The 110,919-nt window shown below is 63.9% G+C and carries 111 protein-coding genes and 1 other RNA gene (2 of these 112 only partly in view); 40 read left to right on the top strand and 72 right to left on the bottom strand.

The window, feature by feature from the left end; translation table 11 throughout:
* A protein-coding gene (locus tag HUI96_RS11505) for a Ppx/GppA phosphatase family protein (protein ID WP_188254794.1) crosses the window boundary here: on the bottom strand, positions 1-701 show its 5' end (the start). It extends 760 nt beyond the left edge of the window; only the first 701 of its 1,461 coding nucleotides appear in the window; the start codon lies at positions 699-701; the stop codon falls past the left edge of the window.
* Positions 702-822: 121 nt separating this feature from the next.
* Between HUI96_RS11505 and HUI96_RS11500 the strand changes: the two genes are divergently transcribed.
* The 4 genes from HUI96_RS11500 (at position 823) to HUI96_RS11485 (ending at position 4,447) form a co-directional block, all read left to right on the top strand.
* The gene (locus HUI96_RS11500) at positions 823-1,749 is read left to right on the top strand and encodes a lysylphosphatidylglycerol synthase domain-containing protein (RefSeq protein WP_188254793.1); all 927 of its coding nucleotides are present in this window, start codon (positions 823-825) and stop codon (positions 1,747-1,749) included.
* 366 nt (positions 1,750-2,115) lie between these two features.
* A complete protein-coding gene (locus tag HUI96_RS11495; protein ID WP_188254792.1) occupies positions 2,116-2,748 on the top strand; it encodes a PAS domain-containing protein in 633 nt (210 codons plus the stop codon).
* Between the two features lie 112 nt (positions 2,749-2,860).
* Positions 2,861-3,478, top strand: coding sequence for a PilZ domain-containing protein (locus HUI96_RS11490; protein ID WP_210320125.1), 618 nt, complete (start codon positions 2,861-2,863; stop codon positions 3,476-3,478).
* 363 nt (positions 3,479-3,841) lie between these two features.
* Positions 3,842-4,447, top strand: a complete 606-nt coding sequence (locus HUI96_RS11485; RefSeq protein ID WP_188254791.1) for a transglutaminase-like cysteine peptidase — start codon at positions 3,842-3,844, stop codon at positions 4,445-4,447.
* Positions 4,448-4,546: 99 nt separating this feature from the next.
* Here the strand turns inward: HUI96_RS11485 and HUI96_RS11480 are convergent, their stop codons facing one another.
* Positions 4,547-5,077: a gamma carbonic anhydrase family protein gene (locus tag HUI96_RS11480; protein WP_188254790.1), complete on the bottom strand. Its 531-nt coding sequence runs from the start codon at positions 5,075-5,077 to the stop codon at positions 4,547-4,549.
* A gap of 201 nt (positions 5,078-5,278) precedes the next feature.
* On the opposite strand from HUI96_RS11480, the gene HUI96_RS11475 reads away from it, so the two are divergent.
* A complete protein-coding gene (locus tag HUI96_RS11475; RefSeq protein WP_188254789.1) occupies positions 5,279-6,016 on the top strand; it encodes a hypothetical protein in 738 nt (245 codons plus the stop codon).
* A 36-nt stretch (positions 6,017-6,052) separates the two neighbouring features.
* Here HUI96_RS11475 and HUI96_RS11470 read toward each other — a convergent pair whose 3' ends face one another.
* The 5 genes from HUI96_RS11470 to HUI96_RS11450 form a co-directional block, all read right to left on the bottom strand.
* Entirely contained in the window at positions 6,053-6,256 is a 204-nt protein-coding gene (locus tag HUI96_RS11470) for a DUF3126 family protein (protein WP_188254788.1), read from the bottom strand.
* A 150-nt stretch (positions 6,257-6,406) separates the two neighbouring features.
* Positions 6,407-7,255, bottom strand: a complete 849-nt coding sequence (gene cysE / locus HUI96_RS11465; RefSeq protein ID WP_188254787.1) for a serine O-acetyltransferase — start codon at positions 7,253-7,255, stop codon at positions 6,407-6,409.
* Between the two features lie 148 nt (positions 7,256-7,403).
* Complete coding sequence (locus HUI96_RS11460) at positions 7,404-8,174, bottom strand: alpha/beta fold hydrolase (RefSeq protein ID WP_210320124.1); 771 nt, start codon at positions 8,172-8,174, stop codon at positions 7,404-7,406.
* A 39-nt stretch (positions 8,175-8,213) separates the two neighbouring features.
* Positions 8,214-8,741, bottom strand: a complete 528-nt coding sequence (locus HUI96_RS11455) for a DUF192 domain-containing protein (RefSeq protein WP_188254786.1) — start codon at positions 8,739-8,741, stop codon at positions 8,214-8,216.
* Positions 8,742-8,765: 24 nt separating this feature from the next.
* Positions 8,766-9,353: a cold-shock protein gene (locus HUI96_RS11450; RefSeq protein WP_188254785.1), complete on the bottom strand. Its 588-nt coding sequence runs from the start codon at positions 9,351-9,353 to the stop codon at positions 8,766-8,768.
* 222 nt (positions 9,354-9,575) lie between these two features.
* On the opposite strand from HUI96_RS11450, the gene HUI96_RS11445 reads away from it, so the two are divergent.
* A complete protein-coding gene (locus tag HUI96_RS11445; RefSeq protein ID WP_188254784.1) occupies positions 9,576-10,016 on the top strand; it encodes a VOC family protein in 441 nt (146 codons plus the stop codon).
* A 120-nt stretch (positions 10,017-10,136) separates the two neighbouring features.
* On the opposite strand, the gene HUI96_RS11440 is transcribed toward HUI96_RS11445, so the two are convergent.
* Entirely contained in the window at positions 10,137-10,571 is a 435-nt protein-coding gene (locus tag HUI96_RS11440) for a VOC family protein (RefSeq protein WP_188254783.1), read from the bottom strand.
* A 223-nt stretch (positions 10,572-10,794) separates the two neighbouring features.
* Here HUI96_RS11440 and HUI96_RS11435 point away from each other — a divergent pair, with 223 nt between their 5' ends.
* The 3 genes from HUI96_RS11435 to HUI96_RS11425 all read left to right on the top strand — a co-directional run bounded on the left by HUI96_RS11435 (position 10,795) and on the right by HUI96_RS11425 (position 14,217).
* The gene (locus HUI96_RS11435) at positions 10,795-12,327 is read left to right on the top strand and encodes an acyl-CoA carboxylase subunit beta (RefSeq protein ID WP_188254782.1); all 1,533 of its coding nucleotides are present in this window, start codon (positions 10,795-10,797) and stop codon (positions 12,325-12,327) included.
* A gap of 68 nt (positions 12,328-12,395) precedes the next feature.
* Entirely contained in the window at positions 12,396-13,310 is a 915-nt protein-coding gene (locus tag HUI96_RS11430; RefSeq protein WP_188254781.1) for a carbohydrate kinase family protein, read from the top strand.
* A complete protein-coding gene (locus HUI96_RS11425; protein ID WP_188254780.1) occupies positions 13,300-14,217 on the top strand; it encodes a pseudouridine-5'-phosphate glycosidase in 918 nt (305 codons plus the stop codon). The genes HUI96_RS11430 and HUI96_RS11425 overlap by 11 nt, the downstream gene beginning before the upstream one ends.
* A 66-nt stretch (positions 14,218-14,283) precedes the next feature.
* Here HUI96_RS11425 and HUI96_RS11420 read toward each other — a convergent pair whose 3' ends face one another.
* Complete coding sequence (locus HUI96_RS11420; RefSeq protein ID WP_188254779.1) at positions 14,284-15,687, bottom strand: FAD-binding oxidoreductase; 1,404 nt, start codon at positions 15,685-15,687, stop codon at positions 14,284-14,286.
* 98 nt (positions 15,688-15,785) lie between these two features.
* Between HUI96_RS11420 and HUI96_RS11415 the strand changes: the two genes are divergently transcribed.
* Together HUI96_RS11415 and HUI96_RS11410 are read left to right on the top strand one after the other, a co-directional pair.
* Positions 15,786-16,265 (top strand): thioesterase family protein, encoded by a 480-nt coding sequence (locus tag HUI96_RS11415; protein ID WP_188254778.1) that lies wholly within the window; start codon positions 15,786-15,788, stop codon positions 16,263-16,265.
* A 169-nt stretch (positions 16,266-16,434) separates the two neighbouring features.
* Complete coding sequence (locus tag HUI96_RS11410; protein ID WP_188254777.1) at positions 16,435-16,638, top strand: hypothetical protein; 204 nt, start codon at positions 16,435-16,437, stop codon at positions 16,636-16,638.
* A 232-nt stretch (positions 16,639-16,870) separates the two neighbouring features.
* Here the strand turns inward: HUI96_RS11410 and HUI96_RS11405 are convergent, their stop codons facing one another.
* Entirely contained in the window at positions 16,871-17,749 is an 879-nt protein-coding gene (locus tag HUI96_RS11405; protein WP_188254776.1) for a dienelactone hydrolase family protein, read from the bottom strand.
* A gap of 173 nt (positions 17,750-17,922) precedes the next feature.
* Here HUI96_RS11405 and HUI96_RS11400 point away from each other — a divergent pair, with 173 nt between their 5' ends.
* The 6 genes from HUI96_RS11400 (at position 17,923) to HUI96_RS11375 (ending at position 24,166) form a co-directional block, all read left to right on the top strand.
* A complete protein-coding gene (locus HUI96_RS11400; RefSeq protein ID WP_188254775.1) occupies positions 17,923-18,597 on the top strand; it encodes a L,D-transpeptidase in 675 nt (224 codons plus the stop codon).
* A 13-nt stretch (positions 18,598-18,610) separates the two neighbouring features.
* Positions 18,611-19,150: an OmpA family protein gene (locus tag HUI96_RS11395; RefSeq protein ID WP_425299212.1), complete on the top strand. Its 540-nt coding sequence runs from the start codon at positions 18,611-18,613 to the stop codon at positions 19,148-19,150.
* Between the two features lie 351 nt (positions 19,151-19,501).
* Positions 19,502-20,176: a hypothetical protein gene (locus tag HUI96_RS11390; protein WP_188254774.1), complete on the top strand. Its 675-nt coding sequence runs from the start codon at positions 19,502-19,504 to the stop codon at positions 20,174-20,176.
* Between the two features lie 4 nt (positions 20,177-20,180).
* Positions 20,181-20,621, top strand: coding sequence for a DUF2780 domain-containing protein (locus HUI96_RS11385; protein ID WP_237684082.1), 441 nt, complete (start codon positions 20,181-20,183; stop codon positions 20,619-20,621).
* A gap of 201 nt (positions 20,622-20,822) precedes the next feature.
* On the top strand, positions 20,823-23,552 hold the full coding sequence (locus HUI96_RS11380; protein ID WP_188254773.1) for an ATP-dependent helicase: 2,730 nt from the start codon (positions 20,823-20,825) through the stop codon (positions 23,550-23,552).
* 44 nt (positions 23,553-23,596) lie between these two features.
* Positions 23,597-24,166: a TMEM175 family protein gene (locus tag HUI96_RS11375; RefSeq protein WP_188254772.1), complete on the top strand. Its 570-nt coding sequence runs from the start codon at positions 23,597-23,599 to the stop codon at positions 24,164-24,166.
* A 15-nt stretch (positions 24,167-24,181) separates the two neighbouring features.
* Here the strand turns inward: HUI96_RS11375 and HUI96_RS11370 are convergent, their stop codons facing one another.
* On the bottom strand, positions 24,182-24,532 hold the full coding sequence (locus tag HUI96_RS11370; RefSeq protein ID WP_188254771.1) for a DUF488 domain-containing protein: 351 nt from the start codon (positions 24,530-24,532) through the stop codon (positions 24,182-24,184).
* A 274-nt stretch (positions 24,533-24,806) separates the two neighbouring features.
* Between HUI96_RS11370 and HUI96_RS11365 the strand changes: the two genes are divergently transcribed.
* Both HUI96_RS11365 and HUI96_RS30250 read left to right on the top strand, forming a co-directional pair.
* A complete protein-coding gene (locus HUI96_RS11365; RefSeq protein ID WP_188254770.1) occupies positions 24,807-25,073 on the top strand; it encodes a TfoX/Sxy family protein in 267 nt (88 codons plus the stop codon).
* Between the two features lie 193 nt (positions 25,074-25,266).
* Positions 25,267-26,499 carry a BON domain-containing protein gene (locus HUI96_RS30250; RefSeq protein ID WP_188254769.1) on the top strand — a complete coding sequence of 411 codons (1,233 nt, stop codon included), beginning with the start codon at positions 25,267-25,269 and terminating at the stop codon, positions 26,497-26,499.
* A 78-nt stretch (positions 26,500-26,577) separates the two neighbouring features.
* Here HUI96_RS30250 and HUI96_RS11355 read toward each other — a convergent pair whose 3' ends face one another.
* From HUI96_RS11355 to HUI96_RS11335, 5 genes are all read right to left on the bottom strand, one after another.
* Positions 26,578-28,560 carry a hybrid sensor histidine kinase/response regulator gene (locus tag HUI96_RS11355; RefSeq protein ID WP_188254768.1) on the bottom strand — a complete coding sequence of 661 codons (1,983 nt, stop codon included), beginning with the start codon at positions 28,558-28,560 and terminating at the stop codon, positions 26,578-26,580.
* 110 nt (positions 28,561-28,670) lie between these two features.
* Positions 28,671-29,510 (bottom strand): EamA family transporter, encoded by an 840-nt coding sequence (locus HUI96_RS11350; RefSeq protein ID WP_188254767.1) that lies wholly within the window; start codon positions 29,508-29,510, stop codon positions 28,671-28,673.
* A gap of 174 nt (positions 29,511-29,684) precedes the next feature.
* Positions 29,685-30,182, bottom strand: coding sequence for a hypothetical protein (locus HUI96_RS11345; protein WP_188254766.1), 498 nt, complete (start codon positions 30,180-30,182; stop codon positions 29,685-29,687).
* Positions 30,183-30,337: 155 nt separating this feature from the next.
* On the bottom strand, positions 30,338-30,982 hold the full coding sequence (locus HUI96_RS11340) for a DapH/DapD/GlmU-related protein (protein WP_188254765.1): 645 nt from the start codon (positions 30,980-30,982) through the stop codon (positions 30,338-30,340).
* A gap of 37 nt (positions 30,983-31,019) precedes the next feature.
* Complete coding sequence (locus tag HUI96_RS11335; RefSeq protein WP_188254764.1) at positions 31,020-31,508, bottom strand: CreA family protein; 489 nt, start codon at positions 31,506-31,508, stop codon at positions 31,020-31,022.
* Positions 31,509-31,844: 336 nt separating this feature from the next.
* On the opposite strand from HUI96_RS11335, the gene HUI96_RS11330 reads away from it, so the two are divergent.
* From HUI96_RS11330 to HUI96_RS11320, 3 genes are all read left to right on the top strand, one after another.
* Complete coding sequence (locus tag HUI96_RS11330; protein ID WP_188254763.1) at positions 31,845-32,420, top strand: SCO family protein; 576 nt, start codon at positions 31,845-31,847, stop codon at positions 32,418-32,420.
* A gap of 10 nt (positions 32,421-32,430) precedes the next feature.
* On the top strand, positions 32,431-33,303 hold the full coding sequence (locus HUI96_RS11325) for a 50S ribosomal protein L11 methyltransferase (RefSeq protein ID WP_188254762.1): 873 nt from the start codon (positions 32,431-32,433) through the stop codon (positions 33,301-33,303).
* 132 nt (positions 33,304-33,435) lie between these two features.
* A complete protein-coding gene (locus tag HUI96_RS11320) occupies positions 33,436-35,280 on the top strand; it encodes an aminopeptidase P family protein (RefSeq protein ID WP_188254761.1) in 1,845 nt (614 codons plus the stop codon).
* A gap of 192 nt (positions 35,281-35,472) precedes the next feature.
* On the opposite strand, the gene HUI96_RS11315 is transcribed toward HUI96_RS11320, so the two are convergent.
* The 22 genes from HUI96_RS11315 to mraZ form a co-directional block, all read right to left on the bottom strand.
* Positions 35,473-35,769, bottom strand: coding sequence for an AzlD family protein (locus HUI96_RS11315; RefSeq protein WP_188254760.1), 297 nt, complete (start codon positions 35,767-35,769; stop codon positions 35,473-35,475).
* Between the two features lie 5 nt (positions 35,770-35,774).
* Entirely contained in the window at positions 35,775-36,491 is a 717-nt protein-coding gene (locus HUI96_RS11310; RefSeq protein WP_188254759.1) for an AzlC family ABC transporter permease, read from the bottom strand.
* 351 nt (positions 36,492-36,842) lie between these two features.
* Complete coding sequence (ligA, locus tag HUI96_RS11305; RefSeq protein WP_188254758.1) at positions 36,843-38,999, bottom strand: NAD-dependent DNA ligase LigA; 2,157 nt, start codon at positions 38,997-38,999, stop codon at positions 36,843-36,845.
* An 87-nt stretch (positions 39,000-39,086) separates the two neighbouring features.
* Positions 39,087-40,757: a DNA repair protein RecN gene (gene recN / locus HUI96_RS11300; RefSeq protein WP_188254757.1), complete on the bottom strand. Its 1,671-nt coding sequence runs from the start codon at positions 40,755-40,757 to the stop codon at positions 39,087-39,089.
* Between the two features lie 10 nt (positions 40,758-40,767).
* Positions 40,768-41,637 (bottom strand): outer membrane protein assembly factor BamD, encoded by an 870-nt coding sequence (locus HUI96_RS11295; protein WP_188254756.1) that lies wholly within the window; start codon positions 41,635-41,637, stop codon positions 40,768-40,770.
* A 155-nt stretch (positions 41,638-41,792) separates the two neighbouring features.
* Positions 41,793-42,743: a UDP-3-O-acyl-N-acetylglucosamine deacetylase gene (gene lpxC / locus HUI96_RS11290; protein ID WP_188254755.1), complete on the bottom strand. Its 951-nt coding sequence runs from the start codon at positions 42,741-42,743 to the stop codon at positions 41,793-41,795.
* A 268-nt stretch (positions 42,744-43,011) separates the two neighbouring features.
* Entirely contained in the window at positions 43,012-44,706 is a 1,695-nt protein-coding gene (gene ftsZ, locus HUI96_RS11285) for a cell division protein FtsZ (protein WP_188254754.1), read from the bottom strand.
* A 67-nt stretch (positions 44,707-44,773) separates the two neighbouring features.
* A complete protein-coding gene (gene ftsA, locus HUI96_RS11280; RefSeq protein ID WP_188254753.1) occupies positions 44,774-46,081 on the bottom strand; it encodes a cell division protein FtsA in 1,308 nt (435 codons plus the stop codon).
* Positions 46,078-46,995: a cell division protein FtsQ/DivIB gene (locus HUI96_RS11275; protein WP_337918238.1), complete on the bottom strand. Its 918-nt coding sequence runs from the start codon at positions 46,993-46,995 to the stop codon at positions 46,078-46,080. The genes ftsA and HUI96_RS11275 overlap by 4 nt, the downstream gene beginning before the upstream one ends.
* Positions 46,983-47,909, bottom strand: coding sequence for a D-alanine--D-alanine ligase (locus HUI96_RS11270; RefSeq protein ID WP_188254752.1), 927 nt, complete (start codon positions 47,907-47,909; stop codon positions 46,983-46,985). The genes HUI96_RS11275 and HUI96_RS11270 overlap by 13 nt, the downstream gene beginning before the upstream one ends.
* Before the next feature lie 258 nt (positions 47,910-48,167).
* On the bottom strand, positions 48,168-49,133 hold the full coding sequence (murB, locus tag HUI96_RS11265) for a UDP-N-acetylmuramate dehydrogenase (protein WP_188254751.1): 966 nt from the start codon (positions 49,131-49,133) through the stop codon (positions 48,168-48,170).
* Positions 49,130-50,536, bottom strand: a complete 1,407-nt coding sequence (gene murC, locus HUI96_RS11260; RefSeq protein WP_188254750.1) for a UDP-N-acetylmuramate--L-alanine ligase — start codon at positions 50,534-50,536, stop codon at positions 49,130-49,132. Before murC ends, murB begins: the two co-directional genes overlap by 4 nt.
* Positions 50,533-51,660: an undecaprenyldiphospho-muramoylpentapeptide beta-N-acetylglucosaminyltransferase gene (gene murG, locus HUI96_RS11255; RefSeq protein ID WP_188254749.1), complete on the bottom strand. Its 1,128-nt coding sequence runs from the start codon at positions 51,658-51,660 to the stop codon at positions 50,533-50,535. Before murG ends, murC begins: the two co-directional genes overlap by 4 nt.
* A gap of 12 nt (positions 51,661-51,672) precedes the next feature.
* Entirely contained in the window at positions 51,673-52,827 is a 1,155-nt protein-coding gene (gene ftsW, locus HUI96_RS11250; protein WP_188254748.1) for a putative lipid II flippase FtsW, read from the bottom strand.
* Positions 52,827-54,227, bottom strand: a complete 1,401-nt coding sequence (gene murD / locus HUI96_RS11245) for a UDP-N-acetylmuramoyl-L-alanine--D-glutamate ligase (protein ID WP_188254747.1) — start codon at positions 54,225-54,227, stop codon at positions 52,827-52,829. The genes ftsW and murD overlap by 1 nt, the downstream gene beginning before the upstream one ends.
* A 5-nt stretch (positions 54,228-54,232) precedes the next feature.
* A complete protein-coding gene (mraY, locus tag HUI96_RS11240; protein WP_188254746.1) occupies positions 54,233-55,315 on the bottom strand; it encodes a phospho-N-acetylmuramoyl-pentapeptide-transferase in 1,083 nt (360 codons plus the stop codon).
* Between the two features lie 19 nt (positions 55,316-55,334).
* Positions 55,335-56,768 carry a UDP-N-acetylmuramoylalanyl-D-glutamyl-2,6-diaminopimelate--D-alanyl-D-alanine ligase gene (locus tag HUI96_RS11235; protein WP_188254745.1) on the bottom strand — a complete coding sequence of 478 codons (1,434 nt, stop codon included), beginning with the start codon at positions 56,766-56,768 and terminating at the stop codon, positions 55,335-55,337.
* Positions 56,765-58,219 carry a UDP-N-acetylmuramoyl-L-alanyl-D-glutamate--2,6-diaminopimelate ligase gene (locus HUI96_RS11230; protein WP_188254744.1) on the bottom strand — a complete coding sequence of 485 codons (1,455 nt, stop codon included), beginning with the start codon at positions 58,217-58,219 and terminating at the stop codon, positions 56,765-56,767. Before HUI96_RS11230 ends, HUI96_RS11235 begins: the two co-directional genes overlap by 4 nt.
* A gap of 70 nt (positions 58,220-58,289) precedes the next feature.
* Positions 58,290-59,996, bottom strand: coding sequence for a peptidoglycan D,D-transpeptidase FtsI family protein (locus HUI96_RS11225; protein WP_188254743.1), 1,707 nt, complete (start codon positions 59,994-59,996; stop codon positions 58,290-58,292).
* The gene (gene ftsL / locus HUI96_RS11220) at positions 59,993-60,370 is read right to left on the bottom strand and encodes a cell division protein FtsL (protein WP_188254742.1); all 378 of its coding nucleotides are present in this window, start codon (positions 60,368-60,370) and stop codon (positions 59,993-59,995) included. Before ftsL ends, HUI96_RS11225 begins: the two co-directional genes overlap by 4 nt.
* Positions 60,371-60,375: 5 nt before the next feature.
* Positions 60,376-61,392 (bottom strand): 16S rRNA (cytosine(1402)-N(4))-methyltransferase RsmH, encoded by a 1,017-nt coding sequence (gene rsmH, locus HUI96_RS11215; RefSeq protein ID WP_188254741.1) that lies wholly within the window; start codon positions 61,390-61,392, stop codon positions 60,376-60,378.
* On the bottom strand, positions 61,389-61,853 hold the full coding sequence (gene mraZ / locus HUI96_RS11210; protein WP_188254740.1) for a division/cell wall cluster transcriptional repressor MraZ: 465 nt from the start codon (positions 61,851-61,853) through the stop codon (positions 61,389-61,391). The genes rsmH and mraZ overlap by 4 nt, the downstream gene beginning before the upstream one ends.
* A gap of 428 nt (positions 61,854-62,281) precedes the next feature.
* On the opposite strand from mraZ, the gene HUI96_RS11205 reads away from it, so the two are divergent.
* Positions 62,282-63,397, top strand: a complete 1,116-nt coding sequence (locus HUI96_RS11205) for a cystathionine gamma-lyase (RefSeq protein ID WP_188254739.1) — start codon at positions 62,282-62,284, stop codon at positions 63,395-63,397.
* Positions 63,398-63,712: 315 nt separating this feature from the next.
* Here HUI96_RS11205 and rnpB read toward each other — a convergent pair.
* The 4 genes from rnpB to HUI96_RS11185 form a co-directional block, all read right to left on the bottom strand.
* An RNA gene (gene rnpB / locus HUI96_RS11200) (RNase P RNA component class A) lies at positions 63,713-64,160 on the bottom strand.
* Positions 64,161-64,242: 82 nt separating this feature from the next.
* Complete coding sequence (locus HUI96_RS11195; protein ID WP_188254738.1) at positions 64,243-64,863, bottom strand: lytic transglycosylase domain-containing protein; 621 nt, start codon at positions 64,861-64,863, stop codon at positions 64,243-64,245.
* 207 nt (positions 64,864-65,070) lie between these two features.
* Complete coding sequence (locus HUI96_RS11190) at positions 65,071-65,820, bottom strand: N-acetylmuramoyl-L-alanine amidase (RefSeq protein ID WP_188254737.1); 750 nt, start codon at positions 65,818-65,820, stop codon at positions 65,071-65,073.
* The gene (locus HUI96_RS11185; protein WP_188254736.1) at positions 65,817-66,536 is read right to left on the bottom strand and encodes a J domain-containing protein; all 720 of its coding nucleotides are present in this window, start codon (positions 66,534-66,536) and stop codon (positions 65,817-65,819) included. The genes HUI96_RS11190 and HUI96_RS11185 overlap by 4 nt, the downstream gene beginning before the upstream one ends.
* A 120-nt stretch (positions 66,537-66,656) precedes the next feature.
* Between HUI96_RS11185 and HUI96_RS11180 the strand changes: the two genes are divergently transcribed.
* The gene (locus HUI96_RS11180; protein ID WP_188254735.1) at positions 66,657-67,559 is read left to right on the top strand and encodes a DMT family transporter; all 903 of its coding nucleotides are present in this window, start codon (positions 66,657-66,659) and stop codon (positions 67,557-67,559) included.
* A 42-nt stretch (positions 67,560-67,601) separates the two neighbouring features.
* Here the strand turns inward: HUI96_RS11180 and HUI96_RS11175 are convergent, their stop codons facing one another.
* Complete coding sequence (locus HUI96_RS11175; protein ID WP_188254734.1) at positions 67,602-67,880, bottom strand: hypothetical protein; 279 nt, start codon at positions 67,878-67,880, stop codon at positions 67,602-67,604.
* Positions 67,881-68,049: 169 nt separating this feature from the next.
* Between HUI96_RS11175 and HUI96_RS11170 the strand changes: the two genes are divergently transcribed.
* Positions 68,050-71,841 (top strand): hydantoinase B/oxoprolinase family protein, encoded by a 3,792-nt coding sequence (locus HUI96_RS11170; protein WP_188254733.1) that lies wholly within the window; start codon positions 68,050-68,052, stop codon positions 71,839-71,841.
* Between the two features lie 9 nt (positions 71,842-71,850).
* Here HUI96_RS11170 and HUI96_RS11165 read toward each other — a convergent pair whose 3' ends face one another.
* Positions 71,851-72,240, bottom strand: coding sequence for a cupin domain-containing protein (locus HUI96_RS11165; RefSeq protein ID WP_188254732.1), 390 nt, complete (start codon positions 72,238-72,240; stop codon positions 71,851-71,853).
* A gap of 170 nt (positions 72,241-72,410) precedes the next feature.
* Here HUI96_RS11165 and HUI96_RS11160 point away from each other — a divergent pair, with 170 nt between their 5' ends.
* The 4 genes from HUI96_RS11160 (at position 72,411) to HUI96_RS11145 (ending at position 76,622) form a co-directional block, all read left to right on the top strand.
* On the top strand, positions 72,411-73,655 hold the full coding sequence (locus HUI96_RS11160; protein ID WP_188254731.1) for a DUF3419 family protein: 1,245 nt from the start codon (positions 72,411-72,413) through the stop codon (positions 73,653-73,655).
* The gene (locus HUI96_RS11155; protein ID WP_188254730.1) at positions 73,652-74,332 is read left to right on the top strand and encodes a class I SAM-dependent methyltransferase; all 681 of its coding nucleotides are present in this window, start codon (positions 73,652-73,654) and stop codon (positions 74,330-74,332) included. The genes HUI96_RS11160 and HUI96_RS11155 overlap by 4 nt, the downstream gene beginning before the upstream one ends.
* Positions 74,333-74,537: 205 nt before the next feature.
* The gene (locus tag HUI96_RS11150) at positions 74,538-75,362 is read left to right on the top strand and encodes a glycoside hydrolase family 25 protein (RefSeq protein ID WP_188254729.1); all 825 of its coding nucleotides are present in this window, start codon (positions 74,538-74,540) and stop codon (positions 75,360-75,362) included.
* Positions 75,363-75,443: 81 nt separating this feature from the next.
* On the top strand, positions 75,444-76,622 hold the full coding sequence (locus HUI96_RS11145; RefSeq protein WP_188254728.1) for a lytic murein transglycosylase: 1,179 nt from the start codon (positions 75,444-75,446) through the stop codon (positions 76,620-76,622).
* 165 nt (positions 76,623-76,787) lie between these two features.
* Here HUI96_RS11145 and gstA read toward each other — a convergent pair whose 3' ends face one another.
* The gene (gene gstA / locus HUI96_RS11140; RefSeq protein WP_188254727.1) at positions 76,788-77,393 is read right to left on the bottom strand and encodes a glutathione transferase GstA; all 606 of its coding nucleotides are present in this window, start codon (positions 77,391-77,393) and stop codon (positions 76,788-76,790) included.
* A 256-nt stretch (positions 77,394-77,649) separates the two neighbouring features.
* The gene (locus HUI96_RS11135) at positions 77,650-78,873 is read right to left on the bottom strand and encodes an alanine racemase (RefSeq protein WP_188254726.1); all 1,224 of its coding nucleotides are present in this window, start codon (positions 78,871-78,873) and stop codon (positions 77,650-77,652) included.
* A gap of 272 nt (positions 78,874-79,145) precedes the next feature.
* Between HUI96_RS11135 and HUI96_RS11130 the strand changes: the two genes are divergently transcribed.
* Positions 79,146-80,081, top strand: coding sequence for a DMT family transporter (locus tag HUI96_RS11130; RefSeq protein WP_237684080.1), 936 nt, complete (start codon positions 79,146-79,148; stop codon positions 80,079-80,081).
* Between the two features lie 345 nt (positions 80,082-80,426).
* On the opposite strand, the gene metF is transcribed toward HUI96_RS11130, so the two are convergent.
* Both metF and HUI96_RS11120 read right to left on the bottom strand, forming a co-directional pair.
* A complete protein-coding gene (gene metF / locus HUI96_RS11125) occupies positions 80,427-81,356 on the bottom strand; it encodes a methylenetetrahydrofolate reductase [NAD(P)H] (protein ID WP_188254725.1) in 930 nt (309 codons plus the stop codon).
* The gene (locus HUI96_RS11120; RefSeq protein ID WP_188254724.1) at positions 81,356-82,360 is read right to left on the bottom strand and encodes an ArsR/SmtB family transcription factor; all 1,005 of its coding nucleotides are present in this window, start codon (positions 82,358-82,360) and stop codon (positions 81,356-81,358) included. Before HUI96_RS11120 ends, metF begins: the two co-directional genes overlap by 1 nt.
* Positions 82,361-82,467: 107 nt before the next feature.
* Between HUI96_RS11120 and tsaA the strand changes: the two genes are divergently transcribed.
* Together tsaA and HUI96_RS11110 are read left to right on the top strand one after the other, a co-directional pair.
* Positions 82,468-83,007: a tRNA (N6-threonylcarbamoyladenosine(37)-N6)-methyltransferase TrmO gene (tsaA, locus tag HUI96_RS11115; RefSeq protein WP_188254723.1), complete on the top strand. Its 540-nt coding sequence runs from the start codon at positions 82,468-82,470 to the stop codon at positions 83,005-83,007.
* Between the two features lie 9 nt (positions 83,008-83,016).
* Positions 83,017-83,328 (top strand): DUF2293 domain-containing protein, encoded by a 312-nt coding sequence (locus HUI96_RS11110; RefSeq protein WP_188254722.1) that lies wholly within the window; start codon positions 83,017-83,019, stop codon positions 83,326-83,328.
* Positions 83,329-83,341: 13 nt separating this feature from the next.
* Here HUI96_RS11110 and HUI96_RS30050 read toward each other — a convergent pair whose 3' ends face one another.
* The 5 genes from HUI96_RS30050 to ettA form a co-directional block, all read right to left on the bottom strand.
* Positions 83,342-83,641: a DUF5071 domain-containing protein gene (locus tag HUI96_RS30050; RefSeq protein WP_188254721.1), complete on the bottom strand. Its 300-nt coding sequence runs from the start codon at positions 83,639-83,641 to the stop codon at positions 83,342-83,344.
* Positions 83,642-83,724: 83 nt separating this feature from the next.
* The gene (locus HUI96_RS11100; RefSeq protein ID WP_188254720.1) at positions 83,725-84,345 is read right to left on the bottom strand and encodes an MOSC domain-containing protein; all 621 of its coding nucleotides are present in this window, start codon (positions 84,343-84,345) and stop codon (positions 83,725-83,727) included.
* Between the two features lie 84 nt (positions 84,346-84,429).
* Positions 84,430-85,545 (bottom strand): beta-ketoacyl-ACP synthase III, encoded by a 1,116-nt coding sequence (locus HUI96_RS11095; protein ID WP_188254719.1) that lies wholly within the window; start codon positions 85,543-85,545, stop codon positions 84,430-84,432.
* Positions 85,546-85,748: 203 nt separating this feature from the next.
* Positions 85,749-86,045, bottom strand: a complete 297-nt coding sequence (locus HUI96_RS11090; protein WP_210320123.1) for a hypothetical protein — start codon at positions 86,043-86,045, stop codon at positions 85,749-85,751.
* Between the two features lie 54 nt (positions 86,046-86,099).
* Positions 86,100-87,749: an energy-dependent translational throttle protein EttA gene (ettA, locus tag HUI96_RS11085; RefSeq protein WP_188254717.1), complete on the bottom strand. Its 1,650-nt coding sequence runs from the start codon at positions 87,747-87,749 to the stop codon at positions 86,100-86,102.
* Positions 87,750-87,881: 132 nt separating this feature from the next.
* On the opposite strand from ettA, the gene HUI96_RS11080 reads away from it, so the two are divergent.
* The 5 genes from HUI96_RS11080 to HUI96_RS11060 are packed head-to-tail and all read left to right on the top strand — an operon-like array spanning position 87,882 to position 92,328.
* Positions 87,882-88,844, top strand: a complete 963-nt coding sequence (locus HUI96_RS11080; RefSeq protein ID WP_188254716.1) for an alpha/beta fold hydrolase — start codon at positions 87,882-87,884, stop codon at positions 88,842-88,844.
* A 52-nt stretch (positions 88,845-88,896) separates the two neighbouring features.
* On the top strand, positions 88,897-90,069 hold the full coding sequence (locus HUI96_RS11075) for a CaiB/BaiF CoA transferase family protein (RefSeq protein ID WP_188254715.1): 1,173 nt from the start codon (positions 88,897-88,899) through the stop codon (positions 90,067-90,069).
* The gene (locus tag HUI96_RS11070) at positions 90,066-91,715 is read left to right on the top strand and encodes a thiamine pyrophosphate-binding protein (protein ID WP_188254714.1); all 1,650 of its coding nucleotides are present in this window, start codon (positions 90,066-90,068) and stop codon (positions 91,713-91,715) included. Before HUI96_RS11075 ends, HUI96_RS11070 begins: the two co-directional genes overlap by 4 nt.
* Positions 91,716-91,751: 36 nt before the next feature.
* Entirely contained in the window at positions 91,752-92,039 is a 288-nt protein-coding gene (locus tag HUI96_RS11065) for a type II toxin-antitoxin system RelE/ParE family toxin (protein WP_188254713.1), read from the top strand.
* A gap of 1 nt (position 92,040) precedes the next feature.
* Positions 92,041-92,328 carry a HigA family addiction module antitoxin gene (locus tag HUI96_RS11060; protein ID WP_188254712.1) on the top strand — a complete coding sequence of 96 codons (288 nt, stop codon included), beginning with the start codon at positions 92,041-92,043 and terminating at the stop codon, positions 92,326-92,328.
* Positions 92,329-92,398: 70 nt separating this feature from the next.
* On the opposite strand, the gene HUI96_RS11055 is transcribed toward HUI96_RS11060, so the two are convergent.
* The 5 genes from HUI96_RS11055 to HUI96_RS11035 are packed head-to-tail and all read right to left on the bottom strand — an operon-like array spanning position 92,399 to position 96,680.
* A complete protein-coding gene (locus HUI96_RS11055; protein WP_188254711.1) occupies positions 92,399-93,370 on the bottom strand; it encodes an ABC transporter substrate-binding protein in 972 nt (323 codons plus the stop codon).
* Positions 93,371-93,390: 20 nt separating this feature from the next.
* Entirely contained in the window at positions 93,391-94,545 is a 1,155-nt protein-coding gene (locus HUI96_RS11050) for an ABC transporter permease (RefSeq protein WP_188254710.1), read from the bottom strand.
* A complete protein-coding gene (locus HUI96_RS11045; protein WP_188254709.1) occupies positions 94,542-95,420 on the bottom strand; it encodes an ABC transporter permease in 879 nt (292 codons plus the stop codon). Before HUI96_RS11045 ends, HUI96_RS11050 begins: the two co-directional genes overlap by 4 nt.
* A complete protein-coding gene (locus tag HUI96_RS11040) occupies positions 95,417-95,887 on the bottom strand; it encodes a GNAT family N-acetyltransferase (protein ID WP_188254708.1) in 471 nt (156 codons plus the stop codon). The genes HUI96_RS11045 and HUI96_RS11040 overlap by 4 nt, the downstream gene beginning before the upstream one ends.
* Position 95,888: 1 nt before the next feature.
* Positions 95,889-96,680 (bottom strand): ABC transporter ATP-binding protein, encoded by a 792-nt coding sequence (locus tag HUI96_RS11035; RefSeq protein ID WP_188254707.1) that lies wholly within the window; start codon positions 96,678-96,680, stop codon positions 95,889-95,891.
* Positions 96,681-96,792: 112 nt separating this feature from the next.
* Here HUI96_RS11035 and HUI96_RS11030 point away from each other — a divergent pair, with 112 nt between their 5' ends.
* Positions 96,793-97,218 carry a cupin domain-containing protein gene (locus HUI96_RS11030; RefSeq protein ID WP_188254706.1) on the top strand — a complete coding sequence of 142 codons (426 nt, stop codon included), beginning with the start codon at positions 96,793-96,795 and terminating at the stop codon, positions 97,216-97,218.
* 102 nt (positions 97,219-97,320) lie between these two features.
* Here HUI96_RS11030 and HUI96_RS11025 read toward each other — a convergent pair whose 3' ends face one another.
* From HUI96_RS11025 to HUI96_RS11015, 3 genes are read right to left on the bottom strand one after another with little or no spacing between them, the layout of a single operon-like run.
* Entirely contained in the window at positions 97,321-98,571 is a 1,251-nt protein-coding gene (locus HUI96_RS11025; RefSeq protein WP_188254705.1) for a Zn-dependent hydrolase, read from the bottom strand.
* 6 nt (positions 98,572-98,577) lie between these two features.
* Positions 98,578-98,868, bottom strand: coding sequence for a cupin domain-containing protein (locus tag HUI96_RS11020; RefSeq protein WP_188254704.1), 291 nt, complete (start codon positions 98,866-98,868; stop codon positions 98,578-98,580).
* A gap of 1 nt (position 98,869) precedes the next feature.
* Positions 98,870-100,198 (bottom strand): aspartate aminotransferase family protein, encoded by a 1,329-nt coding sequence (locus HUI96_RS11015; protein ID WP_188254703.1) that lies wholly within the window; start codon positions 100,196-100,198, stop codon positions 98,870-98,872.
* 332 nt (positions 100,199-100,530) lie between these two features.
* On the opposite strand from HUI96_RS11015, the gene rutR reads away from it, so the two are divergent.
* Positions 100,531-101,166, top strand: a complete 636-nt coding sequence (rutR, locus tag HUI96_RS11010) for an HTH-type transcriptional regulator RutR (protein WP_188254702.1) — start codon at positions 100,531-100,533, stop codon at positions 101,164-101,166.
* A gap of 28 nt (positions 101,167-101,194) precedes the next feature.
* Here rutR and HUI96_RS11005 read toward each other — a convergent pair whose 3' ends face one another.
* From HUI96_RS11005 to HUI96_RS10980, 6 genes are all read right to left on the bottom strand, one after another.
* Positions 101,195-101,653: a carboxymuconolactone decarboxylase family protein gene (locus tag HUI96_RS11005; protein ID WP_188254701.1), complete on the bottom strand. Its 459-nt coding sequence runs from the start codon at positions 101,651-101,653 to the stop codon at positions 101,195-101,197.
* Between the two features lie 12 nt (positions 101,654-101,665).
* The gene (locus tag HUI96_RS11000) at positions 101,666-102,181 is read right to left on the bottom strand and encodes an RrF2 family transcriptional regulator (RefSeq protein ID WP_188254700.1); all 516 of its coding nucleotides are present in this window, start codon (positions 102,179-102,181) and stop codon (positions 101,666-101,668) included.
* An 88-nt stretch (positions 102,182-102,269) separates the two neighbouring features.
* Positions 102,270-102,791, bottom strand: a complete 522-nt coding sequence (locus HUI96_RS10995) for an RES family NAD+ phosphorylase (protein WP_188254699.1) — start codon at positions 102,789-102,791, stop codon at positions 102,270-102,272.
* Positions 102,784-103,152 (bottom strand): antitoxin Xre/MbcA/ParS toxin-binding domain-containing protein, encoded by a 369-nt coding sequence (locus HUI96_RS10990; protein WP_188254698.1) that lies wholly within the window; start codon positions 103,150-103,152, stop codon positions 102,784-102,786. Before HUI96_RS10990 ends, HUI96_RS10995 begins: the two co-directional genes overlap by 8 nt.
* A gap of 77 nt (positions 103,153-103,229) precedes the next feature.
* Positions 103,230-104,546, bottom strand: a complete 1,317-nt coding sequence (preA, locus tag HUI96_RS10985) for an NAD-dependent dihydropyrimidine dehydrogenase subunit PreA (RefSeq protein ID WP_188254697.1) — start codon at positions 104,544-104,546, stop codon at positions 103,230-103,232.
* A 2-nt stretch (positions 104,547-104,548) separates the two neighbouring features.
* Positions 104,549-105,913, bottom strand: coding sequence for an NAD(P)-dependent oxidoreductase (locus HUI96_RS10980; protein WP_188254696.1), 1,365 nt, complete (start codon positions 105,911-105,913; stop codon positions 104,549-104,551).
* Between the two features lie 201 nt (positions 105,914-106,114).
* On the opposite strand from HUI96_RS10980, the gene HUI96_RS10975 reads away from it, so the two are divergent.
* Positions 106,115-106,705: a hypothetical protein gene (locus HUI96_RS10975; protein ID WP_188254695.1), complete on the top strand. Its 591-nt coding sequence runs from the start codon at positions 106,115-106,117 to the stop codon at positions 106,703-106,705.
* A 6-nt stretch (positions 106,706-106,711) separates the two neighbouring features.
* On the opposite strand, the gene HUI96_RS10970 is transcribed toward HUI96_RS10975, so the two are convergent.
* The 5 genes from HUI96_RS10970 to HUI96_RS10950 form a co-directional block, all read right to left on the bottom strand.
* Positions 106,712-107,227 (bottom strand): DNA/RNA non-specific endonuclease, encoded by a 516-nt coding sequence (locus tag HUI96_RS10970; RefSeq protein WP_188254694.1) that lies wholly within the window; start codon positions 107,225-107,227, stop codon positions 106,712-106,714.
* Between the two features lie 33 nt (positions 107,228-107,260).
* Positions 107,261-107,488 carry a DUF3072 domain-containing protein gene (locus tag HUI96_RS10965; RefSeq protein WP_188254693.1) on the bottom strand — a complete coding sequence of 76 codons (228 nt, stop codon included), beginning with the start codon at positions 107,486-107,488 and terminating at the stop codon, positions 107,261-107,263.
* Between the two features lie 54 nt (positions 107,489-107,542).
* Positions 107,543-107,950, bottom strand: coding sequence for a GFA family protein (locus HUI96_RS10960; protein ID WP_188254692.1), 408 nt, complete (start codon positions 107,948-107,950; stop codon positions 107,543-107,545).
* A gap of 129 nt (positions 107,951-108,079) precedes the next feature.
* On the bottom strand, positions 108,080-110,506 hold the full coding sequence (locus HUI96_RS10955; RefSeq protein ID WP_188254691.1) for an ABC transporter ATP-binding protein: 2,427 nt from the start codon (positions 110,504-110,506) through the stop codon (positions 108,080-108,082).
* Positions 110,507-110,581: 75 nt separating this feature from the next.
* A protein-coding gene (locus tag HUI96_RS10950; protein WP_188254690.1) for an ABC transporter permease subunit crosses the window boundary here: on the bottom strand, positions 110,582-110,919 show its end. 820 nt of this gene lie beyond the right edge of the window; only the last 338 of its 1,158 coding nucleotides appear in the window; its start codon lies off the right edge, out of view; the stop codon is at positions 110,582-110,584.

Raw genomic sequence — 110,919 nt, 5'->3', positions numbered from 1 at the left:
TCGGTGGCGACCAGGCGCGCGGCACGGATAGCCCTCCCCTTCAACTTGTCGTTGCAGATCCTCAGGGCCTCTACGGCCCTGTCCATCGCTAACTCGTTCAGCCGTCCCGTGGCCGTCAGACCCTCGCCAAGCCGGACGATCCGCGAGTACGCATCGATCACACGAAAATGTCCTGGACGGCTCGGCAATGCGACCAGGAGGCGGCAGTTATTGGTGCCGAGGTCGAGCGCGGCAAAGGCAGGTTCATCCCGATTGGTTGCGATTGGCGGAAGCTCGGGAGCAACGGGAGAAATCCCGTTCATCTTCCCCGGCGCCTGATCACTTGGCGTGACAGGTCTCGACGCAACCGGTTCCGCGCGAGCCGCAACAGCTTCAATAGATGTTTGAGAATCGCGCGCGAACACCTTGCGTTCGCGACGATTTTTCCGCCGTTTCCTGCTCTTCTTGGCAGGTGCCGGGGCGTCTTCGGCTTGTCCATGACGGACAATCTCAGGTGAACGCCCGCCCGGCTTCGGCCTTTGGCGCTGCACCCGACCTCGAGCGCCGAATCGCGCCCGAGAGCCTTCAGACCCCCCTCCTTCCCGCGCTGGCGCGCCGGCTTCAGGGTCTTCCACGTTGTTCCTTCCGGCGCCGCGCGCACCCGAAGGACGCTGCGGGCCTCTATCTTGCGTTGAGCAGACAATAACAGCAGGGGGGGCCATCACCAAGAGGGTCAAATTCGATTGTCGCAATGGGTTGCGGGGAGCGACTCTTGGGCCATATTGTGGCAGCGATCGGTCCAGCACTCGGTCGAGGCGCATCTCCAAGCGATGACAGGGGCGAATGAAATTTAAGAGCTATTTCTGGCCGGCGATCGGGCTCTGCGCGGTCGCCCTATCGATATGGCTCCTGTACAAAGAGCTGCGCGGTATTTCCCTGGAGGAGTTGGGCGACGGCATCAGCGCCATTCCGCTTCACGCCTGGCTTTTATCCGCCGCCAGCTCGATCGTCGCCTATGCGGCTCTTGCCGGCTACGACCACATCGCGCTCCTCCACGTTGGCCGCAAGGTCTCGTTCTTTTTCATCACCGTCAGTTCCTTCACCACCTATGCGCTGTCGCACAATATCGGTGGTTCCGTCCTGTCAGGGGCGGTGATCCGCTACCGGGCATATGCCTCCCAAGGGCTATCGGCGCACGAGGTCGGAGTGCTGGTCGCCCTGTGCTCCTTCACCTTTGCGTTCGGTGTCGCCCTGCTCGGCTCGTTCCTGCTGATCCTCGAACCGGAAGTGTTCGACGGGTTCGTCGATTTTCTGCCGGTTGGGGCCACGAGGGTGACGGGAGTGGTGATCCTTCTGCTGATTCTTCTCTACGTCTTTGGGAGTTGGCTGCAGCTCAGGGCGGTCAAGATCGGCCGTTTCACCATCCACTATCCGCGCCTGCCGATCGTGCTTCGTCAGCTCGTCATTGGCCCGATAGAGCTCATAGGTGCCGCCGGGATCATCTATTTCGCCCTGCCCGAGGCGGGAAATCCCGGGTTTCTGGTCATTCTCGGAGTGTTCCTGGTCTCCTTCAGCGCTGCGCTCATCTCACATGCGCCCGGCGGTCTCGGCGTCCTGGAACTGGTGTTCCTGCACGGCCTGCCCAACATGGATCCCGTGGCGGTCCTGGCCGCCTTGCTTGTGTTCCGGCTCTTCTATCTGATCGTTCCGCTGATACTGGCGATCTTTGCCGTGCTTGCGTTCGAACGGTCCCAGTGGGCGCGCCGGTAGTTCGCGGTTACTCACGGCAGCAGAACCTGCCTGCAGGACGGGTGCTGGACGCTCTCCTCTTCACGGCTCAGGTTCGAAAATAGAAAGGCCGTTCAGGATCGCTCCTGAACGGCCGGTCGAGTCCCCGCTCTCCCTGTAGACTCTTATAATTTTTGACTGGAGGCCCGGCACTGCCGCGCCTCTGGGATCATCAATGCCAGTTTCAATTTGAAGGGGCAATCTCAACCGAAAATTAACCTTAACCGCGCCCGGCACCGCTGTCTCCCATCTGGCACGTCCCCTGCAACACGCAGCCTCAGAGGGACGAACGGCGCCTAACCGTCCGACCCTGAAACAGAAAACAGCCCGAACCGGGGTGAGGACGACATGAAACGGGAAGGATCCGTCAATCTGTTCCATTATTGGAACCGTCTGCGCGATGGACGTCCGGCGCCGAAGCGCACCGAGGTCGAGCCGGCGGACATCAAGGCGCATCTGGGCGACACCTTTATCCTCGAGAGCGACTCGCGCGGCGAGGCGGTGTTCAGACTGGCGGGGACGCGCCTCTGCGCGATCTATGGACGCGAATTGAAGGGATTCGCCTTCTCCTCCTTGTGGCGTGACAAGGACTGCCAGATGATGTCTCGCCTGGTGAGCGGCGTGTTCCAGGACAAAACTGTACTCGTCGTCGCATATCAGGGGCTTACGCGCTCGAACCGGTCGCTCCCGCTCGAACTGCTGCTCTTGCCGCTGGAAGGTGGCGAGGAGAATCGGCGCGCCCTGGGGATCATCTCTCCGGAGACCAAGCCGTTCTGGCTCGGTGCGGACCCCATCACCGAAGCTACGCTCCAGACAGTGCGGGTCGTCGATCCCGACCGGGAACCCTTTCTTCTGAAGAGCCGCGCGGCGCAGCCCGAAACCAACCCGGTGAAACTTCCGCCGCAGATGCCCGACCTCGTCCGCGACGGCGCCCGCCGCATCCGCCATCTCGTGGTTCTGCCCGGAGGTCGCGCTGGATGATCACAATAGTGAACAATCACGCTCGAGTTCTTACCGGTCGTTAACCCGGCGCAGATTATTCAGGCAGTCGGTATAGCAGGACTCTCGCACATCCTGCATCTGGCGGAGCCATATGGTGATCAGGGCGACGGCAATCGACCAATCGCAATCGAGGGCGGAACGCCGCAATTTTCAGCGCGTGCGCGTGAAGATCTACGGCCGCTTCATGCTCGAAGACCGAACCGAGCATCCCTGCCAGGTGATCGACATGTCGCCTGGCAATGCGGCTTTACGCGCAGACAGGATCGGTCTGCCCGGGGAGAAGGTGATCGCCTATATCGATCACATCGGCCGCATCGAGGGCGTCGTGACACGCACCTTGGATGACGGCTTCGCGATGACCATCATCGCGTCCGACCGCAAGAAGGACAAGCTGGCCGCGCAACTCACCTGGCTGGCGAACAAGCACGAACTCGATCTCCCGGAGGATCGCCGCCACGAACGCGTCGCGCCGCGCAATCCACTGACCACCCTGCAACTGACGGACGGACGGCAGTATCAGTGCAGGATCATCGACCTGTCGCTCTCGGGCGCGGCGGTCGAGATCGACGTGAAGCCGGCCATCGGAGTGCACATCGTTCTGGGTACGATGCGCGGCCAGGTCGTCCGGCACTTCGAGGATGGCATCGCGATCGAGTTCGCCGTGCTGCAGCGCTCGGACACGCTGGAAAGCGAGTTCAGCGGCGAATAGCTCAGGACCTGAATCGATCGCCTCGGCGCGACAAGCCGGAGACATCTCCCCAAATAGACGACCCGACCGGTAGGGCCTGACGAGGCTCGGCGGGTCATTCGCACCTTGTCACCTCATCGGGAACCAGGCATCGGCGTCCGCAATGGGCGCGAACTGCGTTCGCCACGCGACTTGGATTGGGAGATGGCCGCGACCTCTGCGATCGGATAATTCGAATTTTATTTAATTCTGCATCGAATTTTCCTCAAATATAGATCGCAACTTATTCTTATCCTCCAAAACTTTGAGCCAAGTTCTACTACAGTGCTTTGCGTGAAATAAATCCGAGCCTGTCATTGTCCCCTCGAACGGGGAGACGATCACATGGGACTTTGGAAGAGGGCACCGCTGCTCGCGGCGGCGCTGATCGCCGTGTGGGGCTTGGCTACGCCGGCGGAATCGGCCGGTTCATTCATGAAGACGGGTGGACGCACCACGCAACCGATAGGGCACTACGAGTTCTGCCAGACGTACAAGCAGGAGTGCCAGCAGAAGACGCCGCGGCAGTCACCGGTGGAACTGACCCGCCAACTCTGGTCGGCGATGGTCAAGATCAACAACGCGGTAAACACGTCAGTCATGCCGATGACCGACATGGAACTGTGGGGGCGCGAGGAAGTCTGGTCCTATCCGGACGGCGCCGGGGACTGCGAGGACTATGCGCTCGAGAAGCGTCGCCAACTGATGGCGTTGGGCGTCCCCGCCGGAGACCTACTGATGACGGTTGTGCGCCAACCAAATGGCGACGGTCATGCGGTCCTGACGATGCGCACCAGCCTCGGCGACTTCATACTCGACAACCTCGAGCCGCGAATTCTCTCCTGGGAGCAGACAGCCTACACCTATCTGAAGCGACAGTCGGAACTGCATTCCGGCGTTTGGATCAAGATCAATGACGGCCGCGCCGATGCGGTCGCTAGCGTGAAGTAGCGGACCGTGGAAAAACCCGGTCGAGTCCCCCTCCCCGTCCCCAACGACCGGGTTCAGGAGCCGGCCCGTCCCCGGGCCGGCTCCGTTTCTTATGGACCTCTATCCAATCTGCTTGAAGCCGCTCCGGAACCGGCGCCCATTGGCGACATAGTGTTCGGCCGATACCCTGAGACCCGCAGCCGCGCTCTCGTCCAGCGTGCGGATGACCTTCGCCGGCGAACCCACAATGAGCGAGTTGTCCTCGAACACCTTGCCCTCGGTGACCAGGGCTCCGGCCCCCACCAGACAGTTTTTGCCGATGCGTGCGCCGTTGAGCACGATCGCGCCCATCCCGATCAGGCTGTTTTCACCGATCACGCATCCATGCAGGATTGCGCGATGACCGATCGTGCAGCCTTCTCCGATCTCGAGCGGGAAGCCCGGATCGGTGTGCATGATCACGTGCTCCTGCACATTCGTGCCAGCGCCGATCGAAATCCGCTCGTTGTCGCCGCGGATGACGGCGCCGAACCATATGCCCGCATCGCAGCCGATACGGACATTGCCGATGATCGTGGCATCAGGCGCGACCCAGTTGCTCGCCTCGTCCTCGAACTCAGGCGCAATTCCGTCGATTGAATAGAGAGGCATTCTACGCTCCTTGCCCGACTCGCAATCGGAACCAGCATAGTCGCAGCACATATGGAAGGGCAGATGCGGAGCGCGATTGGCGCTGACGGCGGCAAACCCCTTTACCGGCCGTTTACCATGGCGGGCCACAATCGGCCTGCGGATGCTTCGGGGGAGCAGGTCCGCAGCAATCGAGCCGTAAGGGCATCCAGGGCTGCTGCGATGAGCCAAACCATTGCCGATGATGCCGATGATGCCGATGAGGGCCTGCTCGGCTCGCGCTTCACCACGCGCCTTTTCATCGGCTGCGCTTCGCTCGCCCTGATTTCACTGGGCTTGAGCATCGCCGGCAAGCTGTTCGGCGGTTCGATCGCGCTTGCAGGTTACAGCGACGACCCGACAGTCCGTGAAATCGTCATCGGTAACAATGTCATTGCCGCTCCGGCCAATACGATCCGCTTCGAGCGGGCTCGCAGCAGTGGGGTAGCGTCGCGACTGGATCTCTATCTCCGCTATCCTCAACTCGACGGCTACAGCGACGCGGCCCGCGACGATTTTAACAGCGCGCGGGGTATTCGGAACATCCTCTTCCTCGGCTTCGAGGAACGCATGATGTCGCGCGACATGAGCGGCCGCTTCGAACCCATCTACAGCGCCCTCATCACGCGGCCCGGCAAGAAGGGCCCGTCGGGGCTGACGGTATATGACTTCGAGAACAAGTCCGGCTACCTGAACGAGGTACTCGTGGTCGCGCCGCGGCGAAGCCTAGAGCCCTTCGTCGCGCGTTGCCTGAGCGGCCCGAGCGCCGAGGAATCGCTCGCGCCGTGCGAGCGCGACGTCGACATTGGCGACAATCTCAGCCTGACCTATCGCTTCCCGCGCGAATTGCTGGCTGAGTGGGAGAAACTGGACTCGGCGGTCGTGGCGAAGGCCGAGCAGATGCTGAAGACGGTTCGCTAGGGCTTGGGGTGAGGCTCAAAGCCCTAGCCGGCCGGATCAGGCGAGATCGATATCGAGGATCGCCATCGAGAAATTGTAGTCGCCGTCCTCTTCGTCCTTGAAGATGATGCCGAGGAACTCTTCGCCGACATAGACCTCGGCAGAGTCGGACTTCCGCGGCCGGGCCCGCACCTGCATGCTCGGATTCTTGAATGTACGCTTGAAATAGGCGTCCAGCTTCTTGATCTCGTCAGGCTTCAAGGTCGTCTCCGGTGGCGCTTCGTATGGGGGCTTCTGACACGCGAGGTGGCGGCCTGTAAAGGTTGCCGCCTCCATTCGCCCACAGCGGCGCCCCTCCCGGGTCAGCAACGTCCCGAGTGTGATATAGTTCGGGAAACGCCGAGGGGAAGCTCAGATATCGAAGCTGACCACTTGGTCCATCGTCTGCGACGGAAGGAACTGGTCCATCTGCCGCGATGGCCGCTCGCATCCCGATTCGCCAACCACCCTCGCGGGCACTCCTGCGACCGTCTTGTTGTGAGGCACCGGCGCCAGCACGACCGAACCGGCCGCGATCTTTGAGCAGTGGCCGATCTCGATATTGCCGAGGATCTTCGCGCCGGCGCCGATCAGCACGCCATAGCGGATCTTCGGATGCCGGTCGCCGCCGGCCTTGCCCGTGCCGCCCAGCGTGACACTGTGGAGAATCGAGACGTCGTCTTCGATCACCGCCGTCTCGCCCACCACAAGCCCAGTCGCATGGTCGAGGAAGATGCCCTTGCCCATCCTCGATGCGGGGTGGATGTCGGTCTGGAACACCGACGACGAACGGCTCTGCAGGTAGAGCGCGAAGTCGCGCCGGCCGTTCTGCCACAGCCAGTGCGCCAGCCTGTGCGTCTGGATCGCGTGGAATCCTTTGAAATAGAGGATCGGCATGAAGAAACGGTCGCAGGCAGGATCGCGATCGTAATAGGCCTGGATGTCGGCGCGCACGGCCGTGCTCCAGTCGGGATCTTCGGCCACCATCGCCCTGAAAGTCTGGCGGATCAGATTCGAGCTCACGTCGGCATGGTCCAGCCGTTCCGAGATCCGGTGGATCACCGCCTCTTCCAAGGAGTCCTGGTTGAGAATGATGGAATAGAGGAAGGCCGACAGCAGCGGATCGCGAGCCACTGCATCCAATGCCTCTTCGCGCACCGTGCTCCAGATCGGATCGACAGGCTGGACGGCATTGGGCTTGGCCAGGCTGGTCTTGCTCATCAAGGTCTCCGTAGGGGTCCCCGCAGTAGGCAACTCTATATCGCGCCCGACGGTTTCGTTGAACTCAAAATTCCTCACCGCCTCCTCAAATGGATTGTATTGCCACTCTGTCAAGAACACGTGACATGCGGTTCCGGCTGGAAGCTGCCTAAAGTGGGTGCGCGGCGAGGAATTCGAGCGTGCGCCTCTTGAAGGTGCGATCGCCGACCGACAGCATGTGGTCCCGCCCTTCGATCACGAAGGCTTCGGCATTCGGCATAAGCCCCGCGAGATCGGGCGCCGAGCCGCCGATATCGTCCTTGCTGCCGACAGCGACCAGCGTCGGCTGCGTGATTCTGGAGACCTCGTTTTCCGGAAGAAGCGTCCGCGACGTCTCGATGCAGGCCGCCAACGCCCGGCGGTCGCTCTTGGTTTGGTCCGCGAAGGCACGGAAGGTTTTGGCTCTGGGCTCTTCGATCGTGGAAGGATCGTCGGCAAGAAGCGCCGCCGCGATCGGGTCCCATTCGCCGACGCCTTCCACCATGCCGATGCCAAGCCCGCCGAAGACCAGGGTGGCCACCAGTGCCGGCTCCTGCAGCGCAAGAAACGCGGAGATGCGGGCGCCCATCGAATAGCCCATCACATGGGCGCGCTCGATGCCGAGATGACCGAGCAAAGCCGCGGCATCGCCCGCCATCTTCTCCGGCGTGTAGTCGGCCGGATCATAGCTCTTGCTCGAAGCGCCGTGGCCGCGATTGTCGAGCGCAATCACCCGATAGCCGGCATCGTTCAGCGTCTTGACCCAGCCGGGCGCGATCCAGTTGACCTGCATGCTCGAGGCAAAACCGTGGATCAGCATGACCGGCTCGCCGGCGCCTGATTCCGGCGGGCTGTCCAGATACGCCAATTCGAAGCCTTGATGAGAAAAGAACTGCCTCAAGCCGATACCGCCCTACATTCTCGGCCGGAATTCCGAACCCTACTGGGCTTCAGCTGGATTTCCGGCACCGCTTGCCCGATCGATCAAAGGGTGGCGCAGCTCTGTCCCGTCGACGATGCCGGTCTTTTCCGCCGTTCCCGCCTTGAGCTCAAGCACGAAGCGAACCGGCTCGCGGGGCGAGATGGCGGCTTCGGAGAAAGGCTCACCCTGCCTTACCGCCCGCACCTTGCCGTCCTGACCGACGAAGATCAGGTCGAGCCGCATAGGCGTGTTCTTCATCCAGAAACTAAGCGGCTGCGTCTGCTCGAAAACGAACAGCATCCCGTGGTCGTCCGCCATCTCCTTACGGAACATCAATCCCGTTGACCGCTCAGCCGGGTCGTCGGCCACTTCGATCGTGAAGCGCCTTTCACCCGAGGATGTCTCCGCGATCAGCGGCGTCGGATCGGTCTCCAGGAACTGACCCTGCGCGCTCGCGGGCAAAGGTGCCTGCAAGGACAGATATGCTGCGGCGCTGAGTGCCACGACACTAGACGTGGCCGCGACCATCCACGGTGTTCGGTTCATCGGAACTCCAATACCCGCCGAAGCTCAGTGCGACGGCAAGGTTCCGATATCGGGATGGATTTCGGCGGCCATAAGGCCCTTCTCGCCACGTCCGAAGCGCACGAGCACGACCTGACCGGGGCGCAGTTCCGTGAGCCCGTAACGGCGCAGCGTCTCCATATGGACGAAGATGTCCTCGGTCCCCTCGCCGCGGGTCAGGAAGCCGAAGCCTTTCGTGCGGTTGAACCACTTCACCAGCGCGCGCTCGATTCCGCTCTCGGCCACAACCGCCACGTGCGTCCGCTGCTCCGGCATTTCTGCCGGGTGGAGCGCGGTCGAATTATCCACGCTGAGGACGCGGAAGGCCTGAAGTCCACGATCGCCTCGCTTGGCAAGGCAGACGATGCGTGCACCCGCATAGGCGGTCTGGAAGCCATCGCGGCGCAGGCAGGTGACGTGAATGAGCACGTCGCCGCGTCCCTCGTCGGGCAGGATAAAGCCGTAGCCCTTAGCTACATCGAACCACTTGATGGAGCCGGCCACCTCGACGACACCGGCGGCCTCTCCCTCGTCGTGGTTGGAAGCGTCCTCGGCCCTCAGTATTCGTTCCAACGAAGAGGCCCTGTCCGCCATCAGAACCCACCTTTCTTAACCATAACACTGGTGATTCTCACGCCGGAGCATAGCACTTGCGCTTTGTTCTTGTGCAAGACCTGCGAGAGCTTTTTCCACCTCGCGATAGTCGAATGGAGCGACCGTCGGCAGGCGCGCAACACTCCTAAACAGTGGTTGCTGTGCCGCAGCGGCATGGCCTAATTAGCCTTATCTCACGGCTGAACCGCGGAAGGAACAGACATGCGCTATCTCCACACCATGGTCCGGGTGACCGACGTCGACGCCTCCCTGGATTTCTATTGCAACAAGCTCGGTCTGGTTGAGGTGCGCCGGCACGAGAACGAGAAGGGCCGCTTTACGCTGATCTTCCTGGCCGCGCCCGGCGACACGGACACCTCGAAGGCGAAGCGCGCGCCCGAACTGGAACTCACCTACAACTGGGATCCCGAGACCTACACCGGCGGGCGCAATTTCGGCCATCTCGCCTACAAGGTCGACAATGTCTATGAGACCTGCCAGCGCCTGATGGATGCGGGCGTCACCATCAACCGCCCGCCGCGCGACGGCAACATGGCTTTCGTGCGCTCGCCGGACAACATCTCGATCGAGATCCTGCAGGAAGGCGATCCGCTGCCGCCGCAGGAGCCGTGGGTCTCGATGCCGAACACTGGGGTCTGGTAAGTCGTCACGCGCCTCCCCGGCGGGGCGGCATGGCGCCTGTCCATCCGCCTAAACCTGCTGGGCAGTGTTCCTACGGCAGGAACGCTGCCCATCAGCAACAAAACTGTGGGAGGATCCCCCTCAGGCGCTCTGCTGGGCGCCTGCCTCGCCGGACTCCACGGCAGCCGGATCCATCCAGACCACTTCCCAGATGTGGCCGTCAGGGTCCTCGAAGCTGCGGCTGTACATGAAGCCGTGATCCTGGACCGCATTGGGATCCGCCTTCCCACCGGCTGAACCGGCCTTTCCGACCATAGCGTCGACGTCGTCGCGGCTGTCCGCCGACACCGCGAGCATGACCTGGCAGGTCTCGTGCGCATTCGCGATCGGCCTCGCCGTGAAGGAACTGAACTTGTCGTGCGTCAGCAACATCGCGAAGATCGTGTCGGAGAAAACAATGCAGGAGGCCGTATCGTCCGAGAACTGCGGGTTCTTCGTTCCGCCGACGGCCTCGTAGAACCGGGTGGACCTTGCCAGGTCGGTCACCGGCAGGTTGACGAAAATCATCTTGGGCATGATGGCTCCCTCTTTCCGAATGTTTCAGTGCCGATATGACGAATGATAGCGGCGCGATCCGACATCACCATTCTGACTTTTTTGGAAGCGATCTCTCCTGAGAGTGCCGAAGCGGCCTTGCCGCGGCGCGCAAGCTGGTAGCTTCATGGAGCCTGCTTGCACCCTTCGGGCTGGTTCATTACACCGCGAATTCTGATGCTCGTGCCCGTGTGGAAACCGCCAAATGAAGGAAGTGCTCGAGGAACTCGCCCGTCGCCGCGAGATCGCCCGCCTCGGCGGAGGCAAGGAGCGGATCGATGCGCAGCATCGCCGCGGCAAGCTGACGGCGCGCGAGCGCATCGAGGTCTTTCTCGACGAAGGGTCGTTCGAGGAATTCGACATGTTCGTCGAACATCGCTCGACCGATTTCGGGATGGAGAAGACCAAGATCGCCGGCGACGGCGTGGTCACCGGATGGGGGACGGTGAACGGCCGCCCGGTCTTCCTGTTCGCCAAGGATTTTACCGTTTTCGGCGGGTCCTTGTCGGAAGCACATGCGGAAAAAATCCAGAAGATCCAGGACATGGCGCTGCGCAATCGAGCGCCGATCATCGGCCTCTACGATGCCGGCGGCGCGCGCATCCAGGAGGGCGTTGCAGCGTTAGGCGGCTATGCGGAGGTCTTCCAGCGCAACGTGCTGGCCTCCGGCGTCATCCCACAGATTTCGGTGATCATGGGCCCCTGTGCCGGCGGGGACGTCTATTCGCCGGCCATGACCGACTTCATCTTCATGGTGCGCGACACGTCCTACATGTTCGTGACTGGCCCTGACGTGGTGAAGACCGTCACCAACGAGACCGTGACCGCGGAGCAACTCGGCGGGGCTTCCATCCACACCACCAAATCGTCCATCGCAGACGGCGCCTATGACAACGACGTCGAGGCGCTGCTGCAGATGCGCCGGCTGATCGACTTCCTGCCCGCCTCGAACACGGCCGAAATCCCCGAAATCGAATGCTACCAGTCGGTGACCAACAGCGACATGTCGCTCGACCGGCTCGTCCCTGACAACGCCAACAAGCCCTACGACATCCGCGAGATGATCCTGAAGACCGCCGATGAAGGCGACTTTTTCGAGATCCAGCAGTCATTCGCGAAGAACATCGTCGTCGGCTTCGGCCGCATGGAGGGGCGCACGGTCGGCTTCGTCGCCAACCAGCCGATGGTGCTCGCCGGCGTGCTCGACTCCGAGGCCAGCCGCAAGGCGGCGCGTTTCGTACGCTTCTGCGACTGCTTCAACATCCCGATCGTCACCTTCGTCGACGTGCCCGGCTTCCTGCCCGGCACCGCGCAGGAATATGGCGGGCTGATCAAGCACGGGGCGAAGCTCCTCTTCGCCTATGCCGAAGCGACCGTGCCGAAGGTCACGATCATCACGCGGAAGGCTTTTGGAGGCGCCTATGACGTGATGGCTTCGAAACACCTGCGCGGCGATGTGAACTATGCATGGCCGAGCGCCCAGATCGCGGTAATGGGCGCCAAGGGCGCTGTGGAGATCATCTACCGCAAGGACAATGGCGACCCCGACAAGATCGCCAAGCACACGAAGGCCTATGAGGACCGTTTCCTCTCGCCCTTCGTCGCGGCCGAGCGCGGCTATGTCGACGAGGTCATCATGCCGCACTCGACGCGGCGGCGCGTCGCCCGGGCGTTGCGCCTCCTGCGCAACAAGGACCTCCAGAACCCCTGGAAGAAGCACGACAACATACCGCTGTGATAACTACACCTGAACCCCGCGAGCTCATCCTCGGCATAGGCGGCGCGCACATCGACCGACGCGGGCAGATGGCCGCGAACTTCATACCCGGTGCCTCCATTCCCGGCGCCATGCGCGAGGATGTGGGCGGCGGCACCTTCAATGCGCTGAGGGCATCCGTCCAGCGCGGCGTGGACGGGGCGATACTGTCTGTCCGGGGCGGCGACGGCGCGGGCGAGATGGTCGCGCGCGCGATGGCGTCCGCCGGCATCCGCGATCATTCCGTCACCTTCCTCGATCGCGCAACGCCGAGCTACACCGCCCTGCTCGACCGCGAGGGCGACGTCGTCGCCGCACTGGCGGATATGGGTCTCTACGAGTTGACCTTCGCCAGGCAGCTTCGGCGCTCCTCCGTCCGGGAGGCGGCCGCGGCAGCCGACGCAATCCTCTGCGACGCCAACCTGCCGGCCGACGCCCTGGCGCAAATCCCGCAGCTTGCCGGCGGCAAGCCGGTGTTCGCGATTGCCATCTCGCCGGCCAAGGTGGTGCGGCTCTGTGGCGTCCTGTCCGGACTGTCGTGCCTGTTCCTGAACCGCCGCGAGGCGGCTGCGCTCACTGGGCTGAAGCAGGACGCTTCCGCGTGTGAAATGACCGCGGCGCTCCGCAGCCGAGGGATCAAGCGGGCCGTCCTCTCCGCCGGGGCCGAACGCGTCATCGCCTTCGAGGAAAATGAGGCCTTCGCGATCGAGCCCCCTGCCCCGCGCAGGATCGCCGACGTGACCGGCGCAGGCGACGCGCTGGCAGGCGCGACCGTCTCCGCGCTCATGCGCGGCCTCCCGCTGAGTGATGCGATCCGGGAAGGCATAGCCGCGGCTCTGCTTGCGCTCGAAACCGAGTCGGCGTCGCCGATGCTCGACGCGCCGCATTTCAAAGCAGCCCTCGATCTGGTACCCGCGGCCGAACCGCTGAACGAACTGGAACGAGGAAAAAATCATGACGCCTGAATCGGCAAAGACTTACGTCGACATCCTCGAGCCCGTCGCGAGCGCGCTGGCGGCCGGGCGGCCGGTGGTGGCGCTGGAAAGCACGATCATCACCCACGGCATGCCCTGGCCCGACAACAGCCGCATGGCCGAAAACGTCGAGCGCATCATCAGCGAGGAAGGCGCTACTCCCGCGACCATCGCGGTAGTCGACGGGCGGATCAAGATCGGCCTCTCGCCGGAAGAGCGCGAGGCGCTGGCCAAGTCGCAAGGCGCGATGAAGCTCTCGCGCGCCGATCTCGCCTTCGCCGTCAGTCAGGGCCGTACCGGCGGAACGACCGTCGCGGCCACGATGATCGCTGCGCGCATGGCGGGCATAAAGGTCTTCGCCACCGGCGGGATCGGCGGCGTGCATATGGGCGCGGAGACCAGCTTCGACATCTCCGCCGACCTCGACGAGCTTGCCCGCACGCCGGTGATCGTGGTGTCGGCCGGCCCGAAGGCGATCCTCGACATCGAAAAGACTCTCGAAGTGCTTGAGTCCGGCGGCGTGCCCGTGGTCGCCTTCGGATCGGACGTGGTGCCCGCCTTCTGGTCGCGCACCTCGCCCTTCCCCGCGCCGCTCAGGCTGGACGCGCCGGGCGCCATCGCCGACTTCTTCCGGACGCGCCTGGCGCTCGGTCTGGATGGCGGCATGCTGGTGGCAAATCCGGTTCCGGAAGCGTCGGAAATCTCCGTGGCCGAGATGGCGGGCTACATCAAGGCCGCACAGTCCGCGGCATCCGAGGCGGGCGTCTCCGGCAAGGCCGTGACGCCGTACCTTCTCGGCAAAATCCTCGAACTCACCGGTGGTACCAGCCTGAAGACCAACATCGCGCTGGTCGAGAACAACGCGCGGCTTGCGGCGCGGATCGCCCGGGAGCTTTGAGAGGTACTTGCGCGGCCCTACCCTACCCTCCCCTCGTCTGGAGGGTAAGGCAGCGCTGCCGCGCCTCTAGAAAATCTTCCCCGGATTGAGGATGCCATGCGGGTCGAGCGTCGCCTTGATCGCCCGCATCACCTCGACCCCCGCCCCGATCTCGTATTCGAGGAATCCGACCTTGCCTTGCCCGATGCCATGCTCGCCGGTGCAGGTGCCGTCCATCGCGATCGCCCGCCTGTTGAGCCGGGCTACGAACTTCTCGGTGAGCGCGATCTCGGCCGGATCGTTCGGGTCCATCAGCACCATGACATGGAAATTGCCGTCGCCGACATGACCGACGATCGGCGCGATCAGCCCCATCTCGGCGATGTCGGCCTCGGTCTCCTTGATACACTCGGCCAAACGCGAGATCGGCACGCACACGTCCGTCGACAGCCCCTTGGCCCCCGGCCTTAGCGTAAAATTAGACCAGTAGGAGTCGTGCCGCGCCTTCCAGAGCCGCGCGCGCTCCTCCGCCACCTTGGTCCACTGGAACGGCCCGCCGCCGAATTCGGCCGCGATCTCGCCGAACGTCTCGGCCTGCTCGGACACGCCGCTGTCGCTGCCGTGGAACTCCACGAAGAGGCAAGGCGTCTCCGGATACTCCAGCTTGGAGTAGTTCTTCATCGCCCGCATCTGAAGCTGGTTGACCAGCTCGATCCGCGCGACCGGAACGCCCGACTGGATGGTCGCGATCACCGCGTTGCAGGCTGTCTCGACGCTCGGGAACGGGCAGACGCCGCCGGAGATCGCCTGCGGAATTCCGTAGAGCTTCAGCGTGAGCGAGGTGATGATGCCGAGGGTCCCCTCCGAACCCACCATGAGCCGGGTGAGGTCGTAGCCGGCGGAGCTCTTCTTGGCGCGCCTCCCCGTTCTGATGAGCGTGCCGTCGGCGAGTACGGCAGTCAGCGCAAGCACGTTCTCGCGCATCGTTCCATAGCGCACCGCATTCGTTCCGGAGGCGCGCGTCGCCGCCATTCCGCCCAGGCTGGCATTGGCGCCGGGATCGATCGGGAAGAACAGGCCGGTGTCGCGGAGATAGTCGTTCAGCGCCTGGCGTGTGACTCCCGGCTCGACGATGCAGTCGAGGTCGTCGGCATGCACGGCGAGCACCCGGTTCATCCGCGAGGTGTCGAGCGAAATGCCGCCGCCCGGCGCGTTCACATGGCCCTCCAGCGAGGTGCCGGTGCCGAAGGCGATGACCGGGACGCGATGTTCGGCGCAGGCGCGCACCACCTCCTGCACCTCCTGGGCGCTGTCGGGGAAGACCACGCCGTCCGGCGCCTGGTTCGGGATGTAGGTCGTGGTGTGACCGTGCTGCTCGCGTATGGCCTGGCCGTTCTGGAAGCGATCGCCGAAGCGCTGCTTGAGGATACCCGTGACCAGCGCGATCCCTTGCTCGTTCCGGGGCACGCTTCTGACGTCGCTCAGGGCCATGATTTCCTCCGCGGATGGACCATTACCGGCTTCCGCCGGCCTCTATCGTCGCCTATTCCGAGACGCGATTCCTGTCCAGTTTTCCGAAAGGCCACGCAATGCAACTGCCTGCCCCCTTCATTTCCGCCATCATGGAAATCGAGAAGGACTGGATCGACTATAACGGCCATCTCAACATGGCATATTACAACGTGCTGTTCGATCGCGGCGCCGACGGCGCCTTCGACCTGATGGGCATAGGGGCGAGCTATGCCCGCGAGCGGAAACTCACGATCTATACGGCGGAGGCGCATGTCTGCTACCTGCAGGAACTCCACCTCGGAGATCAGGTGCGGGTCACCTTCCAACTCCTCGACCACGACGCCAAGCGGCTGAGGGCATTTCAGGAGATCCGGCATGTCGACGGCTGGGTGGCGGCGACCTCGGAGACGCTGTCGCTCCACATCGACATGAGCGGTCCGAAGGTCGCTTCGTTCCCTCCGGACATTGCTGAGAATGTGCAAGCGATGCGCGATGCGCACGCCGAACTTCCCGTTCCGGCGCGCGCGGGACGGTCGATCGGAATTGCCCGTAAGTAACCCTTTACCGGGCGTTAACCATAAAAGGCGGTTAACGCTTAAGGTTAAGGGTTGTGCACAATTTGAATGTTTTCGCGCGATTGATCGGACGCAAGGCGCGGCAAACACTTCCGGCAGATGAATTCTGAGTCGCAAGCGGGCGGAGCCTGCGGCTCACCGGAGGCGCCCAATGAAGATCGATTTCCGGACAATTTCGGCACGGCTGGCGGCTGACGAGGATCTGACCGACTACGATTTCTGGCGCGCGATCAAGATGATCGACAACGAGCTCTACCGCATCGAGCGGGAGCGTTTGCCCATTCCGATGCAGATGCTCCACGCCAGACATGTTCTGAAGACTGCACGCGCCCAGCGCCTTGCAGAAGGGTTTTAGCTGGGCTTCCCTCCCCTCTATCCTGCCGGACGTCGGCCTTGTACCCCACCCCTAACCCCACAAGGGGGAGGGGAACGATTTCGCCGCCGTTCCGGCCACGATCGTCGACGATTGGCGCCGAGCGGTCGTGCCACCAAGTCCCCCTCCCCCTTGTGGGGAGGGGTTGGGGGTTGGGGCCGAGGTCCGGCGAGACAAACCGTCTGCGAAAGGAACGCGGCAACACTGGCAAATGCTAGGCCAGCTTCTCCTTCAGGAAGGCAACGGTCCGCTCCCACGCCAGATCGGCGGCCTGCTTGTTGTAGCGGGCTTCTGACGTATCGTTGTTGAAGGCGTGCTGCGCGCCCTCGTAGACGTAGATGTTGAACTCCTTGCCGGCAGCCTCGAGCGCCATCCTGTAGGCGTCGATCCCCGCATTGATGCGGTCGTCCATGCCGGCATAGTGCAAAAGCAGCGCTGCCTTGATCTTCGCAACATCTTCCGCCTTCGGCTGCCGCCCGTAATAGGCGACAGCGGCAGCAAGGTCCGGCGCGGCGACCGTAATATCATTCACCGTTCCCCCGCCCCAGCAAAAACCCACCGCACCGACCTTGCCGTTGCTGTCTTGCTGGTTCTTGAGGAATTCGACTGTGGCGACACCCTGCGCGGCAGTCTTCTTCGGATCGAGTTGCGAGAACATTTCGCGCGCCTTGTCCTCGTCGGCAGGCGTTCCGCCCAGCGGCGACAGGAAATCGGGCGCGAGCACCAGAAAATTCTCCAGCGCGAGCCGTCGCGCCACGTCCCGGATATGCTCGTTGAGGCCGCGGTTCTCATGAATGACGATCACCGCACCGAGTTTGCCTGAGGTTTCCGCCGGCCGGACGAGGTAGCCCTTCATCTCGACCCCCTCTGCGCCGGGCCAAGCGACGTTCTCTGCCTTGAGGCGCGGATCGTCCGCAGGCACCTGGGCGGCCTGCGCCGCATTGGCCGCCAGCAGCGGCGCTATCGCCGCCGCCGCGGCGCCCGAACCCGCAAGCTTCGTGAGCTTCTCCATGAAGCCCCGCCTATCCAAGGTGAGGTGCGTGTACTCGTCGTAGACATCGATCATCGCCTGCGTGATGAAGGGTTTGTTCATGGATGCTCTCCTCCTTTTCTGTCGCGCGGCAAGATAGGCGCGTCGGTTCGCGGATCCAGTCAAGGCTTCGTGAGACGCAAGCCTTCGTAAGACGGGCGAAAACCATCAATCATCTTTAACTGGGAAGAAGTCTGCATTATGCTCTAAGCAACTTCGAGAGGGGAATACCAAAGATGATTCTATCGAGGCGCGACGTCGTGCTGGGCGGCGTGTCGATGCTTGCCGCTGGCACTGTTGGTAGCGAGACCTACGCCGCCGCGAACTCTTACTTCACTGGCACGGCGGTCGATAATGGCGTGAATTATCGAAAGACCAATTTCGCCAAGATCAACAAGAAGTGGCACCGCCAGGTCGTAAAATTCAAGTCGAGCGAGCCGCAGGGCACGGTGGTCGTCGATACTCGCAACCACTTCCTTTACCTGATCATGGAGAACAAGACCGCGATCCGCTACGGCGTGGGTGTCGGCAAGGAAGGCTTCAAATGGTACGGCCGCTCCACGATCGACCGCAAGGCGCTCTGGCCTGGCTGGACGCCGCCGCCGGAAATGCTGAAGCGGCATCCCGAGTTGCCGAAGTTCGTAGCGGGCGGCGCGCCGGATAACCCGCTCGGGCCGCGCGCCATGTATCTGCACCGTGATGGCACCGATACCGGCTACCGGTTCCACGGCACCGTCGCACCCTGGAGCATCGGCACCGACGCCTCCTCCGGCTGCATCCGCATGTTCAACGAGGACGTCATCGACCTCTATCAGCGCTGCCCCGTCGGCACGCTCGTCCAGGTCCTGCCTCACCTCGCTGAGCAGGCTGAGAAATCGCTCAGCCGGGCGGAAGAACCGGACACCCTTTAGGACCTTTCACAAAATGATGCTGTCGTCCGATCGCTTCCTGCGGGTTTCCGCTGCCGCCCTTCTGCTGGCACTCGCCTCCTGCACCTCGACGCGAATGGAGGCGCCGCAAGTCGCCGCCGTCAATCCGAACGAGGTCGGCAACACCAACGACCCCGCTGCAGGCTTCGCCAACATGCAATCCGGCAGCGAGGAAGACTTCATCCTCAATGTCGGCCGCCGGACCTTCTTCACCGCCAATTCGGCGGAACTCGATACGGTGGCCCGTACCACCCTCGACAAGCAGGCGGAGTGGCTGGCCGCAAACCCCCGCTGGCTGGTGAAACTGCAAGGCTTCGCGGACGATGCCGGGTCGGAAGCCGCACAGGTGACGCTTTCCCAGAAGCGGGCCGACGCGGTGATGGTCTATCTCGCCACCAGGGGCGTGGACCGCAATCGCATGTGGGCCAAGGGCTACGGCAAGGACCGAGAGGTGCGCGACTGTACCGATCGCTCCTGCAAGGTGCAGAACCGCCGCGTCGTCACGAACCTGCGCAACGAATACGACAAGCCGTAAGTTACCGCGCCTATTCGCGCCCCCTCTGTCCTGCCGGCCATCTCCCACGCAAGGGGGAGATCAGGCCAGCCGCTTTGGTTTCGCCAACCTTCTACGTTGGGGGTGAGGCAGGTTGCCAACCTCCCCTCTTGAAGGGGGATGTCCGGCAAGACAGAGGGGGGTGTAAAGCAACGCTCAAAACTCAACTTTCTGAAAAATTTGAGCATGATCAAAGCGCGCCTACCCGAATAAGGCGCCAGAATTCCTCGCAGGCTTCGCCTCGAGCGTCCTCCCGGCATCGAGTTCGAAGTTCCTGAGCAATCCCTTCGCGACGCGGTCTGCGCCGCGTTTGCTCCGAAGGAGGACAAGATCATGAAAATTTCGATGCTGACTGCCGCAAGCGCCGTGGCGATCCTAGGGGCAGTGCTGGTTGCCGCCCCTGTCCCATCACTTGCGGCCGATACCGCCGCGCAGGCCGCGACCAAGGCCTGCAGCAAGGAGTATCAGGATGCAAAGTCTGCGGGGAAGCTTGGCGGCAAGACCTGGAACCAGTTCCTGTCCGAATGCAGCGCCAGGCTGAAGAACACCGCCGCGCCCCCGCAAAAGAGCAGCCCAAAGCAGGGAGCGGCCCAGCCAAAGACCACGCCCAAGAACAAAAGCGCGGCTGCCGTCCCGCCCAAGCCGGAGCACCAGTCGGTCCAGAAGATCTGCAGCAACCAGTATCAGGCCGAGAAGGCCGCCGGCACGCTGAAGGGCAAGAAGTGGTCCGACTTCCTGTCGGAGTGCAGCGCCGCGATAAAGAACGACAAGTCTGACGCCGCCGCCATCCCGCCGGATCCGGAAACGACGGGCTCCATTACCAAGGCGGCTCCGGCAACCAAGCCTGGTGGGAGGCCCCTGAGCCCGGGCGAGGCCGCTTTCCGTCAGCGCATCCATGAATGCAGCGCCGAGTGGCAGCATGACAAGGCGGCCGGAACGCTGCCCGCCGGACAGAAATGGCCGCAGTTCTGGAGTGCCTGCAACGCCCGTCTCAAGACACAGGGATAGCGCCATGACCATGCAAATCCAAGACATCGTCACCAACATCTCGAACCAGGTCGGCATCGACCCATCGACCGCCGAGAAGGCGGTCGGTATCCTCCTGTCGGTGTTCAAGCACGAGGCGGACGGCACCCGGGTCGGAGAACTCTTCGCTGCGATTCCCGGTGCCGACGATCTGGCGACCCGATATGACGTGATGGCGGAGGATACCCAGCAATCCGCCGGCGGCCTGGCCGGACTGCTCAGTTCGGCGCTGGGCAGCCTGCTCGGATCGCGAGCCGGCGCCCTCATCCAGGGCGTGGCACAACTGCAGGCCGCCGGGCTGGACATACCGCAGATACGACAGACCGGCGCATCGTTCGTCGAACAGGCGAAGCAGGCGTCCAACCCGCAACTCGTCGACGACATCGTCGAATCGGTGCCTGGCCTGAAAGGGCATTTCGGCCTTTAGACCGATCGGTCGCCACCGGCATTCCAGCCGCCTGCTCCCAAGCCGGCGCAGGCAGGTTGCGCTTGCCTGCACGGCGCCAGGCACGCCTTCATGAACTTCGGCGCCAGGAAGCACCGACGCCACCGGACTTAGCTTGTTGCGGGGGGACGCCAATCATGCCGCTTTGCTGGCCTTTCGCCCCAGAATCACTACATTGCCCGCATGCAAGACCTTCCTGACGACACGCCGTTCAACGATGCCGCCGCGCGCCCACAGGCACCCTCCGGCATTGCCGCGCGCGCCATGGCGGCGCGGGGCGGTGAGAACCGCGCGCCCGACTACCTGCGCGGGCTGAACCCGGAGCAGCGGCAGGCGGTCGAGACGACCGAGGGTCCCGTGCTGGTGCTCGCCGGCGCGGGCACCGGCAAGACGCGCGTGCTCACGACCCGCATCGCGCACATCCTCGCGACCGGCCGCGCCTACCCGTCGCAGATCCTCGCCGTCACCTTCACCAACAAGGCCGCGCGCGAGATGAAGCAGCGCATCGGGTTGCTCGTCGGCGAGCAGGTCGAGGGCATGCCCTGGCTCGGCACTTTCCACTCGATTGGCGTCAAGATGCTGCGCCGCCACGCGGAGCTTGCCGGGCTGCGCTCGGACTTCACCATCCTCGACACCGACGACCAGATCCGCCTCATCAAGCAGATCATCCAGGCCGAGGGGCTGGACGACAAGCGCTGGCCGGCGCGCCAGTTCGCGCAGATGATCGACGGCTGGAAGAACAAGGGGCTCGGCCCCTCCGAGATCCCTGAGGGCGACGCGCGCGCCTTCGCCAATGGCAAAGGGCGCGAGCTTTACCGCGCCTATCAGGATCGGCTGACCACGCTCAACGCCTGCGACTTCGGCGACCTGCTCTGCCATCCGATCCGGATCTTCAAGCAGCATCACGACGTGCTGGCCGAGTACCAGCGAAAATTCCGCTATATACTGGTGGACGAGTACCAGGACACCAACACCGCGCAGTACATGTGGCTGAGGCTGCTGGCGCAGAGGCCAAAGGAGGGGAACCGGCCTGGCGGCCGGGGTCTCTCCCCCCTCGAGGGGGAGATGGCCGGCAGGCCAGAGGGGGTACTCTCAGAAGGCACCACCAAGGCGCCGAGCATTGCAGAACCGCCCCCTCCCGGCCGGATTGCGTCCGGCCACCCTCCCCTCAAGGGGGAGGGTAAAGCCACGGTCAACATCTGCTGCGTCGGCGACGACGACCAGTCGATCTATGGCTGGCGCGGGGCGGAGGTGGACAACATCCTGCGCTTCGAGAACGATTTCCCGGGCGCCACCGTCATCCGCCTGGAGCGCAACTATCGCTCGACCGCCCACATCCTCGGCGCCGCCTCGCACCTCATCGCCCATAACGAGAGCCGGCTCGGCAAGACGCTCTTCACCGAGGCCCCCGACCCGGATGACGGGAAGGTCGTCGTCCACGCCGCCTGGGATTCCGAGGAAGAGGCCCGCGCCATCGGCGACGAGATCGAGGCCCTGCAGACCAAGGGCCACGCCCTCAACGACATGGCGATCCTCGTCCGCGCCTCGTTCCAGATGCGCGAGTTCGAGGATCGCTTCGTCACCCTCGGCCTGAACTACCGCGTCATCGGCGGTCCGCGCTTCTACGAGCGCCAGGAAATCCGCGACGCGATGGCCTATCTGCGCGTCGTCGCGCAGCCGGCCGACGACCTCGCCTTTGAGCGCATCGTCAACGTGCCGAAACGCGGCCTGGGAGAAGCGGCGGTGCGGCAGGTGCACGACACCGCCCGCGCGCTGCGCGTGCCCATGCTCGAGGCGGCCGGCACGCTCGCCGAGAGCGACGAGCTGAAGCCGAAGCCGCGCGCCGCTCTTCGCCAACTCGCGGCGCAGTTCGCCCGCTGGCAGGAGCTTTTGGAAACCACGCCGCATACCGAGCTCGCCGAAATCATCCTCGACGAGTCCGGCTACACCGAGATGTGGAAGAACGACCGCTCGGCCGAGGCACCGGGGCGGCTCGAGAACCTGAAGGAACTTATCCGCTCCATGGAGGAGTATGAGAGCCTGCGCGCCTTCCTGGAGCATGTGGCGCTGGTCATGGACGCCGAGCAGAACGAGGAACTCGACGCCGTCTCGATCATGACGCTGCACTCGGCAAAGGGGCTGGAGTTCGAAACCGTCTTCCTGCCCGGCTGGGAGGAAGGCCTCTTCCCCCACCAGCGTGCGCTCGACGAGGGGGGTCGATCCGGGCTGGAGGAGGAGCGCCGGCTCGCCTATGTCGGCGTCACCCGCGCCAAGCGCAATTTGCACATCTGGTTCGTCTCCAACCGGCGCATCCACGGGCTGTGGCAGTCGACCATCCCGTCGCGCTTCCTCGACGAGTTGCCCGAGGCGCATGTCGAAGTTGCGGAAGGCGGCACGAGCTATGGCGGCTACGGCAATCCGTACGGCTCCGGCCGCGGGGGCGGGTTTGGCGACGCCGGCCGGCGCAATCCCTACGGAGCTTCGCGCTTCGACAGCCTCGGCTCGCCATCCGGCGGTTATTCCGCGCGCGGCGACCAGGGCGGCGCGGCCGGGCGCTCCTTCTCCAACACCTATGCGACGCCGGGCTGGCAGCGCGCACAACAGAACCGCACCGAGGCGACCGACCGCAACTGGGGCACCCGTTCGGGCCACCAGGTCGAGCGCATCGGCTATGGCGAGACCGATTCGGGCTACGGCGCCGGCCGCGGCTCGGTGAAGGGCCGCGTGATCGAGGGCGAGTTGGTGGCAAAATCGGTGGCCGACACCCCGTCCCGTTTCAATGTCGGCGACCGCGTGTTCCACCAGAAGTTTGGCAACGGCAACATCGCCTCGATCGAGGGCAACAAGCTCACGATCGATTTCGACAAGGCGGGTCAGAAGAAGGTATTGGACGGCTTCGTCAACGCCGTTTGAGGCCAGCCGACCCGTTTCATCGGAGACCGCCGGAGGCGGGAACCATGCCCAAGGGGCGTCTGGAAGCCTTCTCGGATGGCGTGATCGCCATCATCATCACCATCATGGTGCTGGAACTGAAGGTGCCGCATGGCGAGGACTTCAACGCCCTGATCCCGCTGTGGCCGACCTTCCTCTCCTATGTGCTCAGCTTCGTTTATGTCGGCATCTACTGGAACAACCACCATCACATGCTCCATCTGGTGCATCACGTGAACGGGCACGTCCTGTGGGCCAATCTCAACCTGCTCTTCTGGTTGTCGCTGTTGCCGGTGGCGACCGCCTTCATGGGCACGAACGAATTCGCCACCGTCCCGGTCGCCGTCTACGGGGTCGACCTTCTGATGTGCGCCATCTCATACTCGGTGCTCGAGTTCACCCTGCGTCGTTCCCATGGTCCGGACTCTCCCTTTGCCAAGGCAATCGGCACCGAATGGAAGGAGAAGATCTCGCTGGCAGCCTATTTGGCGGCCATTCCGCTCACCTTTGCGAGTCGTTGGATCGGCGTTGCCATCTATGTCGCCGTCGCAGCGATGTGGTTCATTCCCGACCGCCGATTCGAGAAGGCCGGCTGAGGCGGGAGCGCCTCATCACCCCTTCACCACCTCCCTGATCACTACCGCCTGGTTGTGCGCCTCGTCCTTCGCCGAATAGACCAGCGTCAGCGGGCCTTTTCTCGCATAGCCGCGCAGTTCCTCGATCAGTTCGGGCTCTTTCGCCAGTTCCTCGCGATAGCGGCGGCGAAACTCCTCCCAGCGCTCCGGATCGTGGCTGAACCATTTGCGCAAGTCCGTGGAGGGGCCGATGTCCTTCATCCAGAGATCGACTTCCGCCTTCTCCTTCGTCATGCCGCGCGGCCATACCCGATCGACCAGCACGCGAAACCCGTCCGCCTCGCCCGCCGGCTCATAGACACGCTTGATGTTGATCGGATGCGGCATCTCCCCTCCCGCTTGAGCAACTGGGGCGTGCGTACAGAGGCCTCGTTCCGGCCGCGCAACTCTATCTCCCCCTTTGCGGGCGAGAAAGGAATTTCACAAATATAGCTGGAGTAGCCCGAAGGGCGTAAGGGAAGCTAAGTAGTAGATCCAGAGAGGGGCTTCTCGTCCACTGCTCACCCGCCACGAAGAGAGAAATAAAGCGCCCTCCCCGGGCCGCGTTCCTTCCTTCCGGCGATTCTGCTAACATTTCTACAATTTCGCAGGATCTTTCTCCTTGCCGAACAGTACGCTGCATCCTCTGGCTTCCCTGCCCAATCTCGGACCGAGGACCGCGTGGTTTCTGGACGAGATCGGCGTCGCCACCGAGGCCGACTTGCGGCGGCTTGGCGCCGTGGACGCCTACCGGCGCCTGAAGTTCCAATTCGGACGGCAGATCAGCCTGAACGCGCTCTATGCTCTGGCCGGTGCGATCGAGAACCGCGACTGGCGGTCATTTAACGAGGAGGAGAAGGCTCAGTTGCGCGCGAAAGTCGAGGGCTAGTGAAAGCCCCTGCCTTAGATTTTCGATGACTTAGCCTCAGCTAAGCCCGTCGCGGTGCTCCAACTGCGATCGTGAAAATTCCTTTCTCCCGCGCATGGGGGATATGGGAGCCTCTCCCCCGAATTTCCGGAACAGGACCGCTCCCCGCGAGTTTTTGAACATGGGGCATAGACACCTTTCCAGGGAGCTCAACATGGACAACCGAAGAGGCTATCGCGGCGGCTACGGCCGCGACGAATATGAGGATCGCGGCCGGCAGTTCGGCGGCGGTCATGGCGGCGGCCGCTGGCAGGAGAACCAGCAGGGTCGCGACTACCGCCAGCAGGGTAGCGACTACGGTGGCGGCCGCTGGCAGGAAGATCAGTACAGCCAGGACTACCGCCAGCAGGGCGGTGGCGGCTGGCAGGGCGAACGCGGCTATGGCGGCCGGCAGACCGGCTCCTGGGCCGAGGATGACCAGCGCTACGGCTCGCGCGGCGGATATGGCGGCGGCTCCTTCGAGGATCGCGGCTATACCGGCGAAGGCGGCGGCTCTTACGAAGGCGGCCGCTACGGCCGCGGAGGCGGCGACTACGGAGGATATGGCGGAGGCTTCGGCGGCAGGGGCGGCGGCTACGTCGGTGGAGGCTATGGCGAGGGCAGCGATTTCGAAAACTGGGAAACCGCCTCCCGCTCCGGATACGGCTCGCTCAACGAATGGCAGAGCTCCGGCTCCTTCCCGCAGACCAGCGGCTACTCGCGCAGCGATCGCGACTATGGCGGCCGCGGCTATGGCCGCCAGGACTATGGTGGCGGCTATCGCGGCCAGGTCGGCCCGGGCCGTTGGTCTAGCGGCAGTCCCTATGGTGGCGGCGAACGCGGCTATTCCGAGGGCGGGCGCGATTTCTGGGACAAGGCGAGCGACGAGGTGTCTTCCTGGTTCGGCGACCGCGACGCGGAACGCCGGCGCGAAATGGATCGTCGCCATCGTGGCCGCGGCCCTCGCAACTACATGCGCTCGGACGACCGCATCCGCGAGGACGTGAACGATCGCCTCACCGACGACAACTGGGTCGACGCCAGCGACATAGAAGTGATGGTCAGCCAGTGCGAGGTCACGCTCTCCGGCCTCGTCGACGACAGGATGACCAAGCGACGGGCCGAGGATATCGCCGAAGACGTCTCCGGCGTCCGCCACGTCCAGAACAATTTGCGCGTCCGCGAGCCAATCGACCCGATGGCAGCCAAGATGGCAACGGCTTCCGATCAACCGACGCGCTCCATGGGCCAGAGCGGTTCGAGTTCGGGGACGCGTTCGACGGGCGCTTCGACGTCGACTTATGGCAGCCAGGCGACCGGCTCCTCGAGTTCGGGCGCGACTGGCTCTGCCGGCGCGAGCGGAACGGGCTCCGGCTCTAGCAGCGAAAGAGGCTCCGGCTCAATCTGACCGAAACAGAACCGGCGGGGCCAGGCCTCGCCGGTTCTTTCGTCATAATTGGACATCAGAACGAGACGGCCCGTCCGCTCAGTTTCCACCCGGGCGCGCGAAACGCACCACTTGGCTTCCTTTCCCCTTCCCCTCAGTGGCGGCCTTCACTGCTGCCTGAAGCTCGCGCTGGCCGAACGGTTTCGACAGCCGCGGCAACTCGCTCTGCAATCCCTCGGGAAGCTCAGCATAGCCGGTTGCCAGCACGACCGGCATTCCAGGGTGCGTCGTCCTGATCGCTTCGGCGAGTTCCAGCCCTGTGATGCCTGGCATGGCTTGGTCGGTTATGACGAGATCGATTGCTTCGTCGCCCTTGATCATGTCCAGAGCCTTGCGGGCCGAATGGGCTTCAATCACCCGGTGCCCGAGATCCTCCAGCATGGCAGCCGTATTCATCAGGACGAGCGCGTCGTCGTCCACCGCCAAGACGGTGAGAGCAGGCCCGCGGGCCGGTTCCGCTTCACGCACGGGCTGCTTTGCCGTGATCTCGACCTCGGCTGGCGTCACGGCGGGGAGCCAGATTTCAACGGTGGTGCCTTCGCCTTTTCGGCTGTGCAGCACGAGCCGTCCTCCGGACTGCTCGGCAAGACCCTGCACCATGGAAAGGCCGAGACCCGTGCCCTTCCCCACGCCCTTCGTGGTGAAGAACGGATCGGTCGCGCGGGCGAGCGTCTGCTCATCCATGCCCTCCCCGCAGTCCTGGACGGAGAAACAGACATAGTGGCCGGGCTTGAGGCCTGGCGTTCGAGCCTCTATGGTCTCCTCGCGCGCGGCGATGATGATGGGTCCACCCTTCGGCATCGCATCGCGTGCATTGACGGCCAAGTTGAGCAGCGCTGATTCCAACTGGTTGACGTCCGTGCGCACTCGGGGCAGCGACAGCGGAAAGCGCGTCTCTATGCGTATGGTGGGGCCCAGCGAACGCTGCAGCAGTTCGCGCATGCCGCGCACGAGATCCGGTAGATCTATCTCTTCGCTCTGAAGTTCCTGCCGGCGGGCGAAGGCCAGCATGCGCTGCGTCAGCGTGGCGCCTCGTTGCGCGGCCTGCGTCGCGTTTTCCACGAGGGACTTCAGCTTCGGATCATCCGGAATGCGCCGGCGCATCAGTTCCAGGCTGCTGATGATCACCATCAGCAGATTGTTGAAGTCATGGGCCACGCCCCCGGTCAGTTGACCGATGGCCTCGAGCTTCTGGGCTTGGAACAGCGCCTCGCGCGCTTCCTCGAGCGCCCTCTGCGCATCCTTCCGCTCGGTGATGTCACGCGTGACCTTGGCGAAGCCGATCAGGTCGCCACTCTCGTCCTTGATGGCGTCGATGATGACATGGGCCCAGAAACGCGTCCCGTCCTTGCGGATGCGCCAGGCTTCCTTCTCAAACCGGCCTTCCTCGGTGGCGATCTTTAGGCCCTTTTCGGGCTCGCCCCTTGCCCGATCCTCTGGAGGGTAGAATCGGGAAAAATGCTGCCCGATGATCTCCTCCGGCGAATAGCCTTTGATGCGCTGGGCACCTACGTTCCAGCTCGCGATCGTGCCATCCTTGTTGAGCATGTAGATCGCGTAGTCGGTGACGCCCTGCACGAGCAGCTTGAACTGCTCCTCGCTTCTCTTCAGCGCCGCTTCGGTGGCCCTTCTCTCCGTCAGGTCCCGGGTGATCTTGGCGTAGCCGATCAGTTCGCCGCTGGGTGCACGGATCGGATCAATGACGACATGCGTCCAGAAGCGGCTGCCATCCTTGCGCAAGCGCCAGCCCTCTGACTCGAAACGACCGTCGCGGGCCGCCACGTCGAGCGCCCGTTGCGGAAAGCCCTTTGCCTTGTCCTCCGGCGTGTAGAAGCGGGAGAAATGCTGTCCAATGATCTCATCGGCAGTGTAGCCCTTGAAGCGTTGCGCGCCCGGGTTCCAACTCACCACGAAACCGTCCCGGTCCAGCATGTAGACCGCATAGTCGGTGATCGCGTCGACAAGCAGCCTGTACCGGTCATCTTCGCCCAGCGGCGCAGGCTGTCGTTCTTCGTTATCCAATCAATCCCCCTAGGTGCCGCCCCTTTTCGCTAGAGGGTCGAAACGTGAAGTAGGGAATTTGGTTCCACGAAAAATTGTCGCATGGATGCGGCGCGCCAGCCGTATTCGTCTCAGCCTGAGACGGCCAGCGTCAGCACGCCCGCTGCAACGATCAAGGCGGCAGCAAGCCGTCCGCCCCATGGACGCTCGCCGAAGAAGAGAACGCCGATCAATGCCGCGATGACGACGCTGGACTCGCGAATTGCGGATACGGCGCCGATCGGCGCGATCGTCTTGGCATAGAGCACGGTGCCGTAGGCGGTGACGGAGAAGAGCCCGCCAAGCAGACCGATGGCGTACACCCTCCAGTCCACAGTGCCCTTGAGCCGCCTTCGGTTCCACACGATGAAGAAGAAGACAGGCGCTTCCAGCAGGAACAGCCAGCCCATATAGCCGGTCGGACTCTCGGAAATGCGGACGCCGATGCCGTCGGCCACCGAATAGCTGGCAATGGTCAGTCCGAGCAGCAGGGCGACACCCACCGCACGCGGATCTGCATGAGCAGCCCCCCTCTGCAGCGCCAACAGGCAGATGCCGCCTGAGATCGCAATCAGACCCGCCCAGCCGGCCGGCGGCAGCATCTCGCCTATGAGGGCTAGCGCGCCGAGCGCAACGAGCGCCGGCGCCAGGCCGCGCGATATCGGATAGACTTGGCTGAGGTCGCCCAGCCGGTAAGCCTGAAACAGCAGAGCGTAGTAGACGTAGTGGATCAGCGTGGAGAGGAGGATCGGCACCCAACTGGCCAGCGACGGCGGCTCGGAAATCCAGATCAGCACGAGGCCAGCCATGGCGTGAGCAGAGGCGACGGCTGCAAGTACCAGCGCTCGGTCGGAGGCTGCCTTGACCAGCGCGTTCCAACTCGCGTGGAGCACGGCGGCGGATAGCACGAGCGACAAGGCGAATGCGGACATCTTTTCCTCGGACGGTCGCCGCCTGCTTCGACTTCGGGGGCTAGCCTCCTTATGCCCGCCAAAGCGGCCCTGGAATTGACGCAGACGAAGAAGTTCGACCGTCCAAGCCTTGCACCAGAAAAGAAAGTGCCGGCGCGAAGGCCGGCACTTACTCAGGTACTCAGACGGCTAACGTCACGCGCCGTCATACACATAGACCACCATCGAGCCGTCGGGCTGGATCTGGCTTGCCACGACGTTCGACGGCATGACCTGCTGCTCGGCAAGCCGCGCACTGACCACCGTGTTCGCGGTCAGAGCAGCGCGTAGATCATTCACCGGGCGCATGTTCTGGCTCATCGCCGCGTCCCAGGCCTGCTTGTTGGCGCTGGCCCAGTCGTTCACACGCACCACCTTGACGTTCGATACTTGTTTGATCGTTTGCACCTGGCCGGCGACGGTCGTACCCGTAGCCATCACCGGGACGAGCGTATCGACGCTGTTGATGCTGGCGGTGGTCGTCATGTCGGTGCCCGTGTCGGACTCCGCATTGAGCTGCTGCGCTGCCGGATTGATCTGGGTCTGGCCGGTGGAATCCTGGTCCTTGGACTGCGCCGGGCTTTCGGCGAAGCTGGGCGCTGTGAAAGCGGCCATCGCTGCAACGGAAGCGGCAATCAGAAGATTGCGTTTCATCTGTCCATCTCCTTTGGTTGGCCCTCGCCAGAAAAATCCGCGTGACTCGGTAAGGTTCCACGAAACTTCGATGAATAACGCGGCGCCTGGCAGGTTACGCAGGGGACCTGACGAGCTTTCGACCGCCGACATTGATGCAGGAGGTGGTAGACCAACTAACCTTTTGACGTTTGTTCTTCCCAGCGGCCGAGGAAAGCCTCGATCGAGAGCTGCTGCATGTCCGGAATCGCTTCCACTAGCCTATCGAGTGGCCAGTCCCACCAGGCAAGGCGCTCGATTCGGGCGACCGTCCCGTCATCGAACCGCATTCGCAGCGGTCGAGCGGGAACACCGGCAACGATTTCGAACGGCCTCACATCCCTCGCAACGACAGCATTTGCCCCGACAACGGCGCCATTTCCGATCGTGACGCCCGGCATGACCACCGCGCCGTGCCCCACCCACACGTCATGACCTATCACCACAGCTTTCTGACGCCGCCTCTCGCGAAACTCGCTGTCGACGCCGAGGAAGCGGAAGAACTCGTTGGGCCGATACGTAACCTTGTGGCTGGTGACGCGCTCGATCGGATGCTCCAGCGCATTGATCCGGGTGTTGGCCGCGATCGAGCAGAACTTGCCGATGGTTGTGTAGATAGCCTCGGCATGGCGCTCGAAATAGCTGAAGTCGCCGACCGTAACCTCGCGCAGGATCACCCGCTCGCCGATGACCGCGTAGCGCCCCAGCCGCGACGACTTGAGCTCGGCCGTCGGATGGATGCGAGGTTCGGAGTCCTTGAAGCGCAGGTCTGGCCCGGTCATTCCCGGGCTTTACGCGGCCTCCATGCCGCCGGCAAGCTCACTCCGGCTTGCCCTTCGTCCAAACCACCTGCTGCCCGAAGAGAGGAATGCTGGAAATCGACATCTTCGCCGATCCCTGCTGCACCTGCCGCGAATGCGAGAGGTAGATCAGCGTATTGTTCTCCCGGTCGTAGATGCGGTTCACCACCTGCTTCTTCCAGATCAGGCTGATGCCCTGCTTGAACACCTCCTCGCCACTCTTGCCGAGAGCGATGTCACCGATGGTGATCGGGCCGGTCTGGCGGCAGGCGATCGAGGAATCGGATGGATCCTCGAACCAGTTGCCCTTCTGCAGCCGATCGATCACGCCGCGTTCGAAGAACGAGACGTGACAGGTCACGCCCTCAACTTTGGGATCCTTGATAGCTTCGACGATGATGTCGTTGCCGAGCCAGTCCACCCCGACCTCGCCGACGCGCTGGGCCGATGCGGTCCCTGCGAAAAGCGCGAGAAGACTGCCGCCAACGAATGCAATGACGAAGCGCATCAAAATCTCCCTGCCGAGTTGCCGCCGCCTGACGTGGTGCAGAGGGACCGCCGATGCAAGTGAGCGCCAAGAAAATGAGCGGCATCATGCCCCTTCCGAAATGACGCCAGGACGGCTATCACTAGGGCATGACCTTGCCAGGCAGCCACAGCATCCGTTCCGCCGCGAGATGGACCGCGGCTGCACTGCTGCTTGCGGGTGCGACCGGCGGTGCTTTCGCGGCCTGGGAGGCGAAGGGTCCGGACATATTCGTGGCGATGATACAGTCCGGCCTTTCCTGGTGTTTCTAGGCCGGCTTCAGCAAGCCCCACCTTCGCTTAAGACAGGCTGATTACAATGATGCGCGGAATTCTGATCGGCATACTCGTGGCGATGGCAGCGGGTGTAGGCTGGCTTACCTTCGACTGGTACCGCGGCTCGGGCACGGAAGCGTTTGGCGCGCCATTCGCCTTGGTGGATCAGAAGGGCACGCAGGTGACAGAGGCCGCCTTTCGCGGGCATCCCTCGGTCGTCTTCTTCGGCTTCACGCATTGCCCGGAAGTCTGTCCCACCACCCTGATCGAGATGGACAGTTGGCTGAAGAAGCTAGGTGACGAAGGCAAGGACATCCGCGCCTATTTCGTCTCAGTCGATCCGGAGCGCGACACGCCGGAGATCATGAACACTTACGTCAGCAACGTCTCGAACCGCGTCACCGGCATCACGGGTGAACCGGACAAGGTCGCAGCCATGGCGAAGTCCTTCGGCATCTACTCGCGAAAGGTGCCGCTCGAGGGCGGCGACTACACGATGGACCATACCGCCTCCGTCCTGCTGCTCGACCGCAACGGCGGCTTCTTCGGCACCATCGCCTACGGCGAGAATGCCGACACTGCGGTCGCCAAGTTGAAGCGCCTCGTGACGGAAGGCTGAGCAGGCGCGCATGAGCCAGACACGCCTATTCTTCACCGCCGGCAAGCAAGCTGCCGAGCAGTTTTTCACACTGCTTGAGCTCGAATTCGAAGAAGACGGACTGCCGCTCGCATCCATCGAAGTCGACGAGGCGGCGGGCATCCAGGAGATCTCGCTCTATGTCGACGGCGACCCTGCAGACGCCGAGCGCCGCATGACGTCGATCCTGACCAGCCATGGTCATGCCGAGCCGGTATCGCGCGAGGAACTGCCCGATGTCGACTGGGTGGCGCGTTCACTCGAAGGCCTGAAACCGGTGCGGGCTGGCCGCTTCTTCGTTCACGGCAGCCACGATCGCCACCTCAGGCACATCGACGATCTTGCCATAGAGATCGAGGCTGGCCTGGCCTTCGGCACCGGGCACCATGGCACGACGGCCGGATGTCTTGAGATGATTGAACGTGTTGTCTCGAACGAGAAGCCGCGCAACGCGCTGGACCTCGGGACGGGCAGTGCCGTCCTTGCAATCGGCATCGCCAAGCTGGCGCACATCCCTGTGCTGGCGACGGACATCGACCCGGTCGCAACCGGTGTCGCTGAGCAAAATGTCAGGTTCAACGGCGTCGCGGACCTGGTTAACACCGCCACCGCGACCGGCTTCGACCACCCGGCATTCGCCGCCAATGGCCCATTCGATCTGATCGTCGCCAACATACTGGCCGGACCGTTGATGGACCTCGCGCCCGAGATGGCGAGGCATCTGTCGCCTGACGGCTCGCTGATCCTGTCCGGCATACTGGACCGGCAGGGCGATGCAGTGATCGCGGCCTATATGGACCAGCGCTTCCGGCACGTGACCACGCTGCATCGCGAGGGCTGGGTCACCATCCACCTGAAGCACTGAGCCGCACCTGGCGGGCGCCCCTGGGAGATGCTCGCGTTAACCTGAGTGTGTTGCGCTTGGGCCCTCGGCTCGTTGCCTTGACGGGTGGCTGGCGATACGGTCCCGCACTCACACTCCGGGAAGGACGAGACGATGTTCCAGAGCTTCGACGACGTGAGCGACCCGACCCGCGGTGCCGGGCGCGTCAGCGAGCTTCGCGAGTGGATGACCGCCAACGACCTCGACGGCTTCCTGGTGCCGCGCTCCGACGAGCATCAGGGGGAGTACGTCGCCGCCCGCTCGGAGCGACTCGCATGGCTGACCGGCTTCACCGGCTCGGCCGGAGCGGCGCTGATCCTGCGCGAGCGCGCCATCCTCTTCGTGGACGGCCGCTACACGCTCCAGGCCCGCCACCAGGTCGATACCGAAGTCTTCACGATCGAAAGCCTGGTCACCAATCCTCCGCCCGAATGGCTGAAGGAGAATGCGGCCCGCGGCTGGCGCATCGGTTTCGATCCGTGGCTCAGCACAATCGAGGATGCGCGCCGCTTGCGCCAGGCACTGGACAGCCGGGACGCCGAGTTGGTGTCGGTGGAACGCAATCCCATCGACGCGCTCTGGTCGGATCAGCCCGATGCCCCGCTGCAGCCGATCGAGATCCAGCCGATCGAATTTGCCGGCGAACTCACCAAGGACAAGCTTTCGCGGCTGGCGGCCGACATCGCCAAGCACCGGGCCACCCACACGGTGCTGACCGATCCCTCGTCGCTTGCCTGGACGTTCAACATCCGTGGCAAGGACGTGCCGCATACGCCGCTCGCCCTCGGCTTTGCCGTGCTCGCCGCCGAAGGTGCGCCGAAGATCTACATCGACGAGCGCAAGCTGCCCATCAAGTCAAAGGCGTATCTCACACAGATCGCCGACCTCCGTGAGCCGGGCGAGCTTGAGAGCGACCTGGCCGCCCTTGCCCAGTCGGGTGCGGCGATCGCGCTCGACCCGCATCTGGCGGCCGAGCGCCTGCGCGTCCTCGTGCTCGACAATGGCGGAAAGGTCGTCGAGGCGCCCGATCCGGCCCGCGTGCCTCGCGCCACCAAGAATGCCGCCGAGATCGCCGGCACTCGCGCGGCACACAGGCGCGACGGCGCGGCCATGGCGAAGATGCTCTGCTGGCTCGACCGGCAGCAGCCGGGCACGATCGACGAGATCGCGGCGGTCGAGAAGTTGGAGGAGTTCCGCCGCACCACCGGTGACGAGACCCAGATGCCGCTGCGCGACGTCTCCTTCTCGACGATCTCCGGCGCCGGCCCGAACGGCGCCATCATCCACTATAGGGTGTCGCGCGCGACCAGCCGCAAGCTGGGTGACGGCGAGCTCTTCCTCCTCGATTCCGGCGGACAGTACCAGGACGGCACGACCGACATCACCCGCACCGTCCCGGTCGGCACCCCGACCGAGGAGATGTGCGAGCGCTACACGCTCGTCCTGAAAGGCATGATTCGGATTTCGATGCTGCGCTTCCCGCCCGGAACCCGCGGCAGCGACATCGACGTACTGGCGCGCACCGCGCTATGGGAGCACGGCCTCGACTATGCCCACGGCACCGGGCATGGCGTCGGCTCGTTCCTCTCGGTCCACGAGGGTCCGCAGCGCATCGCCAAGACCGGCATGCACAGGTTGCTCACCGGCATGATCCTCTCCAACGAGCCCGGCTACTACAAGGAGGGCCAGTACGGCATCCGCCTGGAGAACCTCATCCTCGTCACGCCCGAGCAAGAGGTGGAGGGCGGCGACATCGCCATGCACGGCTTCGAGACGCTGACGCTAGCCCCTTTCGACAAGCGCATGCTGAAGACTGAGTGGCTCACCCGCCCGGAGATCCACTGGCTGGACGAGTACCATGCCCGGGTCCTGCGCGAGATCGGCCCGATGCTCGACGGCGAGACGCTCGCTTGGCTAGAGCAGGCTACTGCGCCGCTGCCGAAGGACATTAAGGCCTGAGTTGGCGCGGACCATCTGGCATCACCCCCCACCCCTAACCCCTCCCCACAAGGGGGAGGGGAATTTGGCGGCACTGCCACCCAGCACCAATCGTTGACGATTTTTAGCGGCAACAGGGGCGAGATCGTCCCCCACCCCCTTGTGGGGAGGGGTTAGGGGTGGGATTCCAACCTACGCATATGCCCTGGCGCCTCAGCCCAGAACTTGCCGCAGCGCGATCAGCACTGCGGCGCCGGCAAAAAACATGCTCATGGTGCCGAATCGCAGCGCGACGAGTCCGGCGACTACCAGCGCGGCGAGTTCCGCAGGGCCGGCCGAGAAGGCGGCGGGAGCCACCAGCGTAGTCAGCACCGCTGCCGGAACGGCGTTGAGGCCGGCCTCGACGCGCGGGTGTACCCGGTCGAACCGCGAAAGCACCAGATGTCCGCCAATGCGGGTCAGATAGGTGAGGATTGCGCCAGCGATGATGATGTAAAGCGTGTCGCTCATAGCCGTCAGCCCTCCATCTCGCGCTGGACCGGCATCAGCACCGCAAAGATGATTCCCGCGAGCGCGCCGATCGAGACATGCCAGGGAGAGCCCACGGTATTGTAGGCAACCGCCGAGGCGACACCGCTTATCAAAACGATGGGCAGCCAGAGCGGCCGCTTTCGAAAGCCAAGCACGAGGCCGAAGAAATAGATGGTGACAAGGAAGTCGAACCCGAGTGCATGCGGATCAGGTACCAGTTTCCCGAAGACATGTCCGATGCCGGAAACTGCGAGCCAGGAGACGTAGATCGGCAGGCACATGCCCATGTACCAGGCGAACGAAAGCTTTCCGCCGCGCTCGACGCGGTTCTCGGTTTCCGCGTAGACCGGGTCGACCAGGAAGAAGAAGGCCGTGAGTTGCTGGACCAGGGGCCAGCGGCCGATGCGCCGGCCGACCGCCGCGGAATAGAGGATATGGCGGAAGTTCACGGCGAAGATCGAAAGCACCACCAAAGCAGGCGGCACCTTCTGCCCGAACAGTTCGAGCCCGACGATCTGGCTCGCGCCACCATAGATCGCAGCGCTCATCAGCACCGTTTCGAACAGCGTAAGACCCTGGTCGGCAGCGAGAGCGCCGTAGAGCAGCCCGAACGGCGCCGACGCGATCATGACAGGGAGCCCGAGGCGCGCACCATCGAGCAGAGCAGCCTGCGCCGGGGCGTTGAGGTATGCGACCGTCATGGAAACTCCGGATTTCGGAGCCCGATCTAGGTCAATGATCCTGACCTGTCATGCGAATTCGGTTGAGCCATAGATCAAAGGGAGTGATGACAGGCGGGCTGTTGTCCCGTATCCGCGTCATCCCGGCCGACTGGAGCGAAGCGGAAGGAGAGCCGGGATCCATTCCGTGACATCGCGGGGTTGGCACCCGTGCAGAACTCTTCGACACTCCGCAACGGATCCCGGATAGCCGCTTGTCGCGGCGCTCTGCGCGGCTTCCGGGATGACGCGCGATAGCCGCCCTGTCCTACTCCGGAGAGGAACCCCTCACGTTCTGGTCGTAGTACACCAAGGCGCCGTTAATCTTCCGCACTACCCCTGCCCCACCCTCACAAACCACTGGTCCTCGTCGATCACCTCGATCCCGAGGTCGGTTGCCTGCTTCAGCTTGGAGCCGGCGCCGGGGCCGGCCACCACGAGGTCCGTCTTCCTCGACACCGATCCCGCCACCTTGGCTCCAAGCCGCTCGGCCATGGCTTTCGCCTCGTCGCGCGACATGCGCTCCAGCGACCCAGTGAAGACCACGGTCTTGCCCGCGACGGGGGACGAAATCGCAGCAGCCACCTCCTCGTCGAGCGGCGTCACGCCGGCCGCGAGAAGATCATCGACCGCCTGCCGATTGTGCTCCTCATCGAAGAAATCGACCACTGCTTCGGCCACGATCGCCCCGATGCCGCCGACGCCGACCAACTCCTGCCATTCAGGGTTGCCGGCATCTCCCCGGCCGTCCGGCGGCTCGGCCAATTCGGCCGTGCGCCGCAGCGCGTCGAAGCTGTGGAAGTGGCGGGCCAAGCGCTTCGAATTGGTCTCGCCGATGTGGCGGATGCCGAGCGCGTGCAGGAAGCGCCAGAAGGCCACCCGCCTACGGGCGTCGATGGCGGCATAGAGTTTTCGCACCGAGACGGCGCCGAAGCCGTCGATGTTCTCCAGCTTGGTGAGCGAATTCCGCTGCCGCTCCGCCAGCGTGAAGATGTCGGCCGGCGAGCGGATCCTGAGCGAAGGGTCTGGCTGGTTGAAGAAGAACTCGATCTGCTTCTCGCCGAGCCCTTCGATGTCCAGAGCGTTTCGCGAGACGAAATGGCGGATGCGCTCCATCGCCTGCGCCGGGCAGATCAGCCCGCCGGTGCAGCGCCGAACCGCCTCGCCTTCTTCACGCACCGCATGGCTGTCGCAGACGGGGCAGCGGTCGGGGAAGACGTAGGGCGTCGAATCGGCCGGACGCTTCTCCGGGATGATGTCGAGGATCTGCGGGATGACGTCCCCTGCCCTCTGCACGATGACGGTATCGCCGACGCGGATGTCGCGGCCGTCGCGGATCGGCTGGCCGCTGTTGCCGATGCCGCGGATGTAATCCTCATTGTGCAGCGTCGCGTTGACCACCACCACGCCGCCTACGGTCACCGGCTCCAGGCGCGCGACCGGCGTCATCGCGCCGGTTCGGCCGACCTGGATGTCGATGGCCTTCAGCACCGTGGTCGCCTTCTCGGCCGGGAACTTGTGGGCCGTCGCCCAGCGGGGGCTGCGCGAGCGGAAACCGAGCCGCTCCTGCAGGTCGAGGCGGTCGACCTTGTAGACGACGCCATCGATGTCGTAGGGCAGCGTCGCGCGCTGGGCTTCGATCTTGCGGTATTGCGCAATCATCTCGTCCAGCGAATGGCAGCGCACCATCAACTCGTTGACCGGAAAGCCCCAGTCCTTGAACCGCTGCACGGAATCGTACTGCGTCGCCGCGAGAGGCTCGCTGACCTCGCCCCAGGCATAGGCGAAGAATTTTAGCGGCCGCGAGCGCGTGACCTCCGGGTTCTTCTGTCGGAGACTCCCCGCCGCCGAGTTGCGCGGATTGGCGAAGGTTTGGCCGCTGCCGGCCATGCGCTTCACCAATTCCAGGAAATCGTCGCGGCGCATGTAGATCTCGCCACGCACCTCGACCACGTCCGGGACATTCCCGGAGAGCGTCTGCGGGATCTCCTTGATCGTGCGGATATTTGCGGTGACGTTCTCGCCGGTCGTGCCGTCGCCCCGCGTCGCCGCGGTCACCAGCCGGCCCTTCTCATAGCGCAGCGACATCGACAATCCGTCGATCTTGGGCTCGGCCGTGAAGACCAATTCCCGGTCGGCAGGCAGCGAGAGGAAGCGCCGCACCGAGCCGACGAAATCGGTGACCTCCTCGTCGGAGAAGACGTTGTCCAGCGACAGCATCGGCCGGGCATGCACGACCGGTCCAAAAGTGCCGGTCGGGGCAGTGCCCACCGACTTCGACGGCGAATTCTCACGGATGAGCTCGGGGAAGCGCGCCTCGATCGCCGCATTGCGCTGCCGCAGTGCGTCATACTCCGCATCGGAGACGATCGGCGCATCTTCCGCATAATAGCGCCGATCGTGCTCCGCGATTTCGACGGCGAGCAGCGCAAGCTCGTCCGCGGCCTCGGCTTCGGTCAATGCGTCAACGGGCTTGGCTGAATCGGACATGTCGAACGGATTGCCCTCGGGAGTGTCGTCGGCCGCGAAAGGCGGTCGGGGTCAGGCAGGCAAGCTATTCCACCCGCCCTGCCGATATCAACTGACAGCCGCGGTTTCCCCTAGCAACCTCGCGGCCGCCGCGCGCGCCTCGTCGGTGATGGTCTCGCCTGCGAGCATGCGTGCGATCTCTTCCTGACGCGACGGCCTGTCGATCTCGACCACGTTGGTCGAGACCCGCTCCTGACCGGATTTCGAGATCAGGAAATGCGTTTCGGCGCGTGCCGCCACCTGCGGGGCATGGGTGACGGCCAGCACCTGTACGCGATGTGACAGGCGGGCGAGCCTCTGGCCGATCGCGTCCGATACGGCACCGCCCACGCCGGAATCGATCTCGTCGAAGACCAGCGTCGGCGCCGAGCCGCGATCGGCGAGCGCCACCTTCAGTGCAAGCAGGAAGCGCGAAAGCTCGCCGCCCGAGGCGACCTTGATCATCGGGCCGGGCCGCGTGCCGGGATTGGTGCGCACCCAGAACTCGACCTGATCGATCCCCTCCTCGGCGCGGTTCTCGGGCTCGCTGGCGATCTCGACCATGAAGGTGGCCCGCTCCAGCCTCAGCGCCGGCAGTTCGGCCATGACCGCCTTGGCAAGCGCCGCTGCCGCCGAGCGGCGCAGTTCCGAGAGATGGGAAGCAGTGGAGTCGTAGGCCGCGCGCGTCGCTTGCGCCTGGCTTTCGAGTGCCTGCAGCTTCTGTTCGCCGGCATCCAGGTCGGTCAAGTCGGCCACCATCGCGTCCCGCAGTTGCGCCAGATCGTCCACTTGGACATTGTGCTTGCGGGCCGCCGCACGCAGCGCGAACAGCCTCTCCTCGGCCTTCTCGAGGCGCTGGGGATCGTATTCGGTCGCGCGCAGAGCCGCATCGATGCCGGATTGTGCCGCATCGAGCGAGATCAGCGCTTCGTCCAGCGCCTTCACGATATCGTCCAGTAGATTCGGAGCCTCCGGCGCCTTGCGCTGCAGCCGTCGAAGCAGGCCCGCCAGTTGCGGCAGCGGCGAGCCGGAGCCGGATAAGAGATCCTGCGCGTCCTTGATCTCGGCGGCGATCTTCTCGACACGCATCATCGAGGCGCGCATCTCCGCGAGGTCCGTCTCTTCCCCCGGCTGGGGGTCGAGCTTGGAAAGCTCGGCGACGGCCGCGCGCAGATAGTCTGCCTCGCGAGCCGCGGCTTCCACCCTGGCGCGGTGCCGCGCGAGTTCCTGCTCGGCGTCGCGCCACTGGCGCCATGCGGCCGCGCAGGCTCGCACTTCGCCCACATGGCCGCCGAAAGAGTCGAGGAGCTCGCGATGCGCGCTGGCATCCACCAAAGCCCGTTCGTCGTGCTGTCCATGGATCTCGACCAGCGCCCGGCCGATGTCGCGCATCAATCCGACGCTGGACGGCTGGTCGTTGACGAAGACGCGGGTTCGTCCATCCGCCGTCTGCACTCGCCGCAGAATGATGTCGCCCTCGTCCTCGAGGGCGTTGTCGGCGAGGATCGCGCGAGCCGGGTGGTTGCGCGGCACGTCGAACACGGCCGTGACCTGACCCTGGGGGGCGCCATGCCGCACGAGAGAGGCGTCACCGCGCGCCCCCATTGCCAGCGAGAGAGAGTCGAGCAGGATGGACTTGCCCGCCCCGGTCTCGCCGGTCAGCACCGACAGGCCGGGCGAGAAGTCGATGTCCAGCCGGTCGATGAGGACGATGTCCCGGATTGAAAGGCGAACCAGCATCGCCTGAGTGTCAGGCGCCGGTGATGAGCTTCCCGGCCTTCGACAACCAGGATCCGGAATTCTCACGCGGCTGCAGGCCACCCGATTGCAGGAGCTTGTAGGAGTCCTGGTACCACCGGCTGTCCGGATAGTTCTGGCCAAGCACGGCGGCCGCGGTCTGCGCCTCGGTGGTCAGCCCCATCGCGTAATAGGCTTCCGTCAGGCGCGCGAGCGCCTCCTCGATGTGGCGGGTGTTGGAATAGTTCTCGACCACGTAGCGGAAGCGCTTGATCGCCGCGATGTACTCGCGCCGTTCGAGATAATAGCGCCCGGTCTGCATTTCCTTGCCGGCGAGTTGGTCGCGGGCGAAGCGGATCTTTTCGCGTCCGTCGTCCACATATTCCGATTCGGGCCAGCGCTGGACGAGTTCCTCCATCGCCTCGATGGTGCGGCGCGTCTCCTTCTGGTCCTGGGTCACATCGCGGATCTGGCGGAAGTAGCTGAGGCCGACGATGTACTGGGCATAGGCCGCGTCCGGCGAGGTTGGATAGAGCGTCACGTAGCGCTTGGCGGCGTTGATCGCCTCGTCGTACTTGCCCTGCCGGTAGTTGGCGAAGGCGCCCATCACCATCGATTTGCGGGCAAATTCCGAATAGGGATGCTGACGGTCGATGGCCTCGAACTTGCGGCTTGCTTCCGTGAGGCGTCCCGCATCCATGTTGGCAAGCGCCTGGTTGTAGAGGGCGTCCGCGGGCTCAGTCTGCTCGACGTAAGTGGAGAGATCGAGGTCATCATCCGTGGACGCGCAGCCGGAAAGCACGAGTGGCGCGCTGACGACACCGGCGGCCAAAACAAGGTTCCGAAGTCGTCGGGTCTCAAAAGCAGCGCGCATAAACAACATTAGCCGATTCGCCCCCTGGTGCCCCACAGATCAAAGGCGAGCAGCCTTAAACCAGAACAACTCGCGACGGCAACGCTATCCCCACGCAATCGCTCTTTTTTGTGGCCGTGAATGCAGAAGTCACGACTTACCAGCGGATGAGATGCTGCAGCAGCTCAAAGCACCCAGGGAGCGTAAACCGGCGCATTCACTGCGATCATCTCCGCAGTCCGGCCGCTTGCCCGACGGTTGGTCTCGACGATCTCGAATGCCGACCGGTCGGAAAGGAGATGCCGCAGCGCTGCGGCATTCAGCTTGTGGCCGCCACGGTAGGAGCGGAAGCAGCCAATGAAGCGAGCCCCCGCGAGCGCTAGGTCGCCCATAGCGTCGAGCGTCTTGTGGCGCACGAACTCGTCCTCGTAGCGCAAGCCTTCGACATTGATGACGTTGTGGTCGTCGCCGATGACGATGGAGTTCTCGAGCGAGGAGCCGAGCGCATAGCCGGCAGCCCAGAGTTTCTCGACATCCCGCATGAAGCCGAAGGTGCGGGCCCGAGAAATGTCGCGCCGGAACGTATCCGGCTCGATGTCCGCCGCAAAGGCCTGACGGCCGACGGCTGGGCTTTCGAAATCGATCTCAACCTCGAAGCGCGTGCCGCGATAGGGCCGGAACTCGGCCCAGGAGTTACCATTATCGATCCGCACGGGCTTCACCACGCGAATGTAGCGCCGTTTCACGTCGAGCGCCTCGATGCCCGCCTGGTCGATCGCGTCAACAAACTGCGCCGCACTGCCGTCGAGTACGGGCACCTCATTTCCGTCGATTTCCACGACAAGATTATCGATGCCCAGGCCGAACAGCGCTGCCATCAGGTGCTCGACGGTAGCGACATGAAACCCGGATGCATTGCCGAGGAGCGTGCAGAGCGCAGTGGCCCCGACTTCCGAAACCAGCGCCGGCAACTGCCGACCGGCCCCGCGCTCGCCATTGTAGACGAAGACCACGCCCGTGTCGGCTTCCGCCGGATTGAACCGAATCGTGACCGGCTTGCCGCTATGGACCCCGATACCAGATAGGCTCACGCACGATTTTATCGTCGTCTGCAGGTCGTGCAATTTCGTCCCCATGCCCCTCGCGCCCAAAGCCGCAGCCACTCCCCAATTGCTGCGACATTGCTCTCCTAGCGGAACGGCCTAACGGTCCTATTCCTGCCATGTTTCGATGGCGAAAATAGACTTCCCGAAGGTTCCCTCCAAATCACTCTTTTTTACCTTGTGTTACCGCGCAGGCCCTCGCTGCACGCCCACAAGCTATTGTTTTACATCACTGATTCAGAGAAGCGGGCAGATGTTTTGTGACATCTGCCCGCCGCCTTTGTTAACAGCCGTTTACGCTTCAGTTGGCTTGCCGGCGAAGGAACGCCGGAATCTCCAGCTGATCGTCCTCGTGCGCAGCCGCGCGCGGCTGCGGCGCGATCCTTCCATGTTCGTCCAGTTGCGCCCTGCGGGGTGCGTAGAGCTGCGGATCCTGGCTGTTGAGGCGCCGGGCCTCAGGCGCAGGCTGGCGCAGCTTCGGCTCGCGCGGCTGTGCCGGCTCGAGCCGTGCAGGCTCCTCCTCGCGCCGCGTCAGGCCGACGGTGAGCCGCTTCAAGAGACCCATCGGACCACGGTCCTCCTGCTCGACCGGTCGGGCTTTGGCTTCGGCCTCGGCCCGGACCATCGGCGGGAAATCCTCGACGCGGGGCATTCTCGGCGGCGCCGCCACAGGCTGCGGCGCGGGCCTGACTGCCTCGGCAGGCTGGGCCTGCACCGGCTGCGGAGCCATGACCGGCTGGGCAACCATCGGCGCATGGACTGGAGCAGCAGCCATCGCAGGCTCAATCGGACGAGCAGCGACAGGCTCGGTCGCCCCATGGAAGATCGTGCTTTGCGGGCGGAATTCCTCGGCAGGCGCCGGCTGCGGGCGTGCCGCGTTGATAGCGCTCTGTTCGGCCATGCGAATGGCATCCGCCACTGGATCAGCCGCACGCGGCTGAGGCGCCTCGGCCGCCGGCCGCTGCTCCGGACGCGGAGCGGCCTTCTGCGGCTGCCGGATCATGATAGGGGCGGCGGCGATCTGCTCGGCCGACTTGTCGATGCCGGTGGCGACGACCGAGACGCGGATGACACCTTCGAGTTCCTCGTCGAAGGTCGCGCCAAGGATGATGTTGGCATCCTGATCCACTTCCTCGCGGATACGGGTCGCTGCCTCGTCGACCTCGAACAGCGTAAGGTCGCGGCCACCGGTGATCGAGATCAGCAGGCCCTTGGCGCCGCGCATCGAGGTCTCGTCGAGCAGCGGGTTGGAGATCGCGGCCTCCGCGGCGGCCATGGCGCGGCCCTCGCCGGAGGCTTCGCCTGTGCCCATCATCGCCTTGCCCATCTCGCGCATCACCGAGCGGACGTCGGCGAAGTCGAGGTTGATCAGGCCTTCCTTTACCATCAGGTCGGTGATGCAGGCCACGCCCGAGTAGAGCACCTGATCGGCCATCGCGAACGCATCGGCGAAGGTGGTCTTGTCATTGGCGAGCCGGAACAGGTTCTGGTTCGGAATGACGATGAGCGTATCGACAGACTTCTGTAGTTCCTCGATGCCGAGATCCGCCGTTTTCATGCGGCGCTGGCCCTCGAAATGGAACGGCTTCGTGACGACGCCGACGGTGAGGATACCCTTTTCGCGTGCTGCCCTGGCGACGACCGGGGCCGCACCGGTGCCGGTGCCGCCGCCCATGCCAGCGGTGACGAAGCACATGTGCGTGTTGGAGAGGTGGTCGACGATCTCGTCGATGCACTCCTCCGCGGCAGCCCGGCCGACCTCCGGCTGCGAGCCGGCGCCGAGGCCCTCGGTGACGTGCGCGCCGAGTTGGATCAGCCGCTCCGCCTTCGACATCGTGAGCGCCTGCGCGTCGGTGTTGGCGCAGACAAACTCGACGCCACGAAGGCCGGCCGTGATCATGTTGTTGACTGCGTTGCCGCCACCGCCGCCCACACCGAATACGGTGATCCGGGGCTTCAGCTCCGTGATGTCCGGTCTCTGGAGATTGATGGGCATATCCTCGTCCTTTTGCCTTCCTGCCGCGTCGCCGCTGCGGCGTTCTGATGGGGCTCGCCCCGCCGAATTAGAAACTATCTCTCAACCACTGACTCATGCGCTGGAAACGGCCGCCCGTTCCGCTCATGCGCAAACTCGTACTTCCACTCACCCGGTCACCTTCAAAACTCGCGACCTGCGGATAGATCATCAGTCCGACCGCTGCCGAAAAGGCAGGGCCTTTGGCTGCTTCCGGCAGACCGGCGACGCCCAACGGGCGCCCGATCCGCACGTTGCGGCCAAGGATGCGGCGCGCCGCATCCGGCAGGCCGGCGAGCTGGCTCGCACCGCCCGTCAGCACCACGCGTTTTCCGACGATGTTGCCGTAGCCGGACTTGTTGAGCCGGTCTCGAAGCAGCTCCAGCGTCTCCTCGATACGAGCCCGAATGATTCGAGTCATCACCGAGCGCGGAACCTGCAGCGGAACCTCGCCTTCCTCTCCGATCGGCTGCACGATGACCACGTCGCGGTCGTCGGCGCTGCCCGGCAGCGCCGAGCCGTGCATCACCTTCAGCCGCTCCGCCTCGTCGACGCGGGCCGACAGCCCTTTCGCGAGGTCGAGCGTGACGTGCGTGCCGCCGATCGCGATCGCGTCCGCATGCACGAACTTGCCGTCGGCGAAGACCGAGATCGTCGTGGTGCCGCCGCCCATGTCGATGCAGGCAGCACCCATTTCGAGTTCGTCGTCGATGAGCGAGGCCAGGCCGCTGGCATAGGGTGTGGCCACCATGCGCTCCACCGACAGGTGCGCACGATTGATGCAGAGCTCGAGGTTGCGCAGCGGAGCGGCATCCCCGGTCAGTACATGCATGTCGACGCCCAGCGCATCGCCGACCATCCCTCGCGGATCGCGGATGCCCCGCTCGGCATCCAGAGAGAACGCCACTGGGAGAGCGTGCACCACTTCGCGCTCGGCCTTCAGCGCCTGCTTCGCGCCGGCGGCGAGGACGCGCTTGATATCGCCTTCGTCGACATCGTGCCCGCGCAGATTGATGGTCGCCGTGTAGGTATGGCTCTTGAGCCGGCCGGAAGTCAGGTTGACCAGCAGCGAGTCCACAGTCAGGCCGGCCATCCGCTCGGCGGCATCGACAGCCAGGCGGATCGCCTGCTCGGCGCGGTCGAGATCGATGATGACGCCGGATTTCACACCAAGGGACTTCTGGTGACCGATGCCGATCACCCTGGCCTTGTGCGTGCGGCCGCGCAGGATCTGACTCGGCTCGCACGGCTTCAGCTCCGCGATGACGCAGCAGATCTTGCTCGAGCCGACATCGAGAACCGTGACGATGCCGGCCCTATGCTGCGAACCATCCTTCTTGCCGCCGAGCCAGCTCATGTGCGCTTCTCCGGCTTCTTCTTCCCGGCCTTGGTCAACGCTGCCTGCCTCTCTTCCGCGGCCTCGGGCGTAAGCTTGAGCACCATCCGATCTGGGAAGCGCAGATCGATCGCCGCCAGTTGGCGCTTGAAGAGGCCGCTCTCCTCCTCCGCCCGCAGCAGGTTCTCGATCGCAGCATCGACGCCCGTTTCGGGCAGCTTGACCGTCATTCCGTTGTCCAGACGCAGATCCCAGCGGCGGTTCGCGACCTGGATGTAGCCCTTAACCCGCGACTTGAGCTCGGGATGCCGGGCGATCTGATCGACAAAGGCGGCTGCGTGCTCTGCAGCACCGGCTCCGACTACCAGCGGCAGGTCCGTATGGCGTCCGGGCGTGAGCGGCACGATGACGTTACCCTTGCGCCCGATGATCGAAAGCTGACTGCCCTGCTGCCAGATGGCGAAGGGCTCACGCTCGACGATCCGGATCTCCAGCGTCTCGGGATAGACCTTGCGGATCGAAGCGGATTCAATCCAGGGCAGCGACGAGACGCGATCGCGCGCATCGTCGACATCAAAGCCCACGAGCGATGTCCAACCCGTGAGGTCCAGCGTCTCGAGAAGGTCGATCTCGGACGTCTCGCGATGGCCGACGATCCGCACCTGATCCACGGCGAAGCCGGTGCGGGCGGTGACCGACTGCGCCACCTCAGGCATCAGGCCGCCAACATAGGTACCGTACAGCCCGGCCGCGGCGAGCAGCGCCGCACTCGCCATGGTTGCCGAGTAACGAGGCGGAACGAAATCACCCGTGCCAAGCCGCGCGAACAGACGCGCCGGCCTACGCAGCCACCGCGGAAGCAGGATACGACCGTCGAGCCGCGCATCCGGCACGCCGGCCGATCTGCTGCCTTGCCAACGCCTCAACGCGAACACGACGCGTCCTCCACCATCCAACTCAGCAACTCGCCAAAGGAATGACCCGCCTCTGCGGCAATCTCCGGAACGAGCGACGTCGGCGTCATGCCCGGCTGGGTATTGATTTCGAGCCACACGACCTCACCATTTTCCGAATGGCGATCGTCGTAGCGGAAGTCGGATCGAGAGACGCCCCGGCAGCCGATTGCTTGATGAGCCTTGAGGGCCAGTGTCTGTATCTTTTGGTAAATATTTAATGAAATTTTCGCAGGCACGACGTGTTTTGATCCGCCGGGCACGTACTTGGAGTCGTAATCGTAGAAGGCGTGACCGGTCGGGACGATCTCGCAGACGCCCAGCGCTACATCGCCCATGACCGCACAGGTCAGTTCGCGCCCATAAATGTAGCGCTCGACCATGACCCGTTCGCCATACTGCCAGTCAGGCGAAGAAACGATCTGAGGCGGAGCGGTCTGACCTTCCTTGACGATCACGACACCGAAGCTCGACCCCTCATTGACGGGCTTCACCACATAGGGCGGCTTCATGGGGTGGACGTTCTGTATGTCGAAGCGATTCATCACCCGCGACTCGGCGACCGGGATGCCCGCCGCCTTGGCGACCTTTTTGGCAAGCTCCTTGTTCATGGCCAGCGCCGAGGCGAGCACACCCGAATGCGTATAGGGTATGCCGAGATACTCCAGGATTCCCTGAATGGTGCCGTCCTCGCCGTAAGGACCATGGAGCGCATTGAAAGCGACGTCGGGCTTCATCTCGGCAAGCACGCTCGAGACATCCCGATCGACATCGACGCGCGTGACGCGGTAGCCCTCGGCTTCCAGTGCATCAGCGCAAGCTTTTCCCGACGACAGGGACACGGGCCGCTCCGACGAAAAGCCACCAAGCAGAACAGCTACGTGCTTTTTCGACATCCCTGCTGCATCCCCTCAGATACGCACTTCACCAGAGTTTCCGGACAGAGTCCGGGCATGTCCGGCAAGCTCCCCTCTCGCCAGTTACGCCTCGCACGACTCAAATCAGGAAACGCGTCTGACCCAAAGAATCAGAGTGGGGATTCCGTGGCAAGCACTGATTTTAGTAAAATTGTAATTGTTTGATTGCGCGGCCGCATTCGGGCTGGACTATGGCATTTTGGACTCACTGGGAGCGCCGGTAGGGCCGCTCGAGGGCTACAGCAGTTGTCCGAGGAACTCCTGCACCTCGTGGCCCGGCTTGAAGCGGCCGAGGCGCTTGATCTCCCACTGCAGCCGGATCCCGGATTTCTCCAAAACGCGGGCGCGAACCGTCTCGCCGAGATATTCGAGATCATAGCCGCTGGCATTGCCCGTGTTGATCATGAAGTTGCAATGCAGGGGCGACATCTGCGCCCCGCCGATCATCAGGCCGCGGCAGCCCGCCTTGTCGATCTCCTTCCAGGCGGACGTACCCTCTGGGTTCTTGAAGGTGGAGCCGCCGGTCTTCTCGCGGATCGGCTGGACGGTCTCGCGATGATGCTGGACCGCGTCCATGGCAGCCTTGATCACGTCATGCTCTTCCGGCGCGCCTTCGAAGATCGCCGAGGTGAAGATCAGGTCGGAGGATGCAGTGGAGGCTCGATAGCTGTAGCCCATCGCCGCGTTCGACAGGATGTGGAGTTCTCCATTGCGGTCGAGCGCGCGCACCTCGACGACGCGCTCCCGCGTCTCGACGCCATTGGCGCCGGCGTTCATGCGCAGGGCGCCGCCGATGCCGCCGGGGATGCCGTGATAAAAATGGAAGCCGCCGATCCCAGCCTCAAGCGCAAGGGCTGCCACCCGCTTGTCGGGTGCGGCCGCGCCCGCCCGGATCCGCGTCGGCGAAATGACCTCCGCCTGACCGAATCCTTTTGCCGATAGCCGGATCACGAAGCCGGGTATACCGCCCTCCCGTACCAGGAGGTTGGAGCCGATGCCGACGACGGTCAGCGGCACGTCCTCCGGGACGGCCTTGAGGAATGCGGAAAGATCCTCCTCGTCGGCCGGCTGGAACAGCGCGTCGGCCGCCCCTCCGGCGCGGAACCAGGTGATCTTATCCATCTCGGCGTCGGGCGTGATGCGGCCGCGCAGGCCCGTCAACCGGTCGCCGAGTTTCGAAAGAAGCGCCTCGCCGCGCCTCATGCCGGCTCCCCGCCGAGGTCCTTCGGCAGGGCATAGGCCCACTGCGTGATATTGCCGGCCCCGAGGAAGACGACGAAGTCGCCCGGCTGAGCCAGATCACGGACCGCTGGCGCGATGTCGGCGGGACCTTCGATGTGGCGGGCATCACGGTGGCCACCCGCACGGATTCGCTGCGCCAGGGCCTGCGAGTTGATGCCCTCGATCGCGTCCTCGCCGGCGGCGTACACCGGCGCGATCATGATCGTATCGGCGTCGTTGAAGCAGGCGGAGAAATCGTCGAAGAGATCGCGCAGCCGGGTATAGCGGTGCGGCTGGGCGATCGCGATCACGCGCCCCTTCGCGGCGTCGCGCGCGGCCTTCAGCACCGCCTTTATCTCCACCGGATGGTGACCGTAGTCGTCGAAGATGCTCACGCCGTTCCAGGTGCCGGTCGGAGTGAAGCGGCGTTTCACGCCGCCGAAGCCGGAGAGCCCCTTGCGGATCGCCGCGTCGGAGATGCCGAGTTCGCGCGCGACCGCGATGGCCGCGGTGGCGTTGGACACATTGTGGCGCCCTGGCATCGGAAGCCGCAGCCCCTCTATCCGGGTCTGGGCTCCGGTCTTGCGGTGGCGGATCAGGACGTCGAACTGGGAGGCCGCGCCGTCCATGCTGTGGTTGACGAAGCGGACGTCCGCCTGCGCATTCGAGCCGTAGGTGATGACGCGGCGATCCTCGATGCGGCTGACCAGCGCCTGCACTTCCGGGTGATCGGTGCACATCACGCCGAAACCGTAGAACGGGACGTTCTCGACGAACTGGCGGAAGGCTTCCCGCACCTTGTCGAAGGTGCCGTAGTGGTCGAGGTGCTCGGGGTCGATGTTTGTCACCACCGCGATGTCGGCCGGCAACTTGAGGAATGTGCCGTCGCTCTCGTCGGCCTCGACCACCATCCAGTCGCCCTCGCCCATACGGGCATTGGTGCCGTAGGCATTGATGATGCCGCCATTGATGACGGTGGGGTCGAGCCCGCCGGCGTCGAGCAGCGCCGCGACCATCGAGGTGGTCGTCGTCTTGCCATGCGTGCCGCCGATCGCCACCGCCTGGCGGAAGCGCATGAGTTCCGCAAGCATTTCCGCGCGTCGCACGACAGGCAGCAGCCTTTCGCGCGCGGCGATCAGTTCCGGATTGGATTTCTTGATGGCCGTCGAGACGACCACGACCTCGGCATCGCCGAGGTTCTCGGCGCGATGACCGACGAAGCAGTCGATGCCCTTCTCACGCAGGCGCTGGACATTGGCGCCGTCGGCCTGGTCGGAGCCCTGCACCTTATAGCCGAGATTGTGCAGCACCTCGGCAATGCCGCTCATGCCGATGCCGCCGATGCCGATGAAATGCACCAGCCCGATGCTGCGTGGCATCTTCATGGGCGCTCTCCGTCACTGGTTCCGTCTGGAAATTTCCTTGCGGCAATAGCCTCTGTGAGGTCGGCGAGCAACTTCGCCGCGTCGGGCTTGCCGGCCGACTTGGCCGCGGACGCCATCGCCGAGAGCCTCTCCGGATCGTCCATGAGCCGGCCCAGAAGCTCGGCGATGCGCTCGTGCGAAAATGTCTCCTGCGGATGCACCTCCGCGCCTCCGGCGGCCGCGAGTGCGGCGGCGTTCGCTGCCTGGTCGTGATCCAGCGCGTGGGGATAAGGCACCAGCAGGGCGGGCCGACCGATCACCGCAATTTCCGACACCGTCGAAGCTCCCGAACGCGAGATGACGAGATGAGCACCTGCGATCTTTTGGGAAAGGTCGGTGAAAAACGGCGAGACTTCGGCTTCAACCCCTAGGGCGGAATAGGCTCTCCGGACGCGGTCGACACCTTCCATGCGCGCCTGTTGGATGATCTTCAACCGCCCGCGCTGCCCCTCGGGGAGCATGGCGATCGCCTCCGGGATGGCGTCAGAGAAGAACTGCGCACCCTGGCTGCCGCCGAAAACCACAAGATGGAAGGGCTCACCCGCGCCGGAGGGCCTGTAGCTAGTCTTGGCGGCCTCCAGCACTGGCGGTCGGACCGGATTGCCGGTCACCACGATCTTCGATGCCTCTGGTCCGCCATCCGTTGCGAGGAAACCGCCCGCAATGGCGCTGACGCGCCGCGAGAGAGCCTTGTTTGCGCGCCCCATAACGGCGTTCTGCTCGTGGATGAGCGTCGGAATCCTGCGCCGGGTTGCCGCATAGAGCGGCGGCAGCGTGGGATAACCGCCGAAGCCGACGACTGCAGCAGGCTTGATCCTGCGAGTGAGTTCGGCCGCCTGGCGCACGCCCTGCCATATCTTCCAGAACGCCGAAACCAGAGTCACCGGGTTACGGCCACTGAGGGTGGCGGAAGCAATCGGGTGGATCTTCACGGCCGGGAAGTTCCCGATGTATCGTCCGGCCCGCTCGTCCGTGGCGAGATGGACCACCCATCCGCGCGCAATCAGTTCGTAGGCGAGCGCCTCCGCGGGGAACAGGTGACCACCGGTCCCGCCAGCCGCAAGCAAGATAGTTCCCTTCGCCATGCCGAGCCGCCGCTATTCTGCAGCCAATGCATGGCGCGCGAGCATCGCGATGCCGGGTTGCTTGCGCCGCTCCGGCTTCTTGCGCGTGAGCGCCAGCACCATGCCCATCGAGACGGCGACCGCGATCAGCGAGGAGCCGCCATAGGAGATGAACGGCAGCGTCATGCCCTTGGCCGGCATCATCTGCAGGTTGACGCCCATATTGATGATCGACTGGAACCCGAACACCGCCACCAGTCCCGACACCGCGTAGCGCGTGAAATCGTCGTGCTCCTTGAGAGCGGTACTCAAGCCGCGCAGCACAATGAAGGCAAACAGCGCCATGATCAGGAAGCACATGACAATGCCGAATTCTTCGCCGGCGACGGCGAAAACGAAGTCGGCATGGCTGTCTGGGATCATTCGCTTTACCGTGCCCTCGCCCGGCCCGACGCCGAACCAGTTGCCACTGATCACGGCGTCTTTCGCCATGTCGACCTGGAAGGTGTCGCCCTCACCGGTCAGGAAGCGGTCGATGCGGCCGGCAAAGTGGTCGAAGGTGAAGTAGGCGCCGAACGCGCCCAGGACCGCCACCGAGAGGATCACGATGATCCAGAGCCAGGGCATCCCCGCCATGAAGAACATCACGCCCCAGGTCCCGGAAATCAGGATCGTCTGTCCGAGATCGGGCTGCAGGACCAGAAGGCCCACCGCCAGGCCGAGCAGCATCAGGGCAAGAAAGTTGCCGGGGATTGCCGCATTGCGCGCTTTCTCGGCAAACAGCCAGGCACAGATAATGACGAATGCGGGCTTTAGGAACTCGGACGGCTGGATCGAGATCCCGAAGATGGAGACCCAACGGTGCGCGCCCTTCACCTCGACCCCGACGTAGAGCACCGCCACCATCATCAGCAGCGACACGCCCAGCATGATGATTGCGAGCCTTCTCACCTGGCGCGGCGTCAGGAACGACACCGCAAGCATCGCCGCCAGCGCCGGGATCATGTAGACGATCTGCCGGGTCGCGAAATGGAAGCTGTCGAGACCGATGCGCTCGGCCACGGCCGGGCTCGCGGCGAAGGAGAGGAGGATTCCCAGCCCCATCAGCGACAGGAAGGCTGCAAGGAACCAGCGGTCGACCGTGCGCCACCAGACGGTCACCGGACGACGATCAAGTCTGCTTTCCATCAGCGCGTCCCTCCAATCGGCGTGATGTCGTCGAGGGCCTCCACTGCCGCGCGGAAGGCCTCGCCGCGGATCTCGAAGTTGCGAAACTGGTCGAAGCTTGCGCAGGCCGGCGAGAGCAGCACGACGGCTTCGGCACTCTCGTCTTCGGCTGCATCGTTGGCCGCATGCTCGACGGCAGCGGCGAGCGTGCCGGAGATCTCGTAGGGCACCGCCTCCCCGAGCGTCGCGGCAAAGGCCGGCGCCGCTTCGCCGATCAGGTAGGCCTTGGCAATGCGCGGAAAAAAGGAGCGGAGGGCCTCGATGCCGCCCTCCTTGGGAAGCCCACCTGCGATCCAGTAGATCCGCGGGAAGCTCGACAGCGCCGGCGCCGAAGCGTCGGCATTGGTCGCCTTGGAGTCGTTGACGAAGAGGACGCGGTCCCTGCGCCCCACCTGCTCCATCCGGTGCGCGAGACCCGGGAAGGTCTCGAGCCCGGACTGGATCTCGCCGAGGTCGAGCCCGACCTTGAGGCAGGCGACGATGGCGGCAAGGGCGTTCTGCGCATTGTGCTGCCCGCGGAGCGAGCCGATCCCTTCCAGGAATCCGACGCGGCTGTACCGGCCCTCTATGGCCTCCATGATGTCCGTGCCGTCGGCGAAATAGCCGTCGGTCAGGGGCAGGCGCTTGGAGATGCGGATGACCTCCTTGCCCGCCTTCTCGAGCCTGTCGGCGATCTGCGCGCAGTAGACGTCGTCGACGCCGACGATCGCCGTGTCGCTGCCCGAGACCAGCCGCTCCTTGATGGAAGCGTAGTGCTGCATCGTCCCGTGGCGGTCGAGATGGTCCGGGGTGAGATTGAGCAGGATGCCCGCCGTCGGATTGATCGAGGGAGCGAGATCTATCTGGTAGGAGGAACATTCGACCACGTAGAAGCGGTCTTCCACGATCGGTTCGAGGGTCATCACCGCACGGCCAATATTGCCGCCCATCTGCGTGTCGCGCCCTGCATGCTTGAGGATATGAGCGGTTAGGGCCGTCGTCGTCGACTTCCCGTTCGTCCCCGTAATGGCGATGAAGGGCGCCCTTGGCGCCTGGGCCGTGCGCTCGCGCGCGAACAGTTCGACGTCGCCGATGATCTCGACGCCGGCTCCTCGGGCCAGTTCCACGGTCCAGTGGGGTTTCGGATGGGTGAGCGGCACGCCGGGCGAAAGCACGAAGCTCGCGAGCCCGCCCCATTCGGCGCCGCGAAGGTCGCCGGTCGGAATCCCCTGTTCGGTGGCGCGTGCAACGCTCTCGGGATTGTCGTCCCAGCAGAGGACTTCGGCGCCGCCCTCCATCAGCGCACGGCCGGTCGCGATCCCCGAGCCGCCGAGCCCGAAGAGCGCCACTTTCTTTCCGGCGAAGGAGCGCGCGGGGATCACGGAAATCACCGCAGCTTGAGGCTGGAAAGCCCGACGAGGGCAAGGATGACGGCGATGATCCAGAAGCGGATCACCACCTGGCTCTCGGTCCAGCCGAGTTTCTCGAAATGATGGTGGATCGGCGCCATCAGGAAGACCCGCTTGCCGGTAATCTTGAAGTAGCCGACCTGCACGATCACCGAAAGTGCCTCCATGACGAACAGGCCGCCGATGATGGCAAGCACGATCTCGTGCTTGGTGGCGACGGCGATGGTGCCGATCAGGCCGCCGAGCGCCAGCGAGCCGGTGTCGCCCATGAAGATCGCCGCCGGCGGGGCGTTGAACCACAGGAAGCCCAGACCGGCGCCGATGACCGCACCGAGGATGACGGCCAGTTCACCGGTACCGGGGACGAAGTGGATCTGCAGGTAGTCGGCGAAAACCGCGTTGCCGGAGAGATAGGCGATCACGCCGAAGGACGCGGCGGCGATCATGATCGGAACAATCGCCAGCCCGTCCAGCCCGTCGGTGAGGTTTACCGCATTGCCGGCCCCCACGATGACGAAGCACGAGAACGGGATGAAGAACAAGCCGAGATCGATGACCAGTTCCTTGATGAAGGGAAAGGTCAGCGACGAGGCGAAGCGCCCCTGCCCAGCCTGCATGATCACATAGGCGGCGATGGCCGCGATCACGAACTCGACGGCGAGGCGCGACTTGCCGGAAAAGCCCAGATGAGACTGCTTCGTGACCTTGAGATAGTCGTCATAGAAGCCGATCGCGCCGAAGCCGATCGTGACCAGAAGGACCACCCAGACATAGATGCTGGTGATATTGGCCCAGAGCAGGCTCGAGGCGATGATTCCGGAGATGATCATCAGCCCACCCATGGTCGGCGTGCCGGCCTTCTTGAAATGCGTCTGCGGGCCGTCGGCGCGGATCGGCTGGCCCTTGCCCTGCCGGATCCTGAGCGCGTCGATCATCCCCGGACCGAAAATGAACACCAGAAGCGCCGCAGTGATCAGCGCTCCACCGGTCCTGAAGGTGATGTAGCGGAAAACGTTGAAGGCCGAGACTTGGTCGGAGAATGAGACGAGTAGAGTGAGCATGCGTTCCCCCGGACCGCGGTCAGTTTGGTTTCTGGCCGCCGGCGCAAGCCGGGAACCGGTTCAGGAGCGCGTCCACGAGCTTCGAAAAGCCCACCCCCTTTGATGATTTCACCATCACTACGTCGCCCGGTCCGATCTCTTTGAGCAGGATCGGCTTGAGGTCATCCGCGCTCGCCCGGTACTCCTTGCGGATCTTCTCGGGCAGCGTGTCGGCAAGGTTCTTCATATCGGGTCCCGCCATCAGGACGATGTCGGTGTTCGTCTCGGTGATGATCTTGGCAAGTCCGGCATGCAACTCGGCGGAGTGGCTGCCGAGTTCCAGCATGTCGCCCAGCACGGCGATGCGGCGCCCCTCCCCAGCGATCGGGGTAGCGTCCAGCAGTTCCATCGCCGCCTTCATCGAGGCCGGGTTGGCGTTGTAACTCTCGTCGATCAGGGTGAATGCGCCTGCATCGGCGGCAAGCCGGTGCTGGCGTCCACGCCCGCTTTCCGGCACGAGGTCGGCCAGCGCGGCCGTGACCTTTTCCACGTCAGCCCCCGCAAGCCGGGCCGCGGCGATGACAGCTAGCGCGTTCTGGACGATGTGACGCCCGGGTGCGCCAACCTTGGCCTCAAGATGATTGCCGCCGATCTTTACGGAGATCAGCGAATGGTCGGCTTTGAGTTCGCATCGCATGAGCCGCACCTGCGCCCGGCCATGCGCCCCGAACCCGACGACATGCTTCACGCGGGCAGCCTTCGCCGCCTTTTCAAGGAGCTTGTAGCGGGCATCGTCGCGGTTGAGCAGCGCGTGACCGCCCGGCTCGACGCCCTCAAAGATCTCGGCCTTGGCGACCGCAATTTCGTCCTCGGAATTGAAGTGCCCGAGGTGGGCGGGAGCGATCAGGGTTACGATGGCGATATGCGGTCGCACCATCTTCACCAGAGGCCGGATTTCGCCCGCATGGTTCATGCCGATCTCGAAGACGGCATAGTCGCACTCCGCCGGCATCCGCGCCAGTGTCAGCGGCACGCCCCAATGATTATTGAACGACTTGTCCGAGGCATGCACCTTGCCCGCCGCCGAGAGGACGTGCCGCAGGGCTTCCTTGGTGGTGGTCTTGCCGACGGAACCGGTGACCGCGATGATTTTCGCCGAACTGCGCGCGCGGGCCGCGATGCCGAGCTTCTCCAGCCCAACCAGCACGTCGGGCACCACGATCATCGGCGCGGTCAGCCGGCCGAGCGCCGGCAGCTTGCCCTCGGCGACCACCAGGATAGCCGCACCAGCCTTCACGGCGGCTGTCGCGAAGTCGTGGCCGTCCATGGTCTCGCCCTTAATGGCGAAAAAGGCCTCTCCCGTCTTGAGGGTTCTGGTGTCGATCGAAATGCCGGTCACGCCCGTAGGCATGGTTCCGAACGGGCGGCCGTCCATGGCGGCGATCAACTCATCCGCGGTCCAGAGCAGACTCATGCGGGGCGTTCCCGAAGGGCTGCGCGCACTTCCTCATGGTCCGAGAAGGGGAAGGTCCGGGTCCCTATCGTCTGACCCTCCTCGTGACCTTTTCCGGCAACGATCAGCGTGTCGCCAGACTGCAGCATCGCCACAGCAGTGCGGATCGCTTCTCGCCGGTCGCCGATCTCGATGGCGCCCGGTGCACCGGCAAGGACTGCAGCGCGGATCTCAGCCGGGACTTCCGAGCGCGGGTTGTCGTCGGTGACGATCACCACGTCGGCGAGTCTGGTCGCGATCTCGCCCATGATCGGCCGCTTGCCCCGGTCGCGGTCCCCGCCGCAGCCGAACACCACGATGACACGGCCGGTCGTGAACGGACGGACGGATTTCAGGACGTTCTCCAGCGCATCCGGCTTGTGGGAGTAATCCACATAGACCGGAGCACCATTCGCCGCCGTGCCGACCAGGTCCAGACGGCCCGGCGCGCCCTTCAGCGTCTCGAGCGCCTTCAGCGCGTCCCGCGCAGGCGTGCCGGTCGCGATAGCCAAACCGGCCGCGACAAGGGCGTTGGAGACCTGGAAATCGCCCGCCAGAGGCAGATCGATCTCATGGATCTCGCCCGCATACTGCACCTCGGCGCGCTGGCGATGCCGCTCGTGCTCGACCCGCTTCAGACAGAGGAAATCGCCTTGCCGTCCGACCGTCAGCACTTGGAGCCCCGCGGAACTCGCCGCCTCGATCACAGGCGCCGAATATTCGTCGTCGGCGAAGATGACGGCCGGCGCCCCCTTGGGCAGCAGCGCATCGAACAGCCTGAGTTTAGCCTTGAGATAGTCCTCGACCGTTGGATGATAGTCCATGTGGTCGCGGCCGAGATTGGTGAAGGCGCCGGCAGCGAGCCTCACGCTGTCCAGCCGGCGCTGGTCGAGGCCGTGGCTGGACGCCTCCATCGAGGCATGGGTGACGCCCTCGCCCGCGAGTTCGTCGAGCAGCATGTGCAGCGCGACCGGATCAGGGGTCGTCAGTGCCCCGTACTCATTGCGATCGGGAGCGACCACCCCAGTCGTGCCGATGCTGGCCGCTGCATATCCGGCGTGCTCCCAGATCTGCCGCGTGAAGGAGGCGACGGAGGTCTTGCCGCTGGTACCGGTCACCGCAACCATGGTCTGCGGCTGCCGCGGCCAGAACCGGCTGGCCAGTCGCGCCAGCGCGAGCCGCGGGTCTTCGACCGCAAGCACAGGCACCCGGATGGACTCAAGACTGATACCATTGCCCGCCACGATCGCAGCGGCGCCCCTTTCCTGCGCGTCGGCTGCATAGGCAGAGCCGTCGGCCTTCGATCCCGACACGGCAACGAAGATCATGCCCGGTCGGACGGCACGTGAATCGGAAGTCACGCCGGTAACTTCCACCTCCACGGGCACGCCCGGCGGAACAGGAAGGATGTCGGCGAGATCAGCTAATCTCATGGAGGTCGGTTCTATTCTTGGTCTGCCATCACAAACAAAGGCGCGCCTTGCCAGCGCGCCTCGGGGGGAATCACTCGGTGGAAACCACCGTTGTCTCGCTTTCATGGCTGAATTCAGGCTTCACGCCAAGCAAGGAGGCGGAACGTCGGATGATGTTGGCGACGATCGGGGCAGCGTTCAGGCCCGCCGTCGCTGCCATTCCCGGCTTTTCCGACTTCGGCTCGTCGATGATCGACAGCACGATGTACTCCGGATCTTCCATCGGGAAGGCTGCGAGGAAGGCGTTGAAGCGCTTGTCCTTGGCGTAGCGTCCGTTCACCACCTTCTCGGCCGTTCCGGTCTTGCCGCCGACACGGTAGCCGGGAACCTCCGCGCGCTTACCGGAGCCCTTCTCCGCGTTCAGCCGGTAGAGATAGCGCATCGATTCGACCGTGTAATCGCTGACCACCTTCTGGCCGATCGCATTGGCTGCCTCCTCGGTCCGCGGCAGGAAGGTCGGCGGCAGCAGCTTGCCGGTCATCAGCGCGGCGGCGCCAACCGCGGTCTGGAGCGGCGTTGTCGTGAAGCCATGGCCGAAAGAAGCGGTGATCGAATGCACCTTCTTCCACACCTTTGGCTCGGTTGGCCTCGCCACCTCGGGCAATTCCGTCTGCATCCGACTGAGCAGACCGAGACGCTCCAGGAACTCGCGATGACCCTCGATGCCGACCACGTCCGCCTCGCGGGCCGAGCCGATGTTGGAAGAGTAGATAAAGACTTCCGGGACGGTGAGCACCCTGCCCTTACCGTGGAAATCGCGGATGGTCTGGCGGCCGATGGTAATCGGACGCGTCGCGTCGAAGCGGCTCTCCAGCGTGACCTTGCCAGAATCCAGCGCCATCGCGGTGGTGAAGCTCTTTATGGTCGAGCCCATCTCGTAGACGCCGGCCGACATGCGGTTCAGGTGGTCCTTGTCGAGCGCGTTGACCGGGTTGTTGGGATCGAAATCCGGAACCGAGGCCATGGCGAGGATCTCGCCCGTTTTCACATTGAGCACGACGGCTCCGGCCGCGATCGCGTGGTAGCGGTTAAGCGCCTGCGAAATCTCGTCACGCACGATGTGCTGGACACGCAGATCGATCGAAAGCCGCACCGGCTCCAGGTCCTCAGGGAGAGCAAGCCCGGTGGCCTGCAGGTCGGCTAGACCTTGATCGTCGATATACTTCTCCAGGCCGGCAATGCCCTGGTTGTCAATGTTGGTAAGGCCAAGGATGTGCGAGGCGGTCGTGCCGCCCGGATAGAATCGCCTCTTCTCCGTGCGGAAGCCGATGCCCGGCAGGCCGAGCGCCATGATGTCCGCCTGTTGGCGTGGCGTTAGTTGGCGTCTCAGCCAGACGAAGCCCGAGCCGCTCTTCAGCTTGTGGTAGGTCTGCTCGATCTGCAGGTCCGGCAGGACCGTCGACAGCTTTTCGATCACCTCGTCGGCGTCGACGATGCGGCGCGGCTCTGCGAACAGCGAGGCCGTCTTGATGTCGGTCGCCAGGACCTCGCCATTCCGGTCCAGAAGATCGGGCCGCGAGGCGGTTACGCGTGAGGCCGGCCCTGCGCCTGGATCCGGCTCCTGGAAGCCGAAATAGACCAGCCGGCCAGCGATTGCCGCATAGATGCTGAAGAACACGGCCATGGTCATCAGCACGCGCGTCTTCGCTCGGCCGCCCGTCGTCATACGCGCGGCGTCCACAACGATCGACGCGGAACTGGTGGAGAGCGCCGCCTTTCTTCTGAAAAGCTTGATCATTCATGCACCGCGCCAGTGGTGGTTTCGTCGACGGCCACGCCCTCCGCCAGAAGGTCGAGCGAGTTTCCGATGATCTCCTTGATATCCAATGGACGGACCGGGATTTCGTCGATCCGCGCAAACTGATGCGCATCAGTCGGCTGCAGATTGAGATCGGTCTGGTATTTTTCGGTGAGCTTCTGCAGCCGTGCCGGCTGTGTGAGCAGGCTCCAGTCGGCCTTCAGCAAGACGATCGAGTCCTCCTCGAGCCGGATCTGCGATTCCAGCTTGCGCACTGCGGCGAGTTGGTCCTCGGCTTCCTGCTTGACCTTGTAGGTAAAGGCGGCGGCTGCAACCATCACCGCGATCAGCACCATGTCGCTCGTACGGAACATGGGGGTTACCTCTCAGCCGTCGCGCCAAGGTCGGGAAGTTTCGGGAGCCCGAAGAGCCCCAGGTCGATCGGCCGCGGTGGAGCCTCCGTCCGCTGCGCTGCCCGCAATTTCGCCGAACGCGCCCGCGGGTTGGCGGCGAGTTCCGCCTCGCCCGGCGTCACCGGCCCTGCAAGCTTGACGAAGGTGGCAGGTACGCTCTGCTTCTGCGGAAGATGTCGTGACCCGGACGGCTCTGCAGAACGGTCTGCGATGAAGCGCTTAACGATCCGGTCTTCCAGCGAATGGAAGGTCACCACGACCAAGCGCCCGCCCGGCTTCAGCACTCGCTCCGCAGCCACGAGCGCCTTGGCGAGTTCGCCCAGTTCGTCGTTGACATAGATGCGCAGGGCCTGGAACACGCGCGTCGCCGGATGGATTTTTTCGCGCGGCGGGAAGCCGACGAGATCCGCGATCGTCCCCGCCAGATCGGTCGTCAGCAAAAATGGTCGTTCCGTCCGGCGCCGCTCGATCATGCGCGCGATGCGGCCTGCATGACGCTCTTCGCCCAGCAGGCCGAAGATGCGCGCGAGGTCGCCCGCCTTGTATCGGTTGACGACGTCGGCCGCCGAGATGCCCTGCTTCGCCATCCTCATATCGAGCGGGCCTTCAGCACGGAAGGAGAAGCCGCGCTCGGCTTGGTCCACCTGCATGGAAGAAATGCCTATGTCGAGGACGATCCCGTCGACTTGGCTCACATGGGCATCGAGCGTCGAAAACGGCGCCTCGACAAGCCGCAGTCGTCCCTGGGACGCCTTCTCGATTGGGTGCCCTGCCGCAATCGCCTCGGGATCACGGTCAAAGGCGACGACCGAGGCACCGCGAGTGAGAATGGCCTTCGTGTAGCCACCCGCACCAAACGTGCCGTCGACAATCACCTGATTCGACCCGAGTTGGAGAGCCTCGATCACCTCGTCGAGAAGGACCGGAATGTGGCGGGCCGGTCCGCCAACCGCGAGGTTATCCTCGCCGTGGCCCGCCATCATTCCAGCTCCTCTACACGCATAGCTTGTGGAGCTTGCCTCAAGCTGAGCAGACGCTCGCGCACCGCCCTCCCATGCGCTTCGAAACGGGAAGGCTCCCAGATCTGGAAGAACTTCCCCCGCCCGACGAAGACCGCTTCGTTCGTGATGCCGGTGTGGGCCCTGATGAAGTCCGTCATGCCGATGCGGCCATCCTGATCCAGCTTTAGGAAGGTCCCCTCCCCGTGGACGTAGAAGGACATGTCTTCCCCGGTGCGCAGAAACGGATCTTCCACCTCGATCCGTTGCTCGTAGACATCGAGGAGATCCGGCCCACCCACATCCATGGCCGGCACCTCCAGCGCCCTCAAGGCGTACAACTCGGAATAGCCGCGCTTCTGGATGACGGAGCGGAAATGCGCGGGTACGGAGACGCGGCCCTTGGCGTCGATCCTGTTCAATGAATTCGAGAGGAAGCGATCCATCGTGCGGCGCGGCGGCGAGAGCCTTCGCTTCCCTTCCTTGCTGTGCCCGCTCGGTGCCCTTGCGGGACACTGCGCAGCGGAGGCTGTCCCCGATCTCCGACCCCGCGTTCGCGCGCACAATCCCGCCGACCGCCGATGGTTGAATCGGCGCCGAAATGGCGTTCCGCGCGAAGTCCTGGATAGGGCTATGGGATATCATGGGAGAATATGGGCGTCAACGGGAGCTCGCGTCATACTGGCCCGGAATCACATGCAAAACAGGCTTTTCCGGCTCATCCCGCTTTATGGTCCATTAAGACTAACGAACGGTTATCGCGACCGACGCATCCGCGAGCGTCCCCTCAAATTCCCCCAGAGCCGGTGACTCGCGTACCGGTTAGGGGATATTGCGAAGCCTGACACGAACTCTGGTCTTGGGAATCACGAAGATGACCGGCGACATGCATGCCCGCGCGGCGCACCTCCAGCATCTGCGCGGCCGCGCACTCAGGAAGGGCGACCCGGTTCCGCTGCCGCTGACCATGGCGAGCACCTTCCACCTGCCCGGCGAACCTGGCGCCGAGTTCGATCAGTACGGCCGCTCAGAAAACCCCACCTGGGAAGCCGCGGAAGAGATGTTGGCCTATCTGGAGGATGCTCCCGGCGTGGCATTCCCCTCCGGCATGGCCGCGATCTCGGGCGTCTTCTTCAGCCAATTGAAGGCGGGCGATCGCATCCTGCTGCCGTCCGACGGCTACTACACGCCGAGGGTGTTGGCAGAACGCTTCATGAAGGGCCTCGGCATCGAGTTCGACCTGCGCCCGACCGCCTCATACTTGGACGGAGGGTTTGACGGCTATCGGCTGGTCTATGTGGAAACGCCGTCCAATCCCGGCCTCGATCTTTGCGACATCGCCGCGGTGTCGTCGGCGGCCCACGCCGCGGGCGCAATCGTCTGCGCCGACAACACCACCATGACCCCCTTCGGCCAGCGGCCGCTAGACTTCGGCGCCGACATCCTGGTCTCGGCCGACACCAAGGCACCCAATGGCCACTCCGATACGCTGTTCGGCCATGTCGCCAGCCGCAACACGGACATTGTCGAGGCGGTGAGGGAATGGCGGAAACTGTCGGGCAGCATCCCCGGTCCATTCGAGGCATGGCTGCTGCATCGCGGCCTCGAAACGCTGGAGCTCCGCTTCGACCGCATGTGTAGCACGGCCGGAACGATTGCACCGCGATTGAAGGCGCACCCAGCGGTGCGGACAGTTCGATATCCGGGGCTGCCGGACGATCCGTCGCACAATCTCGCCTCGACGCAGATGCTGCGCTTCGGAACGCTGATCGGCCTCACGCTGGGGAGTGCGGAGAAGGCAGAGAAGTTCATCAACGATTGCGCCCTGCTGCAGCCGGCGACCTCGTTCGGCAGCGTACACAGTTCCGCCGAGCGGCGCGCCCGCTGGGGCGATGCGGTGGAGCCCGGCTTTGTGCGGCTGTCGGTGGGCTGCGAGCCGACCGAGGAGCTCTGGCGAGCGATCGAGCAGTCGCTGGACGCCATCAGGTAGGTGCGTCGGAGCTTCAGGTGCGTCCTTCGAGGCTTGCCCACGCAGGGGGGGGTAGAGCACCGGAAGCGCCGTGCGGGCTCGCACCTCAGGATGAGGACCGTGGGTGTGCTACAACGCCAATCAGGATCGGCCGGGCCCAAGCAACTGATCTGAAGCGCTGTTTAGAACCGACGCTGAATGGGAGATCTGCAGGCACGACGGTCCCTCATCCTGAGGTGCGAGCCCGCAGAAAATTGGAATAGAGGAGTAGACCTCGGCGGGCGAGCCTCGAAGGACGCACCTCAACCAGCGGGCGTTGGCCATTCTGGGAAACGAGATGTCAGCCGGCCTGTAAGCCGGGTTTTGTATGGCCCGCCGCCTTGCGGCAGGCGGACGTGGCGACCATTCGTCTTGGACGCGGATTGCTCCGCGTCTCGCGCAACCTACCCGGATGGCTGGACCGGAAACAGTCCTGAGGGTCGCCCCTCGCGCCATCCCTATTCGGTTTTGCTCCCGGTGGGGTTTGCCGTGCCGCTCCCGTTGCCGGCAGCGCGGTGGGCTCTTACCCCACCCTTTCACCCTTACCCCGCCAATAGATCGGCCCTCTGCGGCAGCCTGGCCCATGCAAATGAGCCGATCTATAGGCGGGGCGGTTTGCTTTCTGTGGCACTTTCCCTGGGGTCGCCCCCGCCGGTCGTTAACCGGCACCGTGTCTCCATGGAGCCCGGACTTTCCTCACCCGCGACCTTTCGGCGCTTGCGGGTGCGGCCGCCCAGCCGACTGACGGTGCGTATAAAGGCGCTCGGACGGCAAAACGCAACCCGAACACCTGGATTCATGCAGGAAATTCTTCCGGCCGGATCGCTTTACCGGTTGTTGGTCATGATCCGCTGGACCTTGCCGCAGTAGGCCTTGGAGATCGGGTTCATGCGCTTGGCGCCGTGACCAGCATTGTATTTCAGGATCGTACCGCAAGTGGAGCCGCCGCCGAGCTTGTGGGCCTTGGCGAGATACATCATGCCGTACTTGATGTTGGTCTCGGGGTCGAACAGACCCTTCGCCGACCCGGAGTAGCCCATGTAGCGCGCGGTCGCCGGCTTGATCTGCATGAGACCGATTTCTCCCGCGGCACCACGCACATTCGGTCGGTAGTTGCTTTCCACCGTGATGACAGCATGTGCAAGGGTGAGAGGCACACCATACTCGGCGGCATAGCGGGCGACGACCGTACCGTAAGGACGGGTGGACGCCTTTTGGGTAAATCTGTTGAGCCTGAGATCGGCCGTGAAGCCGAATGCGCTCTGGGACTTCGTAACATTTTCATTCGCCGCGGCGACCATCTTGGTGATCGGAAACTCGATCCGCGGCTTGATATTCTCTGATGCGCTGGGTGTAATCTCCAGCTTATTCTTGTTGTCTGACGCGTTTGCGGCAAAAGCGGTCACGGCGGCGGCGAATGCCACCGTCAAGAAGATCGATTTTGTCATCATGCCCTGTTTTTGTGGGCCAGCGGCGGAACCGCATGGCTTCTCATTCGTTAGGCACACAGAGGGATGTATGCCGGCGAGTGTAGCCTGCGGTTCTAGGGTGAACTGTGGGAAGAAGATGGCGTATGCCGATCACAAACGATTACAGTCTGTGATTTCGCGCTATCCTATATAGAAGATGACCAGCAACCTTGGAGTCGACCCGGCTCACAGCAAGGAACAAAGATCCTGCAAAGTCTTTGTTGTACTTACGTCGGCGACCCCGTCCACGCGCGCCGGCCGAAAATGCCTCTGAAATGCTGAAACGATAGTCGCTGTACGCTGATCGTATGTGCCCGTGATATCGATGTCGTAGCCGTACCGCGACAGCATGCGCTGAAAGTCGCGCACGGGCTCTTCCGCGCTGCCCGATACCAGCGAAGGTCCCGCTTGGATCTGCGTCGGCGTGACAAAGTGGCCAACGCCTTCGATTGCCAGCCGCCCCCAAGGAAAACGTTCTCCCGGATCGACCTTGCGCCCGGGCGCGACGTCGGAATGGGCGAGCACCATGTCCGGCCTTATTGCATGCCGCCCGATGATGCCGCGGCAAAGCTCGATGACCGCCTCGATCTGGAAGGAAGGGAAATCGACATATCCGAACTCATGCCCTGGATTGACGATCTCGATACCGATCGACCAGGAATTTATGTCGGTCACGCCTTTCCAACTGCTCTTGCCGGCGTGCCAGGCACGATCGTTCTCCCGCACCATCTGTACGATCCGGCCGTCCTCATGGACGAGGTAGTGCGACGAGACCTCGCTCGCCGGGTTGCACAGCCAATCCTCAGCGGCCGCACCCGTCGCCATGCCGGTGTAATGGAGGATGATGAGTTCGGGCCTGAGCCCGTCCCGTCGCGGGCCGAAATTCGGCGATGGGCGGACCTCGACGCCGATATGGTCGGGCGCAAAAGTATTCATAAGGCGCGCACGCCGCGCTCGATCGCTTCGTAGGCGGCATTGATGGCAGCCAGCCTGGTGGTGGCGATCGCGATGAGTTCGCTCGGCAGTCCGCGTGCAATCAGCCGGTCTGGATGGTTGTCGGCGACCAGCTTGCGATAGCGTCGCCGCACTTCCTCGAACGGGCGGCCTGGCTCTATCCCGAGGACGGAGTATGGGTCGGTTTCGCCGAGTTCGATATGTCGAGCCAGGATGGTTCGGTAATGATCCTCGCTGATCTCGAATATCTCGGCGACGCGATGAAGATACCGCTGCTCGCGCTCGTGCAGCAGCCCGTCCGCCTTGGCGATGTGAAACAGGCCGTCGAGTATGTCCTCGAGCATCCTGCAGTTCCTGCGGCCCGAGCCGCAAAGGCCCGCCATCTTCTCGGCATAGGCCTCGAACCCCGCAATATCCTGCTGGGCGAGATCGTACAGCCTGGTGACATTCCGCTCCTCTGCGGCGGGAACGGAGAAGATCTGCCGAAACGCACGCACCTCGTCCTGCGTCACGATGCCGTCCGCCTTGGCCATTTTGGCCGACAGCGCAATCATGGCCACCGAGAAGGCCACCCGCCGGCGCAGTTCTGGATCGCCCGCGAAGGCAGTTTTCAGGGCCTCCACCAAATCGGCAACGCCGCCGCGCGCCGAAGCCCCGATCCTGGCTGCGAAATCTCCGATGCGTTCCCAAATCGACATGGCCGCTAAATAGCCAAACCGGTGCGATTTGGCGAGCCGAACGTCCGGCCAGACAACGTCTCGGCGTGGCCCAATCGATTTGGCGGGACGTGCGGGCCGGCCCAGGATAACGGCACTTTCATGGACCAGCCGGCTCAATGCGCCTCAAAGCCTTTCCTTTCGCGGGAGGCTGCCGGCCTGCTTCTCGGCTTCGTCGGGGTTGTCGTGTTCGGCGGCACGCTGCCGGCCACACGGGTGGCACTCGGCCTGTTCTCGCCATGGTTCATCACCTACGGACGCGCCGCGGTCGCTTCGGCCGCTGCGGCTTTGGTTCTACTCGCGCTACGCCGGCCCTTTCCCAGGCAAGACGCGACGAGCCTTTTGCTTGCGGGAGCGCTTCTCGTCTTCGGTTTTCCCATCCTGTCTTCCATCGCACTGCAGACGGTCCCGGCCGCCCATGGCGGCGTAGTGCTTGGCATCCTTCCGCTGGCAACGAGCATCTTCGCAGCGCTGCTCGGAGGGGAGCGGCCATCCCCCTTGTTCTGGATATGCGGCGTCGTGGGGGCCGCCCTGGTGATTGGGTTCGCCCTGTACGACAGCGAGCTAAGCTTCTCGTCCGGCGACAGCTTCCTGCTCCTCGCAGCGCTGGCGGCAAGCCTCGGCTATGTCGTATCGGGCAAGGTCGCGCGCACCATGCCGGGCTGGGAGGTGATATGCTGGGCGCTTATCCTGACATCGCCTGCCAGCGCCGTCGGCGCGATCCTCACCTTCGACAGCGGATATCTGCAGGCTTCTCCGGAACAGGCGTTCGCCTTCTTCTATTTGGCGCTGGGGTCGATGTTCCTGGGATTCTTTGCCTGGAACGTCGGCCTGGCGATGGGCGGCATTGCGCGCGTCAGCCAGGTTCAGCTGCTGCAGACGTTCGTGACGCTGGCGCTGGCAGCTCTCTTCCTTGGCGAACGGATCACCCTGGAAACGCTCGTCTTCGCCGGCGCCGTCGTCCTCGTCGTGGCACTCGGGCGGCGCGCCCGGATCTCGCGCTGAAGGGGCCGAGGCTTCCGGCCCTTATTCCAATCCGTCAGCCGGTCACTGAGCAGGCGCCGGGGCGGGCGCTGGGCTAGCGGGCTTCTGCGCCGGCGCGGTACCCTGCATCTGCCCACCTGTGCCAGTCTGCGGTTTCGGCGTGGTGGACTGAGTGGTCGTCTTGTCGGTCGGCGACGGCGTCGCTGGCGTCGTCTTGGTCTCAGTCTGGTTGGCCGGTGCAGGCGTCGTGCTCTGGGTGGTGGATTTCTTCGAATTGTCGCTGCAGGCGGCCAAGCCCAGCAGTGCCACGGCCGAAACGGAAGCAAGGATTAGCTTCTTCATCTTCGTCTCCTGTCGCTCTTCGGTCCGGTAACCAACTGCGTGAAGACTTCTTGTGTTGCTTCACGACTCCTTACGTGCGGTAACAATCCGCGAGCGCCCCATTGACTTGCGCCGCAACCACCGGCAACCGAGTTTCTGCGTGTAATCCGATAGCTGAGCATAGCGTCAAATGAATGGCAGATGGGATTTCTGGATCGATCGCGGCGGCACCTTCACCGACGTGATCGCCCGCGCACCCGACGGCTCTCTCAAAGCGCGCAAGCTCCTTTCCGAGAATCCCCGGGCCTACACCGACGCGGCGATCCAGGGCGTCCGCGATCTGCTCGGCATCGGCCGTACTGAAGCCATCCCGTCCGAGGCGATTGGCGAAATCAAGATGGGGACGACGGTCGCGACCAACGCGCTGCTGGAACGGAAAGGCGACCGCGTGCTGCTGCTGATCACGCGCGGTTTTCGGGACGCCCTTCGCATCGCCTATCAGGCGCGACCCGACATCTTCGCCAAGGAGATCATCCTGCCCGAACAGCTCTATGAGCGGGTCGTGGAGGTGGACGAGCGCGTGCGAGCGGACGGCACGGTCGAAACGCCTCTCGACCTCGATGCACTTAAGCCGACAATTGAAAGTGCCCGAGCCGATGGCATCGACGCGGTGGCGATCGTGTTCATGCATGCCTGGAAGTACCCGCTGCATGAGCAGGCAGTGGCGGAAATGTGCCGCGGCATCGGATTTGGACAGGTCTCCGTCAGCCACGAAGTGTCGCCGCTGATCAAGCTGATCGGCCGCGGCGATACCACTGTGGTGGACGCCTATCTCTCGCCGATCCTGTCGCGATATGTGCGGCGGGTGGGTGCGGAGTTCGGCGCGCGCTCCCCCCTTGAGGGGGAGATGGCCGCGCAGCGGCCAGAGGGGGTCGTTGCGGCCGAGCGCCAGCCCCCTGCCGTATTGATAGAAAACGAGGCGCCGAGCCCGGACGCCGCGACCCCTCCCGGCCAGCCTGCAACTGGCCGCCCTCCCCTCAAGGGGGCGGGGAAACCCCGCCTCATGTTCATGATGTCCTCTGGCGGTCTCACCGCCGCCGACCAGTTCCAGGGCAAGGACGCCCTCCTCTCCGGCCCGGCGGGCGGCGTGGTCGGCATGGTCGAGACGGCGAAATCCGCCGGCTTCTCAAAAGTGATCGGCTTCGACATGGGGGGCACGTCGACCGATGTCGCGCACTATGACGGCGCGTACGAACGGGCCTTCGACACCGAAGTGGCAGGTGTGCGCATCCGCGCGCCGATGATGCGCATCCATACGGTCGCCGCCGGCGGCGGGTCGATCCTGCACTATGAGGCCGGCAGGTTCCGGGCAGGACCGGATTCGGCCGGCGCCGACCCCGGCCCGACGAGCTATCGCCGCGGCGGGCCCCTGACTGTCACCGACGCCAATGTCATGCTCGGCAAGCTGCAGCCGGACCATTTCCCGGCGATCTTCGGTCCGGACCAGAACCTGCCGCTCGAATATGAAGGCGTGCGGCAGAGGTTCGAGGCGCTCGCGGCCGAGATCGGCGACGGCCGGACGGCCGAGCAGGTGGCCGAAGGTTTCGTCACTGTCGCCGTGGAGAACATGGCGAATGCGATCAAGAAGATCTCGGTGCAGCGAGGCTACGACGTCACCGAATATCTCCTCAACTGCTTCGGCGGCGCCGGCGGTCAGCACGCCTGCCTCGTGGCCGATGCGCTCGGCATTGAGGCCGTTCTGATCCACCCCTTCTCGGGCCTTCTGTCGGCTTATGGCATCGGTCTCGCCTCGATCTTCGCATCACGCCAGAAGGGTTTTCTGCGGCCGCTGGAAGATGCATCGCGGGAGGGGATCGATCCGGTCATAAACGAGTTGCGGACGGAGGTACTTGCGGAACTCGCCAGCCAGGGCGTTCCGGAGATCGCCGCCGATTGCCGACCCATCCTGCACATTCGCTATGACGGCACGGATACTGCCCTCCCGGTTCCCTATGATGCAGGCTCGATCGACGAGGCCAAGCAGCAATTCGAAAGGGCGCACAAAGCGCAGTTCGGTTTCGTCTACGAGGACAGGCCGCTTGTGGTCGAGGCGATCGCGGTCGAGGGCTCCGACAGCCGTGGCCGGCTTGCCCATGAACCTGACTCGACACTGCAGGAAACCGCGCCAAGCCCTTCCGAGTGCCGCAATATCTTCTTCGAGGGTTCCTGGCACAGCGCGAGCCTCTTTCTTCGCGAGGCGCTCAAGCCCGGCAACCGGATCGCAGGGCCGGCGCTGATCATCGAGCCGCACCAGACGATCGTGGTCGAGCCCGGCTGGCGCGCTGAGATCACCGCGAACAACCACGTCCTGATGCGCCGCGCGGAGAGGAAGCAGCGCCGCGCCGCACTCGGCACCGAGGCGGATCCCGTGATGCTGGAGGTCTTCAACAACCTGTTCATGTCGATCGCCGAGCAGATGGGCGTGACGCTCCAGAACACCGCCTATTCGGTCAACATCAAGGAGCGCCTCGATTTCTCCTGCGCGGTCTTCGACCGCAACGGAGCGCTCGTCGCCAACGCGCCGCACATGCCGGTCCATCTCGGATCGATGGACCGCTCGGTCGAGACGATCATTCGCCTCAACGAAGGCGACATCTATCCGGGAGACGTCTTCGCCCTCAACGCGCCCTACAACGGCGGTACGCACCTGCCGGACATCACGGTGGTGACGCCGGTGTTCTCGTTTCCCCTTGGGGAGAGTAATGCCCCAACTATCCTCTTCTGGGTCGCTTCCCGTGGCCACCACGCCGACATCGGCGGCACGGCGCCTGGATCGATGACCCCGCTCGCCACCACGGTGGAAGAGGAAGGCGTGCTCTTCGACAATTTCCGCATCGTCAGCGAGGGGCGCTTCCGCGAGGCCGAGTTGACGGAGTTGCTGACCAATCACCCCTACCCCGCCCGCAACCCGCGCCAGAACATCGCCGACCTCAAGGCGCAGATCGCCGCCAACGAGAAGGGCGTCGCCGAATTGAGGAAGATGGTCGACCATTTCGGTCTCCCGGTGGTCGAGGCCTATATGGTCCATGTCCAGGACAACGCCGCCGAGAGCGTGCGCCGCGTGCTCGACCGCCTGCCCGATTTGGCGCAATACGCGTACTCCACCGACACCGGCCAGACGATCCGGGTGAAGATCACGGTCGACCGCGAAAAGCGCGAGGCGACCGTCGACTTCACCGGCACCTCGCCCGTGATGAAGAACAATTTCAACGCGCCCGAGCCGGTCACTCGCGCCGCCGTCCTTTACGCGTTCCGCGTCATGGTCGAAGGATCGATCCCGATGAATGCGGGCTGCCTGAGGCCCATCAACGTCGTCATCCCGGACGGCTGCATGCTGAAGCCCGCATGGCCGGCTGCGGTGGTGGCCGGCAATGTCGAGACCTCGCAGCACGTTACCAACGCCCTTTTCGGGGCGATGGGTGCGCTCGCAAACGCGCAAGGCACGATGAACAATCTCACTTTCGGCAATGACCGCTACCAGTATTACGAGACGATCTGCTCCGGCTCGCCGGCGGGGCGGATGAACGACGGTCGCGGCTTTGCGGGTACGTCCGCAGTCCACACCCACATGACCAATTCGCGGCTGACCGACCCCGAGGTGCTGGAACTGCGCTTCCCGGTCCTGCTCGAGGATTTCCATATCCGTGAAGGTTCGGGCGGCAAGGGTCGCTGGAACGGCGGCGACGGCACGCAGCGTACAATCCGGTTCCTCGAGCGGATGGAGTGCGCGATTCTGTCCAGCCACCGTGCGCATCCTCCGCGCGGTCTCGACGGCGGCGGTGACGGCGAAGTCGGATCGACCATGGTCCGTCGAACCGACGGCACGCTCGAGACGCTCAAGGCATGCGACCAGACCGTGCTGCACCCTGGCGAGGCGGTCATCGTCACCACGCCGACGCCGGGCGGGTTTGGCCCACAATAAGCTCGCCACTTATTCCAGGTTGGTCTGAATCCATTTGGGTGACAGGTGGATGTCGAGCGTCTGCAGCCGCCCGGGCCCGAGATTGATGAAACGGTGCGGCAAGGCGGCCGGCCCGAGTACGATTTCGCCGGCCTCCGCATCAATCACCTGATCGCCTACGAAGAACCGCGCGCGGCCCTCCTGGATCACGAAGACCTCGTCATAGGGATGCACGTGCAGCACCGGGCCAGTACCGGGCTCGTCGTTGCCGTAGGTCAATATGGTGACCTGTGTCGGCAGCGTCTCCCCATTGACGGAACCGCGATACGGACCGGTCAGCGCGCCGTCGAAAAGCCGGGCCTTCGCGGGCGGGCGGCCGTCCGGGACGACGGTGTCGGGATCGAAATCGTGTCGAGCCATAATCGGCCTCCAATGTGCGGTCCGGAAGATGGTCGAGGCGGCCGGCGTCTGCAAGTCGCCGACGGTGCCTCCTGACAGTCGTCACGGGCCCGTCATCCTCGCGTCACCCGCCCGTCATCGCCCCGCGCTACTCGCCGTACAGATACACGTCAGCGGGAGTCGCGCCGGCAATGTCACAGACCTCCCTTGCCCCTCGAACTCGCGGCAACCGGCGCCTCAAGGAGGCCGTCTACCAGCACCGGGCATTGACCAAGGAGGGCTTGTCGGAGCGGCTCTTCACGCTTCTGTTCTCGGGCCTCGTCTATCCGCAAATCTGGGAAGACCCGGAAGTGGACATCGAGGCGATGCAACTCGCCGAGAACCATCGCGTCGTCACCATCGCCTCCGGCGGCTGCAATGTGCTGGCCTATCTTACCCGCTCTCCCAAGCGGATCGACGCGGTCGACCTTAACCCGGCCCATATAGCGCTGAACCGGCTAAAGCTCGCCGCTTTAATCCATCTACCCACTCAGCGCGATTTCCATCGCTTCTTCGGCGAGCCCGGCAATCGGTACAATGGCGCCGCCTACGATCGCTTCATCGCACCTCATCTCGACGCCCAATCGCGCCTCTATTGGGAAGGCCGCACCCTTCGCGGCCGCCGCATCGACCAGTTCAGGCGCAATTTCTACCGCACCGGACTGCTCGGCCAATTTATTGCCGCCGGCCATTGGGCGGCGCGGCTGCATGGGGTCGATCCGCGCCAGTTGATCGAAGCGCAGAATGTTCGCGAGCAGCGGCTCTTCTTCGAGGAGCAATTGGCGCCCATCTTCGACAAGCCCCTGTTGCGTTTTGCAACGGCCCAGAAGGCCTCGCTTTTCGGACTGGGGATACCGCCTGCGCAATACGAGGCGCTCCTTGCCAGTGGCGACGGCACGATGGCCGGCGTCTTGAAGCGGCGTCTCAGGAAGCTCGCATGCGACTTCCCCTTGAATGACAATTACTTCGCCTGGCAGGCTTTCGCGCGGCGTTATCCCGCGCCCGGGCAGGGACGGCTGCCCGCCTATCTTGAACCGGAGAACTTCGAGGTGCTCAAGGCGAATGCCGGCCGTGTCGTGATCCATCATGCCAATGTCGCCGAGCTCCTGGCGAGAAAGCCGGCCGGCTCGGTCGACCGTTTCGTGCTGCTGGACGCGCAGGACTGGATGACCGACGCGCAACTCAATGCGCTCTGGGCGGAGATCACGCGCACGGCTGCCCCGCAAGCGCGGGTCATCTTCCGGACTGCGGCCGAGCCAAGCCTTCTGCCGGGCCGGCTCTCCGACGGCCTGCTCGGCCGCTGGGATTACCGGGCCGAGGAATCGCGACAGCTCAGCGCCCGCGATCGCTCCGCCATCTATGGCGGCTTCCATCTCTATGTGCTTCACGACCGATGACCACGGCCGACACGTCCCGCCGGCATGCCGACCTGATGGACCGGAACTACCGGTTCCAGCGGCACATCTATGATTTCACGCGCAAATACTATCTCTTCGGCCGCGATCCGATGATTGAACGCATGCAGGTACCGGACGCTGGCTCGGTCCTGGAGATCGGCTGCGGAACGGGCCGCAATCTTGTGCTGGTCGGTCGACGGTACCAAAGCGCGCAGCTCTTCGGCCTGGATATCTCGGAAGCGATGTTGAGTACAGCGGCCGGCACGCTGGCCCGCAACGGGCTTTCGGCGCGCACGAGGCTTTCCCAGGGCGACGCAACGAATTTCGAACCCAAAGCCCTTTTCGGCGTCGGATCCTTCGACAGGGTATTCATCTCCTACGCCCTGTCGATGATCCCCGACTGGCAAGATGCGATCGCAGCCGCCTTGCGGGCGCTTTCTCCCGGCGGCTCGCTGCACATCGTCGATTTCGGCCAACAAGAAGGACTTCCGGGCTGGTTCAAGGCGGGCCTGCATGCCTGGCTGCGCAATTATCACGTCACGCCACGCCTTACCCTGGAGACGGAACTGCGGATGCAGGCCGGTTTGGCGGGCCGGCCGATGACCTTCCATCGATGGTATCGCGGCTATGCCTGGCACGCTGTGGTCGAGCCGATTGCTACCATGGAAGACTGCTGACCCACTGCCGCGCTCTCCTTCGTTCTTCTTCATTGACGTAGCGTCGCGCACGGATTTTACTTGCGAAGGCGCCTGGTGACCGATTTTCAACCATGTTGCGCCATCAATGAGGGATGTGGAGGGACTGCCGGCAGGCGCGGTGTCGGCCGGGGGACCAGACGGAAAACATGTGAGCTTCGCCGGGCTCCGGCGGCAAGGAGACGCTATGCGCCGACTCGCGGCTTTGGCTCTGGCCTGCCTGGTTGCCGGGTGCAGCACTATCGACGATCTCGGCGTGTCCTCCTCCGCGTCGATGCTGCCGCCGCAAAACGCCAAGGCGACGGTCGGCTATCCGGTGATGCTCAACCCGCGCTTCGGCGACAACGATCCGCATGAGTGGACCGCTCGCACCCCGTTCCAGTATGCCGTGCACGGCACCGACGTCTCGAAATACCAGCGCACCGTGGATTGGGCGACCGCGCGCGCCTCCGGCATCTCCTTCGCCTTCATCAAGGCGACCGAAGGCGGCGACCGCGTCGACGACAAGTTCCAGGAGCACTGGCACGGCGCGAAGACCGCCGGCATTCCGCGTGGCGCCTACCACTTCTATTATTTCTGCCGGCCCGCCGCCGAGCAGGCGCGCTGGTACATCGCCAACGTGCCGCGCGACCGCTCCTCGCTTCCGCCCGTGCTCGACATGGAATGGAACCCCAGTTCGCCGACCTGCAAGCTGCGGCCTCCGGCCGAGACGGTGCGCAGCGAGATGCGCATCTTCCTGTCCATGGTGGAGAAGCACTATGGCAAGAAGCCGATCATCTACACCTCGATCGACTTCTTCGAGGACAACAACCTTGCCTCCTTCACCGGCTATCATTATTGGCTGCGGTCGGTGGCGGACCACCCTAGCGACCGCTACGGGGCCCATCCGTTCGTCTTCTGGCAATATACGGGAACGGGAGTGGTCCCCGGCATCAAGGGCAATGCCGACCTCAACGTCTTCAACGGCAGCCACGCCGACTGGAGGAAGTGGATCAGCACCAACGAAGGCTGAGTTCATTTTCTGCTAGTTTTTGCCACGACTTTTGGGCAAGCGAACCCGACGACCTCAAGCTCAGGATGTGATGTGGCCGGCATGCGCAACATATTGAAGTCCCTCCCTTTCATTGCCTTGATGGCAATGACGGGCGTCGCGCACGCCCAGGAATGCGGGGCTGATTTCGAGCTCTGGCGGAAGGGCGTGGCCGATGACGCGCGTACCGCTGGGGTAGGCGAGCGCGGCCTCTCGGCGCTGGCGGCCGCAGAGATCGACTCGCGCGTGCTTGCCCGTGACCGCTCGCAGGCCGTGTTCAATCAGACCTTCATCGAGTTCTCCTCGCGCATGATCTCGGATTATCGCCTGAAGCATGGGGCGGCCAATCTGAAGAAATATGCCGACACCTTCGCGCGCGCCGAGCAGGAGTTCGGCGTGCCGGGCCCGGTGATCGCCGCCTTCTGGGCGCTGGAGACGGATTTCGGCGCGGTCCAGGGCGATTTCCATACGCTCAACGCCCTCGTCACCCTGGCGCATGACTGCCGCCGGCCCTATCTCTTCAGGCCGCAACTCGTGCCGCTGCTCACCCTCATCGATCGCGGCGTACTGCCGGCCGATGTCAAGGGTGCCTGGGCCGGCGAGATCGGCCAGACGCAGATCCTTCCCACGGATTATCTCGCGCGCGGCGTGGACGGCGACGGCGACGGCGTGATCGACCTTCGCGGCAGCGCGCCCGATGCGATCCTGACCACGGCCAACAAGGTCCTGCATCGCGGCTGGAAGCGCGGGGAGCCCTGGCTGATGGAGGTCCGCGTGCCGGACGATCTCCCGTGGGAACAGACCGGACGCACCAACAAGCTGCCGCTGTCGCAGTGGAGCGACTGGGGCGTGACCGGGCCGGACGGCTCGCCGCTCGAAGACACCGGGCTGAAGGCCGGCCTCGTCCTGCCCATGGGCCGCAAGGGCCCCGCCTTCCTCGGCTTCGACAACTACGACGTTTATCTCCACTGGAACCAGTCGGCGACGTATGCGCTGACGGCCGCGGTGCTCGCCACCCGGCTTGCCGGCGCCCCGCCCTACGACAAGCGGAACCCCGAGCCCGGCCTGGTCGGCGACGCCATGAAGCAGCTCCAGCAGAAGCTCGTCGAGAAGGGCTATGACGTCGGCGCGATCGACGGCATTCTTGGGGTCAACACCCGCGAAGCGGTCCGCCAGGAGCAGATGAAGCGCGGCCTTCCTGTCGACGGCTGGCCTACGCCCGAGTTGCTTGCGCAAATGTAGGGCAATCTGCCGCGCATTGCGCAGCAATGCCTGCCAAACTGGCGTATCCCTGACTAAGGACAGGCAAACGCGCTCTCCTGCTTGGCGGAGCGATGCGGCGCGCAGATGGCGCGCCGCAAGTCTGTTGGGACGACTCTCCCAGTAAGAAACTTGATGACGGTGCCGTCAGGCGAGACCCTCTGCACGCAACGCTTTCTGCACGGCAGGTCGCGCAGCGACGGTTCCGAGGAAGCGCTGGACGTTGGCAAAGGGCGACAAATCGAAGCCGACGAACTTCGCCCAGCCGAGGACTGTCCATAGATAGGCGTCGGCGGCGGTGAAGACATCGCCCATCAGATAAGAGCGGCCCTCGAGCTTCCTATCGACATAAGCGATGCGCTTCGAGAGATGCGCGCGGTTCGTCTCCTTCGTTGCCTCGGGCGTGTCGGGCTTGAAAAATGGTGAGAAGGTCTTGTGCAGTTCCGTGGCAACGAAGGCCAGCCACTGCTGGGCGCGATAGCGCGCCATATCGCCGGGTCGAGGCATCAGACCGCTCTCGGGTTTCTGGTCGGCAAGATACTGAACCAGTACGGATGCCTCGGTCATCAGTTCTCCGTCAGGCAGAACCAGCGCAGGCACGTAGCCGTTTGGATTTGTGGTCAGGAAATCCTGATTCTGCTCGGTCTTCTTGCTGGCGCCGTCGACCTTGACGAGGTCGAGGTCAATGCCTGCTTCATTCGCGACAATGTGGGGAGCCAAAGAACAGGCTCCCGGCATGTAGAACAATTTCATTCAGGGTACTCCAGTGGAAGCTCGAGTTCCCTGACACAAGGCGACGCCGCTTTCAAACGCCGAAGCTGTGAACGCAGCGTTCTGATTTAGGGGACCTTTGGAGGCCACCCCTGCGTCGGCGGTCGCCCGTTTCCGGCTGCCGAATTGGGCCGGCTTTTCTCAACCGCACCGGTGTACGCTTCTAGGCCCGTAACCCGAATGTTCAGGAAATCGGCGGCTGGCCCCTGACCGCCTCGCTGAACTGGCGGTGTTCGCCCTACTCCGCCGCCATCGTCTCCACGGTCGCAAGGCCCTGCGGCGCCTCGCCTTCCTCGAACGGCGTGGTGACCTCGACGAAAGTGTCGGGGTAGAAGCCGTTGAAGCGGGTGCGCAGCGACAGCGAATAGGCGCCGATATGGCCGATCTCGATCCAGTCGCCGGTGTCGATCGTCTCCGGCAGCCAAAACGGCCGCGACAGGATGTCGACGGAGTCGCAGGTCGCTCCGCACACCTTGAACGGCACGATCGTCTTCTCGTTGCCGTTGCGCGAGCGGATCGCCGGGTCGGGGATGATGCGGGCGGGCAGCGTCAGCTTGCCTGTCCAACTGTCCGACAGCGAGGCCCAGATACCGTCGTTGATGTAGAGCCGCCTGCCCTTCCGCAGCAGCACGCGCACGACCAGCGAAAAGGCGCGCGCGACGATCACCCGCCCGGGCTCCGCAACCAGCGGCATCTTGTCGAAATTCCAGGCGGCGATGTCGGAACGCAGGCGCGACATCAACTGGCCGATCGAAGGCATGGGCGGCTTCTTGGACGCCGGATCGGTGCCGTACTCGGCCGGAAAGCCGCCGCCGACGTCCAGTCCCGCAATCGGGAAGCCGACGCGGTTGCGCACCCAGTCGGCGGAGGCGAGCGCCCGATCGTAGGTGTCGGGATCCTCGATCTGGCTGCCGACGTGGAAGCAAAGCCCGACCTTGTAGCCGGTCCGCTGCAGCCGCTGCGCCAGTTCGACCGCATAAGCGGGGCCGGCGCCGAATTTTTTCGACAGCTCGTAGGCCGCCTGCCCCTTGGTCTGGATGCGCACGAAGACCGTGATGGAGCCGGGATCGATGTCGAGCGCCCTGACCACGCGCGTCAGTTTGGTGATCTCGTCCTCATGGTCGACCGCGATCACGCGGATGCCATACTTCTCTAGTGCCAGGCGGATATCCGACTGGGCCTTCACCGGATGCATGTAAAGCATTTCGGCGTCGGGCGAGACCGCGCGCACCGCTGCGAACTCGCCGGGCGAGGCGACGTCGAAAGCTTTCACCCCGGCCTCGACGAGGGTCTTGAGCACGAGTTGCTCGCCATTCGTCTTCACCGCATAGGCGGTCTTGCCCGGAAACATCTCCATGAACTGACGGGCATCGGCCTTCAGCACCTCGGGCCGGAAGCAATAGACCGGGTCGTCCGGTCTCATCGCAAGCGCCGCCTGGGTGGCGTTCTGGAATATCCGCATGACGGCTCCTCGGGGTTCGGGCCCTCGTTAGCTCGCTTTCAGCCCGCAATGACTGGTCCACCCTGCAATGATTCGCAAGCAGGATGGTTCGGCAGACGATCATGGCAAGGCCCGCATTGCGCCTTTCCGCGGATTGTAGAGGACCTGACAGCCGCCGCTGACCTACTTTACGTTGCGCCAGCAGCAAGAATGCCTTGCGTCAGCCTGCAGGAACCGGGTGGCCACGAGAGCTGCGGACGCCTACGACGGCAGCAGCCATCAGGAATTCCGCAATGTCAACGATCCAGGCAGCAGCAAAGCATTCCGCTCCCATGTCGCTCAAGAGTTGGGCGATGCTCCTTCTGCTCGGCCTCATCTGGGGCGGCTCGTTCTTCTTCGCGCGCATCGCCGTTTCGGAGATCCACCCGCTGACGCTCGTCTTGCTTCGCGTGGCAATCGCGGCGGCTGCTCTCCACGTCTATCTTTCCGCGACAGGCATATCCTTCCGCATTGCGCTCCCGTTCGCCGGCAGCTTCGTCCTGCTCGCCATCCTCAACAACGTCATTCCCTTCTCGCTGATCTTCGCCGGTCAGACGCAGCTGGGAGCCGGGCTGGCCTCGGTGCTCAACGCTACGACGCCGTTCTGGACCGCGCTCCTCGCCAATGCACTGACGCAGGACGAAAAACTCACCTGGAACAAGACTGTTGGCATCCTGCTCGGCATCGCCGGCACGGCGGCAATGATCGGCCCCGGGCTGCTGGCCGGAATCGGCGGTTCGGTCTGGCCGAAACTGGCGCTGATCGGCGCCTCCCTTTCCTATGCAATGGCGCTGATGGTGGCCAAGCGCTTCAAGGGCGTGCCGCCGGCACTCGTCGCCGCGGCGCAGCTCACTGTGTCGAGCATCATCATGCTCCCGATCGCCGTCGCCACGGGCGGGCTCTACGCCCTTCCCTCGACCAGCGGCCATGTGTGGGCGGCGGTTTTCGCCCTCGCCCTTCTGTCGACTGCCTTCGCCTATCTGCTGTTCTTTCGGTTGGTCGCAAACGCTGGTGCCACCAACACATCGCTGGTGACGCTGATCGTGCCGGCGAGCGCGATTCTGCTCGGCGCGCTGTTTCTCCAGGAGCGCATGCAGCCGGTCGAGATGCTCGGAATGGCTGCGATCGCCGCGGGACTGGTGACCATCGACGGCCGGGTGTTCACGGCCTGGAATGCTCACGGAAGTTAACAACCTATGAAATTTTTCGCGAGCGGCTTTTCTGACGTTGTTTCAATCGGCTAGCCCGGAAGGGCCCCTGATCCTGCCGCAACGCAGCATCATTTCTGCTTGTACGAAGCTCAAACTCGCTTAGATTCCACCCCGTACTCTGCTCATGGAGGCATGCATGGGACTTGCACGGCCGATCAACGCGTTGATGATCTGTGCGGCATTCGCATTCATCGGCGCCTTGATCATGGGAGTTCTCCCTTAGATCATGAGTCGGGGGGTATCAGACTAGGTCTGACGCCAAAAATAAAATGAGAGAGGCCCGCCGGCAGCGGCGGGCCTCTCCAATTCCGGAAGCCTGGTCTCTCAGGCCGCGGCAGCACCGGCCACCTGCCCCACCGCTGCAGGCTCGTGCGAGCGGATGCCGATCATGTGGCAGATGGCGAAGGCGAGATCGGCGCGGTTCATCGTATAAAAGTGGAAATCCTGCACACCGCGCTCCACCAGATCCATCACCTGCTCGGCCGCCACGGCCGAGGCGACGAGCGCGTGCGTCTGCGGATCGTTCTGCAGCCCATCGAACCGCTCCGCCAGCCATGCCGGCACGTGTGCGCCGGCGCGCGATGAGAAGTTGGTGACCTGCGCGAAATTATGGACCGGCAAGATGCCCGGCACGATCGGGACATAGATGCCCGCCCGCCGGACCCGCTCCACGTAGCGCTCATAGACGTCGTTGTCGAAGAAGAACTGGGTGATGGCGCGGGTGGCGCCATTGTCGACCTTGCGCTGCAGCATGTCGATGTCAGTTGCGAAGTCAGGGCTTTCCGGGTGCTTCTCGGGATAGGCAGCAACCGAAACATCGAAATCGCCGATCTTCTTCATAGCGGCGACCAAGTCGGCGCCATTGGCGTAACCGTTGGGATGTGGTCTGTAGCGTGCTCCGACCCCCTCCGTCGGATCGCCGCGCAGCGCCACGAAGTTGCGGATGCCCATCTCCGCGAATTCCGAGATCACCTGATCGACCTCCTCCCGGGTGGCATCGATGCAGGTCATGTGGGCCGCCGGGCGCAGCCGCGTCTCGTCGAGAATACGCTTCACCGTGCGCGCCGTCCGTCCCCGCGTCGATCCCCCTGCCCCGTAGGTAACCGAAACGAACCGGGGCTCCAGCGGCTCCAGACGGGTGACCGTCTTCCAGAGCCGCTCCTCCATCTCATCGGTCTTTGGAGGAAAGAACTCGAACGAGACGCGAAGCCGGCTCGCGAGTTCGGGGCGGCGCGAGAAACGGTACTGGTTCATCAGACAGCTTCCCCTTGCAGGACGTTGGGTGGCTGGTCGGCGATCAGCAGCCGGCGGTCACGGCCGAGCCAGAGCTTCACCGTAAGCGCCGCGTCGGCCGCATGGCGCGGCTCGAATGCCTTTGCGGTCTCGAGGTCCAGGCCGGCCTCCTCGAACCATTCGGCGATCTGCTGGTCCGAGAAACCGAGGCGGATATGCGCGTGTTCCTCGCGAAGGAACTCGAGCGTGTGCGGGGCGAAGTCGACGATCACCAGCCGCCCGGCCGGCCTGATCAGGCGTGCCGCCTCACGGATCGCTTGCCCTGGCTCGTCCAGATAGTGCAGCACCTGGTGCATGGTAATGAGGTCGAAGCTGTCGCGCTCCAGAGGCGGCGCATAGATATCGCCCTGGCGCACCTGCGCGTGCGAGACGCCCGCGCGGTCGAGATTGGCGCGGGCGACAGCGAGCATCTCGCGCGACAGGTCGATACCGATGCCGCGCCGATAGAGCGGCGCGAACAGTTCGAGCAGTCGGCCGGTGCCTGTGCCAAGGTCGAGCATCGACTGGAACGGCTTGTTACCGATCGCCGTAATCAGCGCGTCCTCGACCGCCTTGTCCGGCGCGTGCATCTTGCGCAGTTCGTCCCAGGATGCGGCGTTGCGGCTGAAATAGGCGCTTGCCCGCTCCTGCCGGCGCTGCTTCACGGCGTGAAGCCGCTCCAGGTCCCGTTCGACCTGCGCATCGTTCTGACGAACGCGGGAAACGATGCCCTGCACGAACTCGCGCACATCCTCGTCGTCCGAGATGCGGAAGAACGCCCAGGAGCCCTCCTGGTAGCGCTCCACCAGGCCTGCCTCCATCAGGAGCTTGAGATGGCGCGAAACGCGCGGCTGCGACTGGTTGAGGATTTCCGTGATGTCGGAGACGGTGAGGTCGCCGCGTGCGATCAGCGAGAGGATCCGCAGGCGGCTGGATTCGGCCGCTGCCTTCAATATATCAACCATCTGGTCGAGCGTTATGCGCATCTTGTATCTGCAATCCGAAAAGACATAAAGATATCTTTATGTGAAAATGCGCAACTTCGCAACACCTGTGTCGCTAGCGGAACGGCGCTCGCCGTCAGGAGGGATGAATGTTCGAACTGCGTGGCGGCGAAGTCGCTCTGGCAGAGGACCCGGCCGGCCAGCCGGGTGACGCGCATCTGGTCTTCATCGGGGTCATCCGTTCCTCCTGGACGCGCCGCGAGGACTGTCCGAAGAACATGCGCGAGGCGCGCGAGCGCGGCCGTCCCGCGACGGTCGAGATCTTGCCGGCCTACCGCCAAGGCCTCCAGGGGCTGCAGGCGGCAAGCCATGTCGCAATCCTCACATGGCTGCACCACGCGCCGCGGAATCTTATTGTTCAGAAACCGCGGCATGCGTCTGAGGCGAAAGGCGTTTTCGCCTTACGCACGCCGGTCAGGCCCAATCCCGTCGGGCTCCATATCGTGCGCCTCCTGGACGTCGATCCAGATTCGGGCATCCTGCGCCTGGAGGCAATCGACGTGCTCGACGGCACGCCGGTGATCGACCTGAAGCCCTATTTCGTCACCACCGACGCGGTTCCCGATGCGACCTATGAGCGCCCAGGCGAGCCGGCAGCCGACGTTCCGGCTGCACCGATGCGGGACTGATCGGCGGCAATGTCGACGCAGCGGCAGCGGGCCATCGCCAAGGCGCTTACCGTGCTTCTCCCCCTCGCGCCCTTCGCCGACGCAGAGAAGATCAGAATCGATGCCGGGGCGCGCCATCTAAAAACCCTGCCGCCGACGGTGGCCGTGTGGCTGGCGACCGTCGCCCATGTCCGCCACGAGCATACCGACTATGACGCGCTGCTGGCCGAAGGCTACGACCGCGATTCCGCCCGCTTCTTCGTGCTCGACCAGATCAATGCGGTGCTGACCCGCTGGCGCGCGACGCGGCTGCTCGAGGCCGACGATCCGGACGTGGAATGATCAGAGGCGGCGATCATTCGGGGTACAGTTGGAGAATTTCCGGAGCCGCGTCGCGCGATTCGGCTTGGTAGGGTGAACTCTGCTGCGACAGTTGTGTGATTTCTGGCCGAAGCATCGTCACCAGAGCCGGACAATCGCCTACGACGACCTTCAGCATCCAGTATTTCCAGACGTCATCGTCGGTCAGAAATATGTCGCGTAGGTGAGGCGCCAGCGGTGGGCCGATGCTGGTGACTAGGGACTCAAACAGCATCGCCACCGGCCAGTTCATATCCTGCATCCATTGCAATATCTGCGGAAGAACTGGCTCCACTGCGGGTATCCGAGGGCGACAAGCGATGCAGCCCTGTCTACCTCGAACTTGCTTGCCGGAAGCATCTGCAGCAGGTCCATAGCCTACACCCGATAAATCCACTGCTCGGGCACCCGGACCGAGACCTCCTCCCCTGAACTGATAACGCCCGGCTTCTCCACCCAGGCGACCAGACCGCGCAGCCGCTTCGCTGCTGCGACGAAGGAGAGCGCGCCCGCTTCCTCATCCCGCATCCCGGCGCGCAGCGCCACCTGCCGCCCGGCATAGCGGCACGGCTTGTTCTGGCCGTCCAACTTCAGCGTCACTCCGCCCTTGAAAAACAGGAGCGTGCCGGAGGGCAGCATGGACAGGCGCGGCGCGCCTGCAAGCAACAGATTGGCGCCGACCCACTCCGGCCTGATCTCGGGAACGCCCATCCGCGCGGCGACAACCGCCAGTTCGTCCGCGGCCACGATCGAGACCTGGCGATCGTTACGGATTTCCGTGCCGCGTGGATACCACGGCTCCCGCCCGCCGGAGCGCCGGGTCTCGCCATGATGGAAATCCCCTACGATGCCGCCGAAATCCAGCGAAAGCCTCTCGACCGCGGCCGTCTCGAAATGGTCGCCGGCCGCGAGATAGAGGCCGGCTACCCGCGCCGCCAGCTTGCGGCCAGGCTGGACTTCGATCGTGGCATCATGGGCAACTGAAACGGGGTCGGGCATAAAGATCTCCTGCTTCGCGGGCGTGATGCACTGAAGCAGGCGGGACGATCCAGCCAATTTCGGTGATGGTTAGAATGAAGCCCGCTACATCATCCTCAGCAGCGCGCCACCGATGGAATAACCCGCGCCGAAGGCACAGAGCAGCCCCCAGTCGCCGGCTTCCATGTCCTCGTGGTTTTCCTTGAGCGCGATGACCGCGCCGGCCGCCGCGGTATTGCCCAGACGGTCGAGCACGATTGGCGCGCGATCGTGTCCAACTTCCTGGCCGAAGGCGAGCTTCAGAATCATAGCGTTCATCCGCGCATTGGCCTGGTGCAGCCAGAAGCGGCGGATGTCGTCCGGCGTAAGGCCGTGCTCGCCGAGGAAGTCGACGATGAAGCGGTGGCCCGCCACCGTCACGTCCTTGAACACCTTGTTGCCGACCTGCCGGATCAGGTTGCCTTTGGTCGGGACCGCCGAGGTGTCGTCCAGTTCGTCGCGCAGCAGGAAGCCGAAATTGGTGCGGATGTTGTTGGAGAATTGCGTCCAGCCGCGGGTATCGATGATCTCGAAGCGGCCCGGGCGCGGCTCGGTCATGCGCTCGACGATGATGGCGGTGGAGGCATCGCCGAAGATGAAATGCGTCTGCCGGTCGCGGAAATCGAGGTGTCCGGTGATGATCTCGGGCGTGACGACCAGCACCCGCCGCTGCGCCCCGGATCGCACCAGGTTCGCCGCGACATGCAGGCCGGCCGCTGCCGACGAGCAGCCAAGGGTCATGTCGAAGGCCGCACCGCCTGCCCCGATCGCGTTCTGGATCTCGATGGCGATGGCCGGATAGGGCCGCTGATGGTGCGAGGCCGCGCAGATCACCATGTCGATGTCCGCCCCGCTCAGATCGGCATCCTCCAGCGCGCGGCGCGCAGACCCCACGCCGAATTCGGCCATGACCGAGAGGTCGTCGTCCGCCCGCGCGGCGATGCGCGGCGACATCCGCTCGGGATCGAGGATGCCCTCCAGCGTGTGCACATGTCGGGTTTTTACGCCCGAGGCATGCTCGATGAAATCGGCCGAGGATTCACCCAGCGGCGGCTCACCCGTGGAGGCGCGGCGCGCGTTCTCGGCTCTCACATGGGCGTTGAAGCTCTCGACCAGATCCTCATTGGTGATCGAGGCTTCCGGAATCAGCACGCCGATCCCGCTTATCATGACGCGATGCATGTCGAGGCTTCCGTACCGGTCGCAATGTCCAATGCGCCCCGAACATCCCCCGGAATGCGCTTTCCTGAACCGGTTTACGCCGAATTTTGCGCTGCGGAAAGGGCGGGCTTACAACCGCCGGTCAATCCTTGCACAACCTCGTAACAGTGCTCGACCATTTTAGGGCGAGAACACGCCCGGGCACGGCTCGAAATGCCTGTGCTCTACCAGGCGCAGAGCCGGCTCCCTGTGTCCGGATTCACCCAGCAGGCGCGATCATCCTCGGCGCGATGGTAGGGTCCGGGAAGCGCCACGTTGCGATTGCCGAAATCCGCGAACACGAAGGCCGCGCCAAAACTGTCGATCTGAACCGTGAAGGTCGGATATCCCTCCGCCCGGATGATGAAGCTCCCCGCCTTGTCCGTAGCGCGAAAATCACAGGGATAATGGCCGTCGTCGGTGGTGAAGCATTGAGCGGGTTTGGCGAGGGCCTGTCCCGTTCCAGCGAGCGCCAGGGTCACTGCGCCCGCCAGTGCGGTTTTCCTCCCTCCCCATTCGCCCCAGCGAGGCACGCGTTAACGCGTCAGCCGCTTGTGCGTCATGCGGTGCGGGACGAGCGCCTCGGGGCCGAGGCGGCGTGCCTTGTCCTTCTCGTACTCCTCGAAGTTGCCCTCGAACCACTCGACATGCGCGTCGCCTTCGAAGGCCAGCATGTGGGTGGCCATGCGGTCGAGGAACATTCGGTCGTGGCTGATGATGACCGCACAGCCGGCATAGGCCTCGAGCGCGTCTTCCAGAGCGCCGAGCGTCTCGGTATCGAGGTCGTTGGTCGGCTCGTCGAGGAGCAGCACGTTGCCGCCGTTCTTGAGCATCTTGGCGAGGTGCACGCGGTTGCGCTGACCGCCCGAGAGGCTGCCGACCTTCTGCTGCTGGTCGCCGCCCCGGAAGTTGAACGACGAGCAGTAGGCGCGTGAATTCACCTCGAACTTGCCGAGCTTGATGACCTCGGCGCCGCCGGAGATCTCCTCCCAGACGGTCTTGTTGGGATCGAGCGCGTCGCGGTTCTGGTCGACATAGCCGAGCCTGACGGTCTCGCCGACGCGGATCGAGCCGGCATCCGGCTTCTCGAAACCGGTGATCATGCGGAACAGCGTCGTCTTGCCGGCGCCGTTCGGGCCGATCACGCCGACGATGCCACCCGGCGGCAGCTTGAAGGAGAGGTCCTCGATCAGCACCTCGTCGGAGAAGCCCTTGGTCAGGCCCTCGACCTCGATCACGACATTGCCGAGCCGCTCGCCAGCGGGGATGACGATCTGTGTGTCGGTCGGCTTGCGGTTCTGCGCCTGCTCGACGAGATCCTCGTAGGCCTTGATGCGGGCCTTCGACTTGGTCTGGCGCGCCTTGGGCGATGAGGCGATCCACTCGCGCTCGCGCCAGATCGCCTTCTGGCGGGCGTCGTCCTCGCGGCCTTCCTGGATCAGGCGCTTGGCCTTGGCATCGAGATATTTGGTGTAGTTGCCCTCATAGGGGATGCCGCGGCCACGATCGAGTTCGAGGATCCAGCCGGTGACGTTGTCGAGGAAGTAGCGGTCGTGGGTGATGATCAGCACCGAGCCGGGATAGTCGCGCAGGTGCTTTTCCAGCCACGACGTGGTCTCGGCGTCGAGGTGGTTGGTCGGCTCGTCGAGGAGAAGCAAGTCGGGCTGCTCCAGCAGAAGCCGGCAGAGCGCCACGCGGCGGCGCTCGCCGCCGGACAGGTTGTTGACGTCCGCGTCGCCGGGCGGGCACTGCAGGGCGTCCATCGCCATCTCGACCTGCTGTTCCAGGTCCCAGAGATTGAGGCGGTCCATCTCGTCCTGGAGCCGGGCGGATTCTTCGGCCGTCTCGTCGGAGTAGTTCATCATCAGTTCGTTGTAGCGCTCGATGATGGCGGTCTTCTTCGCCACGCCTTCCATGACGTTCTCGAACACGGTCTTGGCCGGGTCGAGATGCGGTTCCTGCGCGAGGTAGCCGACAGTGGCGCCCTCGGCCAGCCAGGCCTCGCCGGAATATTCCTTGTCCAGCCCGGCCATGATCCTGAGGATGGTGGACTTACCCGAGCCGTTGGGGCCGAGGATGCCGATCTTGGCGTCGGGGTAGAAGGAAAGATTGATGTTCTCCAGCACCTTCTTGGTGCCATAGGCCTTGCTGAGGCCGGACATGTGATAAATGAACTGGCGTGCCACGCGCGCGGACCTTCTAAGGGTGTTCGGGAGTTGGCCGCTATGTAAGGGATGCGGGGCGAAAGGGGAAGTGGCACCCGCCGGTTTGTTGGGCGAAGCCGCTGGATTTGATCTGAAGCGGCAGAGGGGAGAAAAATGCCGTTCGACGCGAGGACCGTTCTATTCTCTCCTACAGGCGCGCAGCTCAATCTTTACATCAAGCGCGCCGCCGAACACGCAATCGGCGTTGTCCATATAAATCACGGCCTCGCCGAGCATGCCGCCCGCTATGCGCGCTTCGCCGAGGCGTTGGCAGGCGCCGGCTTCCATGTGTACGCCCACGACCATCGCGGGCACGGCGAAACCACCGCACCGGGCGCGCCTGAGGGACGCTTCGCGCAAGAGCACGGTGTCGACAAGATGTTGGCCGACGTCAGCCACGTCCATCATTTCATCTCCCAGGAACACCCCGGGCTTCCGCTGATCATCTTCGGCCATTCGATGGGCGGCATCGTCGCGCTCAATTCGGTGCTGAAGCGCTCGGACCATCTCGCCGGCGCGGCGATCTGGAACGCCAATTTCTCGCCGGGGCTGCTCGGCCGTCTCGGACAGGCGCTTCTCGGCTGGGAGCGCTTTCGGCTCGGTGCGGATGTGCCCGCTCGCATTGTTCCGAGGCTTACCTTCCAGGCCTGGAATGGCGCGGTGCCGAACCGAAGGACTTCGGCCGATTGGCTTTCGCGTGACCAGGTCGAGGTGGACAAGTATGTGGCCGACTCGCTCTGCGGCTGGCTTCCGTCGGTCTCGATGTGGCAGGATATTTTCCGCATGGTCTTTACCGGGGCGGACGACCGCAACTTCGCTTCCATACGGCGGAACCTGCCCTTCCATCTGGTCGGCGGCGGCGCAGACCCCTCCACCAACTTCGGCAAGGCGGTTGAGCAGTTCGCAGCGCGCATGCGCCGGATGGGATTTTCGAATCTCACATCAAGGACTTGGCCGCAGACTCGCCACGAGGGATTGAACGACCTCAACCGCGACGAGATCACCGCCGACTTCATCAAATGGGCCACAAAAGTGGTCCGCATGGGAACTGCCGTGCCAGAGAACGCGGCGAGGTGACAGCGTGCCCGAAGCCCTGTAGAGCCGAGGGCCGAGACAACAGCGGTTCGACATGTCAAAGCCTCCCCTTCACGGTGTCCGCGTCCTCGAGCTTGCCCGCATCCTTGCTGGGCCCTGGGCCGGCCAGTTGCTTGCCGATCTCGGCGCCGACGTCATCAAGGTCGAAAGCCCGGAAGGCGACGACACGCGCAAGTGGGGTCCGCCCTTCGTGACCGCGGAGGACGGCGAGAACCTTTCCGCCGCCTATTACCACTCCTGCAACCGCGGAAAACGCTCGATCGTGGTGGATTTCTCGACGCCGGAAGGCGCCGAGACGATCCGCAGGCTGGCGGCCTCCTCGGACGTATTGATCGAGAACTTCAAGCTCGGCGGGCTGAAGAAATATGGCCTCGACTATGCGAGCTTTCGCGAGTTGAACCCAAAACTCGTCTATTGCTCGATCACCGGCTTCGGCCAGACCGGGCCCTATGCGCCGCGCGCCGGCTACGACTTCATCGTCCAGGGCATGTCCGGCCTGATGTCGATCACCGGCGCGCCGGATGGCGAGCCGCAGAAGGTGGGCGTCGCCGTCACCGACCTCTTTACTGGCCTCTATTCGGTCATCGCCATCCAGGCGGCGCTTCGCCACGCGGAGGCGACCGGCGAGGGCCAGCACATCGACATGGCGCTGTTCGATGCGCAGATCGCGGTGCTCGCCAACCAGAACCTCAATTTCCTCGTCTCCGGCAAGCCGCCCACGCGTATGGGCAATGCGCATCCGAACATCGCGCCCTACGAGGTGCTGCCGGTGGCAGACGGCCACATCATCCTGGCGGTCGGCAACGATGGCCAGTTCCGAAAATTCTGCGCCGTGGTAGGGCTCGACGAGTTGGGAAAGAACCCCGACTTCGCCACTAATGCCGCGCGTGTCGCCAACCGCGTCGCGCTGCGCGAGGCGATGCTGGCGAAGCTCGCTGGATGGCAAAAGAGCGAGTTGCTCGCGGCTCTCGAAAAGGAAGGCGTTCCGGCAAGCCCGATCAATACGATCGCCGAGATGTTCGACGACCCGCAGGCCAAAGCGCGCGGCATGCGGCTTGACCTCGAGGACAGGATTGGCAACGTCCTGCCCTCGGTGAGGTCGCCAATCGTATTGTCCGAGACGCCGCTCGCCTATGATCGCCCCTCGCCGTGGCTCGGCGAACACACGGACGAGATCCTCGCGGAACTGGAGAAGGCCGGAAAATGAAGACAGGCGGACAGCTTATCGTCGAGGCGCTCGAGGCGAACGGGGTCGAGCGCATCTTCTGCGTGCCGGGCGAATCCTACCTTGCTGTGCTGGACGCCCTCCACGATTCCCCGATCCGTACAGTCGTCTGCCGGCAGGAAGGCGGCGCGGCGATGATGGCCGACTGCGAAGGCCGGCTCACCGGGCGGCCCGGCATCTGCTTCGTGACGCGCGGGCCGGGAGCCACCAACGCGTCGGCAGGCATCCACATCGCCATGCAGGATTCGGTGCCGATGATCGTCTTCATCGGCCAGATTGCGCAGGGCATCCGCGAGCGCGAGGCCTTCCAGGAGGTGGACTACCGCGCCTTCTTCGGGCCGCTGGCGAAATGGGCGACCGAGATCGACGACGCCGCGCGCATTCCAGAGATCGTCACCCGCGCTTTCTCGGTCGCGACCTCGGGCAGGCCCGGTCCGGTGGTGATCGCCCTGCCGGAGGACATGCTGACCAGCGAGGTTGAAGCGCCAGCCGCGCAAGCCTGGACTCCCGTCGAGACGCGCCCCGGCGAGCCGGAGATGCGCAAGCTGACGGAGTTACTATCCAACGCCGAGCGACCCATCGCCATCCTTGGCGGCACACGCTGGAGCGCCAAGGCGAAGTCGGACATCGAGAAGGCGGCCGAAGCCTGGGCGCTGCCGGTCGGCTGCTCCTTCCGCCGCCAGATGCTGTTCGACCACCTCCATCCCTGCTACGCCGGCGATGTCGGCATCGGCCCCAATCCGAAGCTCGCCGCCTACATCAAGGAAGCCGATCTCGTGCTGCTCATCGGCGGTCGCTTCAGCGAGATGCCGTCGTCGGATTACACGTTGCTGAAGAGCCCCTACCCCGACCAGACGCTGGTGCACGTGCACGCCGATCCGAACGAGCTCGGCCGCGTCTACAAGCCAGCATTGGCGATCAATGCGTCGGCAGCCGCGTTCGCCGAGGCGCTTGCAGACATCGCGCCCGAGGCTCCGCCGGTCTGGGAGGCCGAGACCGAGCGGCTGCACGGCGCCTATCTGGCCTGGTCGACGCCGCCAGAGACCAGCCCCGGTCCGGTCGCGATGGGCCGGATCATGAAGCATCTGGAAGAGGTCCTGCCGGAAGACGCCATCTTCACCAACGGCGCCGGCAATTATGCGACCTGGATCCATCGCTTCCACCGATTCCGCCGATACGCCACCCAAGCTGCCCCTACCTCGGGCTCTATGGGCTACGGCGTGCCGGCCTCTGTTGCCGCCAAGATGCTATTCCCGGAACGCGAGGTGATCGCATTCGCCGGCGACGGCTGCTTCCTGATGAACGGCCAGGAGTTCGCGACGGCCGTGCAGTACGACCTGCCGATCACGGTCGTCGTGGTCAACAACGGCATCTACGGCACGATCCGCATGCACCAGGAGCGCGAATATCCCGGCCGAGTGATCGGCACCGATCTGAGGAACCCCGATTTCGCGGCCCTTGCCCGCGCCTATGGCGGACACGGCGAGACGGTCGAGACCACAGAAGACTTCGCCCCCGCCTTCGAACGTGCCCGTGCCAGCGGCAAGCCGTCGATCATCGAGGTGAGGATCGATCCGGAGGCGATCACCCCGACCCGAACCCTCACGGATATCCGGGAGGGGAGATAGGCTTGCAGCCTGTATCCTTTTGAGATACAGGCTGCAATGATCCGATCGCTGAGGGACAAGAGGATACCCGGCATCAGGGGGGGCTCGGCCGAAAAGGGCTTCCCACCCGACCTGGTCCAGAGAGCGCAGCGGAAGCTGGCACAACTCGACGCCGCCACCAGTTTGGCAGACTTGCGGGTGCCGCCATCAAACCAACTCGAACTCCTTCGCGGCGATCGGGCAGGCCAGCACTCCATTCGTATCAACCAGCAATGGCGGCTGTGCTTCGTTTGGAAGGATGGAGATGCTTTCGAGGTCGAAATTGTCGACTATCATAGAGGCTGAGATGAGCGAGCTTCGGCCACGTCCTGTTCACCCCGGCGAAATACTGCGAGAGGAGTTTTTGCCGGAATATTCCCTCACGCCAGGCTCACTGGCCAAGGCGCTGCACGTACCGCGCGACAGAATCGAGAAGCTGGTGCGGGAAAAGCGTGCGGTAACGGCCGACACGGCCATGCGTCTCGCGCGCTACTTCAACACGACGCCTCAGTTCTGGATGAACCTGCAGGCAAACCATGATCTCGCAACCGTTGCAGTGGACGAGATCGCGGAAATCGAGCCTCGGGCGGCCTGATCCTCTTTCTCGATCAGCAAAAAGGGGCGGTCGCCCGCCCCTTCCGCACCGGTTACGGCTGTAACGAGATCTACTTGATCGCCTTGTCGGTGATCGCGCTGGTCCAAGCGCCGGAGGGCTCCTTGCTGATGATCTTTTGGTCGAGCAGCGCCTTGGCCGTGCGGTCGTAGGCCGCCTCATTCAGCTTGCCGTCGCCATTGTCGATCAGCTTGGCAACCTCGCCCATCATCCGCTTCTGGTGGTTCTCGTCCTGCCCGCCATTGTCCATGACGATCTCCGCGGCCTCGTCCGAGTTCTGGACGGCATAGTTCCAGCCCTTCATCGAGGCGCGCACGAACCGCACCATCTTGTCCTCGAAGGCCGGGTCCTTCAGCTTGGTTTCGAGCGCGTAGAGCCCGTCCTCGAGCAGGTCGTTGCCCATGGCCGAGTAGTTGAAGACGATCAGGTCCTCTGGCTTGTAGCCGGCGTCGATCAGTTGCCAGTACTCGTTGTAGGTCATGACGGAGATGCAGTCGGCCTGCTTCTGGATGAGCGGCTGTACGTCAAAACTCTGCTTCAGCACGGTCACGCCATTCGGCCCGCCTTCGGTCGGAAGGCCGAGCTTGTTCATCCAGGCATAGAACGGATATTCATTGCCGAAGAACCAGACGCCGAGCGTGTGGCCCTTGAAGTCGGCCTCGGTCTTGATCGGCCCGTCTTTGGGGCAGACGAGTTGCATGCCGGCCTTCTTGTAGGGCTGGGCGATGTTGACCACCGGCACGCCCTTCTCGCGGGCGGAGAGTGCCGCCGCCATCCAAGTGACGATCACGTCGGCGCCGCCGCCGGCAATGACCTGCTCCGGCGCGATGTCGGGCCCGCCCGGCTTGATCTCGACGTCGAGGCCCTCCTCCTCGTAGAAACCCTTGTCCTTGGCTACGAAGTAGCCCGCGAACTGGGACTGGGCGACCCATTTGAGCTGCAGCGTCACCTTGTCGGCGGCGAGCGCCTGGGCGGCGGCAAGCGACATCGCCCCCGCCAGCATGGAAATGATGAAGGTCTTCATTCTTCTTCCCTCTGGTTGGTCTATCCCCCTCGGACAGACGGATGCCAAAACGTGGCGGCTCTCTCGAAAAGGGAGACCACGCCATAAAAGACCGAACCTGCGACTGCCGCAACGGCAATCTCGGCCCACACCATGTCGATGTTCATACGGCCGACCTCGGTGGAGATGCGGAAGCCCATGCCGACCACCGGCGTGCCGAAGAACTCGGCGACGATCGCTCCGATAAGGGCAAGCGTCGAGTTGATCTTCAGAGCATTGAAGATGAAGGGCGCGGCAGCAGGCAGCCTGAGCTTCACGAGCGTCTGCCAGTAGCCCGCGGCGTAGGTGCGCATCAGGTCGCGCTCCATATGGCCGCTGGCGGCGAGCCCGGTGACCGTGTTCACCAGCATCGGGAAGAAGGTCATCACGACGACGACGGCCGCCTTGGAGTGCCAGTCGAAGCCGAACCACATCACCATGATCGGCGCGATGCCGATGATTGGCAGCGCCGATACCATGTTGCCGATCGGCAAGAGGCCGCGGCGCAGGAAGCCGAAGCGGTCGGCGAGGATGGCCGCGGCCAGCCCGGCCCCACAACCGATCACATAGCCGGCAAGCACCGCCTTCAAGATCGTCTGCTTCACGTCGGCGGCTAGGATCGGCAGCGAGTTGGCGATGCGCGCAGCAATGGCGCTCGGCGGCGGCAAGAGCACGAAGGGGACCCCAGCGCCGCGCGTGACCGCTTCCCAGATGATGAGCAGCCAAAGGCCGAAGATGGCCGGGATCAGCAGCCGAAGGAGCATGCGCTCTCCGCGTCCGGCGGGCGCCAGTGACGACAGGATCGTCACGCAGCGCCAGGCGAGTAGCCAAGCAGCGGCGAGCAGCAGGTAGAAGGGTGCAAGCGCCGTGCCTTCGAAACCGGCAATCCCGGACAAAAGAAGCCAGGCCGCGCCATGCGCTCCGATGAAAAGCACGAGAGCGGCAGCGACCGCGGGGATGCGCATCATCGAGATCGCGCCGGCCGGGAAGATCAGGCCGAAGATGTAGTCCTTGGTCGTGAAGTACGGATAGATGATGGTTGCGGTGGGGTCGGCCAGCGCGCCAGCTTCAGGACCGCTTGCCGGGCCGAGTACCGCCGCGACGACACACAGCACGATGGCCACAAGCACCTGCCATGAGGGGGTGAACCATCTCATGACGGCTGCGCCCCCATTGAACGTTCGACGACGCGCCCGGCGACCCCGACCAGCGTAACCAGCAGTGCTGCCACCACCGAGCCTGCCACCAATGCCGCCCAGATGTCGATGGTCTGGCTGTAGTACGCGCCGGCGAGCAGTTTCGAGCCGATCCCCGCTACTGCACCGGTAGGCAACTCGCCGACGATGGCCCCGACGAGGCTCGCCGCCACCGCCACCTTCATGGAGGCGAAGAGGAACGGCACGGAAGCCGGCACTCTTAGCCTCCAGAATATCTGGGCGGCACTCGCATTATAGGTGCGCATTAGGTCGAGATGCAGCAGTTCGGGCGAGCGCAGGCCCTTCACCATGCCGACCGCGACGGGGAAGAAGGAGAGGTAGGTCGAGATCAGCGCCTTCGGGACGAGCCCCGTGACGTTCACGGCCGCCAGCACTACGACGATCATCGGAGCGATCGCCAGGATGGGGATGGTCTGCGAGGCGATGATCCAAGGCATGAGGCTGCGGTCGAGTGCGCGGATATGGACGATCCCGACCGCGATCAGGATGCCGAGCGCGGTGCCCAGCCCGAATCCGGCAAGCGTGGAGGAGAGCGTGACCCAGGAATGATAGACGAGGCTTCGGTTGCTCGTCACCTTCCGCAGAAACGTACTCTCGAAGACGTTGACCGCCACCTGATGCGGGGCAGGCAGCGTCGGCTTGGGTTGCGAAAGAGTCTGGCCGATGAACTCCCATGTGCCCGGCTGCACCCCGCCCCTGGCGTTGGTGTCGCGCTGGAACGGTGCGTTCATGGAGATGGCGGCGACGTACCAGACGGCGATGAGCACGGCGAGGATTGTGAGCACCGGGATGATGCTCTTGCCGGCCCACCTCATGATTTGCCGTCCCACCGCATCAGGAGCAAGGGAATGCCGTCGTCGGGGTTTTCCAGTCGCCGATCCGGCAGTTCGCGGAAGCCTTCCCGCTCGTAGAAATGATACGCACCGGTGTTCGGCTCGAAGACGGTCAGTTCCAGCCCGCCGGGGAAGCGCGACTTCGCCTCATCCATCAGCAGCTTGCCGATGCCATGCCTGCGGAACGGCAGGTCTACATACATCCCGTGCACAAAGCCTTCCTTCGATATCGAGAGTCCGCCCACGACCGCACTTGCGACATCCGCCACCAGCAGGACCCGGGAGGCGAACAGATCCGGCGTGAACAGAGCGGCCATCTCTTCTCGAGATCTCGCCCTTGGCAGCCAGTCCGTCGCGTCGATGTAGTCATTGACGATCCTCGCGCAGGCGGCGAGATCGGCCTCCGTCGCTGGGCGGATCGTGGGAGTGGTCTCAATCTTCCGGATCACACTAGTCCTCATAGCTGTGCCCCGCATGCAGCCCCTCCCGCACCCGGGCGGCGATCTCCAGAAACTCCGGTGTTTCCCGAATGTGGAGCGGCCGCTCCTTCGGCAGCGTGGACTGGATCACGTCGGTTACGCGGCCCGGCCGCGGCGACATCACAACGATCCGCGTGGACAGGTAGACCGCCTCGGGGATCGAGTGAGTGACGAAGCAGATCGTCTTGTTCGTCCGCGCCCACAACTCCAGCAGTTGCTTGTTGAGATGGTCGCGCACGATCTCGTCGAGCGCCCCGAACGGCTCATCCATCAGCAGCAGGTCCGCGTCGAAGGCCAGCGCCCGCGCGATCGAGGCGCGCTGCTGCATGCCGCCTGAAAGCTGCCAAGGATATTTCTTCTCGAAGCCGGTGAGATTGACGAGGTCAAGCGTGCGCTTCACCCGCTCCCGCTGTTCGGTCTGCGAAAGCCCCATGATCTCAAGCGGCAGGGCCACGTTGCGCTCGATCGTGCGCCAGGGAAACAGGGCGGCGGCCTGGAAGACATAGCCATAGGCGCGCCGCTCGCGCGCCTGTTCCGGTGTCATGCCATTGACCAGGATCGACCCCGCGGTCGGCTTCTCCAGATCGGCAATGACGCGCAGGAATGTCGTCTTCCCGCACCCCGAGGGGCCGATGAAGGAGACGAACTCGCCCTTGCCTATCGTGAGGTCCACGTCCGCGAGCGCATTGACGGGACCGTCACTGGTCTGGAAGGTGAGCGAAAGACCGCTCGCTGCGACGACGGGAGGTGTGATGCTGATCATTGCGCAGTCGAACGGCCTGGACGAACTTCAACGCCGCTAGTTGAACAGGTATCGCGCGGACTGCGCAAGCATGCCCGGAAAGACTGCACAGAAGAGGTTGCAAGAAGAGGCCATGGGAGAGACATCAAAGCCGACCTGTCATGTCGTGCGCCCGGCGGGCACCTATGACGGCAAGCAGGGTTTTAGCTACTTCGAAGGTATCGCCGCCGAGACCGTCGGCTCAAAAGGCATCTGCATGCATCTTCTGACCGTGCCGCCGGGCGCCCGAGCCAAGGCTCACATGCACGAGAGCCATGAGACCGCGATCTATTGCCTGTCTGGCGAGGTCGTCACCTGGTACGGCGACAATCTCGAACACTCCGCGACTGTTAGGGCGGGCGACTTGTTCTACATCCCGGCGGGCGTGCCGCATCTGCCGGCCAATCTGTCCTCCGAGCCGGCGTCGGCCGTCATCGCGCGCACGGACCCCAACGAACAGGAAAGCGTGGTGCTGTTGCCGCATCTGGATGCGAAGGTGCCGCGCCAAGCGACCGGTTGAGCACGGTTGAAGGTGGGAATTTTATTCCTCGACGAGGCTGAGCGTGAGCATTAGCGAGCGTCCAAGCTTGGAGCGGACCTGGCCCCACAGCAGATCAGCCATCTACGAAACGATCTCCGCCGTCTCCACCACCGCGTGGAACAGCACATCGCAGCCCGCCCCCGCCCACTCCTTCGAGATCTCCTCGGCCTCGTTGTGCGACAGCCCGTCGACGCAGGGGCACATCACCATGGCGGTCGGCGCGACGCGGTTGATCCAGCAGGCGTCGTGGCCGGCGCCCGAGACGATGTTGCGGTGGGTATAGCCGAGCCGCTCGGCCGCGTCGCGGATCGCCTTCACGCAGCCCTCGTCAAAGGTGACCGGGTCGAAATGCCCGACTTGTTCGACCTCGTAGCCGATGTCCATCGCCTCGCAGATCGTGTCGATGCCTTCGCGGATGCGCTGGTCCATCTCGTCCAGCACCTGCTTGTCGGGCGAGCGGATGTCGATCGTGAAGACCGTCTTGCCGGCGATTATGTTGCGCGAGTTGGGGTACACTTCCATGTGCCCGACCGCGCCGACCGCATGCGGCTGGTAGTCCATGGCAACCTCGTGGACCAGTTCTGTGACGCGCGCCATGCCGAGGCCTGCATTGCGGCGCTTCGGCATCGGCGTGGAACCGGTGTGACTTTCCCTGCCGGTCAGCGTCACTTCCAGCCATTTCAGCCCCTGGCCGTGAGTGACCACGCCGATGTCAATGCCTTCGTCCTCGAGGATCGGCCCCTGTTCGATATGGAGCTCGAAGAACGCTTTCATCTTGCGGGCACCGACCTCTTCGTCGCCCTTCCAGCCGATGCGCTCCAGTTCCTCGCCGAAGCGCTTGCCCTTCGCATCCTGGCGATCATAGGCCCAATCGAGATCGTGCACGCCGGCGAAGACGCCGGAGGCGAGCATGGCCGGGGCGAAGCGCGTCCCCTCCTCGTTCGTCCAGTTGGTGACGACGATCGGATGCTTGGTCTTGATGCCGAGATCGTTGAGCGTGCGGATCACCTCCAGCCCGCCGAGTACGCCCAGCACACCGTCGTATTTGCCGCCGGTGGGCTGGGTGTCGAGATGGCTGCCGACATAAACCGGCAGCGCGTCGGGGTCGGTTCCTTCGCGGCGCGCGAACATGGTGCCCATCCGGTCGACGCCCATTTCGAGCCCCGCTTCGTCGCACCAGCGTTTGAACAGGCGCCTGCCTTCACCGTCCTCGTCGGTGAGGGTCTGGCGGTTGTTACCGCCGGCGACCCCCGGACCGATCTTCGACATCTCCATCAACGAATCCCACAAACGATCTGGATTGATTCGGAGGTTCTCACCTGGAGCCGGCATTCGCGGTCAGCCTTTCAGTTCGACTTCTATGAAGCTCATCGGTTGGTCGCCACCGTTGACGACGTTGTGTTCCACCCCCTCGTCCCGCCGATAGACGGAGCCGGCCGGCATATCGGCGCGACGGCTCTCGCCACCCGGCTCCTCCAGCAGGAAAGAGCAGGGTGTCAGGGTGGTGATGACATAGTCGAGATCGTGGCGATGCCAGCCCGTCTCCGCGCCGGGCGCAAAGTCCCAGCGCGTGACGCGCACGCGATCGTCTTCAAGGATCCGGGTGGGTACCGCAGCCGGCCGGGACAAGCTACTCGACCGCTCGCAGTACGGCCCGCACGAGATCGATCAGTTCGTCGATCTGGGCCTTGGTGATGATCAGCGGCGGCGAAAGCGCGATGATGTCTCCAGTGGTGCGGATAAGGGCACCGCGCTCATAGGCCTTCACGAAGGCCGAGAAGGCGCGCTTCGAGGGCTGGCCGGGGATCGACGCAAGCTCGATCGCACCGACGAGGCCGATATTGCGGATGTCGATGACATTCGGCTCGTCCTTGAGCGAGTGCAGCGCGTCCTCCCAGTAGGGCGCCAGTTCTGCACCGCGTGTCAGCAGACCCTCCTCCTTGTAGGTGTCGAGCGTGCCAAGCGCGGCGGCGCAGGCCATCGGGTTGCCGGAATAGGTGTAGCCATGGAAGAACTCGATCAGGTGCTCCGGCCCGCTCATGAAGGCGTCGTGGATCTCCTTGGTCACGAACACCGCGCCCATCGGGATGACGCCGTTGGTGACGCCCTTGGCGGTGGTGATGATATCGGGCTTCACGCCGAAATAGTCGGCCGCAAACGGCGTGCCGAGCCGCCCAAAACCAGTGATGACCTCGTCGAAGATCAGCAGGATGCCATGCTTGGTGCAGATCTCGCGCAGCTTCTGCAGATAGCCCTTCGGCGGGATCAGCACGCCGGTCGAGCCGGCGACTGGCTCGACGATGACGGCGGCGATGGTCGAGGCGTCATGCAGCGCCACGATTCGCTCGAGTTCATTGGCGAGTTCCGCACCATGCTCCGGCTCGCCGCGACTGAACGCGTTCTTCTCCGGAAGATGAGTGTGCGGCATGTGGTCAACGCCGGCGAGCAGCGTGCCGAACATTTTTCGATTGGTGACGATGCCGCCGACCGAGATGCCGCCGAAATTGACGCCATGATAGCCGCGCTCGCGTCCGATCAGACGGGTCCGCGACCCTTCGCCCTTGGCGCGATGGTAGGCGAGCGCCATCTTTAGCGCGGTGTCGACCGATTCGGATCCGGAGTTGGTGTAGAAGACATGCGCCATACCCTCAGGCGCTATGTCGATCAGCCGGTTGGAGAGCTCGAAGACGGCGGGATGGCCCATCTGAAATGCCGGCGCATAGTCCAACTCGGCCGCCTGATGCTGGATCGCCTCGGTGATCTTCGGCCGGCAATGGCCGGCGTTGACGCACCAGAGGCCCGCCGTGCCGTCCAGCACCTGCCGGCCGTCGGTGGTGGTGTAGTACATGTCCTTCGCCGCAGCGAACATGCGCGGCGCCTGCTTGAACTGGCGGTTCGCCGTGAACGGCATCCAGAAAGCCGACAGGTCGTTCGGTGCAATTCTTGTTCTGTTGGACATGACCAAGCTCTCCTTGAATTCGCTTCCTATCGGCTAACGGCCAAAGCTTGGTCTCAGCGTCGTTTGGTGCTACGCAAATTTTGACCGATTGGACAATCGTTAGCACCGCCGGTCCGGCGGTCAACCCAGTAGTAGCGGATTTGACGGCCGAAGATCGCGCACCAAAGCGGGACAACTCGCTGGTCCAGAGAATTGGGCCAGAGAGATGATGCTCCAGGTGATCTTTCATTCGGGAAATGATGGACTTACGTGAGTGTTTTCTCACACGCCCTAGGCTGCTTTGGAGCCATTCAAGTGGTGAGTTCCGGCACTTCGTATAGGCGCCTCCCGTAATGGACGAAATCCCAACCCGTTCGCGCACCCGCATCCAGCAGGAGAAGCGGGAACTTATCCTCGAGGCCGCGCTCGACGTCTTTTCCACGAAGGGCTTTCGCGGCTCCACGGTGGACCAGATCGCCGAAGCGGCCGGCATGTCGAAGCCCAACCTGCTCTATTATTTCCGCAGCAAGGACGATATCCACACCACCCTTTTGCAGCGCCTTCTCGATATGTGGCTCGCGCCGCTGCGTGAACTCGACGACGTCGGCGATCCGATCACCGAACTGAGGGGCTACATCCGTCGCAAGATCGAGATGGCGCGCGACTATCCCCGCGAAAGCCGGCTGTTCGCGAATGAGATGCTGCAGGGCGCGCCGCATATGATGCCGTTCCTGCAGGGCGAGATGAAAGCACTCGTCGAGGAGAAGGTCGTGGTAATCCGCGGCTGGATCGAGAGCGGCAAGATCGCGCCTGTCGATCCCCATCACCTGATCTTCGCGATCTGGGCGACGACCCAGCATTACGCCGACTTCGACGTTCAGGTTCGTGCAGTGCTCGGTGCCGACAGGAGCGGTGAAAACCGCTTTGAGGACGCAGCGCGCTTTCTCGAAAACCTGTTCGTCCGCGGGCTCGCGACCCACAACAAGTAAGCCGCGAGGCTACGAGGGGATGGAGGCGTTAGGCCGCCACGGCCTTCGCGACGGGATGGATGGCGTGGAACGGGACGCACAACCGGTTCCATATGTTGATCATGCCCACCGCCACCGTGAGCTTTACCAACTCCGCCTCGGAGAAATGCCTGAGCGCTTTCTCGTAGAGTTCATCGGAAACGGGACCGTTCGATACCAGCGTGACCGCTTCGACCCAGGCGAAGGCGGCGCGCTCGCGCTCGGAAAATAGCGGCGACTCCTTCCAGGCCGCGACGAGATAGAGCCGCTGTTCGGTCTCGCCGTCGTGGCGTGCCTCGCGACTGTGCATGTCGACGCAGTACGAGCAGCCATTGATCTGCGAGGCACGCAGCTTGATCAGGTGCAACAGGCTCTTTTCCAGGCCGCATTCGTCCACCGCCTTGTTGAGGGCGCGCACCTCCGTAATCAACTCGGGAGCCGCACTGAAGAAATTCAGCCTCGGTTGCATGACTATTCCTCTCTATCGCTTGGTTGAAAAGGACTTCTGCGGGCGTTGATGGCGCGCGACGAAGGCGCAGCTTGCCGCCACCGAACGCGGGTCAGCCTCAGTCAAAAATTCGGTCACGATGTCCGACAGGCGCTCGGCGGCGAGTGCGGCCCGGTACGCCCTCTCCGCGCGCAGCATCGCGAAGTTGATCCCGCACGGCTTCACATAAGCGGAAGCCGGCAACTTGTTCGGACCGCGCTGGCGGATTTCGCCGCAGCGGAAGGCCGGCTGCGGACCTTCGACGGCAAGCATGATGTCGAGCAGCGAGATTTCCTCTGCGGCGCGCGCCAGCCGGTAGCCGCCGGCAGGACCCGGAACGGACTCGCAAATTCCCGCGGCGACCAGCGCATTGAGGTGCTTCAGGAGATAGCTGGACGACAGACCGAACTGCTCAGCCAGCGCGGCAGCAGGCAGCGTCGCGCCATCGTCCACACCGACCAGAGCGGCAGCACAATGGATCGCCGCCTCCACCCCTTCGCTCAACTTCATCGTCGACCCCCGTTTCGTGGATATTTCGTATCCTGGATATCTCATATCCACAATAGGCGAACAAAGGTCTCCTGACACATGCTGAGGTTCAGACCCAGGAAGCAGGGGTGGTCGGCATCCGGCCATCCGGATCGATGACGCGAAGTCTTGGCGCGTCCGTCCCGTTCCAGCACCACAGTGCAACACAGGTGCCGCCTGGCGACATGAACGACGGGTAGATCACCCCATCGAAGCCACGGGAAAGCAAACACTCGCGAACGGCATAGGTAGGAGGCACTTCACTGCGGTCGAGCATATCCCGCCACTCGCAGTGGTGGATCGACATGTCGATCCCGAGCGGTTCGGTTCCCTCCTCGCGTGAAAGATCCGCGAGCGCCGCCCCGGAAAGCTCCAGTTGAGCGATCAGGGCTGGGTGCTGGACAAAACCCTGGTTATACTCCGCCCAGGCGGTCGAAAGCTCCCGCGCGGCATAGATGGCCGGAGTACCTGCCGGGTTCCAGCGTCCGCCAAAACGGGAGGCGCCCTCCCCCGACAGCGGCAGGTAAGCCCAGCGCGGCACGTAGGCGCGCCACAGAATCAGGGGCCCGGAAGCGGTTCTGGGCTCAGGCATAGACGCCGGAGCGCACAGCCTCCAAATAGGCTAAAACCTTGTCCGACTTGCCTTCCGCCATGAGATCGTAGGCGGTCTTGCCGGCCCAGCCAGGGATAGGCTGATGCTTGAACCAGATCGCCGCCCGGCTCTCGTCGCCGGACATTTCGGCCGCCATAGCGAGGATGCGCACCAGCGGACTGAGCGCCTGGTCGACCTTGCGTGCCCGGGACTTGGCCGCGAGCGTGTTGCGCGCGACCCCGATCAGCCGCGCCAGTTCGGAAGCGGTCACGCCCAACTGTTGCTGGACGCGCGCGACCGAAAGGTATGGCGAATGCTCGTCGGCGAAGCCGGCTGCAGCAGTATTGAGAGCGGCAGTCATGGCTGATCTCGAATTGACATCATTGCGCTCAATGTGAGCGCAATGAGTGCGCAATTCAAGATCAGAGCCCGCTCACCTCACTCCGCCGCGACCTTCGGCGCCATCGGATTGTTCGGGTGCGTCGTCCAGTTGGCATAGACCGGCGAGACCGGCTGCTGCGTGCGCTTGTCGATGACGCCGGCCGCCAACGGTTCCATGGCGATGCAGCCTTCGACCGGGCAGACGTTGACGCAGAGATTGCAGCCGACACACTCCTCCTCGATCACCTCGAAATGGCGGACGCCGTCGACCAGGCTGGTGATCGCCTGGTGCGAGGTGTCCTCGCAGACGATGTGGCAGCGGCCGCACTTGATGCAGAGATCCTGGTTAATCCGCGCCTTGGCGACGTAGTTGAGGTTGAGATACTGCCAGTCGGTGACGTTAGGCGTGGCCCGGCCGACGAACGAATCGAGGTCCGCGTGGCCCTTCTCGTCCATCCAGTTCTTCAGCCCCTCGATCATCTCCTGCACGATCTTGAAACCGTAGGTCATGGCAGCGGTGCAGACCTGCACGTTGCCGGCGCCGAGCGCCAGGAACTCGGCCGCGTCGCGCCACGTCGTTACGCCGCCGATGCCGGAGATCGGCAGGCCGCGCGTCTCCGGATCACGAGCAATCTCGGCCACCATGTTGAGGGCGATCGGCTTCACCGCCGGGCCGCAATAGCCGCCGTGAGAACCCTTGCCGTCGATCGAGGGCTCCGGCGAGAAGGTGTCGAGGTTTACCGAGGTGATCGACGACACCGTATTGATCAGCGAAACCGCATCGGTGCCGCCTCGGTTGGCCGCGCGAGCCGGATAGCGAATGTCGGTGATGTTGGGCGTCAGCTTCACGATCACCGGCATGCGCGTGTACTGCTTGCACCAGCGCGTGACCATCTCGATGTATTCGGGCACCTGCCCGACCGCCGATCCCATACCCCGCTCGCTCATGCCATGCGGGCAGCCGAAATTGAGCTCGATGCCGTCGGCCCCGGTCTCCTCGACCAGCGGCAGGATCGCCTTCCAACTCTCCTCCTCGCAGGGTACCATGATGGAGACGACGATCGCGCGGTCGGGCCAGTCGCGCTTGACCTGCTTGATCTCCCGAAGGTTGGTTTGCAGGTCTCGGTCGGTGATCAACTCGATATTGTTGAGGCCGAGAAGCCGTCGGTCCGCGCCCCAGATCGCCCCGTAGCGCGGGCCGTTGACATTGACGATCGGCGGACCTTCCTCGCCCAGCGTCTTCCAGACCACGCCGCCCCAGCCGGCCTTGAACGCCCGCACCACGTTGTAGGCCTTGTCGGTGGGCGGCGCCGAGGCCAGCCAGAACGGGTTGGGAGACTTTATCCCGACGAAGTTGTTACGGATGTCTGCCATGCTCACGCCCTCCCATTCGAGGCCAGCGCGCGATGAATGCTCTCCGCGGCATCCCTCCCCTGGGCCACCGCAGAGACCGTAAGATCGTCGCCGCCGAGGATGCAGTCGCCGCCGGCCCACACCTTCGGCATGGATGTCCGGCCCTCTGCATCGGCCTGGATTCGTCCGCCCTCGAGCGCGATCGCCGGGGCGCTGCCGTTCTGCGCCACCGGAACAAAAGTCTGGCCGATCGCCTTGAAGATCTGATCGCAGGAGATCACGAACGTCTCGCCCGTCCGTGCCAGCCTGCCGTCCTGCATCGCAGTATATTCGAGTTCGATGCCTGCGACCTTGCCGAACTGCGCGACCACGCGCTTCGGCTGCAGCCAATGCCGGATCGTGACGCCCTTCGATGTCGCGAGTTCCTGCTCGTATTCCGACGCGTTCATGTGCTCCTTGCCGCGCCGGTAGCAGATCGTCACCTCCTCGGCCCCCAGCAGCTTGGATTGCACGGCGGCGTCGATCGCGGTCATGCCGCCGCCGATCACCACCACGCGGCGGCCGATCGGTAGCGCGGCGAGATCTTCGGCCTGGCGTAGCTCGGCGATGAAGTCGACCGCGTTCTCGACGCCAGCGGCATCCTCGCCCTCGGCCCGCAGCGCGTTGACGCCGGCAAGGCCCATGCCAAGGAATACCGCATCATATGTCGCCGTCAGATCGGCGAGATGGACATCTCGGCCGAGCGCCCGGCCATATTCGAGGGTGATGCCGCCGATCGCGGTCACATAATCCACCTCGGCCTGGGCGAAATCATCCGTGGTCTTGTAGGCGGCAATGCCATATTCGTTCAGCCCACCGGCCTTCGGCCTCGCCTCGAAGACGGTCACGTCGTGGCCGTAGCGAGCCAGGCGATGCGCTGCGGCAAGCCCCGCCGGGCCGGCGCCGATCACCGCGATCCGCTTCCCGGTCGGCGCAACGCGCTCGTAGAACTGCCGGTTTTGGGCCATTGCAATGTCGGTCGAATATCGCTGCAGCCGGCCGATCTGCACCGGCTTGCCTTCCGCGGCCTCGCGCACGCAGGCCTCTTCGCAGAGCGTCTCCGTCGGGCAGACGCGCGCGCACATTCCGCCAAGAATGTTCTGGTCGAAGATGGTCTTGGCAGAGCCGACCGGGTTGCCGGTCGCGATCTGCCGGATGAACAGCGGAATGTCGATTGAAGTAGGACAGGCCTGCATGCACGGCGCGTCATAGCAGAAATAGCAACGATCAGCCTCGACGAGCGCTTCGTGATGATCGAGCGGCGGATGCAGGTCCGAGAAATTCAGCGCGTATTCGCCGGGGGAAAGTCGTTCCCCAACGATGCCCTCCTTGAATGGGCTTCCGACCATCGATGTTCCCCGCAGCTTGCTTGACGCTGGCTATTTTTGAGAAGGCTAGCACGTTTTGTTTTTTTATCAATCGGTCAAATTTTACTCGGACAGACCCTGGACCAGAATTTATTAACCATGCTTTAGACCCCGCCGGTCGAAACCGTCGGGTTAACAGCGCAGGCAACTCTCCCTTTAGCATTCCCGCCTAATCGTCCCGGAATGCGTCTCTCGAATTTGAGTAAAATCGTCCTCGTCGGTGCGGCGCTAGCGCTGACCTCCTGTGCATCGCAGCCGACGAGGATCAACGACATCTGCGCGGTCTTCGACCAGAGGGACGGCTGGTTCGACAACTGGAGATCGGCCGCGCACCGCGCCGAAAGGAAATATGGCGTGCCGGTGCCGGTGCTGATGGCCACGGTGCGCAAGGAGTCCGGCTTCAAGGGCAATGCCCGCCCGCCGCGCACGAAGCTGCTCGGCTTCATCCCCTGGAAGCGGCAGTCGAGCGCATACGGCTATTCACAGGCGCTGAACGGCACTTGGTCCCAGTACCAGGCCGAGACGGGAAACTTCGCCGCCCGCCGCAGCAACTTCGCCGACGCGGTCGATTTCGTCGGCTGGTATCACTCCAAGACTGCGGAGAAATTCGGCGTCGCCAAGAACGACACCTTCAACCTCTACCTCGCCTATTACCACGGCTGGGGCGGATACCAGAAGGGAAGCTGGCGCGGGAACGCGGGCATCCAGCGCTATGCTCGCGAAACCGACGATATGGCCCGCAGCTACGCCGCCCAGATGCAGAACTGCCGGTGAGGCGGCTCAGTTTCCGTGGCGCTTTATCTCGGGCATCTTCCCCGGAACTAGCAGTCCCTGATCGACCCCGATCGGCATCTGGGACGGCGCGTTGCCGTAACGCCAATAGGTGAAATAGAGAGCACCGGGCGTGGCTACCGCCTTCTTCTCGAGTTCCCGGAAGGGCCCTACGTTAACCGATCCTAGCTGCGGAACGAGATTGATGTCTATCGGACCGCCAAGTGTGTGCGGAATAGCGTGGCCCCGATGGTAGAGTTCGCCGCCCGAGCGGGGATGGCCGGCCATACGGGCTTTGTCGCGCGCGCCAGCATGTCGGCCTAGACTGAAGCCCCAAGCCGCCAGCAGCCGGCCGTTCTGTACATCGAAAAGATAAGAGAAACCGCCGGTCGTCGTTTCCACGATTTCGTTATCAGGCGAAAGAAGATCATAGTTATCTAGCCAGGCAGCGATAAGCCAAGGCACAGCCTCCTCTTCAATTGCTCTCGAAGAGAATAATCCCCTCAGCTTCGAATAATCGACCATTCCCCACCCCGGCTCCGGTAGACTGCCGGGGTATTATATCATTGCTTGGGGGCAAGCGCAGCGATGATAAGCGTCGATCCGCTTCGACGCCTCGGCCTTCGTCAGATCCTCGGCTAATGCCTTTTCGTCATGCGCCTGCTCGGAAAGGGTTTTCAGGTAGGATTTCTGCGCGCCTGTCATCGGCTCGTCGCCGCTGACCCAGTCCTCCGGATCCTTCTCCATGTTGGAGGCGGGCTCGTTCTTGGGGTTCTCGTCCGTCATCTCGCAACTCCTGCATTCCGAAACAAATGCAGAACGAATGCGGATGTTCCGGGCTCAGCCCGGGGAGGATACTTCGCCGCTCCTCTCGGGCGGAAAGCGGTCTCCGGAATATTGCGGCACCGGCATCGGATGCAGCCATGTCTCGCGCCTGATCACCCAGATCTCATATTCGGGCTTCAGGCCCGCCGGTGCATCGTCGAGCGAGCCGACGCGGATTTCCGTCTCCTTCGCGCCCGGATTGAACAGCCGCGATCCGCATTCGGAACAGAAGCCGCGGCCATCAAAGGTCTTTAGATCGCCGGTGCTCCTGAAGGAGGAAGTCGGCCAGACGGCGAAGGTGACAAAGGACGAGCCGCTTTCCTTACGGCAGTCCGCGCAGTGGCAGAGTCCGACGCGCAGGGGTTCGCCCTCCACCTCATAGCGGACGGCGCCGCACAGGCAGCCTCCTCTTCTGGTGACCATGCAAAACCTCCGCCGAGCCTCGATCAAAACGAGGTAGGGCATGCCCGGCTTCGTGGAAGGCCGTCAGCTATGATGCTGCCGCCTCCGTACAGCCTGATCGGCGGGCCTTGTGCAGAAGGCGTGGCGTCTTCAGGGGCGCGTGGGCCGGTCCTCGGCATCGGCGTCGAAGGCGGACGGCACGTCGGCATCATCAGCTTGCCGGCCGTCGCCGACCTGCAGCGGCCCGGCCGGTCCCGCGTCCGACGCAGCGGAAGGTGCCGCGCCTCCGGTCTCCGGATAGTCGTCGCGCACTTCCTCGCGGCGCGTTCTCTCGGCAGCCTCGGCCTGATCGTCTTTGGCGGCCGCGATCCCCGCTCCCGCATCACCCCACTTGCCGTGCGGCCTCTGCGGCGGAGGCCCGGCAAAACCCGGACCGCTTCCAGGCTCTGCATCATCCGGGGCTGCGTCTTTCGGGCCGCTGCCGAACTTGATGACCGGCTCCATCTTCGCAAGCTGCGGGTCGTCCAGCCAGCACAGGCTGCGGTGACCGCCGCCCAAGTCCCGGAAGGGCGGCAGCTTGGTCTCACACAGATTGTCCGGCACAAGGTGCTTCCAGCGGCAGCGCGTCTGGAACGGGCAGCCGGGCGGCGGGTTCATGGCCGACGGGATGTCGCCCTCCAGCACGATGTGCTTCTTCACCACGCTGGTGTCGGCGATCGGGATCGCGGAAAGCAGCGCCTCCGTATAGGGGTGGTAGGGCGGGGCAAAAATCTGGTCGGTGGTGCCCTGCTCCACGATATGGCCGAGATACATCACGACCACGCGGTCGGCGAGATAGCGCACGACCGACAGATCATGGCTGATGAACAGCATGGTCGTCTTGTTTTTGCGCTGGATGTCCATCAAGAGCTCGGTGACAGCCGCCTGCACCGACACGTCGAGAGCCGAGACCGGCTCGTCGGCCACCACCACCTTGGCCTGGCCGGCGAAGGCGCGTGCCACACCGATGCGCTGCTTCTGCCCTCCCGAAAGCTGGCGCGGCATGCGCTCGGCGAAAGCGCGCGGAAGCTTCACTAGATCGAGGAGTTCGAGCATGCGCTGCTTGCGCTCGGCGACCGTGCGTCCGATGCCGAATTTCTCCAGCGTCCGTATGATCTGCGAGCCGACCGAGTGGCTGGGGTTCAGCGTGTCGAACGGATTCTGGAACACCATCTGGATCGAGGAGACCGTGCCGACGTCGCGTTCCTCGACGCCGGTGCCCTGGATCTCCTTGTTGCCCAGCATCACCTTGCCGGAGGTGGCCGTCTCCAGCCCCAGCAGCACCTTGGCGAGGGTGGATTTTCCGCATCCCGACTCGCCGACGATGGCGACGGTTTCCGATTCTCGCGCCTCGAGGCTGATTGACTCGTTGGCCTTGACGACCCGCCCCTCGCCGCCGCCGAACACCTCGTTGCCGCCGACGCGATAGTATTTCTTCAGATCGTCGATCTTCAGCACGGAAGCGCCGGGGGTGACCGGCGTGTTCTCCTTGCGCGCGCCCGGCGGCAGCTCGGCCCAGTCGATCTCGTTGAAGCGGATGCAGCGGCTGAAATGACCTTCGTGTCCCTCCACAGGGATCATCGGGATCTCAGCAGCATCGCAGCGACCGGCCACGAAATGTTGGCAGCGCGGACCGAAATTGCAGCCCCTCGGCCGCTCGTGCGGCAGCGGCAGTTGCCCCGGTATGGCGACCAGCGGACGCTCGTTCTTGTCCGCTCCCGGCAGCGGGATCGAGCGGAACAGGCCCTGCGTATAGGGGTGGCGCATCCGGTCGAAAACGTCCTCGATGCGGCCAGTCTCCACCGCTTCGCCGGAATACATGACGGTGATGCGGTCGCACGTCTCCAAAATCAGTCCGAGATTGTGCGAGACGAAGATCATCGAAGTGCCGAATTTCTCGCCGAGGCCTTTGACCAGTTCGACGATACCGGCCTCGACGGTGACGTCGAGCGCCGTGGTTGGCTCATCCAGCAGAAGAAGCGCTGGCTTCGACAGGAGCGCCATGGCGATCACGATGCGCTGCTGCTGGCCGCCGGAGAGTTGGTGCGGATAGGAGCGCATAATGCGTTCGGGATCAGGCAGGCGCACGGCGCGCACCATCTCCAGCGCGCGATTGTAGGCCTCCTCCTTGGACACCCGGTCGTGGAGGATCGGTACTTCCATCAGTTGCGTGCCGATCTTCATCGCCGGGTTCAGGCTCGCCATCGGCTCCTGGTAGATCATGGCGATCTCGTTGCCGCGCAGCGAGCGCAACTCCTCGTCGCTCATCTCGCCCATGTCGCGGCCTTTGAACTTGATGCGGCCGCCGACGATCTTTCCGACGTTGGAGAGGTCGCGCATGATGCCGAGCGACACCGTCGACTTGCCGCAGCCGGACTCGCCGACGATACCCATCGCCTCACCTGGCATCACGTCGCACGAGAAATCCATGACGGCCGGGATCTCGCCGCGCTTGGTGAAGAAGGAGATCGACAGGTTTTCGATCTCGAGGATCGGCGTGGCGCCGGAAACGTCCGCGGGTTTGACGGCTTCGTTCATCTTGCGATCCTCGCCTTGATCTGAAGTCTTGGCGTTCCTTCGGCAACGTAGAGCGCGAGCATCATTGCCAAACTTTCAATCCCTCAGCGACTGTTCGCGTAGCGCGTCCGCCAGCAGGTTGAGGCCGAGCACGAAGGACATCAGCGCGATCGTCGGTGGCAGTGCCGGGTGGATGACCGAGCGCAGCAGCCGGCTGGCATCTTTGATCGCCGTGCCCCAGTCGGGGCTCTCCGGCGCCAGGCCCAGTCCGAAATAGCCGAGCGTGCCAAGCAGGATGGTGGTGTAGCCGATGCGCAGGCAGGCATCGACGATCAGCGGTCCGCGCGCGTTCGGCAGGATCTCCCACAGCATGATGTACCAGGGAGTCTCGCCGCGGGTCTGTGCGGCGGCGATGTAGTCGCGGGTCTTGATGT

It is taken from the genome of Pseudaminobacter soli (ex Zhang et al. 2022) (assembly GCF_014595955.1).
GTDB lineage: Bacteria > Pseudomonadota > Alphaproteobacteria > Rhizobiales > Rhizobiaceae > Kumtagia > Kumtagia pseudosoli.
The sequence above is the reverse complement of the archived record's forward strand: the minus strand, read 5'-3'. Positions and strand labels throughout refer to the sequence as shown.

What these genes read in the sequence shown, in the direction of transcription:
- HUI96_RS11500 (WP_188254793.1), top strand. Translation starts at nt 823, where the DNA reads ATGAAATTTAAGAGCTATTTCTGGCCGGCGATCGGGCTCTGCGCGGTC.
- HUI96_RS11495 (WP_188254792.1), top strand. Translation starts at nt 2,116, where the DNA reads ATGAAACGGGAAGGATCCGTCAATCTGTTCCATTATTGGAACCGTCTG.
- HUI96_RS11490 (WP_210320125.1), top strand. Translation starts at nt 2,861, where the DNA reads ATGGTGATCAGGGCGACGGCAATCGACCAATCGCAATCGAGGGCGGAA.
- HUI96_RS11485 (WP_188254791.1), top strand. Translation starts at nt 3,842, where the DNA reads ATGGGACTTTGGAAGAGGGCACCGCTGCTCGCGGCGGCGCTGATCGCC.
- HUI96_RS11480 (WP_188254790.1), bottom strand. Translation starts at nt 5,077, where the DNA reads ATGCCTCTCTATTCAATCGACGGAATTGCGCCTGAGTTCGAGGACGAG.
- HUI96_RS11475 (WP_188254789.1), top strand. Translation starts at nt 5,279, where the DNA reads ATGAGCCAAACCATTGCCGATGATGCCGATGATGCCGATGAGGGCCTG.
- cysE (WP_188254787.1), bottom strand. Translation starts at nt 7,255, where the DNA reads ATGAGCAAGACCAGCCTGGCCAAGCCCAATGCCGTCCAGCCTGTCGAT.
- HUI96_RS11455 (WP_188254786.1), bottom strand. Translation starts at nt 8,741, where the DNA reads ATGAACCGAACACCGTGGATGGTCGCGGCCACGTCTAGTGTCGTGGCA.
- HUI96_RS11450 (WP_188254785.1), bottom strand. Translation starts at nt 9,353, where the DNA reads ATGGCGGACAGGGCCTCTTCGTTGGAACGAATACTGAGGGCCGAGGAC.
- HUI96_RS11445 (WP_188254784.1), top strand. Translation starts at nt 9,576, where the DNA reads ATGCGCTATCTCCACACCATGGTCCGGGTGACCGACGTCGACGCCTCC.
- HUI96_RS11440 (WP_188254783.1), bottom strand. Translation starts at nt 10,571, where the DNA reads ATGCCCAAGATGATTTTCGTCAACCTGCCGGTGACCGACCTGGCAAGG.
- HUI96_RS11435 (WP_188254782.1), top strand. Translation starts at nt 10,795, where the DNA reads ATGAAGGAAGTGCTCGAGGAACTCGCCCGTCGCCGCGAGATCGCCCGC.
- HUI96_RS11430 (WP_188254781.1), top strand. Translation starts at nt 12,396, where the DNA reads ATGGCCGCGAACTTCATACCCGGTGCCTCCATTCCCGGCGCCATGCGC.
- HUI96_RS11425 (WP_188254780.1), top strand. Translation starts at nt 13,300, where the DNA reads ATGACGCCTGAATCGGCAAAGACTTACGTCGACATCCTCGAGCCCGTC.
- HUI96_RS11420 (WP_188254779.1), bottom strand. Translation starts at nt 15,687, where the DNA reads ATGGCCCTGAGCGACGTCAGAAGCGTGCCCCGGAACGAGCAAGGGATC.
- HUI96_RS11415 (WP_188254778.1), top strand. Translation starts at nt 15,786, where the DNA reads ATGCAACTGCCTGCCCCCTTCATTTCCGCCATCATGGAAATCGAGAAG.
- HUI96_RS11410 (WP_188254777.1), top strand. Translation starts at nt 16,435, where the DNA reads ATGAAGATCGATTTCCGGACAATTTCGGCACGGCTGGCGGCTGACGAG.
- HUI96_RS11405 (WP_188254776.1), bottom strand. Translation starts at nt 17,749, where the DNA reads ATGAACAAACCCTTCATCACGCAGGCGATGATCGATGTCTACGACGAG.
- HUI96_RS11400 (WP_188254775.1), top strand. Translation starts at nt 17,923, where the DNA reads ATGATTCTATCGAGGCGCGACGTCGTGCTGGGCGGCGTGTCGATGCTT.
- HUI96_RS11395 (WP_425299212.1), top strand. Translation starts at nt 18,611, where the DNA reads ATGATGCTGTCGTCCGATCGCTTCCTGCGGGTTTCCGCTGCCGCCCTT.
- HUI96_RS11390 (WP_188254774.1), top strand. Translation starts at nt 19,502, where the DNA reads ATGAAAATTTCGATGCTGACTGCCGCAAGCGCCGTGGCGATCCTAGGG.
- HUI96_RS11385 (WP_237684082.1), top strand. Translation starts at nt 20,181, where the DNA reads ATGACCATGCAAATCCAAGACATCGTCACCAACATCTCGAACCAGGTC.
- HUI96_RS11380 (WP_188254773.1), top strand. Translation starts at nt 20,823, where the DNA reads ATGCAAGACCTTCCTGACGACACGCCGTTCAACGATGCCGCCGCGCGC.
- HUI96_RS11375 (WP_188254772.1), top strand. Translation starts at nt 23,597, where the DNA reads ATGCCCAAGGGGCGTCTGGAAGCCTTCTCGGATGGCGTGATCGCCATC.
- HUI96_RS11370 (WP_188254771.1), bottom strand. Translation starts at nt 24,532, where the DNA reads ATGCCGCATCCGATCAACATCAAGCGTGTCTATGAGCCGGCGGGCGAG.
- HUI96_RS30250 (WP_188254769.1), top strand. Translation starts at nt 25,267, where the DNA reads ATGGACAACCGAAGAGGCTATCGCGGCGGCTACGGCCGCGACGAATAT.
- HUI96_RS11350 (WP_188254767.1), bottom strand. Translation starts at nt 29,510, where the DNA reads ATGTCCGCATTCGCCTTGTCGCTCGTGCTATCCGCCGCCGTGCTCCAC.
- HUI96_RS11345 (WP_188254766.1), bottom strand. Translation starts at nt 30,182, where the DNA reads ATGAAACGCAATCTTCTGATTGCCGCTTCCGTTGCAGCGATGGCCGCT.
- HUI96_RS11340 (WP_188254765.1), bottom strand. Translation starts at nt 30,982, where the DNA reads ATGACCGGGCCAGACCTGCGCTTCAAGGACTCCGAACCTCGCATCCAT.
- HUI96_RS11335 (WP_188254764.1), bottom strand. Translation starts at nt 31,508, where the DNA reads ATGCGCTTCGTCATTGCATTCGTTGGCGGCAGTCTTCTCGCGCTTTTC.
- HUI96_RS11330 (WP_188254763.1), top strand. Translation starts at nt 31,845, where the DNA reads ATGATGCGCGGAATTCTGATCGGCATACTCGTGGCGATGGCAGCGGGT.
- HUI96_RS11325 (WP_188254762.1), top strand. Translation starts at nt 32,431, where the DNA reads ATGAGCCAGACACGCCTATTCTTCACCGCCGGCAAGCAAGCTGCCGAG.
- HUI96_RS11320 (WP_188254761.1), top strand. Translation starts at nt 33,436, where the DNA reads ATGTTCCAGAGCTTCGACGACGTGAGCGACCCGACCCGCGGTGCCGGG.
- HUI96_RS11315 (WP_188254760.1), bottom strand. Translation starts at nt 35,769, where the DNA reads ATGAGCGACACGCTTTACATCATCATCGCTGGCGCAATCCTCACCTAT.
- HUI96_RS11310 (WP_188254759.1), bottom strand. Translation starts at nt 36,491, where the DNA reads ATGACGGTCGCATACCTCAACGCCCCGGCGCAGGCTGCTCTGCTCGAT.
- ligA (WP_188254758.1), bottom strand. Translation starts at nt 38,999, where the DNA reads ATGTCCGATTCAGCCAAGCCCGTTGACGCATTGACCGAAGCCGAGGCC.
- recN (WP_188254757.1), bottom strand. Translation starts at nt 40,757, where the DNA reads ATGCTGGTTCGCCTTTCAATCCGGGACATCGTCCTCATCGACCGGCTG.
- HUI96_RS11295 (WP_188254756.1), bottom strand. Translation starts at nt 41,637, where the DNA reads ATGTTGTTTATGCGCGCTGCTTTTGAGACCCGACGACTTCGGAACCTT.
- lpxC (WP_188254755.1), bottom strand. Translation starts at nt 42,743, where the DNA reads ATGGGGACGAAATTGCACGACCTGCAGACGACGATAAAATCGTGCGTG.
- ftsZ (WP_188254754.1), bottom strand. Translation starts at nt 44,706, where the DNA reads ATGCCCATCAATCTCCAGAGACCGGACATCACGGAGCTGAAGCCCCGG.
- ftsA (WP_188254753.1), bottom strand. Translation starts at nt 46,081, where the DNA reads ATGAGCTGGCTCGGCGGCAAGAAGGATGGTTCGCAGCATAGGGCCGGC.
- HUI96_RS11270 (WP_188254752.1), bottom strand. Translation starts at nt 47,909, where the DNA reads ATGTCGAAAAAGCACGTAGCTGTTCTGCTTGGTGGCTTTTCGTCGGAG.
- murB (WP_188254751.1), bottom strand. Translation starts at nt 49,133, where the DNA reads ATGAGGCGCGGCGAGGCGCTTCTTTCGAAACTCGGCGACCGGTTGACG.
- murC (WP_188254750.1), bottom strand. Translation starts at nt 50,536, where the DNA reads ATGAAGATGCCACGCAGCATCGGGCTGGTGCATTTCATCGGCATCGGC.
- murG (WP_188254749.1), bottom strand. Translation starts at nt 51,660, where the DNA reads ATGGCGAAGGGAACTATCTTGCTTGCGGCTGGCGGGACCGGTGGTCAC.
- ftsW (WP_188254748.1), bottom strand. Translation starts at nt 52,827, where the DNA reads ATGGAAAGCAGACTTGATCGTCGTCCGGTGACCGTCTGGTGGCGCACG.
- mraY (WP_188254746.1), bottom strand. Translation starts at nt 55,315, where the DNA reads ATGCTCACTCTACTCGTCTCATTCTCCGACCAAGTCTCGGCCTTCAAC.
- HUI96_RS11235 (WP_188254745.1), bottom strand. Translation starts at nt 56,768, where the DNA reads ATGAGTCTGCTCTGGACCGCGGATGAGTTGATCGCCGCCATGGACGGC.
- HUI96_RS11230 (WP_188254744.1), bottom strand. Translation starts at nt 58,219, where the DNA reads ATGAGATTAGCTGATCTCGCCGACATCCTTCCTGTTCCGCCGGGCGTG.
- HUI96_RS11225 (WP_188254743.1), bottom strand. Translation starts at nt 59,996, where the DNA reads ATGATCAAGCTTTTCAGAAGAAAGGCGGCGCTCTCCACCAGTTCCGCG.
- ftsL (WP_188254742.1), bottom strand. Translation starts at nt 60,370, where the DNA reads ATGTTCCGTACGAGCGACATGGTGCTGATCGCGGTGATGGTTGCAGCC.
- rsmH (WP_188254741.1), bottom strand. Translation starts at nt 61,392, where the DNA reads ATGATGGCGGGCCACGGCGAGGATAACCTCGCGGTTGGCGGACCGGCC.
- mraZ (WP_188254740.1), bottom strand. Translation starts at nt 61,853, where the DNA reads ATGGATCGCTTCCTCTCGAATTCATTGAACAGGATCGACGCCAAGGGC.
- HUI96_RS11205 (WP_188254739.1), top strand. Translation starts at nt 62,282, where the DNA reads ATGACCGGCGACATGCATGCCCGCGCGGCGCACCTCCAGCATCTGCGC.
- HUI96_RS11195 (WP_188254738.1), bottom strand. Translation starts at nt 64,863, where the DNA reads ATGACAAAATCGATCTTCTTGACGGTGGCATTCGCCGCCGCCGTGACC.
- HUI96_RS11190 (WP_188254737.1), bottom strand. Translation starts at nt 65,820, where the DNA reads ATGAATACTTTTGCGCCCGACCATATCGGCGTCGAGGTCCGCCCATCG.
- HUI96_RS11185 (WP_188254736.1), bottom strand. Translation starts at nt 66,536, where the DNA reads ATGTCGATTTGGGAACGCATCGGAGATTTCGCAGCCAGGATCGGGGCT.
- HUI96_RS11180 (WP_188254735.1), top strand. Translation starts at nt 66,657, where the DNA reads ATGGACCAGCCGGCTCAATGCGCCTCAAAGCCTTTCCTTTCGCGGGAG.
- HUI96_RS11175 (WP_188254734.1), bottom strand. Translation starts at nt 67,880, where the DNA reads ATGAAGAAGCTAATCCTTGCTTCCGTTTCGGCCGTGGCACTGCTGGGC.
- HUI96_RS11170 (WP_188254733.1), top strand. Translation starts at nt 68,050, where the DNA reads ATGAATGGCAGATGGGATTTCTGGATCGATCGCGGCGGCACCTTCACC.
- HUI96_RS11165 (WP_188254732.1), bottom strand. Translation starts at nt 72,240, where the DNA reads ATGGCTCGACACGATTTCGATCCCGACACCGTCGTCCCGGACGGCCGC.
- HUI96_RS11160 (WP_188254731.1), top strand. Translation starts at nt 72,411, where the DNA reads ATGTCACAGACCTCCCTTGCCCCTCGAACTCGCGGCAACCGGCGCCTC.
- HUI96_RS11155 (WP_188254730.1), top strand. Translation starts at nt 73,652, where the DNA reads ATGACCACGGCCGACACGTCCCGCCGGCATGCCGACCTGATGGACCGG.
- HUI96_RS11150 (WP_188254729.1), top strand. Translation starts at nt 74,538, where the DNA reads ATGCGCCGACTCGCGGCTTTGGCTCTGGCCTGCCTGGTTGCCGGGTGC.
- HUI96_RS11145 (WP_188254728.1), top strand. Translation starts at nt 75,444, where the DNA reads ATGCGCAACATATTGAAGTCCCTCCCTTTCATTGCCTTGATGGCAATG.
- gstA (WP_188254727.1), bottom strand. Translation starts at nt 77,393, where the DNA reads ATGAAATTGTTCTACATGCCGGGAGCCTGTTCTTTGGCTCCCCACATT.
- HUI96_RS11135 (WP_188254726.1), bottom strand. Translation starts at nt 78,873, where the DNA reads ATGCGGATATTCCAGAACGCCACCCAGGCGGCGCTTGCGATGAGACCG.
- HUI96_RS11130 (WP_237684080.1), top strand. Translation starts at nt 79,146, where the DNA reads ATGTCAACGATCCAGGCAGCAGCAAAGCATTCCGCTCCCATGTCGCTC.
- metF (WP_188254725.1), bottom strand. Translation starts at nt 81,356, where the DNA reads ATGAACCAGTACCGTTTCTCGCGCCGCCCCGAACTCGCGAGCCGGCTT.
- HUI96_RS11120 (WP_188254724.1), bottom strand. Translation starts at nt 82,360, where the DNA reads ATGCGCATAACGCTCGACCAGATGGTTGATATATTGAAGGCAGCGGCC.
- tsaA (WP_188254723.1), top strand. Translation starts at nt 82,468, where the DNA reads ATGTTCGAACTGCGTGGCGGCGAAGTCGCTCTGGCAGAGGACCCGGCC.
- HUI96_RS11110 (WP_188254722.1), top strand. Translation starts at nt 83,017, where the DNA reads ATGTCGACGCAGCGGCAGCGGGCCATCGCCAAGGCGCTTACCGTGCTT.
- HUI96_RS11100 (WP_188254720.1), bottom strand. Translation starts at nt 84,345, where the DNA reads ATGCCCGACCCCGTTTCAGTTGCCCATGATGCCACGATCGAAGTCCAG.
- HUI96_RS11095 (WP_188254719.1), bottom strand. Translation starts at nt 85,545, where the DNA reads ATGCATCGCGTCATGATAAGCGGGATCGGCGTGCTGATTCCGGAAGCC.
- HUI96_RS11080 (WP_188254716.1), top strand. Translation starts at nt 87,882, where the DNA reads ATGCCGTTCGACGCGAGGACCGTTCTATTCTCTCCTACAGGCGCGCAG.
- HUI96_RS11075 (WP_188254715.1), top strand. Translation starts at nt 88,897, where the DNA reads ATGTCAAAGCCTCCCCTTCACGGTGTCCGCGTCCTCGAGCTTGCCCGC.
- HUI96_RS11070 (WP_188254714.1), top strand. Translation starts at nt 90,066, where the DNA reads ATGAAGACAGGCGGACAGCTTATCGTCGAGGCGCTCGAGGCGAACGGG.
- HUI96_RS11065 (WP_188254713.1), top strand. Translation starts at nt 91,752, where the DNA reads ATGATCCGATCGCTGAGGGACAAGAGGATACCCGGCATCAGGGGGGGC.
- HUI96_RS11060 (WP_188254712.1), top strand. Translation starts at nt 92,041, where the DNA reads ATGAGCGAGCTTCGGCCACGTCCTGTTCACCCCGGCGAAATACTGCGA.
- HUI96_RS11055 (WP_188254711.1), bottom strand. Translation starts at nt 93,370, where the DNA reads ATGAAGACCTTCATCATTTCCATGCTGGCGGGGGCGATGTCGCTTGCC.
- HUI96_RS11050 (WP_188254710.1), bottom strand. Translation starts at nt 94,545, where the DNA reads ATGAGATGGTTCACCCCCTCATGGCAGGTGCTTGTGGCCATCGTGCTG.
- HUI96_RS11045 (WP_188254709.1), bottom strand. Translation starts at nt 95,420, where the DNA reads ATGAGGTGGGCCGGCAAGAGCATCATCCCGGTGCTCACAATCCTCGCC.
- HUI96_RS11035 (WP_188254707.1), bottom strand. Translation starts at nt 96,680, where the DNA reads ATGATCAGCATCACACCTCCCGTCGTCGCAGCGAGCGGTCTTTCGCTC.
- HUI96_RS11030 (WP_188254706.1), top strand. Translation starts at nt 96,793, where the DNA reads ATGGGAGAGACATCAAAGCCGACCTGTCATGTCGTGCGCCCGGCGGGC.
- HUI96_RS11025 (WP_188254705.1), bottom strand. Translation starts at nt 98,571, where the DNA reads ATGCCGGCTCCAGGTGAGAACCTCCGAATCAATCCAGATCGTTTGTGG.
- HUI96_RS11015 (WP_188254703.1), bottom strand. Translation starts at nt 100,198, where the DNA reads ATGTCCAACAGAACAAGAATTGCACCGAACGACCTGTCGGCTTTCTGG.
- rutR (WP_188254702.1), top strand. Translation starts at nt 100,531, where the DNA reads ATGGACGAAATCCCAACCCGTTCGCGCACCCGCATCCAGCAGGAGAAG.
- HUI96_RS11005 (WP_188254701.1), bottom strand. Translation starts at nt 101,653, where the DNA reads ATGCAACCGAGGCTGAATTTCTTCAGTGCGGCTCCCGAGTTGATTACG.
- HUI96_RS11000 (WP_188254700.1), bottom strand. Translation starts at nt 102,181, where the DNA reads ATGAAGTTGAGCGAAGGGGTGGAGGCGGCGATCCATTGTGCTGCCGCT.
- HUI96_RS10995 (WP_188254699.1), bottom strand. Translation starts at nt 102,791, where the DNA reads ATGCCTGAGCCCAGAACCGCTTCCGGGCCCCTGATTCTGTGGCGCGCC.
- HUI96_RS10990 (WP_188254698.1), bottom strand. Translation starts at nt 103,152, where the DNA reads ATGACTGCCGCTCTCAATACTGCTGCAGCCGGCTTCGCCGACGAGCAT.
- preA (WP_188254697.1), bottom strand. Translation starts at nt 104,546, where the DNA reads ATGGCAGACATCCGTAACAACTTCGTCGGGATAAAGTCTCCCAACCCG.
- HUI96_RS10980 (WP_188254696.1), bottom strand. Translation starts at nt 105,913, where the DNA reads ATGGTCGGAAGCCCATTCAAGGAGGGCATCGTTGGGGAACGACTTTCC.
- HUI96_RS10975 (WP_188254695.1), top strand. Translation starts at nt 106,115, where the DNA reads ATGCGTCTCTCGAATTTGAGTAAAATCGTCCTCGTCGGTGCGGCGCTA.
- HUI96_RS10970 (WP_188254694.1), bottom strand. Translation starts at nt 107,227, where the DNA reads ATGGTCGATTATTCGAAGCTGAGGGGATTATTCTCTTCGAGAGCAATT.
- HUI96_RS10965 (WP_188254693.1), bottom strand. Translation starts at nt 107,488, where the DNA reads ATGACGGACGAGAACCCCAAGAACGAGCCCGCCTCCAACATGGAGAAG.
- HUI96_RS10960 (WP_188254692.1), bottom strand. Translation starts at nt 107,950, where the DNA reads ATGGTCACCAGAAGAGGAGGCTGCCTGTGCGGCGCCGTCCGCTATGAG.
- HUI96_RS10955 (WP_188254691.1), bottom strand. Translation starts at nt 110,506, where the DNA reads ATGAACGAAGCCGTCAAACCCGCGGACGTTTCCGGCGCCACGCCGATC.